The sequence below is a fragment of the Pseudochrobactrum sp. sp1633 genome (assembly GCF_030376605.1).
GTDB lineage: Bacteria > Pseudomonadota > Alphaproteobacteria > Rhizobiales > Rhizobiaceae > Pseudochrobactrum.
Map to the genome: position 1 here is coordinate 1 of NZ_JARRAE010000006.1, position 115343 is coordinate 115343.

Consider the following 115343-nt stretch of genomic DNA (forward strand, 5'->3'; position numbering starts at 1 on the left):
TTTTTTTATTTTTATTGGCTTTTGTGAATTATCCCAATCCGTATAATCCATAATTAGTGTTTCAAATTCACTATTATCTTCATTTAATATTCTACTTTGGATGCATATCGCGGGAGCCATTTGGTAAATGTTTTTTTCTTTTTTTGCCATATAGGCCCTACCAAATAAAAATTCATCAGTAATACAAGGAATAGGCATAGACTTATTTATGAGCTCTTTGGCATATTCCTTAGAAATAATATAACCTGCAGAACCATAATGCACAGATACTAGCTGATGAAGAGTATAGCCCTTTTGCAGCTGATGTTTTTTGCGGGACTGAACGACTGAATGATTCAAGGTCTCAATTTTTATGCATTTCGCCCCATGAATTATCCAATTTTCATCGTTTAAAAATACTTCAGCATTTTTTGATAAATAAACATCATCCTCAAATATCGCAGTGTATTCATCATCCGAATTAGCGGCAATTTCCCAGCATTTTCTATGGCTTAAAAAACATGCTATTTCACCAGCCGTCATATCCCTGTAGGAATTATCTTGGCATTTCAATGGAAACAAATCGGCTTCATCAACGGCTTTAGCATCACAGCCTACAACTCTTTTAAACTTTCTGTCCAATCCCGCGAACTGATCATTCATGTGTCTCATTCTGTCTAAAGAACGATCAAGATTAATTACTAAGCACTGCATATTTGCATAACCTTTTACATTACCGAATTTTGCTGGCGGACACTCTCCACATTTTATCTATTCGATACGGAGTAAAATCAAACCTATCTTTAAGTTGATCAATTAACAGATCGGTACGTGTGACTTAAACAAGATATTTCCAAGAATTCAGTGTTTTGTCTCTCTGTTGCCATCAAAAAATTTAACCGATCGCTACGGGTCCTGATCCGGTATGATAATGAAAACACAAATAGGGCCAGAGATCCAAGCCAGCCATACGCGCATCTTAACGCAGGAATGTGGGTCGTGAGGAATGATGTTACTTCATTTCCTGAATAAGCTTTGGGGTGAGATTAATAACGACTGAAATCAAATATTTTAATATAGTTGGTACTTGTGTTGACCTTGGCGATTATTGTCGTCACAAACTATGAGGTCGGCTTGTAATTTACTCGGACTTAATTGTTTTGCCCCCACAATGATGAGATGTGAAACAACGTCCAAAAGTTCAGAAGTGTAAAGCATGCGGATTTTGTGAAGAAACTACCAATGTTTCCGAAATCACGCAAAACCCAACTAGGAACTTCAGCCTTTTCCGCTATCATAATTGTTGTCTTTACACTCACGTTCTTGGTGATTGTCTTAATGTTTCAATAAAATCGCATTTGGTGGGATTAACATCAGCACATATATGCCAACAATTGAGGGGGCGAAACGTTGGATCAAACGACTGAGACTGTACGCAGCAGAAGCTCATTTTTCCGCACTCTCACCCTTACGCTCCCGCTTGTCGGATTGACCGGCTGCATACCGCAGCATGTAAGGGATCTTGAATGGTGCCGAAACCTCGAAACTGCCAAGCCCCTCATTGATGAGCGCGGGCAAGCTAATCTTAATATAGCAATGACTAAAAACAAATGCGCCGACAAGCTTCTGGAAGCGAAAAAAGCTGCTGAAGAAGCAGCAAAAAAAGCCGAAGAATTAAAAGCCGCAAAGTCCAAGCCTTCTGCATCGAAACAGACAATAAAAAAGCCCGACAGAGGGTAACTGTCGTGGCCAATCAATACGAACGCAGTTCAATTTTCCGGGGCAAATAATGTATGAGACTGGGTTTATCGCTTTATTGTTTATGAGTTTAATCGCCATAGTTGCAAATTATAAACTCCGTCATCTGCATAGGCTTCCTATGCAATGGAGCCTGTCAGGCAAAGTTAACTGGACAGCTCCCAGAGTTATTGCCCTTGCTTCCTTTCCCGCCATTTTCGCTGTCATAGGCTCTGCGCTTATCCTTAGCAGTGCTCCTGAGCAGGAACAGTCAACAACCCGATCCCTTATCTTTCTCGGCATCGCAATGATTGGGTTGCAAATATTGCATCTGAAGCTCGTCAATAAAAAAGGCAACATTTAAGCTGCCTCTCAAATCATCAAAATATACAAAACACTATATAATCTGCTTATTCGGCAAACCGGTTAGTGCGCCCTCGCACATGTTTTATTGCTTCAAATTGGTGCCCGCTCAAAACGGAAAATTGCACGACCAATGAAATTATACTTTTCCTTGGTTATTTTACCCGTTTCCATTGATGCGCGCATATGTGATATTTCAGTTTCAATGTTTGCAGACAGGAAATAAATATGAAAACGATTACATATGCCCTGAGCATGATCTTGATTGCAGCCGTTGTAACCGGTTGCGCTAATCGCTCCTGTAGCGACTGGCCAGGCACATGCATTATTCAGTGATTTAAAGCTTAACTGACCTGCTCGGCCTCTTACACTGTATCAGTATATACCGCCCTCAGACGGGCATGGTGAATATCACATCATATACAGGTCAAAAAATAGCCGCCCATAAGGGCGGCTATCAAATCCAGTACAAGCATTCAGCTTTTAGAACTTGTAGTTCACACCAACACGAACAGTGTGGAACTGAGATTTAGCTTCGCCGATACGAATGCTGCGACCATCGAAATCAGCATCGAGCTTCAACTTACCAAGGTCAGTGTACAGATATTCTGTTTTAAGCGTCACGTTGTTTGTGATTGCATATTCTGCACCGGCACCAACAGTGTAACCAACTTTAGTGTCCGACTGTGAAGAGTAGCCACCAAAAACATCGGCATAGGTTTTCACCTTACCATAGGCCACACCACCGGTTGCATAAACCATGAAGCGATCAACTGGTGTATAACCAAGGCGCAAACGGGTTGTACCGAACCAGCTCACCTTCGTTCCCAGACTAATACCGGTCATGGAATCGCTTACCGAGAAATCCGACTTCAAGCTTGAACCCTGAAAATCAGTTTCGATACCAACGATTGCCTGATCAAACTGCCAGTTATAACCAGCCTGAACACCGCCAATAAAACCGCTGGCATTGCCGCGAAGCGACAGATCGGTGAACACATCTTCATAAAAATCAGTTTTAAATTTACCACCGGCATAACCGGCATTCAGACCGATATAACCACCGGTCCAGGAGAAGGTGTCGACGACTGCCGGAGCAGGCTCGTTATACACAACAGCGTCTGCAGCAAATGCAGTGCCGGCGGTCATAACCAATGCTGTAGCTAAAAGAATGCTTTTCATGATATTCCCCACCTATAAAATAATAATTTTTTATACAATTAAAATACCTTTTTAGAATATAACAAAAAAGCAACACGGAAAACTAATCGTACTTTAACAGTATCCGCACAATCCGGGCACTGTGCGCACTTATCCACCTCCAGCGCATCCTGCTGACGGAAAGTTGCTCACCGCACTCTGAATGGGACTCCTAAAATAAAAACCCGCGATCATGCTCTGGCACAAGCGCGGGTTTTATTGATTTGGGTCGCGGCTTTGAGATTTTAGCCTTTGGACATATTCAACGGCGGTTCCACACCTTCGCTCAACGGACTGATATAAGGTGTGCGGGCTGTCTGCGCCGCCAGTGCTGCCTTGGCATCTGCCATCAGCACCGGATCACTCAGCACAGCAAGACCGGTTGCGGCCATTGCTTTTGCCACATGCACCATAGCTTTATGTGCCGCTGGTGATTTACCCTGCGCCACCACCTGCCATGTGTGGAAAGGTGTACCGATTGCCACTGTCGGCCCATGAACCTGTACTGTCGGCACCACCCAGCTGACATCACCTATATCCGTCGAGCCGATCTGCGTTTTATGTGGCTGATCAAGCGGCACCAGAAACTCTGCCAGCGGTGCATCTGTCTCCGGCATACCAATCACATTATAAACGGACGAAATTTCTTCCGGCGAAAGCGTTGCGCGGATTTTGCGGGCATAGTCACGATCCTGATCGTCAAACTTCGGTGCGCCCAGCTCCTGCATGGTGCGATACAGCGTCTGTTCAAGCGGCTTATTGCCCAGCGTATTAGAAACCGCACTGACGATCTTCATCTCCATGCGGGTTTCGGTCATCATCGCCGCGCCCTGCGCAATCTTATTCACGCGGTTCACCAGCGACAACATGGTCTGCAAATCCATCGCACGGATGGAGTAACGCACCCGCGCATGAGCCTGCACCACATTCGGTGCAATACCACCGGCATCCAGCAAGGCATAATGAATACGCGCGTCAGACGGCATATGTTCACGCATGTAATTGACGCCGACATTCATCAGTTCAACCGCATCAAGCGCACTGCGTCCGAGATGCGGCGCAGCAGCTGCATGAGAAGCACGTCCGGTAAAGATAAAGTCTGCACGGGTATTGGCCAGCGACAAAGCCGGAGCCACTTCCCAGAAACTGTAAGGATGCCAGGAGATTGCAACATCTGCATCGTCAAAAGCACCGGCACGCACCATGAAAGCCTTGGCCGCACCGCCTTCTTCCGCAGGACAACCGTAATAGCGCGCACGTCCCGGAATTTTATTCTCAGCGAGATAGTTTTTGAGGGCAACGGCCGCAAGCAATGCACCCGCACCCAACAGATTATGGCCGCAACCATGACCATGCCCCCCCGCTTCGATCGGTTTATGCTCAGAAGCACCGGCTTCCTGACTGAGACCCGGAAGGGCATCATATTCGCCCATAAAAGCGATAACCGGCCCGCCTTCACCGGCTTCACCAATCACAGAAGTCGGAATACCGGCAATGCCTTCGGTCACGCGGAAACCATGATGCAGCAACTCGGCTTTATGTTCAGCCATCGAACGCTCTTCGGTATAGCAAACCTCAGGCATTCCCCAAACGCGGTCGCTCATTTCGATGAGGCGCTGCTTTTCGTCCTCAACCTTCTGCCACAAGTCCTGACGGTCATTCATGCTCATTGGATCATTCCTGCATATTGCAAATTTTAGAGATTGGTTGCTTCTTCAAAGACCAGTTCGGATGCCGGCGGGATACGCCCCTCAAACCAGTAAGCCGCAGCGGCACGCGACATAGCCGCACCGTCATGACCAACTCCGGCTACATCAATCAGCTTCCAGTTGAACGGCATGCCTAAGCGCTGCGCCTGTTTCTGCGCAAAATCATGAACAAAATATGCCCGTTTATAGCGGGAAGGTCCCTGCGCAAATGCTTCCGGCTGATCCGGCAAATTCGGGTCAGCTTCATCAATATCCTGATCACCGGCAAAAATATGCATCGGATAGGCAAACCAGCGGGCAAGCTGCGCCTCATCCAGACCGATGCCACCCATACCTTCCGGAAATTTGCGGGTCAGATCAGGTAATGTGTACCAGCCCGGATTGGCCGCAACAACATCAGAGAAAATACCGTGATCCTGCGTGGCAAGCAGACGATGCGAGAACTGACCGCCAGCCGAATGGCCGTATAAACGCGCCTGTTTCTGCGTGGTCACACCACCGGCCTGAAGGGCTGCAAGAACACGCGCAGGCACACCATAGAGCCAATCCTGCTTTTCACGCACAAGCCCCGCACTTTCATCAAGGATCAGCCCGTTATTATAGCTTTCCGCCATCGGGAACTGAGCATCAGGGAATGTCGGCGCAACAATCAGCAAGTGGTGTTTTTCAGCCGCCGGAATCCAGAAATCACGATATTCATCGCCATTACGCAGCATACCATGCTGCACGATGATTATCGGATCTTCAGGACGGTAGTTTTCAGGGCGATAGAAATTTACTTCCAGCGGTCTGTCCGGATGATACTGATCAACAAACGGCAGCGTACTGCGTCCGATTTCTGGACGAAGAATGGTGGTAGTCATTATGTCTCCGGATTATGCAAATGACAGGCAGCGCTTTGGTCTGCAGTCACACTTTCAAGTTCGGGGCGGCGCTCGCGGCATACCGGCATGGCATGAGCGCAGCGCGGATGAAACGGGCAGCCGGAAGGCGGATTAAGCGGTGACGGCAGATCACCTGTCAGCGGCTGAAAATCGCGTTTGCGACGGCTGATCGACGGGCTGGCATTAATCAATGCCGCGCTATAGGGATGCGCAGGCTTATTGAAAATTGCAGATGCGGAACCAATCTCAACAATGCGCCCGAGATACATGATCGCAATCCGGTCACTGATATGGCGGACAACGCCAAGATCATGGCTGACAAACAGATAGGTCAGCCCGTAGCGGGCACGCAAATCCATAAACAGATTGATCACCTGCGCCTGAATAGACACATCAAGCGCTGACACCGGCTCATCACAAACCAGAAAATCAGGTTTTACCGACAAAGCACGAGCAATGCCGATACGCTGACGCTGACCACCGGAAAACTGGTGCGGATAGCGGTCACGATAGGCGAGATCAAGCCCGACCTCTTCCAGCGCCTGATTTACCGCACCGGCAATCTCAGCTTTCGGCATCAGGCGATGCACTTTCAGAGCCTCGCCAACAATCTGGTTCACCTTCATGCGCGGATCGAGTGAGGCATAAGGGTCTTGAAAAATCATCTGCACTTTCAGAAGAAAGTCGAGTTTTTCACGGCCTTTAAGCTTCTCAACGGCCTGCCCGTCATAAAGTACATTGCCTTCTGTCGGCTGATAAATCCCCGTTGCCATACGGGACAAAGTGGATTTACCGCAGCCGGATTCTCCCACCAGCCCCAGCACTTCACCCCGTTTGATGCTCAGGTCAACACCATCAACCGCCCTCAAGACGCGCGCCGGTGCAGCCTGTCCTGTCAGGCGCAGAATGCGATCAGCCATTGTGGATTTGGAGTGAAAATGCTTCTTCACTCCGCGCATTTCAAAAAATGCATCACTCATGGTCTTGCCTCCTGAGCAAATGCCTCACGGACAGGCAACGATACCGGATTGTGACAACGGAAAACGCGCCCATCGATCAACTGTGGCTCGGGATAAATGTCAGCACAAACCGATTTGACGCGCTCACAGCGGGTGCGGAACGGACAGCCGCTTGGCCGGTCATCAATGCGCGGTGCGTTACCGTCGATCTGGTGCAGCCGTTCGCCCGGTTTCACCATGCCGGAAGACGAGTTCAGCAGACCTTGCGTATAAGGATGCAGCGGCCTGTCCAGCACATCATCAACCGCACCGGTTTCAACAATCTGGCCTGCATACATCACCGCCACACGGTCAGCGAGTTCGGCCACAACGGCAAGATCATGGGTGATCCACAGCACGGCCGTACCGGTGTCCCGTGCCAGTTGCTGCACTTCATAGAGGATCTGGCTTTGAATAGTCACATCCAGAGCCGTAGTCGGCTCATCAGCGATAATCAGGTCGGGATTGTTGAGCAATGCGGTGGCAATCGCCACGCGCTGGCGCATACCGCCGGAGAACTCATGCGGATATTGCTTTAGCCGCACTTCCGGCGAGGAAATGCCAACACGCCCCAGCGCATCCGCCGCCTCTTTTATCGCCTGCGCTTTACCACAGGAACGATGCTCCAGAATGGCCTCACACATTTGCTCACCAATGGTCAGCACCGAATTGAGCGTGGAAAGCGGATCCTGAAAAATCATCGCAATGCGGTCGCCGCGTAAATTACGCAGACGTTCATCGGATGCTTCACGCAGATTTTCGCCATTGAACAGGATTTCGCCTTCAACAATTTCCCCCGGCGGATCAATCAGTTGCACCAGTGAGAAACCGGTGACAGATTTGCCGGAGCCAGACTCCCCGACAAGGCACAGCACTTCACCGCGGGCAATGCTCAGATCAATTCCGTCCACCGCAGACCATGCGCCGCCCAGCAGATGAAAAACAGTTCTCAGTCCTTTGACTTCAAGCAAAGCTGTCATCACGCGCCCCTCACGTTAAAGCTGCGACGCAGGCGGTCACCGACAAAATTGAGCGAGATAATCAGCAGAACCAGTGCAATCCCCGGAAAAACGGCAATCCAGTATTCGCCCGACAACAGATAATCAAATCCATTGGCAATCAGCAGACCGAGCGACGGCTGCGTAACCGGCACACCAACACCAAGAAACGACAATGTGGCTTCCAGCGTGATAGCACTGGCAATGCTGATGGTGGAAATCACCAGTACCGAGCCGATGGAGTTCGGCAGCAAATGCCGGAGCATAATATAATGGGTCGGCAAACCGAAATTGACAGCCGCTTCGATATATTCCTTACGGCGTTCAACCAGCGCGGAGGCACGCATCAAACGGGCATATTGCGCCCATTGCACCAGAATAATCGCGAGGATCACTTTATCGACGCCGCGTCCGACAGAGGCCAGCAGCACCAGCGCCACCAGCATCGACGGAAAGCCGAGCATAAAATCCACCACGCGCATGATGATTGCATCGGCAACACCACCGAGCTGTGCGGCCAGCAATCCGGCACTCACACCGATGGTCATGGCACCAAGTGTCGACAGCAGACCGACCAGCAGACTGGTACGCAAACCATAGAGGATGGCGCTGACCATATCGCGGCCTTGAGCATCTGTGCCCAACCAATAGACGGAACCCATCATACTTGTTGAGCCCGGTGCAAGGCGGTTATCCATCACACTCAAAGAGGCCAGATCATAAGGGTCTTGCGGGGCAATAAAAGGCGCCAGCACCGCCAGCAGAACCAGCAGCCCGAGCAGGATACCCGCACCGCGTGTTGTCGGTTTGTTGCGGATGCTGCGCAATATTTTCTGGCGCAGCGGCGTATTGGCATAATCCGGAATAATCGGCTTATTCATACCATATCTCCGGACAGTTTGACCCGCGGATCGAGAACCGCATAGAGCACGTCGACCATGAAATTCACGGCGACAAACAGCAGTGTCGCCAGCAGCACATAGGCAACCACCACAGGGCGGTCGAGCTGGTAGATACTGTCGATCAGCAGCTTACCCATACCGGGCCACGAGAACACAGTTTCGGTAATGGTAGAGAAGGCAACAAGACTGCCGAACTCTATGCCGACAACAGTCACAACCGGTATCAGAATATTGCGCAGCACATGGCGGTTGACGATGCGCGTGCGGCGCACGCCTTTGGCGCGGGCGAATTTCACATAATCCTGTGTCATCGCTTCCGTGGTGCCCGCGGCCACAAGACGGATCATCAGCGCCATATTCGGAATAGCCAGATTAAGCGCAGGCAGGATCAGATGGCGCAGACCATTAGTCGTAAACAGGCTGGTCTGAATACCCAGCACTGAGACCGTTTCGCCCCGCCCTGCTGTTGGCAGCCAGCCAAGTGCCACGCTGAACAGCAGCACCAGCATCATGCCCTTCCAGAAACTCGGCAGTGAAAAGCCGATGACTGTTCCCGCCATAATGAAACGTGACGGACGGCTGTCCGGATTGAGCCCAGCCAGAAGCCCCAGCGGAATACCGACAACGGCTGCCACTGTCATCGACAGCAAAACCAGTTCAAATGTTGCAGGCAGACGGGCAAGAATAAGCGAAACCACCGGCACACCGTGAACGAAAGATGTGCCGAGGTCGCCTTTCAGGGCATTGCCCAGAAATGTGAAATATTGCTGCCATACCGGCAGATCGAGCCCCAGCCGTTTGATCAATGCCAGCCGCTCGGCAGCGCTGACCTGCGGGGGAACAAGAAGTTCAATCGGATCACCAATGCCATATACGGCAAAGAAAACAGCGACCGACACGGCAAGCAGCACCAAGGCGCTCTGGATAAGTCGCTGCAAAATATAAGCTGTCATGACATGCTTCTCAGATTATCTGGGGCTGAAATATTTCACAGTCAGGCAAGAGCAAGTCTGACTGTGATGATGCGCCCACGAAAGACTCCAGAGCGGGTGACGGTGAGATAAACCACGCCACACGCTCCGGTCTTAACCCTCAGTTACTTGACCGGCTTGGCAGACATAGCCATCGTGAACTGATCTGAGCGGCCGGTATAAGTGACATTGGCCTTATAAGCCCAGACACCCGCTTCAAAATGGAGCGGGATGAAAGCATAATCTTTCATCACTTCAGTCTGCGCCTGCTGCAGCAATTCAGAGCGCTTATTGTCGTCCATAGTTGCCACTGCTTCATAAATCAGCTTGTCATAAGCAGGGTTGGAATAGCCGCCATAATTGGAGCCGCCCAATGTACCTTCTTCATTTGGCTTTGCCGGCCACTGACGCAGGAAGGATGAAGCCTCGCCGCTGGTGGAACCCCAGCCGCCGATTGCCACACTCAGCTCTTTCTTGGAGCGCCGCGGGAAATAGATGGCGCGGGTCATCGCATCCACATCCGATTTAATACCGACCTGTGTCAGATATTGCGCCACGGCCTGCGTGATCTGGCTGTCATTGATATAGCGGTCATTGGTCGTGGAAAGGGTCAGCTGGAAACCATCCGGATAACCGGCCTCAGCCAGAAGCTTCTTGGCAGCAGCCGGATCATAGCGCAGCTCAGGCGGATTAGGCAGTGTGCCGAACATGCCGGTTGGCAGGAACTGATAGGCAGGCTGTGCTGCGCCGTCCATCAGACGGGCAACAATCGCATTACGGTCAATCGCCAGCGACATGGCTTCACGCACACGCACATCTTTCAGCGGATTTTTGCCGTCAGCAGCCTTCACATAAGGGCTTTCATCACGGGCAACGTCGAGCTGATAATAGATCACACGCGTTGAAGGAGTAATAACATAACCGAAACGCTTATCATCCTTGATGCGGGACAGATCGCGCGCAGCCGGATTTTCAATCACATCATAATCACCGGCGAGAAGACCGGCGAGACGCGGGCCAGCATTCGGAACCGGCAGAAAGCGCACGCTTTCCCAAGGCTCAGCATCGCCCCAATATTTGTCATTACGGTCGAGATCAATGGCTGAACCACGCACATAGCTTTTCAGCTTGTAAGGGCCTGTACCGATTGCCAGCTTGCCATCATTGAAATCACCAACCACAGGCCATGCACCGGTCACGCCGCAATTCTGTTCAGGTGCAAAGCTGATCTTGTCATGTTTGATGATGGATGAACTCAGAATGCCCACGGTTCCGATAAATGTCGGCAGCAGTGGTTCCGGCGCTTTAGTTTTGATCACAAGTGTCTGGGCATCCGGTGCTTCAACGCTTTCAAAATTCGCGGTGATATCGGCAAAAGAACCGGCAATTGCTGTTTCATTTTTCAATGTGCGGCAGAATGTGAAAACCACATCATCCGCAGAAAAAGGCGAACCATCGGAGAAAGTCACGCCTTCACGCAGTTTGAAAGTCCAGGTATTCTTGCCGTCATTTTCCCATGAGGTTGCCAGCGCCGGATGCAGCTTCTGCTGTTCATCCTGACGGGTCAAACCTTCAAAAATATGTGCAGCTAATGCATTATTCGGTGTAAGGTCGTGATAATGCGGGTCGATTGCAGTCGGCTCTGAACCAAGAGCAATACGCAGCGTATCCGCAGATGCTGCACTGCTCAAAAGAGCAGAACTCAGCAGAGTTGTTCCCAGCAGACTCGCCACGAGCATTTTCTTATACATAAAAGTCTCCGTTCCCCAACGAATGTCGTTTTTGACAAGATTGTTTTTATTTTGACGTAGTTATTTTCAAAATAAGAGTATATGAAAATTTTATGCCGTCAACACCGGAAACTTACATGTCGCAAACTTTGAATCCCAAATCCGATTTTGCCAACCGCATGTCTGCGGCATATCCTTCATTCAGCAAATCCTATCGCCGGATTGCCGATTTCGTATTGGCAAGACCGCTGGATGTTGTTGCAATGTCGATTGAAGGACTGGCGCAATCCAGCGGCAGTTCAACTGCCACGATCACCCGTTTTGTACGCGCAGCAGGCTATAGCGGCTACGGGGAATTCCGTGAGAAAATCGTCACGGACTTTCAGTTTGAAACCTCTGAAAACAGCAAAACTGGCACGGAAAATGCCGATAACGGTCAGCAGAAACCGTTTTTACACACGGCTCTCGCAGACAGTTCTGACAATATCCGCGATACGATTGCCAACATTGACGCAGCCGCATCGGAAGCCTTTATTGAAGCGCTGATCAATGCCAGACGCATCATCATTCTCGGCACCGGTGCCAGCCATTATGCGGCAACTCTGCTGGAAGAAGGACTGGCACTTTACACAGAGAAAAACGTTACCAATGTTCTCTCCAGAGGTGCGTCTCAATACGCGAATAATTTTATACGCTCTGTTGATGAAGGCGATGTGGTGATTGCTATTTCCATGCCGCGCTACTCTAACAACACTGTGCAGCTGTCCAAAGCGGCTAAGCAAAAAGGCGCCGTGATTCTCGCAATTACCGACAGCCCTGTATCACCGCTCGTTCCTGTTGCAGATGTCATTTTCTTCGCACCGGCACGCAACCGCCTGCTGCCGAATTCTCCGGCAGCAATCTTTGCACTGGCCGATGCCATTGTGACAGCCGTCGCTGCACGCCGTCCGGATATTGTGGCATCCACAATCGGCAGTCCGCCGGAAGATCTGTTTTTATAAATAAAACAATATCATCCGGCAGTTTACTGAATCAAAATCAGATCTTTACCCGTTCAGACTTCGGATCATAAGGGCTGCGCAAATGCATATGCGCCCGATAGCGCTGACCGGCAACGTCAACCTCGAAATCCCCCTGCTCCAGCCAGTCCTTGGTGATGCCACCCGCATCGCTGACCAGACCAAGAGCAACCGCACAGCCCAGTGTATGACCATGCGCAGCAGAGCGGACTTCACCAGCAGGCACGCCATTGCGCAGGATCAGTTCGCCACCCCACAAAACGGCGTCCCCATCCTCAAGCGTTAATTGTACAATACGGCGTGTGGCAGACTTCGCCTTCGCCTTGACCAAGGCATCGCGTCCGATAAAGCCGCCTGTCTTATCCATTGCCACGGTAAAACCAAGACCGGCCTCATAAGGTGTAATATCCGGCGTCAGTTCGCGGCTCCATGCACGGTAGCCTTTTTCAAGACGCAGGGCTTCAAGTGCATAATATCCTGCATCTCGCAGGCCGAACTCCTGCCCCGCTTGATGCAGAGCCTCATAAACGCCGACTGCAAATTCAACAGGGACAATCAGCTCCCAGCCAAGCTCGCCCACATAGGTCATACGGTTGGCAAAAGCGGTTGCATAGCCCACACCGATTTCACGCACCTGACCAAAAGGAAATGCTGCATTGCTGAAATCCGCATCGCTCAGCTTTTGCAATACGTTGCGAGATTGCGGCCCCATCAGTGCCAGCACCGCATAGGCAGAGGAAACATCCGTAACAGTTACATGATCGCCAGCAGCAATATGCCGGTTGATCCAGTCTGCATCATGCACCGCCTGCGCTGATCCGGTAATGATCAGAAACTTATCCTGTCCAAGACGCAGCACTGTCAGATCAGTCTCGTAACCGCCTCGCTCATTGAGCATACCGGTATAAACTGATGTACCAACGGCCACATCAATCTCCGCCACACAAAGATGGTTCAAAACCCGACAGGCATCACGCCCCTGCACAAGCAGCTTGGCGAAAGAACTCTGGTCAAAAAGAGCCACCCGTTCACGCACGGCCTGTATTTCGCGCCCGACATTATCATGCCAGTTTTGCCGCCCGAAACTATAGATCGTCTCTGGTTTCTGCCCCTTATCCGCGAACCAGTTTGCACGCTCCCAGCCCATTTTAGAGCCAAAGCAAGCCCCTTTTGCCTCCAGCAAATGATAAAGCGGCGAACGGCGGAACGGCCGTGCCGTATCAAGCTCTCTGTTCGGCCAGGGCATGGCATAATGCAGACCCAGCGTTTCTTTAACGCGGTCATGTAACCAGCGCTGATTATTATTAAAACCGGCAAAGCGGCGGATATCCACCGGCCATAAATCCATTGTCGGTGCACCGTTGATAATCCACTCAGCCAGCGCGCGTCCTGCACCGCCCGCACTGGCGATGCCCATAGAGTTAAAGCCCGCACCGACAAAGAAATTCTTCAGTTCAGGTGCTTCACCGAGTATAAAATTATTATCAGGAGTGAAGCTCTCCGGCCCGTTATAAAACTTCTTTACCTCGGCTTCTGCCAGTTGCGGCACGCGGATCAGAGCATTTTCCATCAATGGCTCAAACTGATCCCAGTCATCTTCGAGCAAAGCAAATTCAAACTTGTCGGGAATGCCCTGCATACCCCACGGCTTGGCCTGCGGTTCAAAACCGCCCATTACCAGACCGCCAACCTCTTCTTTGAAATAAATATAACCGTCCGGATCACGCATCACCGGCAAATCCGGATGCACGCCCTCAATTTTTCCTGTCACGATATACATATGCTCGGCAGAATGCAGCGGCACCGTTACGCCGCACATCTGCCCGACCTTGCGCGCCCACTGCCCCGCGCAATTGACCACGATTTCCGCAGCAATATTGCCATGGTCAGTTTCAACACCACATGCCTCACCATTTTTCACGGTAATACCGGTCACCTGAACACGTTCCAGTATTTTTGCGCCCCGCATCCGCGCACCGCGCGCCAGAGATTGCGTCAGATCACTGGGGTTTGCTTTGCCATCGTCCGGCAACCAAACGGCACCTTGCAGATCATCAATTGCCATAACCGGCCAGAGATCACCGGCCTCGTATGCTGAGATTACCTCAACATTCACACCCTGCGCGCGGGCGGAAGCGGCAGTGCGTTGCAGAACAGTCATACGGTCTTTCGTACGGGCAACGGAAAGAGAGCCGCATCTCTTCCATCCGGTCGCCAGACCGGTCTCCGCTTCAAGTTCACTGTAAAGCTGTGTGGAATAGCGGATAAGGCCGGTCATATTGGCATGACTGCGCAATTGCCCGACCAGCCCTGCCGCATGCCAAGTGGTGCCGCAGCTCAGACTGCCCTGCTCCAGTAACACAACATCCGTCCAGCCTGCCTTGGTCAGGTGATAAGCCACAGAACAGCCGATAATCCCCCCGCCAATAATCACCACCCGCGCCTGAGTTGGAAAGCTGTCTGCTTTTTCTTTGTTGTCTGCCTGTGACTGCACCATGATCTCACTCCCTCCGGTTGAGATCACTATAAAAACAAAACCATAAAAAACAACATTAAATGCAACAAAATATCACATTTTAAATAATATGAAGCCGCAAGCCCTTTTCGAGCAGTGTCTGGCTAAGCAGCGCATCAGGTTTGAAATCAGTGACAATGCCGGTAGCCTGCTCAAAATGCGCAACACGTAAAGGTGTCATGCGGCCAAATTTTTCGGCACTGGCAAGAAACCATGCTTCATCAGCACTTTCAGCCATGCGCGAGCGCAATTCAGCACCATTACGCGTGAAATCAGTAATCTCGCCTTGAGGGGAAATGCCACCGGTACCGAGAAACGCCATATCAAAGCGAAAACGCTCAAGAGCCTGCAATACATCAATACCGCTGCATGCCTCTTCAACGGGATCAATCTCACCGCCTAGCATATGTACCTTAATACCCGGCACATGACACAAATGAAGCGCAATCATCAGGCTTGCAGTACAAATCGTCAGGTTTTCCGGTACTTTATTCTGCTTTGCCAATGCCTGCGCCAAAGCCAGCATCGTGGTGCCTGTATCCAGAAACACCACCATGTCCGGCCGGATCAGCTCAGCCGCAGCCTTACCGATCGCAGCTTTTCCCGTGGTGTTTTCCTGACTGCGCAAGCCAAAGGCCGGTTCATGAAGCTGTAGTTTCGTTGCTCCGCCATGCACAAGTGCAAGCTGCCCGCGTTGCGCCAGCAGCTTGAGATCACGGCGGATTGTCTCTCTCGACACATCAAAAAACGCAGCAATCTCGCTGATGCCTGCAACGCCGTCTTCCGTCAGCCTGCGCAAAATTTCATCATGCCGTTGTGATGCCAGAATACGCTGGGCAGATTGCGAAGCATTATCCGTCACAGATCAACTCCTGACCATCTCAAATGTTGCATTTTGTGAGATTTAGCAGGAAAGCATCACATAGCGCAACATATTCTAAATCCGCAGATAGCCTTCAGCAACTTTAACAGCACTTCCGCCGATACGCGCACCAGTGAGTTTTTTACCGGCCACATCCAGCTCCAGCCGGATACGTGACGGCCTGCCCATCTGTATACCCTGCTCAATCCACAATTGAGTCAGGCCATCTACAGGCTGGTCAAACTCGTGAATTGCACCGGCAAAAGCGGCAACCGCAGAGCCCGTGGCCGGATCTTCATAAACATGCTTGCCGGATGTGAACATACGCGCATGATAATTACTCTCATAGAGCCGTGTTTCACGGGTATAGATATAAAACGGCACGGCACGACCATCGACCGCCAGCATATGATCTTCAACAAAAACCGGATCGACCACAACCTTAGCCGCCGCAATCATATTTTTCACCGGCACGAGAACATAGGGCTTACCGCCACTCCACACGGAGGGCACATGGTTTTCAAACCCGATTTCATGCGTATTCAACCGCAGAGCTGCAGCCGCCTGTTCCTTCTCAACGGTGATATTCACCCGTTCCGGCAAGCGTGGCAGATCGAATTCAGCAAAGGCAACAGGTTGCTGCCCGCCGGCATCTGCCGAGCCGTTACAATGCACGGCAATGCGCACCGGTCCGACCTTTTCTTCCAGCGTCATGATGAGGTCGGTTTGCGGTTTTTCGCCGTTGCAATTTTTATAGGCCAGCGCAATGGCAGTGCCCACTGTCGGATGACCGGCAAAATTCAGCTCATAATCTGGCGTAAAAATCCGGATTGATGCCGTATGCAAAGGGTTTACCGGTGGCTCAACAAACACTGTCTCCGAGAGGTTAAACTCCCGTGCAATGGCCAGCATGGTGGCATCATCAAGCCCCTCGGAATCATGAACAACTGCAAGCGGATTACCGGCTAGCGGTTTCTCAGTGAAAACATCGTAGATTTCGTAGAAACGCCCCTGCATAGTCTTGCCGTTCATAATCCCTGCCCTTCAAGATAATCCATGATTGCCCCCTGCCGCGCTTTTACTATCACGACTTTTGATTCAACACATTTGCATTGACCGCTAAAACATTCAAATGATTCATCAAGTGAATTTTATGTTTAACAATTTACAACTGCCCTCAATCAGCTGCAGGTACTATTGCGCAAAATACCAGTCAGTGAAAGCGTGGATATAAGCAGGGCTGCGCTCATCAAGCTCCCCACCCTGCACCACCATCAATATCCGCGACAATTCCGGTTGTATCTGGCTTGCAATATAATTTTCTGCCTGTGCCTGTAATTCATCCCCTGTCCGGTCAAAATGATAGCAGCGAAACAGTGCCAGACTACGCGCACTCATCACCACCACATAACCACCGGTATGGACAGCATCGTTCAGATCAATGCCGGTCTCTTCCAACACCTCTCGTCTGGCATTACCGGCAAAATCCACCTGCCCGCTGACAATATCCTGATCATCATTGGAACCGGCAGGAAAGTAAATCCTGCCGCCCACGGCATTATGAGCAGCCATCTGCCCCAGTAACAGCCGATTATCAGAAGACACGATCACGCCGCTGCCAAATATATGAAACGGCTTGTCTGCTCTTTCATCTTTTCGCCAGTAAAGAAGGCTGCGAAAGCTCGTGCGCTGGTAAGATGCACTCAGTACGCCATCCTGCAATCTGGCCTGCGGCGCCAGATAGATTTCACCATCATAGAGATTAGGGTTGGCTGCCACTTCCTGCTGCCAGTTTTCATCAATAGCCAACCTGTTGCGCTCAACATAATCAGGCACACCTTCGCAGACGCTGACATGCACCTCGCTGACAGGATAAATCTTATTCTGATCTCTGGTTTGCATTTCACACGGCTCCGCTGAGTTCGCCTGCCTTACAGCTCAAGTGTGACAGCAACAGGACAATGATCGCTCGCCTTTGGCCGGTCCCAGCCGATGCGCGGAAAACGCGGCACGTCCTGCCCTTCCGGAAACAATGTGCGGTAAGGCTGACCATTGCGGATAATTTGCGGTACAGCCTGCGGATTGCGCTTAGCCAGCGCAGGTGATGCCCAGATATAATCCAGCTGACACAGATGGCGCTCCTGCGGGCCGCGTGTGTGATACAATGTCCAGCGATCAAGCACCGGACGCCGCTCCACAAGATTGACCGCAAACCCGTCTTCCAAAAACACATTCAGGCAGTTTTCCGGTTCTTCCACCGGTGTAAAATTATGACCGTCCCACTGGTCACCGGTAATCGCAATTTTTTCATAATAATCATTGAGATCACCGCAGATCACCCATGAGGCATCAGCCGCATTTTCACGGCCGAACCTTTCTTCAATAATCATGCGAACGGCTTTTGCCTCGGCAACGCGCACCGGCAGCGTTGTCAGTTTCGGATCCTGCCCGTAACGCACACCGCCCATAGATTTGAAATGCGTTACAAACACCGTGAGCGGACGCCCGCCGATCCGCAGGTCAAGCATCAAGCAATCACGCTTGAAAACCCGCTCATGCGCTTCAATCCCCACGGATGCCAGAACCGGATCATAAATCCCTAAATCCTGATAAGTCAGATGGGCATTGCTCTCCAGCTTCACCAGTTCAATCGCATGGCCACTTTGCGTGGTATCACGCATCATCACACTGACATCAATGCCGCGACTGTCATTGCCGTCAATCAGGTATTTATGTTTGTAACCCTGCCCCACCATTTTGAATAAATAGCCATACTCGAAGGCATTCAGCGCAGTGAGATCATCAACCTCCTGCAAACAGAGAATATCCGCCCGCGTCTGCGCAATCGACAATGCGGAAAGCTGACGGGTATCATCCGTATGCGCGACCATACGCGCCTGCTCAAGCTGCCGGTACTGTGCTTCAGTATCAATCGCAAAGAGTTGCAGTGAGCGATCCTGTCGCAACTCGTTGCGGTAGCCGGTGAAATCAAACCGGCGCATCAGATTTTCAATATTAAATGTCGCCAGTGTAAATGAAACCGAACCTTCTGCCGGAGCACTGTTATTGACCGGTTCATGCTGCACGGAAATTGTTTCAGACATCACTTTACTCATTATGGTTTCATCCGCAGGCTGGCGTGTTTCAATGCAAGATCTTGCAGTAACCGGCAGAAATCAAAGGCAGAATTAGAGTGCTTCGTCGTTATTGGCTTCAGCCGGCACACCCGACAAGACAGAAACAGGAGAATCCGGAGCAGGCATTGCCGGTGCAGTTGAATGCTGCACGCTCCAACCTAACCACCGCATAGTGAATTGCAATCACTCATCGGGGTTGAAGCAAAATTACTGCAAAATATCATGCCCCCTTAAAATAGCGGCATTTCAGGATTATATTAACAAACAATTATATATATTCACGAACGGATATCGATATGTTCAGATCCATTCTGACAACCACAATGGCATTGCTGAGTGTCACGTTAGTTTCAGTAACAGCGGCCAGCGCAGGCGGCAATCAGATCAGCGGCGGCATTCCTTCGCTCCGCGGCGATGGCATACTGATCATTGGCGGCATTACCGGCGGCAGCCGCACAGATCCCGCCACCCGTAATTGCTACGGCTCAACGCGCTGCAAAGAAAGCGGCTCGTATTATACCGAAGAAGGCATTCTCAATTATAAGAACCGCGATCCGCTGGTTCAGCGCGGTGCATCAAAACGCATAGGCTCGGCAAAATCGGTCAATGCAGGCGATAATATTAATCACAGCCAATGGTGCAGCAACCAATATCAGTCCTATCGTGCTTCCGATAATACTTACCAGCCTTATGCCGGTGTACGGAAAGCCTGTAACTCACCGTTTTAATAAAAAATTCTCCCCTCAGAAAAACATCCGAGGGGAGAACCAATGTTTCAGCTAAAAAACGCAGCGCTTTTTAGTCCTTGCTTACTTCAATAATATAGTTGGCATCAGCCACCATATTGAAGTTTTTCACATTCTTTGCGGCAACGACTGTTTCAATCTGCTGATACAGCATTACAAACGGGCTGGTATCCTGAAAATCCTTCTGGATTTTGTGATACATCTGTTCACGCTTTGCTGTGTCTGTTTCTTTGGCAGCAGCCATTGTTTCTTTGGACATTTCAGGAATGTCCCAAGTGCTGCGCCATGCAGTCGTTTTCATTTCAACATCATCGCCATTGTTCGGATTATAGGCAAAGGTCGATGCATTGGTATGCGGATCCCAGTAGTCAGGCCCCCAGATGCCGAGTGAAAGCTCATGCTTACGCGCGCGCACTTTCGTGGTTGTCAGCTTGCCATCACCCTGCAACAGCTCAACTTTAATACCGGCTTTAGCAAAAGTCTGCTGAATGCTTTCGGCAATACCAACACCCGGCTGCGTATTACGCACATCGAGCGTGATGCTGAAACCATCTTTCAGACCGGCATCAGCCAGCAGCTGCTTGGCCTTTTCAACATCCAGTTTAAACGGCTTATCATCAACCGCGCCGAACATGCCCATCGGCAGGAAAGACTGGTGGATACGGCCAATGCCTTTGATCAGCGTGTTTTCAATCGCATCATAATCCACGAGATATTTCATTGCCTGACGCACTTCAGGTTTGGCAAGATTTGCCACGTTCTGATTGGCTGTCAGATAATAGGTGCGTCCCTTCGGGGCGCTCAAAACATTGAAATCGCTGTTTTTGGCGAATTCAGCAATATCACCCGGCTCAAGATTACGTGCGACGTCAATATCACCGGCCTGCAACAGCAGACGCTGAGACATGCTTTCTTTCACATGGCGATAAATAGCGCGCTCTACAGCCGGTTTTGTACCACTGTAATTTTCATTGCGATCCAGAAGAATAACTTCATTCGGACGCCATTCGCGCAAGGAATAAACGCCGGAGCCTGCATAGTTACGCTTCAGCCAGTCATAGCCGAAATCCGTGTCAAAAGGCTTGGCTTCAGTTTTTTCAACTTTAACCGCATGTTCTTCAACCAACTTGCTGTCAACGATGGAAGCCACACTGGAAGACAGTCCGTTGAGAACAAAGCTCGGCGCAAATGTTTCTTCCGTGGAGAACACGACCGTATAATCATCCGGTGCCGTGATCAGTTTTTCCACATTGTCTTTGTTCAGGCCAAACTGGCTGATAATGAATGCAGGGCTGAGATCAAGCTTGATAGCGCGATGCAGAGAATAAACCACATCCTTCGCGGTCAGCGGATTGCCGGAAGCAAATTTAAGCCCCTGCTTGACCTTAAAGGTAATGGTCTTGCCGTCTTCTGAAATTGTCCAGCTTTCCGCAACTTGCGGAATGATCTTGCCCGGATCTTTAGGATCTGTTGTCACCAGACGTTCATAGGTATTGGTCAGAATTTCAGACGTGGTGATCTCAAAAATTTCTGCCGGATCGAGAGAAATCACATCATCAATGGCCATAGCCATAATCAGCGTATTTGCCGGTGTTGCCGCCTGAGCATTCGCTGCCAGACCAAGCACAGATGCACAGGCCAGAGCCAGCGTGTATTTTTTAATTATAGTCATGAGTTTCCCCTCACTCTCCGCCTGAATCCTGTCGCTGTATAAGGACTCAGATTTATTAAGTTATAACAAGGTCAGGCTACAGGATCGCCGGATAAAGCCAAGCATCTTTTTATAAAGAAAGTCGTAAATTCAGCAGGTTAAGCACCAAAGCATATCGCAATTAAATACATCCATTTAACTGCGATATACTTCAGCTGAGACTCTGCCCGCTTAAGATATAAAAAAGCCGGAGCAATGCTCCGGCTTTGATATTTCAATGAGGACGATTACTTCTGATGGGCGCGGATCAGATTGCCCAACCGCTTAATACCTTCGTCAATCATCTCATCATTGGCGCAGGAATATGCCAGTCGCAGTGTATTGGCACCGGTGCCATCCGCATGGAAAGCCTTACCCGGCACAAAGGCCACTTTTTCCGTTGCAATCGCAGCGGCGAGCAGATCAGCACCATTCATATAGTCCGGCAGCGTCACCCAGATGAACATACCGCCCTCAGGCTTTGTCCATGTAGCCGACTTCGGCATATATTTATCCAGCGCTTCCAGCATCTTATTACGACGATGCGAGTAAACAGCCCGGATTTTGGCAATCTGCGGATCAAAACCGTTGGCAGCAACATAATGCACAGCCAGCTGGTTGATGGTTGAAGAATGCAGATCAGCAGCCTGCTTCATCAGCACCAGCTTGCGGATAACCGTGGCATTAGCAACCACATAACCAACACGCAGACCAGGTGCCAGAGTTTTGGAGAAGCTGCCGCAATAGATAGTGCGGGTGTTTTCAATCGAACCTTTACGCTCAATTTCCAGCGCGAGAACGGGCGGAACCGGTGTACCGTCGAAACGCAGATACTGATAGGCAGCATCTTCAATCAGCGCGATATCCATTTCATCGCCCAGATCAAGCAGCTTTTCACGGCCTTCACGATCAATCGTCTCACCGGTCGGATTGCTGAAATCAGCAGAGAAATAAGCGAATTTCACCTTACCGCCGGCATTTGCAGCAGCTTCTTCATAGGAAGCAGGCGTGCGATTGCCGTTTGGCTGCAAAGTATCATAGGTCGGCTCATAGGCATTGAAAGCCTGCAACGCACCGAGATAAGTCGGACGAACAACCAGCGCCGTATCATTTGGCGACAGGAACAGCTTGCCGATATAATCCAGCGCCTGCTGCGAACCGGAAGTAATGAAAATATTCTCCGCCGAGCAAGGCACGCCGATCTTTGCCATCTCTCCCTGCAACCATTCGCGCAGAGGCTTATAGCCTTCACTCACAGAATATTGCAGCGCCGCATCGGACTTGCCCGAGGCAAAAATATCGGCATAGGCTGCTTTAAACTCTTCCGCCGGAAACAATTTCGGATCAGGAATACCGCCCGCGAAAGAAATAATATCCGGACGCTCAAGCAGTTTCAACAATTCACGAATTTCAGACGCCTTCATACGCGATGAGCGTGTGGCGAATATTTTTTCCCAATCCAGCATGGGGGTTCCTCATAAAGTCAAAAACATGGCGTGCAATAAAACATAAAACTTAACTAAAAGCTGTGTGCCTTTGGTGATTACCTTATGCGTATTTCACAACAAAACAAGCAAAATATGTCAGCATTACTGACCTTTATTCACTTTATTGCGATCACGCCAGATAATTTGTCAGATTCAATCAAAAACAGACCTGAAAAGCTAACAATCATACGTTCACAGCGATTGGACGGAACATCATCACCTCATCAAACTTTTCTCCGTTGAGAGAAATCCAATTCGGCCGGCGTCCGAATTCTGTATAGCCTTCACGCTTATAAAGCCGCCATGCAGTTTCATTATCGGCGAGAACGCTCAGCTCAAGCTGGCTGATGTTATTTTCACGCGCATAGAGCTCAACAGCCTGCATCAGTTTCTGGGCAATGCCGTTACCGCGCATCTCACTTTTCACATAAACCATCACAACAATCGCGCGATGTGCTGTTCTTATACCTGCCTGCGGCCACAGGCCGATAAGTCCGACGGTCTTGTCACCATGAAAAGCAGCAAAAACCGGTGCGCTTAATTTTGCACGCCAATCATCATCGGAAAATTTAACCCAGTCTTCATAAGCAGAACTATAGGCCTCCGGATGCAGTTTCAGTGCCTCCAGCCGTATTTCCCGCAAGATTGCAAAGTCTTCAGGCATCAACTGCCGGACTGTAATTCCTGTCATTATCACATCCTCCCGTCAGCAGTACTGCCATAAATAATCAGGCCCGCACAAACAAATCTTTGTGCGGGCCTGATAATCAGTAAAATATTACCGAATGTATTGCGGGCTTTATCAGCCAGCTTGTTTTTGCTGATTAGTTGCGGGCTTTATCAACCAGCTTGTTCTTGCCAATCCAAGGCATCATGCCGCGCAGTTTGGCACCAACTTCTTCGATCTGGTGATTGTCGTTCATGCGACGGATACCCTTGAAGCGGGCAGCACCGGCACGATATTCCTGCATCCAGTCGGAAGTGAACTTACCGGTCTGAATGTCGTGCAGAACGCGCTTCATTTCAGCTTTGGTTTCTGCAGTGATGATGCGCGGACCAGTCACATACTCGCCCCACTCAGCAGTGTTGGAGATCGAGTAGTTCATGTTGGCGATGCCGCCTTCGTAGATCAGATCAACGATCAGCTTCACTTCGTGCAAGCATTCGAAATAGGCCATTTCAGGGGCATAGCCGCCTTCAACCAGCGTTTCGAAACCAGCGCGGATCAACTCAACCAGACCGCCGCAGAGAACTGCCTGCTCACCGAACAGATCGGTTTCACATTCTTCTTTGAACGTGGTTTCGATAACGCCCGAACGACCGCCGCCAACGCCTGAAGCGTAAGACAGAGCCAGATCATGGGCATTGCCGGAAGCATCCTGATGAATAGCGATCAGGCAAGGCACGCCGCCGCCCTTCTGGTATTCGCCGCGCACAGTGTGGCCTGGGCCCTTTGGCGCAATCATAACAACGTCAACGGACTTTTTGGTTTCGATCAGGCCGAAATGTACGTTCAGACCATGAGCAAACGCAATTGCCGCACCGTCGCGCAGATTGTCGTGGATGTGCTCTTTATAGATGTCAGCCTGAAGTTCATCAGGGGTTGCCATCATCATCAGATCAGCCCATTTGGCAGCATCTGCAACGCTAACAACTTCAAAACCATCAGCTTCAGCTTTTTTAACAGTGGCTGAGTCCAGACGCAGTGCAATGCGAACATTCTTGGCACCAGAGTCTTTCAGGTTCAGCGCATGGGCGCGACCCTGGCTACCGTAACCAACGATAACAACATTCTTGGTTTTGATCAGGTTTACGTCTGCATCACTGTCATAATAAACGCGCATAGGATATTCCCTTCCTTCTATGCTTTATGCTGTAACGGGTTTGTCTTGCAAAACCGGCACTGTCTCCTCCGGCTTTTTTAAGCGCCGGTTTTATTCCCGTAGAGTGCGAAGAACTGACGCGTTGCCGTTCTGGCATCGCGGATAATCTCCGCATCACTGACTTCATGGCGGTCGCCGAGCAGCAGACGGATCTGCATATCGCGCACCACAAGTCCGAAAAACGAGGCAAAGGCCTCATCAATATCGTTAAAATCCAGCAAACCGGCATCCCGACCGGTTTCAAGAACCGGTTTGAGGCGGCGTGCCATAGCAATTGGTCCGTTGTTCAGCACAATCTCGCCAAGCGCCGATTTACCTGAACCTGCATGGCTCACAGCCAGACGGTTCAATGCAATCGACGTGCTGCCGGAAAGCACCAGCAGCCAGTCGCGGGCAAAATGCTCAAAGCTGGTAAAGAGTGACTCTTCGTCCAGCCCTTCCCGTGCCACCGGCACAACACGAACTTTAGAGGCCTGCCACTGCACAGTTGCTGTCAGCAGTCCGTCACGGTCGTTAAACCATTTATAGAGCGTTTCCTTGGAACAGCTTGCGCGTCTTGCAACGCCAGCCATCGTCAGACTGTCACCGCCCTCAACAAGCAGTTCAAGCGCAGCATTCAGCACATCCTTTTGACGATCTGTCAGCTCTGTGCCAATCACGACATTGCTTTCGATACCCTCAGGCTGCTGCAGCTGCACGCTCTTACGCTCCTTGAATTCTGTGTTTGAACGGCCACCTGACAGATTCTCATCATGCGTACCGTACGTTACGGTTCGGACTATGCCGTCACATTAAAAACAATGCAAGAGGGATTTTTTGAGTAGCAGCAACTTTATGCAGCAAATGCCGCTAAAGATTAACCTGCGTCCCGATTTCAACTACACGCCCTGTCGGAATTTGGAAATATTCCGTGGCATCCGAGGCACTGCGGGCAAGCGTAATAAACAATTTGGCCTGCCAATGCGGCATCGGAGAGCGTGGTGAAATACGCAAGACACGCCGCGACAAGAAGAATGACGTTGTCATAATATCATATTTCCAGCCGAGCTTCCGGCAGATCCCCAGCGCGCGCGGAATATTAGGCGACTGCATGTAGCCGAAAGTCAGCGTCACCTGCATAAACCGGTCGCTATATTGCGATACACGCGCACGGTCATCCTCAGCCACCCAAGGGCGCGGTGCCGTCACGACAGTCAGGATCACATTATTCTCGTGCAAAACTTTGTAATGCTTAAGGCTATGCATCAATGCTGTCGGCACACTGGACGGATCACCGGTCAGGAACACCGCGGTACCCGCCACAATCACCGGCTCTTTGCGCGCCATCTGGCTCACAATAATATCAAGCGGTACTTCTGTTTTGCGGGATTTCTGAAACAGGTGACGACTACCGCGCACCCATGTCCACATCACCAGCAGCACCAGTGCGGCCACCACGATCGACGCCCAACCACCCTGATGTACTTTAACCAGATTGGCACTGAAGAACATCAGATCCACAATAATAAAGCCAACGATCGGCACCAGCACAACCGGCAGACTCCATTTCCACAATCTGCGCATGACAAAGAACAGCAGGATAGTCGTGACCAGCATATTACCGGTTACGGCAATACCATAGGCCGCCGCCAGATTACTGGATTTTTGAAAGGTAACGACAAGCAGAACAACAGCAATGCCCAGCAGCATATTAATGCGTGGCATATAAATTTGTCCGTGCAGCGTTTCAGATGTATGCAGCACTTCCAGTCGCGGCAGAATATTCAGCTGTACGGCCTGACGTGCCAGTGAATAGGTACCGGTCAAAACCGCTTGACTGGCGATAACAGTGGCAGCTGTTGCCAGCACAACCATCGGCAGCAATGCCCATTGCGGCATCATCTGGAAAAACGGGTTACGTACTTCTTCGCCGCCTGCAGCACTATGCGACAGGATAAATGCGCCCTGCCCGAAATAGTTCAGGATCAGACTCGGAAACACAATCCACAGCCAGGCACGCACAATCGGCTTACGCCCGAAATGGCCGAGATCGGCATAAAGCGCCTCGGCACCGGTAACTGCCAGAAAAATCGCGCCGATTGTTGCAAAAGACGTGGCCGGATTGCCGCCCAGAAAAGCGAAGGCATAATAAGGATTAAGCCCTGAAAGAATGCCCGGATCATCGAAAATATGAATAAAACCGGTGAGCCCCAGCGCCAAAAACCACAGCAGCATAATCGGCCCGAAAATACTGGCCATACGCCCTGTGCCATGCCGCTGCACAAAGAAAAGCACCAGCAGAATAGTGATCGTGATCGGCACCACATAATGCGTCATCTGCGGCGCTACAATTTCAAGCCCCTCAACGGCTGACAGCACCGAGATTGCCGGTGTGATCACCGCATCGCCAAAAAACAAAGACGCGCCGATAATACCGATACCAAGAATAATATCCGGACGGCTGGCAAAGCTGGAGCGCACCAGCGCCATCAGCGAGAGAATACCGCCCTCGCCGTTATTATCGGCGCGCAGCACAAACAAGACGTATTTCACAGTCACGATTAGCGCGAGCGACCAGACGATAAGAGATATCACGCCGAGAATTTCTCCGCGCAACAGGTTACCGTCCGTAATTGAGGCATGCAGCGCTTCACGAAACGCATAAATCGGGCTGGTGCCAATATCGCCATAAACGACACCAAGCGCACCCATCATCAAAAGCTTCAGACTTCCCGCATGGCTATGCGGATCATTATGGCCATCGTCTGCGCTGGCCGGCGCTTCCTGAATTGCAATATCTTCACGTTGCGCCTGATTCATAAAATACCTTTAATGCAGGGTGAGCAAAGATAACCGGATAGATGTGAGAAAACGGATTTATCTTACTCTCAATATAAACACTTTCCGACAACAAATAAAACAGCCGGAAAGGCCGTATATAAATGCTCAAATTCAGATAAAAACAATAGTGCAACAATGCATATCTGCCCCGATGAGGCATAACAAAATCGGATAGCTCATCAGGTCATTAATTAAATGAAATCAATTCATTAAGCGCAAAAATTGAATCAAAACAAAAAATGCATTTTAGCCGAGCGCTTTGATAAAACGTAGCACGGACTGACGCATACCATATTCCAGCGCATCTGCTGTCAGACCGTGGCCGATTGAAACCTCACTCAAAGTCGGCATAATTTTCACGAGCGCAGGCAGATTGGCAACGGTCAGATCATGACCGGCATTAATACCAAGACCAAGTTCTGCGGCTTTAGCGGCAGCCTTTTCCAACAATGCCAGTTCACGCGCCTGCGCTTTAGGATCAGCATAAGCGCCGCCATAAGGCCCAGTGAAAAACTCCACGCGGTCAGCACCGGTCTCTTTGGCAATATCCAGCCCTTCCGGTGTCGGATCTGCAAACAGGGAAACACGCATCCCCCGTCCTTTAAGACGCTTGATGACTTCACTCAAAATCGTTTTATTCCGCGCAAAATCCCAGCCGTGATCCGAGGTATTCTGTGCTGGATCATCTGGCACCAGTGTCACCTGTTCAGGCTCGTGCTTTTCCACCAGAGCCAGAAAATCCTCTGACGGATAGCCTTCAATATTAAACTCGGCTTGCGGAAATTCATCGTCGATCAGAGCACGAATGTCTCCAAGATCAGAGAAGCGGATATGCCGCTGATCAGGGCGCGGATGCACGGTCAGACCGGTAGCACCGGCATCAAGCGCAATACGCCCCAACCCTGTCACACTCGGCCACGGCAGATCACGGCGGTTACGCAGCATTGCCACCGCATTGAGATTAACCGACAGAGTTGCAACCATGATCCGAGCTCCCTGATCAATTTCATTGCCGCATTCAGCGGACGATTGTTAGTTTTTCCGCTGCGCGGGTAATTGCCGTATAGAGCCAGCGCTCGCGCGTATCGCGGAAGGCATAGCTTTCATCAAACAATACCACATTGTTCCACTGCGAGCCCTGCGCTTTATGGGTGGTCAGCGCATAGCCATAGTCAAAATCGTCAAAACGCTTCTTAGTTTGCCAAGGAATTTCCGCATCCGGATCTTCAAACTGCGCTTTCAGAAGCTTGATCTTGGCAACGCCACGACCCGGCTCTTCATCTTCCGGCGCAATCAGCAGATTAATGCCCGGTTTCACAGTCTCTTTTGAAGATGTCATCACCTTCCAGAGCGAGCCGTTGAGCAGACCTTTGGCCGGATCATTGCGCAGGCAAACCAGCTTGTCACCGGATTGCGGATAGTCAGCTGTAAAGCCTTTTAGCTCGCGCAGACGTTGATTATAGCGCTTGCGGGTACGATTGGTGCCGACAAGCACCTGATCGGCATCCAGCACCAGATCCTGATTGACTTCCGATTTATTAATCACGCGGGCAGCGCCAAAATCACCATACGGGATTTCACGTCCTTCACGCACATCCAGCGCCAGCCGGATAATCGGATTATCCTGCGCCTGACGGTGAATTTCTGTCAGCAGATAATCCGGCTCGTGTTCGGTAAAGAAGCCGCCACCGCTGATCGGCGGTAACTGCCCCGGATCACCCAGCACCAGAATAGGCGTACCGAAAGTCATCAAATCGCGGCCGAGCTGCTCATCAACCATCGAGCACTCATCGACAACGATCAATGCGGCCTTGGCAACAGGACTCTGGCGGTTGAGCGTAAAGGTCGGAGAGATCGACGTTTTACCGGTTGTCTCATCCTCAATCGCTTCTTCGCCTTTAGGACGGTAAATCAGCGAATGCAGTGTGCGGGCATTGCTTGCACCTTTAGAGCGCAGCACCTGCGCAGCCTTGCCCGTAAATGCGGCAAACTGCACCTCACCATCCACATGCTCGGCAAAATAGCGCGCAAGCGTCGTCTTACCCGTTCCCGCATAGCCAAAAAGGCGGAAAATCGGGGAGCCGCCTTTTGCCAACCATTGCGCCACAGCTTGGAGCGCGTTGTCCTGTTCCGGTGAAAATTCCATTATGCTTCTGCCATCATGCCTTTCAATGACCGGATTCGCGCCTAAAGAGCAAGGTTTATCACTTCAACATCGGCCACAGGCTGACTACCAGCAACAAAGCCATCGTCAGATTGAACCATTTGAGCCGCACCGGATCTTCCAGCCATTGGCGCAACAAGCTGCCGAATGCTGCCCATGATGATACGCTTGGCACATTGATGACCGCAAAAACCACACCGATCAGCAGCACAGAAAGCGCATAGGCATCGTGCACCGTATAGCTGGCCATCGCGGTTACCGCCATCACCCATGCTTTAGGGTTCACCCATTGAAAAAGCACGGCCTGCATAAAACTCATCGGCTGAGCAGCGGGATCATCGACCTTGCCGACTGATGTGGAGGTGGCAATTTTATAGGCCAGATAGAGCATATAAGCACCACCGGCGAATTTCAGTCCCACATATAAGACAGGTGCGGTTTCCAGCACAGCACCAAGACCATAGCCCACACCCAACAATAGCAGCAAAAAGCCCATGCCGATGCCCAGCATATGCGGGATTGTACGACGAAAACCGAAATTCACACCGGAGGCCAGCAACATCAGATTATTCGGGCCCGGTGTGATGGAGGTTACAAAGGCAAAAACCACCAACGCCATGAAAATATCGTAAGAAAGCAACATGTTAAAACGCTCAATCATGTTCTGAAAAAACAACACCGCTGCCCTGACAAAAGAACAGCGGTGCTACAAACGATCAGCAATTTAAGTGTCTGAATCAAAAAGCGTTAGACGAGAGCGAAAATGGTGATTTTTGAGCACCGGAACGGAGCGTACTGATAGTACGTGAGTACCGTAGCGCAGAAAATTGCCATTTGCAGCCAAGTCGGGCGACTTTTAGATCAGGCACTTTACATCCCTTCAGCACCACGGATCATGGCCGCCACACCTGTACGGCACACTTCGATCAAACCGAGCGGCTTCATAATCGAAATGAACTGATCAATCTTGGCGCCTTTGCCGGTGATTTCAAAAATGAAATGCTCCACCGTGGCATCCACAACCTTGGCTTTGAAAGCATCGGCAAGACGCAGCATTTCTGCCCGTGTCTCACCTTGGCCAACAACCTTAATTAGAGCCAGCTCACGCTCAACCGGACGGTCGTGTCCAAGTTGCTGGGCATGATAGGTCAGATCAACCACGCGGTGCACCGGCACAATACGCTCAAGCGAATGGCGGATCTGATCCAGAACATTGGCCGTACCGCGTGTCACAATGGTAATGCGGGACAGATGTTTTTCATGCTCGGTTTCAGAAACTGTGAGGCTTTCAATATTGTAGCCCCGCCCTGAAAACAGACCGATAACACGGGCAAGAACACCCGGCTCATTATCAACCAGAATAGAGAGCGTATGGGTTTCAACTAGCTGGGTTTCTTCGGTCAGGAAATAGGCTGAACCGGAAGCTGCATTTTGTGCGTTCATAATGAATATCCTTGTTCCGGTATTAGACTAGGTGACGGTCTTTGGCATCAATAGCATTGGCAACAGCTTCGTCCGTCGCCTCATCCGGCAACAGCATCTCATTATGCGCCTTGCCTGAAGGGATCATCGGGAAGCAGTTGGCCAGATTGGCCACATGACAGTCAAAGATCACCGGACCGTCTGTTTCAATCATCTTCATGATTGCATCATCCAGATCAGCCGGTTTGGAGCAACGGATGCCCGTGCCGCCATAAGCTTCAGCCAGTTTCACAAAATCAGGCATAGCTTCGGTATAGGAGTGTGACAAGCGGTTGCCATGCAGCAATTGCTGCCACTGGCGCACCATGCCCATATATTGGTTATTCATGATGAAAATCTTGATCGGCGCATTGTGCTGAATAGCCGCCGACATTTCCTGAATACACATCTGGACTGAGGCATCACCGGCAATATCAATAACTAGCGCACCCGGATGAGCAATCTGCACACCCAGCGCCGCAGGCAGACCATAGCCCATCGTACCCAGACCACCGGAGGTCATCCAATGGTGCGGTTCTTCAAAATGCATAAACTGCGCTGCCCACATCTGATGCTGGCCAACTTCGGTCGTGATGTAAGTTTCACGATCCTTGGTCAGTGCCTGCAAACGCTCCAGCGCATATTGCGGCATGATAACATCGCGGCTGTGCTTATAAGCCAGTGAATTACGGGCACGCCATTTGTTAACCTGGCTCCACCATGCGGCCATATCCACCTTTTCAGGACGCTTGGAAGACGCGCGATACTGGCGCACCAGATCTTCCAGAACATGCGCAACATCACCGATGATCGGCACATCAACGCGAACAGTCTTGTTGATTGAAGACGGATCAATATCAATGTGGATTTTCTTGGAGTTCGGTGAGAACGCATCAAGACGACCGGTGATGCGGTCATCAAAGCGCGCGCCGATGCACAGCATAACATCGCATTCATGCATGGTCATATTGGCTTCGAATGTGCCGTGCATGCCGAGCATACCGAGCCAGTTCTTACCCGATGCCGGATAAGCGCCCAATCCCATCAATGTCGAGGTGATCGGGAAATCGGTGATCTCAACCAGTTCGCGCAGCAGTTTCGAAGCTTCAACACCGGAATTGATAACACCGCCGCCGGAATAGATAACCGGTTTTTTGGCAGTGGCCAGCAATTCAACAGCCGCACGGATAGCATTCTGATCGCCGTTCAAAACAGGATTATAGCTGGTGCGCGGAGCAGTCTGCGGTGGCGTATACATACCGGTCGCAAACTGAATATTTTTCGGAATATCAACAACAACAGGGCCAGGACGGCCGGTGCGCGCTACATGAAATGCCTCATGCAGAACACGCGCCAGATCATTCACATCTTTAACAAGCCAGTTATGCTTGGTGCAAGGACGGGTAATGCCAACGGTGTCCGCTTCCTGAAATGCATCTGTTCCAATGAGGCTGGTCGGAACCTGACCGGTAATGCAAACCAGCGGGATCGAGTCCATCAGCGCATCCTGCAACGGTGTAACCGCATTGGTTGCACCGGGGCCTGATGTTACCAGCATAACGCCAACCTTACCGGTTGAGCGGGCATAGCCTTCAGCCGCATGGCCTGCACCCTGCTCGTGACGCACCAGAATATGCTCAACTTTGTCCTGCTGAAACAACTCGTCATAGATAGGAAGCACTGCACCGCCCGGATAGCCGAAAATATGTGCCACGCCCTGATCGATCAGCGCCTGCACTACCATTTCCGCGCCGGTCATTTCCCGTTTGCCGGTCTCATTTTGTGCTGTGGCGCTCTTGCCGCTTGTATCTGTACTCATTGTTTCCCGATGTCCCGTCTGCTGTGTCGGTGGGTGCCTCTCATTCTCTGGGCTGACCTCACCGAAACTCCCGTATTGTTTAGCTATATTCGCTGTGTGAAGATAATAAAAAAGGCCCCCTGAGGGAGCCTGTGTTTCGCGCATGGGAGCTTTCGCCGGATGGTTACACCATCCTGCCCATACGCTTACCCACCACGAGAATAATTTTCTTAGCCATAAGGGGAGATTAAACAGCAGTTTTTTTCACGTCAATGGCAAAAAACGTAATCTTGTTATTTTCTTTGCCGATCTGTGCAGGAAAACATCAATCTGCCGCGCAATGCAGCTTCATGAATCTATTCGGCAACCGCTCCGATCAAGACATTGAAAACAAAGAGAAGTACCAACCTATACTGACTGCTTTTTCAGCAAGGCAGCACGCGCTCTTTTATAAAGCGCCGGTGCTTTTTCCTTGGCATTCCATTCAGCAACGGTGGATGCAGCGCTGATAAGGTAGCTTTCATGCCCCATGCGCATTTCATTTTGCTCCAGCGCCTTGCAGATTCTGGCAGCCATTTTATCGGCGTCTGCCATTTCCAGATCAGGCACGATCAGCGCAAACTCTCCGTCACCCATATGGGCCAACACATCATGATAGCGGGTACAATTGCGGATACACAGCGCCGCTTCTATCAGCAGACGATCCGTGACGTCACGCCCGCGTTGTTCACATAATAGCTGTAATCTTTCAATGCCGATCAGCAGCACTGTCACAGGGCGATTAATTTTACCGAATTGCAGCAAATATTCATGCAGAGCGGCATCAAAATAGTGGCGGCTCTGCAAACCCGTCAGCGGATCTATAAAACCAATCTGCTCAAGGTCCTGACTATTACGGGTGATCATCCATGTGATGATTTTGAGCTGTCCCTTGTTCTTCACTTGCATGCGGACATGCGGCAGCAGCATCAGACTGCCCGCCACACCGGCAGCAATAAGAAAAAGCATTGCCGCACCCAGCGGGCCGTCCGGCAAAGAAACAGAAGCATCCTGTAATTTAATGTCGTTCAGCAGCTGGTGCTGCATAACCAGCATCAGGCCTGCACCGCAAAGCAGTACAACCATGATGATGAAAAACAGCTCAGCCCTCAGATAACGCATAGTCCCCCCGCCTTGATCCATTGTAAAAGGACAACAGATTAGTGACGGAGATTAAATCTTAAGTGTTTCGCGGTCGTTAACAACGCGCTCACAATATCGTGCGTATTTTAAGAGAAATAATCCTCGGCTCGTTCCAGATGCCGCCACTCATTACCAAACTGATTGCGGAACCATGTCATCTGCCGCTTGGCATATTGGCGTGTGGCAATCACAGCCAGCTCAACAGCCTGTTCGCGCGATATCTCACCTTTGAGCCAGCTTTCAATCTCGCGCACACCGATAGCCTTCATCACCGGCAATGCTGCATCCGGCTGCAAAGCCAGTAGAGCCTCTACTTCTGCAACCGCATTGCCCTGCATCATCAGATCAAAGCGCTGCGCAATGCGTTGGCGCAGCCATGCCCTGTCCGGCATCAGCACCAGCTTTTCGGCAAGTTGCGGCTCAATCAGCGCTCTGCCAGTACTGTTCTGCCATTCAATCAGCGAACGCCCCGTGCTGTCGACAACCTCCAGTGCACGAACAATCCGTTGACTGTCTCCCGCTTTCAGACGCTCTGCCATTGCGGGATCAAGCTTTTGCAACTCTTCATACAAACGTGGCGCACCGAGCTCAGCCATACGATTGCGCCAATAATCGCGCACTTCGTCTTTGACCTGCGGCATATCCGAGAGGCCACCGAGCAGCGCTTTGAAGTATAGCCCTGTTCCACCGGTAAAAACCGGCACCCTGCCCTGCAGCTCAGGTTTTGCCAGCAACGCTTCCACTTCCTGAAGCCAGCGGCCGGTGGAGTAAAGGTGCAAAGGCGAAACATGGCCGTAGAGATAGTGCGGCGCAGTTTCGAGATCATCGGCTTGAGGACGTGCCGTCAGTTGATCCAGCACATCATAAACCTGCATGGAATCACTATTTATGATATAGCCGCCACAATCCCGCGCGAGCCGCAATGCCAATGCTGATTTACCGCTGGCAGTCGGCCCCGCGATCAGAATTGCCTTTTGCTTGTCTCTCTGCTCTATCACTCACGACTCTCCAAACGCACAAAGCGGAACCAGTTTTCATGTCCCAGCCTGTCTCACACGTTGCCACACTGATCTGCAATCCTGCCAATCCGGTTCTGACACCTGAATTAGGGCATAAAGCCTGCGAGGCAGCTGATACGCAAGCCCTTTACTGGCTGGCAGATGGTATTGCCTGTGATCTGCCGCTGAAAACCGGCACAGATATCGCAGAAACAACGGCAAAGATCAGAGCAGCTCTGGGCGACGCTCCTGTGGATATTGTTATTCAGGAGCAGGATACCCGTCGCAAGAAGCTGCTGATCGCAGACATGGATTCCACCATGATCCAGCAGGAGTGCATTGACGAACTGGCAGAAGAGGTTGGCCTGCGCGAACATATTGCCGGTATCACCGCCCGCGCTATGAATGGCGAAATTGCTTTTGAACCGGCATTGCGTGAGCGCGTTGCCCTGCTCAAAGGTCTTCCGGTCAGCATTATCGATCAGGTTATCGCCAACCGTATCACCCTGACACCGGGTGGTATGGAGCTGATCGCCACCATGAAAAAACACGGTGCCTATACGGCTCTTGTTTCCGGCGGCTTTACCAGCTTCACTTCCAAAATTGCTACCCAGCTCGGCTTTGATGAAAACCGTGCCAATATTCTGCTGGATGATGGCGCACATCTTACCGGTCTGGTTGAAGAACCGATCCTTGGCGCTGATGCCAAGAAAGTCAGCCTTGATGATATCTGCTCTAAACTTGGCATAACCGCTCAGGACGCTATGGCAGTGGGTGACGGTGCCAATGATCTGCCGATGATCAAACATGCAGGCAGCGGTGTGGCATTGCATGCCAAGCCAGCTGTTGCAGCGCAGGCACGTATCCGCATTGATCATGGCGATCTCACAGCGCTGCTCTATATTCAGGGTTACAGAAAAACGGATTTTGTAACATGACCGGTATCATCGAAACTCCCCGCCTGATCCTGCGCAACTGGCAGGAAGATGATCGCGCATTTTTCCATGAGATCAATTCCGATCCGGTCGTGATGGAATTCTTCCCTGCACTGCGCAGTCGTGAAGAATCCGACGCACTGATGGATCGCGTAGTGGCGATGATCAATGATGACAGTTTCGGCTTTTATGCGGTGCAGGATAAAGAGAGCGGCGATGTTGTCGGCTTCACCGGATTGATGAAAACCGATCTCGAACCTTTCATGCCAAAAGGTGTACTGGAAATCGGCTGGCGCTTAGCGCAGCGTTATTGGGGCAAAGGCTATGTGACCGAGGCAGCGCTTGCCTCATTGGCTTATGCTTTTGAGAAACGCGGACAAGATCAGGTTGTCTCTTTCGCTGTGCACAACAATCACCGCTCAACAGCTGTGATGCAGCGCATTGGCATGGTCAACAATCCGGAACGGGATTTTGGTCACCCAAAAGTGCCGGATACACATCCGCAATTGAAGCGCCATGTGCTTTATACCATCAACAAACAGCAGTGGTTGAATCAACATGATAAGTCCGGCGTCTAATCCGTTCATCTGATTCAAGTTTTTACAAATAAAAAGGCCGGAGGATGTACACATCCTCCGGCCTTTTCTGCATTCTTGTTGATGTCAGATCAGTCAATACGCAAGGTTACAAAGCGCAGCTCACCACTTGGCGCGGCCAGCATCAGCAATGCATTTTTACGTCCCTGCTGGCGCAGCTTCTCAATCTTCTTCTGAATATCCGCCGGTGCTTTCACTGTCTCCTGCGCAAACTCGACAATCACTTCACCAGCCTTGATGCGCTTTTCTTCAGCAGCAGATTTTGCTTCCACTGCGCTGATCACAACACCTTCCACATCAGCAGAAATTTCATATTGCTTGCGCTGTGCTTCATCAAGCTTGGTCATGGTCATACCAAGAACCGTCAGAGTATCCGCAGCTTTTGCCTTGTCTTTTGCTTGCTCACCGGCCTTAGCCGCAGCCTTGTCTTTGTTTTCATAATCCTCAAGGCGGCCGAGCTTGATTTTAACATCCTGCTCCTTGCCCTTACGCAGAACCCGTACTTCGACTTCTTTACCAACAGGACTTTCAGCAACCACACGCGGCAGGTCGCGGGCACTTTCAACATCCTTACCGTCAAATTTCAGGATGATGTCACCGGCCATCAGTTCGTTATTCTCAACACCGCTATTGGCAATCAGTCCGGCAACCAGCGCACCTTTAGGCTCGCTCATACCAAAGCTTTCAGCCACATCATCTGTCACCGGCTGAATGCGCACACCAAGCCAGCCGCGGCGTGTTTCACCAAACTCTTCCAGCTGCTTGATAACCGATACAGCAAGCTCTGAAGGGATAGCAAAACCAATACCGATAGAACCGCCGGTTGGTGAAATAATCGCCGTATTGATACCGATAACTTTGCCGTTCATATCGAACAACGGACCACCGGAGTTACCGCGGTTAATCGCGGCATCCGTCTGAATGAAGTTATCATATGGCCCTGCCTGAATATCACGGTTGCGGGCAGAGATAATACCCAGCGTTACCGTACCGCCGAGGCCAAACGGATTACCGATTGCCATCACCCAGTCACCGATCCGCGATTTTTCTGAATCGCCGAAGCCAACCGCTGTGAGTTTATGCTTCGTCGGATCAACCTTCAGCAGCGCAATGTCGGTTTTGGTATCAGTGCCGAGCAGCTCTGCTTTCAGCTTTTTACCATCAGTGAAATTCACCTCGATTTCATCAGCATCGGCGATGACATGGTTGTTGGTCACAACCAGCCCCTTCTCCGCATCAATCACGAAGCCGGAACCGAGCGACTGCATTTTACGGGCAGCACTGCCGCCGTCTTTTTGATTTTCTTCAGAGAAGAAATCATCAAAGAATTCCTGAAACGGCGATCCTTCCGGCAGCTGTGGTGCAGGCTCGGCCTTTTCCTCTCCGTTTTCATCTTTCACGGTCTGGGATGTCGAAATATTCACCACGGAATCCAGCAGTCCCTGCGCCAGATCGGCAATCGAAGCCGGCCCTGCAACAGTCTGCCCTAAAGGCGCAAGCTTGCCTGTAATCACCGCCGGTGCCTGCGGGGCTGTAACAGCGGCCTGCTCCTGCGCCACCACCGACGTGCCGTATAGCACCGTGCTCAGAGACAAAGCGGCAAGACCGGTACGCAGGGAAAAAGAAACCATGCTTTTATTCTGAGTGCGAACCATCTGAAACTCCGCCTGTTTTTGTTATTTAGATCGCCGTGCGCCCGATCGGCGCAAAAAGGTCGTTCTAACCCTGATACTTACAACGGATTGCAAGCAAAATACGGCCAGAGCATGTCGCAGTTAAATGTCATCATTTAATATCCGCAACATACACTCACCTGTAATTCCGAACGCCTGCTATGAGCCGCCTGAATGCAATGCGCTCTGCTTTAAACCAATTATGCTCTACTTTTAAAGTGTTCGAGCGACCTTTGTACGCCCAATGGGGCGCACGGCGCTCTAAAGCACATTATCAGAAGTTTGAAGCCCAGGCAGTCGCTATGATTTAATGCTGCAAATTCTGAAAAAAAGAGGCGTATGAAATATCATACGCCTCTTTGTAATTTTATCCGGCAGATCAGCCCCGAACCAGCCAGACCACACCGACACCAAGCACCAGCGCAACCATACCTGCGGTTCGCAAATAGCTCTCCGGTGCTTCCGACACATCTTTTGCCATACGTCTGGCGAAGGTCGGAAAGCCGCCATAGAGCAGTCCCTCTAAAACGAGAAGCAAACCTATGGCTGTTATCAGATCACTCACAATAACATCCGGTCTTTACTGGGCAGGCTGAGACGGCAACTTGCCGGCTGCATCCTTAAAGAAGCGGAAGAATTGTGAATCCGGTGACAGAACCATTGTTGTACCTTCAGCCTGCAAAGACTGACGATAGGCGTTCATTGACCGGTAGAATGCGAAGAAATCAGGATCCTGTTTAGCGGCATCCGCAAAAATACGGCCCCGCTCACCTTCACCCTCACCGCGCAGAACTTCCGAATCACGGTTCGCTTCAGAGACGATTTCCACAACCTGACGGTCAGCCACAGCCTTGATACGCTGTGCAGCTTCACGGCCACGGGCACGCAGACGTTCAGCTTCGGCAAGACGTTCGGCCTTCATGCGGTCGAATGTCTGCTGAGAAACCTCAGCGGTCAGATCAGTACGGCGGATACGCACATCCTCAATGGTCAGACCAAGGGATTCCGCATCCGGACGCAGCTGGTCGCGCACTTCACGCATCATGCTGCCACGTTCTTCCGACAAGGCTGATTCAAAGCCACGCAGACCATAGACCTGACGCAGAGCCGCATCGAGACGGGTACGCAGACGCTGTTCTGCAAGCATTGTATTCGCCGAAACAGTCTCACGGAATTTACGGGCATCCGTAATGCGGTAAACGAGGAACGCATCCACATCATAGAATTTACCGCCGGAAACCTGAACGCGGATATCGTCCAGATCAAAGCGCATCATACGATCATCAATGATCTGCACATTATCTGCTTCAGCAAAAGCAAATGGCAGCTTGAAGTAAATGCCAGGCTCAGTTTTTACATCAACGATCTGACCAAAACGCGAGACAATTGCCTGCTGGCGTTCGTTGACGACGAAAAGCGATGAATAAACCAGAAATGCGACAACAGCGATCGCACCAACGATAAAAGGCAAACGATTCTGATTCATTATTGTGCGCCTCCAGCAGTTCCGGCCGGCTTACCTTGCTGGCGCATCAGTTCCGTCAGCGGCAGGTAAGGCATAACATTGTTACCGCCTTCGATAATCACCTTGTTGCTGTCTTTCAGCACCTGCTCCATCGTTTCAATGAAGAGACGATCGCGGGTAACATCAGGCGACTGCTTGTAAATATTCAGGACAGAGTTAAAGCGCTGGGTTTCACCTTCTGCTTCCTGAACCATACGGGTTTTGTAACCGGCAGCATCTTCACGAACCTGCGCAGCCTCACCGCGTGCCTGACCAAGCTTCTGGTTAGAATACTGGTTGGCTTCTTCTACAAAGCGGTCTTCATCCTGTTCAGCACGCTGCACTTCATCAAAAGCATCAGCCACTTCGCGCGGTGGTGCAGCATCTTCAATGGAAAGAGCCGTAACCTGAATACCGGCGCCATAGCCGTTCAGCGTATCCTGCACAATATCACGCACCGATTCAGCAATCGCTGCACGATTGTCACGGAACACATCCTGAGCCGGACGACGGCCAACGATTTCACGGATCGCGCTTTCAGAAACCTGACGAACCATATTGTCAGGATCCTGTACCTTGAACAGGTACGAACGCGGATCGGAAACACGGTAAAGGACAGAGAACTGAACATTAACAATGTTCTGGTCACCGGTCAGCATCAGACCCTGTGTGGCACCGCGTGTGCCCTGACCGCCAATATTGATCTGGCGTTCACCGGTCGAGACCTTTTCATAGGTTTCAATCGGCCAGAAATGGAAATGCAGACCTGGTTCGGAAATGGTTTCTTTCGGCACACCGAAGCGCATTTCAACCGCAAGCTCATCCGGCTGCACGGTATACATAGACTGGAACAGCCAGAAACCGGCAAGTGCAAGCGCACCAACGATATACAAAGCCGGGCCGCCACCGCCGCCACCGCCGCCCGGGATCACTTTTTTGAGGCGATCCTGGCCTTTGCGCAAAATATCTTCCAGATCAGGAGGAGTTCCGCCAGGCCCGCCGCGCGGTCCTTTAGGGCCTTGTCCCCACGGTCCGCCCTGATTAGAGCCGCCATTATTGGAACCGCCGTTACCGGACCCGCCATTCTTATCGCCGCTACCCCACGGGCCGCCGCCATTTTGATTACTCCAGGGCATCCTCACCTCTCGTGCCAGATGTCAGAGGCGGAACACCTCTATTCATCAATCAGTCTGTTCCGTTTATAGGTACGCAAAAGCAGTCTTTCAACGCAAGACACGAAGATTCATCACGCTTTTGCAATTTTCTGACAAATTAGTTGATCGACATGGTAAAAATAGCTGTCTTTTGAGACTGCCCTACCTGTTAGCGTCGTTCGTAAACCACATAGCGGGTCGGATAATTATCCTTCTCGCCCGCAGGCACATGCTCTTCACTGACAACCTGCCAGACCTGGGGATCGACAGGACCGAAAAACGCATCGCCGTCGATTGAAGCTTCAATATGCGTCACATGCAGGTGCGTAGCCTTATCCATAGCCTGAGCATAAATCTGCGCCCCGCCGATAATACAAATTTCATCAACACCGGCTTCGCGTGCTGCCTGTTCACCAGAAATCAGCGCTTCATCAATGGTCTGCACAACCAGCGCACCTTCCGCTTTGTAACCACCATCACGGGTGATCACAATATTGGCGCGGTTCGGCAGCGGACGGCCCAGCGATTCCCATGTTTTGCGCCCCATCACCACAGGCTTGCCGAGTGTAAGTTTTTTGAAACGCTGCAAATCCGTGGAAAGACGCCACGGCATGCCGTTATCGCGCCCGATCACACCATTTTCTGACACAGCAACAACAAAAGAAATAATCATGGTCATCACACCGCAATCGGCGCTTTGATGGATGGCTCGGCCTCATAGCCAACCAGTTTGAAATCCTCAAAGCGGAAGGCGAAGAGATCTTTTACTTCCGTGTTGATTTCCATCACCGGCAGCGCTTTCGGCTCGCGGGTGAGCTGCAATTTCGCCTGATCGAAATGATTGTGATAGAGATGCGCATCGCCGAGCGTATGCACAAAATCACCAAGTTTCAGACCGGCAACCTGCGCAATCATCATAGTCAGCAGCGCATAGGATGCGATGTTAAATGGCACGCCGAGGAAAATATCGGCTGAACGCTGATAGAGCTGGCACGATAATTTGCCGTCCGCCACATAGAACTGGAACAGGCAATGGCATGGCGGCAGCGCCATTTCATCAACCAGCGCCGGATTCCATGCAGACACAATCAAACGTCTTGAATTAGGATTCTTCTGCAAATCTCTCATAAGATTCGCAATTTGGTCGATATGCGTACCATCAGGTTTCGGCCATGAACGCCATTGCGCACCATAGACAGGGCCGAGATCACCATTCTCGTCCGCCCATTCATCCCAGATACTCACGCCATTCTCTTTAAGGTAAGAAATATTGGTGTCGCCGCGCAAAAACCACAGCAATTCATGGATGATAGAACGCAGATGCAGCTTTTTGGTCGTCAGCACAGGAAAGCCCTGCGCGAGATCAAAACGCATCTGATAGCCAAAAACCGAACGTGTTCCCGTACCGGTACGATCGCCACGATCAGTGCCGTTGTCGAGAACGTGCTGAAGAAGATCAAGATATGTACGCATAGGCGCTATTTAGCCCTTTTGAGAATTCACAGCAATGACGCACACACAGTTTTGATCAGTAAGAGCACATAAAAAAGCCCCGCTGAATGCGGGGCTTTTAAAACTTATCAGAGGCTTTCCAGCTTACCGAGCGCTTTTGCGGTCAGGTAATAGAAGGTCACACGCTGCTTGTTGTGGTCGCCCTTCATGGTTTCAGCCACGCTGGCGATAACAGCATCTGCCTTTTCAGCATCTTCAATGCCAAGCTTTTTGCCAATCCAGCTGGTGCGTACACGCGCCAGTTCTTCAGCATCGGAAGCAGCAACCAGCGACGCATCGCGGCTGCGTAGAGCAATACCGAGATGCTTCACGATTTTAGCAACAACAGCCTCATCGGCAGCAGCATCGTAACGGCGTACGTCGGCTAGATAATCAGTCATGAAACCAGTCTCCTTCAATCTGACCGTGGTCACGGCCGTTAAACCCGAAGTAGCAAATAAGACAATGACGCAGCAATCTGCTGATGAATCATCGTTTAACTCTGTATGCCACTATATTATGGAAAGATTGACCAGCAGACAAAGGCTGTCAATGCTGTAATGCCTCTATTCTATCAGAAAACACACCAAACTGTTATTTCAATCTTTTTTGATAAATGACGGGCGTTCATAAATCCGGCCGGATCAATATTTTCAACGCCCGAAGACACAGGAAAATTCCTGCGCCCTCTTTTCAAGCCCGTGGAAGCCGCCTATATAAGGTGTGTCGGCTTGACCGACTATGGTGATAAATGGACTGCGTAATAAACCCATTGGACCCGGGGGCGGTACCCGGCGCCTCCACCAGAATACAGCTTAAAATATCAGGCTGTATTGTGGCGGGGGCGAAACAGGATCGACAAGGGCGTAAAGGCTGATCTTTTGCTCGGCATTGTACCACCGTTATCGGGCTATTGAGTAGTTGCAAATGACAACAAAGCTCAGGGTTACGCTCTCGCTGCCTAATGGCGGTGCGGGAAACCCAACCTAAGTCCTTAGGGTTAGCCCCTTAAGGCGGGGTTCGGAGGCACCTGGCAACAGAAGCCTCCACTTCTTTCCCTTTATGTATACGTATGAAAAAGGCACCGGATTTTCCGATGCCTTATTTTATTATGTCAAACACTCATCGAATGATCGTCTCATACGAGGCTGGCTTTTTCAGCCCGTGCCGCATGATGGTTATATAAGTCAGCACCCAACCGCAGAAGCCGCACAGCGCAATGGCAACCAGCATTGGCAAAACATTGCCGTTCATGATGAATGAACTAAGCCCCATTGCTGCGGCTGCGACCAGCAGTTGCAAAGTTCCGAGCAATGCGGCTGCCGTTCCGGCAATCTCGCCATGATCATCCAGTGCCAGAACACTGGTTCCGGGCAGAACAAGCCCGAGAAAACCATTGCCGATAAACAGAAATGCCATAATCATCCACAGGCTCTGAGTGAGGAATATGGCTGCAAGAACCATGACAACCATCGTCACCAGATAGCCGGTTACCGCATAGGAAACGACTTTTCCCAGGCCGTAACGGCTCGCCAACATGCCATTCAACTGAGACACGCCGAAAAACGAGATCGCATTGAGCGAGAACACCAGCGAATATTCACGTGGGGTCAATCCGTATTTTTCGATAAAGATAAACGATGAATTGGCGATATAGACAAAGAATGCTGCCATGCAGCAACCGCCGATACAGGTAAGCCCGATAAATTTGCCGTCGCGGATCAAAAGCGCATAGCCGCGCAATGCACGTCCGACCCCACCAGAGATCCGCTTTTCAACCGGCCGCGTTTCTTCCTGCGCGAAAGTCACCAAAGCCAGCCCGAGAATAGCCGCCAGCAACACCGCCCAGAACACGCCGCGCCAGCCAAAATCATCGATAATAAAACTGCCTGTCAGCGGCGCCAGAATTGGCGAAATCGAAAACACCAGCATCAGCATCGACATCAGCCGCGCCGCATCAACACCGGTATAGAGGTCACGCACAATCGCACGGGGCACAACCATGCCCGCACTCGCCCCTACACCCTGAATGAAGCGGAAAAAGATCAGCATTTCGATATTTGTGGCCATAGCCGAGCCAACACTACCGATACCGAAGAGTACAAGCCCCAGATAAAGCGGCAGTTTACGGCCATAAATATCGGAGAATGGTCCGCAGAACATCTGCATCAGCGCCGTCGCCAGAAAAAACACCATCAGGCTCATCTGCACAGCCGCTTCATTGGCATGCAGATCTCTGGCAATTGCAGGCAGCGCCGGCAGATACATATCAATGGCAAACGGCCCGATTGCCGAAATAAAACCAAGCACAAGCGCGGTGCGCATCAAACGAGCGGACATTCTAACATCTTTCAGAATACGGAGGATTGCTCATCCGCCTCTGTGCAGAAAACCACAATCCGTCAAATAATTCAGCCGCTTGTCATCGCACTCAGATTTTTCACATAATCCGGACTGAAGGGAGTGGGAAAATAAAAGCGAAGCTACCAATGGTCAACCGTCAATTTAATCCGGATTGGCTTCTGAGGTACCCATGCTAACTTAAAGCAGCCGGAAACACGCATAATGCGTACGAAACATGCCGGAAAAGCAGATTATTTCAGAAAGCCCTTTCACCTTTCATTACAGGGGTATATTGATAAATGAGGTAAATTTTCTGCGCTTTTTTCACACAAATGACAAAAGCTGTTGTACCACTTAACCAGAACATGCTGCCTCTTTCAGAATGCCGGCTCCTGATTAATCAATTGATCATACGGCAATGCTGATTTAGACAACATATATGACATCACTCCTCGAATCCGCGGGATAAGGATTTTATGGTTCAGGATCTTATCCGTTACGATATTCTTGCTCAGGATGCGCTTCGCGGCGTTATCCGCAAAGTACTTATGGAAGTGAACAAGGCTGGCTTGCCCGGCAATCATCACTTCTTCATCACCTTTCTGACCGAAGCCCCGGGCGTTCGCATTTCATCCCGTCTGAAGGAAAAATATCCTGAACAGATGACAATTGTTATGCAGCACCAATATTGGGATCTGGTGGTCACTGAGCAGCTTTTTGAAGTCGGCCTTTCCTTTGGTGAAATCGCTGAAAAGCTGGTGATCCCGTTCTCCGCTATTCGCGGCTTCTACGACCCGTCAGTCAATTTCGAGTTGGAATTTGATGTGTCTATTGCCCTGCCAACCGGCGATAACGACACGGAAACACTGGAAATTGTTTCTGAGCTGAGACCACAGGACGATGCTTCAGAAGATCAGGAAGACGCATCTGCCAAGCCTGCGAAGAAACCGGCGAAGAAAGCCGACCGCAGCAAAACGACAGCAAAAGACGACGGTGCTGAAAAGCCAGCGACTGAAGAAGCTCCGAAACCATCGGCTGATGTTGTATCGCTTGATGCTTTCCGCAAAAAATAAATGACATGATCGCATTCCGGCTCCGGCCGGAATGCGCACCTATATTAAAAAACGATATTTGTCTTTGAGAGGCTTGGTCATGAGTGACATTATCAATCTCAGACAGTTTAAAAAACGCAAAGCTCAGGCAACAAAAGAACTTGAAGCCAACGCCAATCGCATCCTCTTCGGGCGTACCAAAGCGGAAAAGGCTTTTGCAAAAAACCAATCTGAAAAAGACACGCGGTTTCTTGAGCTGAATAAGCTTGAGCCTGAAACATCGGCTTTGAGCAGCACTTCATCAGATGATGAGCCTGCATGAGTGAGAAAACGCGGTCCCGCCCTGCAAGCACAGTAGCGCGCAGCAAAGCGCAATTGCGCAAACACTCCATAACCTTGCACGGCCACGCTACAAGCTTCTCGCTGGAAGATGCCTTCTACGAAATCATCACGCAAATCGCTGCACATAACGGCCAGTCACTGGCATCGCTCATTGCTATGATTGACGATGAGCGCGATCGCAGCAGCAACCTTTCCTCCAGCCTGCGGCTCTATGTACTGGATTGGGTTTTAAGCAGCAAAAGTCCGTAATTTATTGCAACTGTGTTTCCGGCAGAGTTTGCAGAAATTCATCCAGACTTGGCTTAAAATCCGGTGCAGGGTTTTCATGTCTTTGCTGCAACTCCTGCGGCAAGGAATTTGCTGCGCCTGCCGCCTCTTCAGCACGTTTGCGTAATGCTTCTTCAGCCTCTATGCGCTGGCGTTTTCGTGTTTCCGCCCTTGCCGTATAATAATCAGCCTCACGCTTCAGCCGCTGCTTTTCAATAATCAGCGCTTGTGCAGCCTCAACACGCTGCTGCTCGCGCAGCAAGCCACGCTGCGTCAGAAACTGCACCATAGGCTGATAATCAAAACGCAACTGCGGCTGTTGCCATGATCCGGAAACAGTGAACTGCACTTGCGGCGCCACATCATTGCGCTCATTTTGCGGCAATACCATTTCCAGAGCACCCGTGCCGCCAAAGGCAAAGCGGTTTAGATCAAGCTGGAGATCGGCCTGCAAAATTGCTTTGTCATTTTGTAATTTAACAGACGGTGCACGGATAATACCCCCGGCTAGCGAAAGGGTAGTTTGCATCTGAGCAGCGCTCATATAGCCGTTTTCCGTAAGAGTTTTCGACAATTTGCTGCGCTCGGTCTCTGCCTGTTTCGGCTCGACCTGTGCAACAGCGCTATCTGAAAGCGCATCCGAACGGCGCAATATTTCTGCCATTGCAGGGACATTCAAACCCGCAATACCGGCCTTGTCGATGCTCACGGCACCTTCACCCGCCAGAGAATGCACTAGATCCGCCATAGATTTTCCGCTTCCTGTGAAACCGAGTTTGATATCGCTTTCACCGGTAACGGGTGGTGTGTAGCCTTCGGGCTGATAGATAACAGCCATATCGCCGCCGGAAAGACGCAGATCACCGCTGGTCAGCAATGAACCATTGGCATTGTTCAGCTCCAGCTTGCCGGACAATTTTCCGCTTGCCCAGTTGCCGCCAATTTCACTGATTTGCAATTGCTGGTCAGCTTTAATCAAACGAGCTGAGAAATCACTGATCGAGACGGCATCCGTCATTACAGCCTGTGCTGCGCTCACCTTCACATCCAGCCCCAGCGGCAGATTGGTTTTGTTGCCAAAAGCCGTTTCAGACCAGCCTGTACCGTCTGCAATTGTAATATCCGGCTGCGACAAGCCTGCCATTGCAGCAAACAATGCCGACAAATCAAAGCGCTCCAGTTTTATCTCGCCGCGCAACTGCGCAACGGATTGGTCACTGAGCGAGCCATCCAGCCTTGCACTCACTGTCTCATCATCCAGCTTACCCTGCAAATTCGGCAGGCGGACAATGTTTTTTCCGAACTGGAAATCACTGGCAATATTGACCAGCAAGCCACTGCCGAAACCACGCCCGAAAGGCAGTGCATATCCTGTGGTCGCGAGAAACGGCTCCAGATCATCGCTTTTCAATACGGCTTTGCCGCTGGCTGCCAGTTCTTCTCCGGTCAGCGTAATCACACCGTCGAGACGCGCACGACCATCATCACCGCTGATTTCAAGGCTCGTTTTCATGCCAGCTACGGGCGCGCCCTGCGCCTGCAAATTAACTTCTGCCTCGCCCATCAACCCCAATGGCACAACCGGTAAGCCAAGCAGTACCAGCGCAGCCTCACCAGACGCTGCTTTTGCATTGGCGGTTAAAGACAGTTGCATTGGCTCCGAACCGGACAGAGTTCCCTTGGATGAGCCTGCCACGGACAGGATCATTGCCCCTGTCTGGCCATTGAGACTGAAGGATAATTCAGCAATATCGCTTTTGTCAGCCTGCTTTGCAGCATTACCATTTTTAACACGGTTGCCGCGTGTTTTGTCAGTACCGGCTTCAGCTTGCTTGTCATTTGCCTCATCTGGCTTTGCAACAGTCTCACCATTTGCAAACAGGTTTTCCGCATTAATCAGCAAGTCGAGTTTTGTACCGGCAAATAATTCAGGATAAGCGCCTGCTCTGACCGACAAGGCAGAGATTAACGGTTCGCGTGGAAAAACAGTATTTAACCTATGCAGCAAGGGTTCCAGATCATCCGCCAGAACCGTTGCATCCAGCGTTGCATTGACCGAATGATCGAACGGCCGCAGCGCGCCGGTAGCAGAAATAGTTGCACCTTCCAGCCCGCTGATCAGCAGCCGGTCGAAGTCCAGCTTGCCGCCACTGAGACGAAAAGCAGTATCAAGTTGATCCGCTTCCAGACCGGAAAACTTAACCGGCCCTGCCTTCAGATTAACGGTCAGATTTTCACCCGCAAGCGCAGACAAGTCACCTTCGCGCAAGAATATGCTGCTTAGGAGCTGCATTGTACCGGCATCGAGCGCCTTGCCTTCAATATTCAGCGCAGAGGATGCAGCGCTTTTTACGCCGCCGCTCCGTTCAAAACTCCCCTGAAGAACCGTGTCCCCCAGTACAATTTCGAGATCATCAACACGCTGCAAATCATTGCTCAGATTGATTTTCCCTGAGAAACCGGCGGCGGGCACCTGCCCCAATACCGGCATACCTGCATCACCAGACAGCCATGAGGCGAAACCGGCTGGCTGGCGCGATGCGAGCAGAAAACTGCCCTGAAAGCCGAAGTCTGAGCCAAGCAGTAACTTGCCTTTGGCCTCAATCTGCGTGCGTCCCGGAAGATCAGCCTGCAACTGGCTGATATTCCACGCACCATCATTGGGCTCGGCACGGATAATGATAGAGCGGATCGTTGTGCCGCTGGCCACAATGGCTGGAAGACGCAGATCAATATTGCCCGGAATATCCGGTACAGGGATACGCTCAAGCAGCGTTTGCAGAAAAGCGATTTTCTCACGGAATGACAAAACCGGCAGCTCATCAGCAGGCTTATTATCCTGCATGCTGATATCCGGCTTCATACCATCAAGATAAACCTGCTGACCGTCCGCACTGATCATGAAATGCGGATTTTCAGCCAGATCGAGCTGCGCCTTGCCGTTGATAACATAGGGCGCATCCGCTTCCCCCTGTTCCATACGGAATTCTTCAATATCAAAGCCGCTGCTCTGCGCCGCGAACTTTCCTGTCAGCCGCAGCTTGTCGAGAGTAACTGCGGGCTTTTTCGCGTCCGCTTTTTTGCGCTCTTCATCGCTCAGCGTCAGAAACGAGAACTGCCCTTTATAGAAAGGCTTGCCGTCCTGCACGGTCACATCGCCGTCTGTCTCAATCGAAAGCGCAAGATCGTCAGGCAGCAGGCGCACACGCAGCCGCAACGGTGTGTCCCGCTTTTTCTCAGCGGTGCTGATTTCAACACCAAACGGCTCACCGTCTGCCTGCATATGTCCGTTGACACGCCACGGGCCCGCCAGACTACCGGCTGACAAAGTTGCGTTAATTTGGGCAAACTGCTGCTCACGACCGCGCATCTCATCGCGCAGGGTAATCTGCCCGTTACGCAAGGTCAGTTTTTCCAACCGTACTTTTGAACCGGCAAAATCGCTTTTCTCCGGCAAATCCCAGTCCAGTTGCCCCTGAGCATCCAGTCCGGCAAAGAGATGCGGCTTTTCCATCCGCATATCAAAAATCAGGATTTGGCCGCGTAAAAAAGGCATCAGCTCCGCATCCATGGAAAATTCATCCATAGTTAAGGCGCTGCGGCCATTCTTACCCTCAACAGTCACATCAGAAAAAGTAACAGACGGAAACGGCAGCAAACGCGCTTTGGCAGTTCCGTTCACATGAACAGGGCGGCCTAAAATCCGGCTTGCCTCTTGTTCAAAACTGTTGCGATAGCCTGTCCAGTCGACAAACGGCGGCACAACCAGCGCCAAAGTCAGCACCAGTACCAGCACCCCGCCGATAGCAACGAACAATCGCCCCAAAGTCTCACTCCGCCCGCATAGCGGCCATCAATACATCAATATATGAATCACGATTCTGTGCTACACCATAATGGTATGCAGCCTGCGACAACAAGGTAATTTCATCGGCGCAAAGCCTTTACGTACCTGTCCACAGGCTTGAAACAAATCACCAAAGACCATCACATGGCTTGATCCGCTGCCAGCTAATCATTACAGGTATCATATAACGGCCAATATCATTTTGTTCTCATGTCGTCCGGGCAGTTTTGCCTCAACACTGAATTGACTTTATATCTGTGACATTATCATGAATTATTCAACGTCCGAGACATCATCCCAACTCATGGAAACCATTCCGGATTTTTATGAGACAGCAGTTTTCAAGCGGGATATTTTCTCGGAAACCCGCGCAGGCTATTTTGTAGGCGAGCCGGAAACCCGCATCATCCGCCGCGTTGTCAGTGCTGCGCCGTGGTGGTCGAGCCCCCTGGCATGGTGGCTGGCACGTCGTGAAATCCGCGGCCTGAAAAAAGTGCGCGGTATCAAAGGTACGCCCCAGCTTCTGGCGACAGACAAACACGGGTTGTTCCGCACATGGACAGACGGCACACCGCTGCATCTCGCACGTCCGTCCCATCGCGAATGGTATTTGTCTGCACATCGAATTCTGCGCGATATGCGCCGCATGGGCGTTACCCATAATGATCTGCAAAAACCACAAAACTGGCTGATGACGCCGGAAGGTGAAGCCGCTGTAATCGACTTCCAGCTGGCTTCCGTTCATCGCCGCCGTGGTGCCTATTACCGTCTGATGGCCTATGAAGACTTTCGCCATCTCATCAAACAGAAGCGTAATTTTGCGCCTGATCTGATGACGCCGACCGAAAAACGCATTCTGGCACGCCGCTCGCTGCCATCACGCATCTGGCTGGCGACAGGCAAGAGGGTTTATAATTTCGTGACCCGCGGTATTTTCAACTGGTCGGATGGTGAAGGCACCGGCGACCGGATTGATAATGAAGGTCCAGCCATTGTATCGGCCCTGAAATCCGACCCGCGTGTGAAAGATGTGTCTCTGAGCCTCTATTCCCTGCCTGCCAAAGGTGTGGGGATCTATGCGTTTGTTGAAACACTCAATGCTGACGAAAAGTCACTGCGTGCACGTCTCAAAGGCTACAAAGTTGAACTGATCCAGCCGGTCGCGCATTTGCCGCGCCGGGCAGATGGTTCTGTTCGTGAAGATATCCTGCGCCTCGTGGCCATGAACCAGATGACAGAGCTGGACGATCTCCTGCTGCGTGAGCCGGAAATGCGCCCGCTGGTAGAAGCATTGGCAGCGCATCGCCTCAACTTCACAGACCGCCGCATCACGCAGATGGAATAGCGCCAGCTTTCCCCTGCAATTTCCATGAAAATGACCTGAATAAAGTACCTGCGTAAAATACAGGTACTTTATTTGTTCTGGTCTATGGCGTTTCGCTTAAGAATCATTACATTCGGAACTATGTCAGACTTTCCAGACGATATTCCCTTCTTCGGGGAGCCGGATGTACCGGCCACACCTAAACCGCAATCAGGTTCAAAGGCCAATTCGCAAGGCGGAATCGCCGCGCGGGCTATGCAGGCGCGCAACCAGCAGCGCCCAGAGCCTGACTATCTGCAGGGGCTTAATCCGGAGCAGCGGCAGGCGGTTGAAGCGACTGAAGGGCCGGTTCTTGTTCTGGCCGGTGCCGGCACCGGAAAAACCCGCGTTCTGACCACGCGTATTGCCCATATTATTCAGCAGGGCTTGGCGTTCCCGAGCCAGATTCTCGCAGTGACCTTTACCAATAAAGCGGCGCGCGAGATGAAAGAGCGTATCGGCCATCTGGTTGGCGGTGCGGTTGAAGGCATGCCGTGGCTCGGTACATTCCACTCCATCGGGGTGAAGCTGCTGCGCCGCCATGCGGAGCTGGCAGGATTACGCTCTGACTTTACTATTCTTGATACGGATGATGTGATCCGCCTGCTCAAACAGCTTATTCAGGCTGAAGGGCTGGATGACAAACGCTGGACGCCGCGCTCTTTCTCAATGATGATTGATGGCTGGAAGAATAAAGGCTACGGCCCTTCCGATATTTCCGAGGGTGACGCACGCTCATTTGCCAATGGCAAAGGACGCGAACTTTATCAGGCATATCAGGAACGGTTGAAAACGCTGAATGCCTGCGATTTCGGTGATCTGCTGCTGCATCCGATCCGGATTTTCCGTAAACATCCGGATATCCTGCGCGAGTATCACGCGAAATTCCGTTATATTCTGGTGGATGAGTATCAGGATACCAACACCGCGCAATATATGTGGCTGAGATTGCTTGCGCAAAGATCAAGTAGCAACGCCTCCTCTTCTAATCTATCAAATAGCACTTCCAACGCGACCGACTGGTCGTCGGCTGACTTTTCAGCCGCCCCTGCGGAGCGCAGCCGCGATAGCGGCGACAGCGTGAGCAAAAAAAACTCAACACAGCAGATTAACATCTGCTGTGTTGGCGATGATGATCAGTCGATCTATGGCTGGCGCGGGGCGGAAGTTGATAATATTTTGCGCTTTGACAAGGATTTTCCGGGTGCGACCATCATTCGACTTGAGCGCAATTACCGCTCCACACCGCATATTCTGGGCGCGGCATCACACCTGATTGCCCATAATGAAGGGCGCTTTGGTAAAACACTGCTGGCACAGGCAGCGGCTGATGATGACCAAAAAGTGCATGTTCATGCCTCGTGGGATTCTGAAGAAGAAGCGCGCGCCGTCGGTGAAGAGATTGAACAGGCGCAGCGTCAGGGGCATTTGCTCAATAATATCGCCATTCTGGTGCGAGCTTCGTTCCAGATGCGTGAGTTTGAAGACCGCTTTGTTACACTTGGCCTGAACTATCGTGTTATCGGCGGCCCCCGTTTCTATGAACGGCAGGAAATCCGTGATGCGATGGCCTATTTCCGCGTTGTCGCGCAGCCTGCCGATGATCTGGCGTTTGAACGTATCGTCAATACACCGAAACGCGGCCTCGGCGAAGCCAGCCTGCGTCTGGTGCATGATTATGCGCGTGCAAAAAATATGCCTATGCTGCTCGCGGCAGAAGACCTGATTGCAACGGAAGAGCTGAAACCCAAGGCCCGTTCTGCACTGCGCGAAGTGATCGAAAATTTCCGGCGCTGGCAAGGATTACTCGACAATAAATCCCACACGGAACTGGCCGAAATGATTCTTGATGAATCCGGTTATACAGCGATGTGGCAGAATGACCGCTCGGCTGAAGCGCCGGGACGTCTGGAAAACCTGAAAGAGCTCATCCGGTCTATGGAAGATTATGAAAGCCTTCGCGGCTTTCTGGAGCATGTCGCTCTGGTCATGGATACGGAAAAGAATGAAGGCATGGATGCCGTCAATATTATGACGCTGCATTCCGCCAAAGGTCTTGAATTTCAAACAGTCTTCTTACCCGGTTGGGAAGAAGGCCTGTTTCCGCATCAGCGGGCGCTGGATGAAGGCGGCCGCTCAGGTCTGGAAGAAGAACGCCGCCTTGCTTATGTCGGCGTGACGCGTGCCAAGAAAAACCTGCATATCTGGTTTGTGTCCAACCGCCGTATTCACGGCATGTGGCAAACCACTATTCCGTCACGTTTTCTGGAAGAACTGCCGGAAGAGCATGTGGATATTGCAGAATCCGACAGCTCCTATGGCGGCGGTTACGGCCAGTCACGCTTTGATAATGTTGGGCGCGGCGATCCGTTTGCCAATTCCTATGCCACACCGGGCTGGCAGCGCGCGCAACAGAACCGCTCTGATGCCACGCGTAACAATTGGGGCTCACGCTCCGGTGCCAATGTCGAGCGTATCGGTTATGGCGAAACAGATTCCGGCTTCGGTGCCGGTCGCGGTTCAGTCAAAGGCAAAGTGATTGACGGCGAGTTGGTGGCAAAATCCGTTTCCTCAACACCGTCAGACTTTAAGGTCGGCGACCGCGTTTTCCATATGAAATTCGGCAACGGCAATGTCGCCTCAATTGACGGCAATAAGCTGACGATTGATTTTGACCATGCCGGACAAAAGCGTGTCATCGACAGCTTCGTAAAACGGGTATAAAAATCTGCAAGCAATTGAGTTTAGAAATAATATTCTAATATTGATCTGTATGAGAGCATAGCATCATAAAACAGCTTTTCATTGCAGCATCACATTGCTTAACCCCACCATGAATTTTCGTTAAATTTCGAACCAACGAGCGAAGGAGCAAATTTGCCCCTTCGCTTCACTTGTTTTGAAAGAATAATTCATGTCCGTCGCTCATGTGAAAAAATCTTCTACGCAGGCCAAACCGCTCTATCTGAATTTCGGTTTTCAGGTATTGACGGCGATGGTTATCGGCCTGCTTCTCGGTCTCATTGCCCGCAATATGGGGCCTGATATCAATGGCAATGCCAACTGGCTTTCTGTCACACTGCAAACCATCGGCTCGATCTTCGTGCAGATGCTGCGCGCGCTTGTGCCGCCGCTGGTATTCACCGCGATTGTGGCTTCTATCGCCAATCTGGCTGCGCTTAACAATGCTGCCAAGCTGGTCTGGCAGACCTTGCTGTGGTTCGCCATTACATCCTTTATTGCTGTGCTGATTGGTATTGCACTGGGTCTGATCATTCAGCCTGGTATCGGTTCTGGCGTATTGGCTGAAGCGGCTAAGGCTCCGGCCTCTTCCGGATCATGGCTCGACTTTCTCAAAGGTCTGGTACCTGCCAATATGCTCGGCCTTGAAGCCAGCACCAAACTGACCAAAGATGCAGCCTCCACCTCGCTCAACTTCAACGTGCTGCAAATTCTCGTTGTTGCTATTGCCTTCGGTGTGGCAGCGCTGAAAGCCGGTGAAGCCGCGAAGCCGTTCCTCGCTTTCAACCAGTCTTTGCTTGTTGTCGTGCGTAAAATTCTGTGGTGGGTTATCCGCCTCACCCCACTCGGTACTATCGGCCTGCTTGGCCGTGCTGTTGCACAATATGGCTGGGAAACACTGGTTCAGCTCAGCTGGTATGCCGCAGCCGTCTATATCGGTCTGGCAATCGTGCTGTTCGTGGTCTATCCGGCAATCCTGATCTTCCACGGCCTGAAACCATCGCGCTTTTTTGCCGGCGCATGGCCTGCAATCCAGCTGGCTTTCGTGTCCCGCTCATCCGTCGGCACATTGCCGGTGACAGAAGCTGTAACCGAGCGCAATCTGGGTGTGCCGCGTGAATATGCAGCTTTTGCTGTGCCACTCGGAGCCACCACCAAAATGGATGGCTGTGCTGCAATCTATCCGGCCATCTCGGCCATCTTCATCGCTCAGTATTTCGGCCTGCCGCTTGGTATGCAGGAATATGTGCTGATCGCTTTTGTATCAGTGCTGGGTTCGGCAGCAACCGCTGGTCTCACCGGGGCGGTGGTGATGCTCACCCTCACGCTCTCCACCCTCGGCCTGCCGCTTGAAGGTGTCGGCCTGTTACTGGCAATCGACCCGATCCTTGATATGGGACGTACCGCTGTTAACGTCGCCGGTCAGGCACTGGTGCCGGCCGTTGTTGCCAAGCGCGAAGGTATTCTTGATGAAGCTGTCTATAACAGCGAAAAGAATATCGACGATATCGACCCGTCACGCCTGACACTTCAAGGCGCTGCGGCCTAAATCACAAAACAAAAAAGCCGGAGGAAACTCCGGCTTTTTTTATGATCAGGCTGCGCCCGTTGCCACATCATAGATCAGCTTCAGATTAAGCACGATCACAATCAGCGCCACCAGCCATGCCATGAGAGTCAGCCAGCGCGGTGCGCGCAAAGCCCCCATCTTTTTGGTATCCGATGTGAACAAAATCAGCGGCACAATGGCAAAAGGCAGTTGCAGGCTCAGCACCACCTGACTGAGGATCAGCAGATTGGCAGTTCCCTTATTGCCATAAATGAGCGTGACAATAATCGTCGGCACAATAGCAATGCCGCGGGTAATCAACCGGCGCAACCAAGGTTGGATGCGGAAATTGATAAAACCCTCCATCACGATCTGACCGGCCATTGTCGCCGTCACTGTTGAGTTCAGCCCAGAACAGAGCAGTGCAATACCAAACAGGATTGGTGCCATCGCATTGCCAAGCAGTGGTGCCAGCAGCGCTTCCGCCTGTTCAATTTCCACCACATCGGTGCGACCAACTTTATGAAAGGTCGCTGCGGCCAGAATAAGGATTGAGGCATTGATCGCCAGCGCCAGCATCAAGGCAATGGTGGAATCCCAAGTGGAATAAGTGATTGCCTCACGTTTTTCTTCAATATTTTGACCGTAATTGCGTGTCTGAACGATGCCCGAATGCAAATACAGATTATGCGGCATCACCGTCGCACCGATAATCCCGAGCGACAGATACAGCATTTCCGGATTGGTCACGATCTCAGTTGTCGGCGCAAAGCCGCGCACCACGGCACCCCAGTCCGGATTGGCCAGCACAATCTGCATGAAAAAGCACACGGCGATAACACCGAGCAGCACAATCACATAGGCCTCAACCCAGCGGAAACCCTTGCTCTGCATATACAGCACAACAAAAACATCGAGCGCGGTCAGCAGTACACCAAGCTCAAGCGGCATGCCAAACAGCAGATTCAGTGCAATCGCCGTCCCGATCACCTCGGCAAGATCGGTGGCACAAATCGCAATCTCCGCACCAATCCATAAAAACCACGCCACTGCCGGTGAATAAGCATCGCGGCAGGCCTGTGCCAGATCACGCCCTGTTGCCACAGCCAAACGTGCGCAAAGTGACTGGAGCAGAATAGCCATGATATTGGAAACCAGCGCCACAACCAGCAGCGTATAGCCAAAGCGCGACCCGCCAGCGATGGATGTCGCCCAGTTTCCGGGATCCATATAGCCAACGGCCACCAGATAGCCCGGTCCTGCAAAGGCGGCAAATTTTCGCCAGCGCGCCCCCTGCTGCGGAACCGCGATTGAACCATTGACCTCTGCAAGCGATTTAATGCCCTGCTCAAGACGCCAGCCAGCAGAAACATTGACACCTTCAGCTAAGGGGAATTCATTTTTCTTCATAAAAATAATCTTCGCTACAAACCGTAATGAAACTCATTTGCAACTAGACGCTTGATTTTAATTTCCGTCAAGAAAAATACTGAAGTAGAAAAGCAAGCATAAAAAATGCCGGTTTTAACCGGCATTTTAAAAAGCGCTTATTGCGGTTTGCCTTTTTCCCACATCACATCCCCGCGATAAAGCGGCACAGTTGAGAGCGATGTTTTGGCAGAACCATCCTGCACCTGTGAAGCATGCGCGAGATAAATCAGCGTATTATTGGTCTGGTCATAAATGCGGGTAATCACCAGTTTCTTCCAGATCAGGCTTGTGCGTTCGGAAAATACCCGCTCACCGCCTTTGCCCAGCTTGATATCGCCAATGGTAATCGGCCCTGTCTGCTCGCAGGAAATCGACGCATTGGACGGGTCTTCAAACCAGTTCCCCTTCTGCAGCCGGTCAATCATACCACGCGAGAAGGATGCCAGATGGCAGGTCACACCCTGCACTTTCGGATCGCTGACCGCATCAATCACAATATCATTGCCGAGCCAGTCCACACCAACTTTGCCGATTTCTTCCGCCTGCGCCATGCTCAAGCTTGTCAAAGGAGACAAGGCCAGCATTGCGCCCAGAGCTGTAACGGTCAGAAATTGCTTCATAAACATCTCCTGCATTCAGGTTTGAATCATCCGTGGCAAATATGGAATGGCTTACGCATCCTCCGCCAAAGGCAGCCACTTATCGAGAAAGGCATTAATCTCCATCGTCTGAATATCCGGCAGCGCTTTATAGATCAGATCCACCGGCCAGTCCCACCATGCACTCTGCAACAGGCGCTCAATCGTCTTTTCATCAAAACGCGGACGCAGAATTTTTGCAGGCACACCGGCAACAATCATATAGGGTGGCACATCTTTAGAAACCACCGCGTTAGCGCCGATTACAGCACCAGTGCCGATGCTCACACCGGGCAATATCACCGCGCCATGACCGATCCAGACATCATTGCCGATCGTCACACGCTTTGATGAACGGTGCGCACGATAGTCCATATCCACACCGATATTTCGGAAATATTCATTCGGCCGGTAGGTCATCTTATGCATGGTCAGGCGCTGCATCGGATGTTCCAGCGCATTGATGCGTACATTTGAGGCAATAGAGCAGAAATGCCCGATCTCGGCATAAATCCCCTCTCCGTTGCGCTCCATATAAGTGAAATTACCGATCTGCACATCGCGCAGGATCACCCGCTCACCGATTTCGGTATATTGTCCGAGTTTAACCGATTTCAGCTGTGAACTCGGATGAATTTTCGGCTGCACATCGCGCGAAAACTGCAAAACATCCTCACTCATAGCCACTTATTCCTGCACATACTTAATTTCAAAATTTTCTGAAACTTCATTAAAGATGAGAAAATCACTCAGACAACCTTTGCCAAACAGATCAGTCCGCGTTATAACATGAATATGACCACTGCTGACAGACAAGCCGACAGGCAAGACACCAAAAAATTGCTTTGGATTACCAGCGCGGTATTGATCTCCGCACTGGTCGCAGGCGCTTTGTTTGCCGGCTGGATGAATTACAGCGACACCATATTCATGACTATGCTCATGGATGGGATTTCATGGTGCTTCTGAGGATCTGATTTATGCGTAAATATCTTCCCGTTCTGGTGCTGTTTGTTGCCGCTTTCACAATCGGCATTGTCGGCTTTCAGGCCTATCGTGACAAACAAATGGCCTCCGGTGAAGAAAGCCCCTATGGCGGCTCGTTCAAACTTGTTTCTATGAACGGCACTGAGATTACCGATCAGTCCCTGCGCGGCAATCCTTCGGTCGTCTTTTTCGGCTATACGCATTGTCCGGTTGTTTGCCCGACCACCCTCTTCGACCTCGACAGCTGGCTGAAAGAGCTCGGCCCTGAAGGAGCGGCTATTCGCGGCTATATGGTCACCGTTGACCCTGAGCGCGACACACCTGACTATATTCAGAAATACATCACCAATGTATCCGACCGCATCACCGGCATTACCGGCGATCCGAAAGACATTGCTGCAATGCTGAAATCCTACAACATCTATTCCAAAAAAGTTGATGAAGACGGCGAAAACTACACGATGGATCACACAGCTTCCATCCTCCTTCTCGATAAGAATGGCCGCCTGCGCTCGACCATCGCCTATGGTGAACCGTCTGAAACCGCAATTTCCAAGCTGAAACGCTTGGCTGCAGGCTGATTACAATCACTAAGTACTCCCAATCAAACCCGCTTCATGGTAAGCGGGTTTTTTTATAACTCCAATTCAGAGAACCCACATGGCACAGTACCGCTTATATCTCACACGGGACAAAGATCAGGCTGAGCAGATTTTCGATCTGCTGGAACCGGTATTTGAAGAAGACGGTCTGCCGCTGGCCAATACTGAAATTGATGAAGACAAGCAGATTTATGAAATCTCGCTTTATACAGAAGATAAAGCCGGCGCTGATGAAGCCCTGCCGCGCATGGCCGCATGTCTGGGTCTGAAACCGGACGAGATCGGCATGGAAGAATTGCCGGATATTGACTGGGTTCTGCATTCGCTCGAAGGCCTGAAGCCTGTTCGCGCCGGTCGCTTCTTTGTTCATGGCTCCCATGACCGCGACAAGCTGCAGGATGGCGATATCGGCATTGAAATTGATGCAGGCCTTGCTTTCGGCACAGGTCACCACGGTACCACTGCCAGCTGCCTTGAAATGATCGAAGAAATTGTTGCGCTTGAAGAGCCGAAAAATGTGCTGGATCTCGGCACCGGCAGCGCGGTTCTGGCCATTGCGGTTGCCAAATTGCGCGACATTCCGGTACTTGCCACTGATATTGATCCTGTTGCCGTTGATGTGGCGCAGGAAAATGTGGTGAAGAACGGTGCAGATAAATGGGTTTCAACACTCACCGCCACCGGCTTTGACAATCCTGACATGCAGGCTCGCGCGCCGTTCGATCTGATCGTTGCCAATATTCTCGCCAACCCGCTGATTGAACTGGCAAGCGAGATGCGCGCTTATGTGAAAGATAATGGCTCGCTTATCCTTTCCGGCATTCTGGAAACCCAACGCGACAGCGTGATTGCGGCCTATGAAGCAGCTGGCATTGAGCATCACAAAACTATTTACAAAGAAAGCTGGGTTGCTCTTCACCTGAAGCCAAAGCTCTGATTATAATGATGGTCTAACCTTTTTCAGGATCAGAATCTTATGTTTCAGAACTTTGAAGTCAGCAGCAATCCGGCAACCGGTGCGCCGCGCGTCGCTAAATTGCGCGAGGAACTGAACCGTCTTCAGTTGGACGGTTTTCTTGTACCCCGTGCCGATGAGCATCAGGGCGAATATGTGCCGCTGCGTGCACAGCGCCTTGGCTGGCTGACTGGCTTCACCGGCACTGCCGGTGCAGCGCTGATCCTGAAAACCAAAGCCTATGTTTTTGTCGACGGTCGCTACACATTGCAGGTGCGTGTGCAAACCGATCCGGCCGTGTTTGACATTGAAAGCCTTGTCGATAATCCGCCAGCCACATGGCTGGAGAAAAACGGTAAGCGTCTGGTTATCGGCTTCGATCCGTGGCTGCACACAATTGCAGAAACCCGTGCGCTAAAAGCCGCTCTGGAAGCACAGGGAGGCAAGCTCGTACCGGTGCAGGACAATCTAGTTGATCTGATCTGGACAGACCAGCCCGCCGCCCCATTAGAGCCGGTGACTATTCAGCCGCTGCAATATGCCGGTCAGGAACCACGCGCCAAACTCAACACGTTGAGCGTAGCTGTTGAAAACAGCGGTGCCACGGCAACCATTCTGACTGACCCCGCCTCCATTGCATGGGCGTTTAATATTCGCGGTCGCGATGTCAGCAACACACCGCTGCCACTGAGCTTCGCGCTGATTGCAGCCGATGGTCAGCACATTCTCTTCATCGACAAGCGCAAGCTACCGATTGAAACAGAGGCTTATCTCACGCAACTGACCAAGATTGTTGCCCCAAATCTGATGGAAAGCACGCTGGCACAACTCGCAGGCAAAGGTGCAAGCTTTATGCTTGATCCGGCGCTGGCTGCGGAAAAGCTGCGTATGATCATCGCTGACGCAAACGGCACAGTGATTGAAGGTACCGACCCTGCCCGCCTGCCCCGCGCCATGAAAAACAAGGCCGAGCTTGACGGCTCCCGTGCTGCGCATGAGCGTGACGGTGTGGCGATGGTCAAGTTCTTCTCATGGCTGGACAATCAGCCTGCCGGTAGCGTGGATGAAATCAGCGCCGCACAGCAGCTTGAGACAAGCCGCCGCACAGTCGGCGAAATGTTCCAGAAGCCGCTGGAAGACCTGTCTTTTGACAGTATCTCCGGTGCAGGTCCCGACGGGGCTATCATCCATTACCGTGTGAATACCGATACCAATCGCATGCTCAAAGACGGTGAGCTTTATCTGATCGATTCCGGCGCGCAATATCGTGACGGCACCACCGATATTACCCGTACCGTGGCGATTGGCGAAGTCTCAGCTTTCGAGAAGAAAACTTTCACGCTAGTGTTGAAAGGCGTTATCGCGCTGTCGCGTCTTCGCTTCCCTGTCGGCACACGCGGTCAGGATATTGATGCCTTTGCCCGCGCCGCACTCTGGCAGCATGGTTTTGACTATGCGCATGGCACCGGTCATGGTGTCGGCTCCTATCTCGCTGTGCATGAAGGCCCGCAGAGCATTTCCAAACGCGGTGCGCAGGAACTCAAATCAGGCATGATCCTGTCCAACGAGCCAGGCTATTACCGTCCGGGCGAATTCGGCATCCGCTTAGAAAACCTGATTATCGTGAAAGAGCCGGAAGTAATTAATGGCGGCGACATCGCCATGCATAGCTTTGAAACACTGACCTTCTGCCCGATTGATCGTCGTCTCATTGATGTTTCATTGCTCAATGCGGATGAACTGTCATGGCTCAACGACTACCATGCGCAGACCCGTGACAAGCTGCTGCCGCATTGCTCGAAAGACGAGAAAAGCTGGCTAATTGCCGCGACTGAAGCACTATAAACACCTTGATATAAGCATAAAAAAAACCGACGAATTCGCCGGTTTTTTTTGCATTTTAATAAGGCATATATTGGCGCAGCAGCACAATCAGTACACCGCCGAAAATACAGAGCGGAATAATGCCAATACGGAAAGCTGCAAAGGTGCATAGCACCATAGTCAGAAACTCTTTCCAGCCCGCATTGAAGGCAGCCGGAGCCACCAGCGTGGTCAACACTGCGGCAGGCACAGCATTGAGACCGGCCTCAACACGGTAATGCACGCGCGCAAATTGCGAGAGAATGAGATGGCCGCCGATACGGGTGATATAGGTCAATACCGCCGCGCCGAAAATGATCCAGATCGTTGAACTCATTGCGCCAGCTCCTTCTCAGTCTTTGCAGGCTCATCATCCAGCGTGATTACAGTTTCACGGCCAGACAGCGGCTTGGCAATCACGACAGCGATAACAATACCACCGATTGCACCGATGGTGACGTGCCACGGCGAACCAATCCAGAAATATGCGGCAACAGAAGTCACAGAACTCGCGGCAACAATCGGGAACCAGTTGGTGCGGGAGCGAAAGCCCATCACCAATCCGAGGAAGTAAATCGGCAACAGCATATCAAGACCGATTGCTTTCGGATCGCCGATCATGCCACCGAAAGTCGCGCCAATATAGGCTTCGACCACCCATGACAGATAAAGCGGAATGGCCAGCCCCATATACCAGACAAAGGTAATCGGCTTTTTCTGCTCCGCCTGTTTTTCGCTTTCCGCATATTGCACATCGGTCAGGAAAAAGAACGCAACAATCTGCTGCAAAGGTGTGAAATGCTTAATCAGCCGTCCGGTGCCTGCGGAATAAAGTACGTGGCGGAAATTCACCGCAAAAATCGACAGCAGGATCATCCACGGCGCAACATGCTTGCCAAACAGCTCCATGCCCACGAGCTGACTGGCACCGGCAAACAGCGCCGCGCTCATCAGCACCGATTCCCCGACATTCAGGCCGTTATCAACGGCAACAACACCAAACAATATGCCAAAAGGAGCGACCGCCGCCATAACCGGCAGGCCACGTTTTGCGCCATCTATGAATTGCTCAAGCTTACCTGACTGCACAGCAGACAGGCTTTTCGGATTACATCCATCCATCATCATTACCAGTATTTTTTAAAACGCGCTTAGGAGACCGCATTTATAATCAGGGAACAGACTAAAGCAGAAAATCTCTCCCCATTCCTCATCTGGTTAGGAATAGGCTGATGCAGAAAACCAATCAAGTGCAGGGCGGACACACCTGCACTGTCATTAAAACAGAACTTTAATCCGCACCAACGAGCGTGAACCACGCATCTTCGTCAATGACCTCAATGCCCAGCTCCGCCGCTTTGGCGAGTTTTGAGCCTGCACCGGGGCCTGCAACAACCAAATCCGTCTTTTTTGAAACGGATCCTGCTGCTTTTGCGCCATAGCGCTCCGCCATAGTCTTGGCCTCATCACGCGACATGCGCACCAGCGATCCGGTGAAAACGATGGTCTTACCGGCAACCGGCGATCCGCTCACGATTTCGTGAACTTCATCCAGCGGTGTTACTTCTGCCAGCAAAGCGCTCAGCACTTCTGTGTTATGCGGCTCCTGATAGAAGTCGACAATCGCCTCAGCAACAATCGTGCCGATGCCTTCCACATCTATCAGTTCGCGCCACGCATTATTGCCTTTGTCGCTCTTTTCCTGCGGTACAAGTGCGGCTTGAGCCACCTCTGCCAGTTTTTGATAAGAGCCAAAGGCACGTGCCAGTTTCTTGGCATTGACCTCACCGACATGACGGATACCAAGCCCGAACAGAAATCGGCTCAGCGCAATTTCCCGCCGCTCATTAATCGCCGCATAGAGTTTACGCACAGAAGTCGCGCCGAAACCTTCAATATTTTCCAGCTTTTTGAGCGGTGATGCAGCTTGGCGTTTTTCCAGCGTGAAAATATCTGCCGGAGTGCGGATTTTTAAACTTTCATCTTCAGCATTGAAGAAGAATTCGACCTGCTTTTCGCCCAAACCTTCAATGTCAAAAGCATTGCGTGAAACGAAATGGCGAATGCGTTCAACTGCCTGCGCCTCACAGATCAGACCGCCGGTACAACGGCGCACCGCCTCACCTTCTTCACGCACTGTATGGCTGCCACAAACAGGGCACAGACGCGGGAATTCATAGGCAACGCTATCCGCAGGGCGTTTATCGGCAACGATATCCACGATCTGCGGGATCACATCACCGGCACGCTGAATTATGACGGTATCGCCGACGCGGATATCACGCCCTTCACGTAAGAGATTGCCCTTCTGGTCAAATCCGCGAATATAATCTTCATTATGCAGTGTAGCATTGGTCACCACCACACCGCCGACCGTAATCGGCTCCAGACGCGCCACCGGTGTTAAAGCGCCGGTACGTCCGACCTGAATATCAATGCCTTTGAGAATGGTGAAAGCGCGTTCTGCCGGAAATTTATGCGCAATCGCCCAGCGTGGGCTGCGTGAAATAAAGCCAAGGCGCTGCTGCAAAGCCAGATCGTCAATTTTATAGACCACACCATCAATGTCATAACCGAGGGTGGCACGCTGTTCTTCAATCGCATGATAATGGGCAACCAGTTCCGGCACACTCTCAAACCGGCGCATCAGCGGATTAATCGTGAAACCATAGGATTTGAATTTTTCAACCATACCCATTTGTGTGGTGGCAGGCATTTCACTCACCTCACCCCACGCATAGGCGAAAAAGCGCAACACACGGCTGGCGGTGATTTTGCTATCCAGCTGGCGCAGTGATCCTGCCGCTGCATTGCGCGGATTGGCAAAGACCGGCTTGCCGTCTTTTTCTTGTTTTTCATTGAGCGCAGCAAAGTCCGCATGGCTCATATAGACTTCGCCGCGTACTTCTAAAACATCCGGCACGTTGCCATTCAGAACCTGCGGAATATCAGCAATCGTGCGGGCATTATTGGTAACATTCTCGCCTACCGAGCCATCGCCACGCGTGGCAGCACTCACCAATCGCCCCTGCTCATAACGCAGTGAGAGCGACAAGCCATCAATCTTTGGCTCCGCGGTAATACCAAGCGGGCTGCCCGGAAAAAGCTTGAGAAAACGATAAACCCGCCCGACAAACTCGCCCACATCCTCATCGCTGAACGCATTATCCAGCGACAGCATCGGCACATTATGGGTGATTTTTGAGAATTTCTCTGAGACCGTTGCGCCGACTTTAAACGACGGTGAATCTTCACGGATCAAATGCGGGAAGCGTTGCTCAATCGCCTGATTGCGGCGGCGAAGCGCATCATATTCCGCATCGGAGATGGATGGTGCATCCTGTGTATTATAGCGGAAATCATGATCGTCGATGGATTTAGCCAGAACTGCAAGCTCAGTTGCGGCCTGTTCTTCGCTCAAATTTTCAACGCTGATTTCGCTCATCTTCAACCCGTCTCCGTTTACGGATTGAATATAGAGCATTTCCAGCAAAAGTGGAAACCGGTTTTGCGTCAGGACAATGCGTAAAAACAAATAGATAGAGCATTTCCACCCATTTAATTTAAGCTGGAAATGCTCTGATACCGATAGTTAAAATCAAATATTCACGGATGCTTTTTATGCAGTCAAAGCGCCATTTTCCCGCAGCAGTCGTTCTGCGGCAGCGCGGGCTTCATCGGTCACACTGGCACCGGCCAGCATACGCGCAATTTCTTCCTGACGCTCGGCCACTTCCATCGTGCGGATAGAAGTGCGCATCTGTTCGCTCTCCCCTTGCGCCTTGGCGATCAGGAAATGCGTTGTCGCACGGGCAGCCACCTGCGGCGCATGGGTGACAGAAAGCACCTGCACATTGGAAGAAAGACGTGCGAGACGCTGACCAATAGCATCGGCAACAGCCCCGCCCACACCGGTATCAATTTCATCGAACACAAGGGTCGGTGCCGAACCGCGATCAGCAAGGGCAACCTTCAGCGCCAGCAGGAAGCGGGACAACTCGCCGCCCGAAGCCACTTTCATCATCGGACCTGCGCGCGTTCCCGGATTGGTGCGCACCCAATATTCAACAACATCAATACCTTCAGCGCTGCGGTTTTCCGCATTGGTTTCAATATTGACGATAAATTCCGCACGCTCCAGCTTCAGAGCCGGCAGTTCCTGCATCACAGCCTGCGTCAAAGACTGGGCAATTTTCAAACGCTCGGATGAGAGAGAAATTGTCGCTGCATCATAAATTGCGCGGTTTTCCTGTGCCTGCCTCTCCAGCTGCTCCAGCTTTTCCGCACCCGCATCAAGCTCCTGCAAATCCGCATCCATCTTGTCGCGCAATGCAGCCAGATTGGCCACCGGCACAGAGAATTTGCGTGAAGCTGCACGCAGCGCAAAAAGACGCTCTTCCACTGTCTCCAGCACACGCGGGTCAAAATCAATCTCGCGCATTGCAAAGTCGATACCACTCTGCGCATCGCCAAGGCGATCCAGCGCTTCATCAATCGCTTTTATCACCGGCTCCAGCAGATGCGGCGCTTCCGGCATTTTGCGTTCAAGACGGCGTACCAATGCGGCTAGACTTGGCACCGGCGATTCATGACCGGAGAGAAGATCATTGGCTTCGCTGACATCAGTCGCAATTTTCTCGGACTTCATCATGATGGAGCGCTTTTCAGCAAGCTCATCTTCTTCGTCTTCTTGCGGATTAAGCTTGTCGAGTTCCTCAGCCGAGGCGCGCAGATAATCGGCCTCACGCGCAGCAGCTTCCACCTTGGCGCGGTGTTTGACCAAAGCACTCTCACTGTCGCGCCATTGCTTATACAAACGACGCAGCTGCAAAGTCTGCCCGTCCAGCCCACCGAACGCATCCAGCAAAGTGCGGTGCAGATCAGTATCAATCAGCGCACGATCATCATGCTGGCCGTGGATTTCCACCAAATGACGGCCAAGTTCCCGCAGCAAACCTACGCTTGCCGCCTGATCGTTGATGAAAACCCGCGAACGACCATCACTATTCTGCACGCGGCGCAGAATAATATCACCGTCATCATTGATTTCATTGTCTTTAAGGAAATTACGCGCCGGATGATTGATGCCGACATCAAAAACCGCTGTCACTTGCCCCTGATCAGCACCGTGACGCACGAGCGAGGCATCGCCTCTGGCGCCAAGCGCCAGAGACAAACTGTCGAGCAGAATAGATTTACCTGCACCGGTTTCACCAGTGAGCACAGATAGTCCTTCATGAAACTCGATATCGAGTTTCTCAATCAGGACAATATCGCGTATCGACAGTTGCGCTAGCATGGCTGCCTTTATTTACAAGTTATGCGCCGCCCGTGATGAGCGAAGATGCTTTGGAAAGCCATGAGCCTGTGTTTTCACGCGGTTCAAGACCACCGCCCTGCAAGAGCTTGTAGGAGTCTTTATACCACTGGCTATCCGGGAAGTTCTTACCCAGAACCGCTGCAGCAGTCTGCGCCTCAGAGGTCAGACCCAGAGCATAATAAGCTTCTGTGAGACGAGCGAGGGCTTCTTCCACCTGACGGGTGTTGGAATATTCCTCAACCACATTACGGAAACGCTTGATCGCGCCCAGATATTCCTTGCGTTCAAGGTAATAACGACCGACCTGCATATCCTTACCGGCAAGCTGATCGCGGGCAAAACGGATCTTGGTCTTGGCATCTTCAACATATTCGGATTTAGGGAAGCGATCGACAACTTCCTGCATCGCAGCAATCGCACGGCGGCTGGCCGCCTGATCGCGCGTAACATCCGGAATCTGACGGAAATAGCTCAGACCAATGATATAGTAAGCATATGCGGATTCATCCGAAGTCGGATACAGCGTGTTATAACGCTTCGCCATCGAAACTGCTTCTTCATAATTACCTTTACGGTAATTGGTGAAGGCTGCCATCACCAGCGATTTACGCGCATATTCTGTGTAAGGATGCTGACGGTCAACCGCAGCGAATTTTTTCGATGCCTCATCCAGACGTCCGGCATCAAGATTGGCAAGACCCTCATTGTAAAGCTTGTCAGCCGGATCGATGCTTTCGACATATTTGGACAGGTCAACATCTTTGTCACCTGATGCACAACCTGCAAGCGCCATTGTCAGCACGACAGCACTGGTGGTCATTGCCAGCTTTGTCAATTTACGAATTTGAGAACCCTCCGCACCAGTAACATTGGCTGCAGTATCTGGGAATTTAGAAATCGTCATGCTGTCTCCGGTGTTTCGGCAACACAAATCATGGGCAAATCATTCCTGTGTCAGAGGGTTCATAAACCATAGCTGAGAACAATCGGCAATGTTAATACAAGTTTATTCGCACTGCATCGAGACTGCAATGCCCGACGGACACGACTTTTTCAACCTGAACGGCCTTAAAAAAGCAAAATCTCTTACAAACTGTCACTACCCTACACGGGTTCGCGGCTCAATTATGGCTGACAGAACAGAGTTTACAAGAATCATTCCGCAATCTGTCCGGTTTATACTTTATAATTCCGAACTGTGTTTTTCAGGCTCAAATACGGTCAGTTTTCAAGACGATAATGACCCGGTTTTTCTAACAATGCTTTCACCAGAGCAGCATTCAGCTTGTGACCGCCGCGATAGGAACGGAACAACCCGCGGAACGGATGCCCCGCCAGCGCCAGATCACCGACTGAGTCCAGCAATTTATGGCGCACAAATTCATCCGGATAATACAGTCCGTCAGGATTAAGCACCTCACCGTCATCACCGATTGCAATAGAGTTTTCCAGCGATGAGCCAAGTGCCAGCCCCATCGAGCGCAGCTTCTCTACATCGCGCATAAAGCCGAAAGTGCGCGCTTTGGCAATTTCGCGCTCGAAGACATTGGCATCAAGATCAAAGCCGAAAGACTGCCGACCGATAGAGGCGACAGGAAAATCAATTTCCACCTCATAGCGGGTGCCATCATGCGGTACAAATTCCGCCCAGTTCTGCCCGTCTTCCACACGCACCGGCTGTAAAATTGTCAGATACTGCCGCGGGGCACCCTGCTCGCTCAATCCGGCACTGCGGAATGCGTTGATAAATTCAGCCGAACCGCCGCCAAGGATCGGCACTTCCGGGCCGTCAATTTCAATAGTCAGGTTATCAATGCTGAGTGCTACAATCGCCGCCATCACATGTTCAATCGTGCTGACACCAAAATCCGCAGAGCCGATGGAGGTATTCAGTGTCGTAGAACCAAGGGAGGAAGACAGCGCCGGAATGCTCTCGCGCCGTCCTTCAGCATCATGCCGGATAAAAACAATACCGGTATCCACCGGCGCAGCATTGATTTGCAGCGTAACAGGCTTACCGCCATGCACACCGAACCCTGAAAGCGACAATGGTCCGGCTACTGTTTGCTGCATAGTTTTCATAACAATCCTGCTTCTCTGTCTTTTCTGCCAGTTTTATATAAGACGCTCAGCCTCAAGGCTCAATCTTGTTCCCCGATAAAACACCAACCTTAAAATAAAAAAACACCGCGTTCATTTTCAGAACGCGGTGAAATTTAAGCAAAAGGTATTTTATCAGATCAGTTGGCCTGACGACGCAGGAACGCCGGAATTTCAAGCTGATCGTCTTCAGAAGCCATGCGCGGCTGTGCACGACCCTGATTGTCAAGCTGGCCGTTACGCGGAGCATAGATCGATGCATCCTGCGACAGCGGACGGCGCTGTTCAGGCGCACGAGCCTGCATTGGCGCGGCTGGCATTTCACGCTTCTGCGCTGGTTCCAGACGAGCTGTTGGCTGCTCTTCATCACGACGTGACAGGCTGGCAGTCAGACGACGCAGCAGACCAAGCGGGCCGCGTTCTTCATGCGCAGGCGCTGCCTGCTGTGGTGCCGGTGCGCGGCGGGCATTCATCTCAGCCTGAACAGACGGAGGAAAGTCCGAAACGCTAGGCATACGCGGAGCTTGACGCTGCTGCGGAGCCAGTGCAGGATCCATATGCTGCTGTGGCTGGAACTGCGGCTGCGGTGCCAGATTATGAGCAGCTTGCTGCATCTGCGGCTGAACCGGTGCCTGCATCTGCGGGCGTGGTGCAACTGGCTGCTGGCGCATTTCCATCATTTCCGGTGCAGGAGCCTGAAAAATACGGCTCTGCGGCTGGAAATTAGCATCATTCGTCGCGGCTGGCGGCGCATAAGAGCGCTGCTCGCCTTCACCCAGATGCAAAGACTGCTGAGCCTGTGCAGGCATCTGCTCAACCGGCTTGGTCTGAGCAGCTACAGGCTGCTGAACCGGAGCCTGAGCGGCTGGCTGCTGAACTGGTTTGGCTACAGGCTTCGCTGGCTGGCGAAATTCCAGCGGCGCAGGCGCCGCGTCTCCGATCTGCTTATCGATTCCGGTCGCGACGACAGAAACGCGGATCACACCTTCGAGACCTTCATCGAAGGTCGCGCCGAGAATGATCATAGCATCCTGATCGACTTCTTCACGGATACGGGTAGCAGCTTCGTCAACTTCAAACAGGGTCATATCACGGCCACCAGTGATCGAGATCAGCAGGCCGCGCGCACCGCGCATGGAGGTTTCGTCCAGCAGCGGGTTAGCAATTGCAGCTTCAGCAGCGGCGATCGCACGGCCATCGCCGGAAGCTTCGCCGGTGCCCATCATGGCTTTGCCCATTTCGCGCATTACAGAGCGAACGTCAGCAAAGTCGAGGTTGATGAGACCTTCTTTAACCATCAGATCGGTGATGCAGGCAACACCGGAATACAGAACCTGATCAGCCATCGCAAAAGCGTCAGCGAAAGTGGTTTTGTCATTGGCAATACGGAACAGGTTCTGGTTCGGAATGACGATCAGAGTGTCGACATTCTTCTGCAGATCTTCGATGCCCATATCAGCCGTTTTCATACGGCGCTGGCCTTCGAAGTGGAAAGGTTTGGTGACAACACCAACGGTCAGAATACCTTTTTCGCGCGCAGCGCGGGCAACCACCGGTGCGGCACCGGTTCCTGTGCCACCGCCCATACCGGCGGTTACAAAGCACATATGGGTGCCGTTCAGGTGATCGTTGATTTCATCAATGCATTCTTCTGCAGCAGCGCGACCAACTTCCGGCTGGGAACCTGCACCCAGACCTTCAGTAACAGCTGCGCCCAGCTGAATGATGCGTTCAGACTTGGACATGGTCAGAGCCTGAGCGTCAGTATTGGCCACAACAAAGTTCACGCCGCGCAAACCGGCATTGATCATGTTGTTGACGGCGTTACCGCCGCCGCCGCCGACACCGAAAACGGTGATGCGCGGCTTCAGCTCGGTGATATCCGGCTTTTGCAGATTGATTGTCATCAGTTTCGTTCCTTTTGCCTTTCACCGCTTCGCCGCCGCGGTGCCGTATTCTGATTTATTTTTTTGTACGCATTTACTCTGAAAGGAGCCGCGTTTCATTCTGAAATTATCCGGTCATTTACCATGATTTGGCAAAAAGCCCAGAGTGTAATCGGGTCAGAAATAAAAAATCTCAAACCCTTGTTTCAAAACTGCTTTCCTTCAATTTTACTCCTCAGGAAAGCTGCAGCATCTTCCTTAAAAGCACATCCCGAAAAGTGTTAACGGTTTTCGGACAAGATGTGCGCATTTACAGAAGATCAGAGCAGTATGCTCTGATCAGAAACTTGTTTTCAGCCATTGGCCGACCCGTGATATACGCCCGCCGGTTCCGATAAGACGACCGCCTGAAGCAGCCCGGACAGAGCGTTCCTCGATGCCTGCAACCTGCGGATAAATCAGCAGGCCTACTGTTGCCGAGAATGCCGAACCTTTTGCAGCTTCCGGCAATCCCGCAATTCCTAACGGCCGCCCGATGCGGACATTGCGCGCCAGAATACGACGGGCAACTTCCGGCATACCGGTCAGCTGGCTTGCGCCACCTGTCAGCACCACGCGCTTACCAACAATATGTCCGAGCCCCGAAGCATTGAGCCGGTCACGAACCAGCTCCAGTGTTTCTTCAACACGGGCACGAATGATGCGGGTGAGCACTGAACGCGGATATTGATTTGGCACATCACGGTCGTCGTCGCCGATTGGCGGCACGCTGATCAGATCGCGGTCATCGGCAGCGCTTGGCAGCGCCGAGCCATACATAACCTTAAGACGTTCAGCATCTTCCATGCGGGTAGAGAACCCGCGTGCCACATCCATTGTTACATGCATGCCGCCAATGGCAATGGCGTCAGCATGGATAAACTTGCCTTCTGAGAATACGGAAATCGTTGTGGTTCCGCCGCCCATATCAATACAGGCCGCGCCCATTTCCGCTTCATCATCCACCAGAGCCGCCAGACCGCTCGCATAAGGCGTGGCCACAATAGCTTCAACGGAGAGATGGCAGCGATTGATGCACAGTTCGAGATTGCGCAAAGGCGCACTGTCTGCGGTCAGCACATGCATATCAACGCCCAGACTATCGCCCAGCATGCCCATCGGGTCACGAATACCGCGTTCGCTGTCCAGCGTGTAGCCAATCGGCAGCGAATGCACCAGATGGCGCTCAGCCTGCAAAGCCTGCTTGGCACCGGCAGCAAGCACACGGCGGATATCTGTTTTTTCTACTTCATGGCCGCCAAGATCGATGCTGGCATTGAAGGTTTCACTCTTGAGGCGACCGGAAGAAATATTCACGATCAGCGATTCAACAGTCAGACCAGCCATGCGCTCAGCCGCATCAACAGCCAGACGGATCGACTGCTCGGCAGCATCCAGATCAATCACCACTCCAGATTTAACGCCGCGTGATTTCTGATAGCCGATGCCCAGCACATCCATACGATGGGTGCGACCCGGCAAAAATGCACTTTCATCGCGTGGACGCAAACGTGCGATCACACAGGAGACTTTAGAAGAACCGACATCAAGCACAGTCAGAAGCCGCGTGCGGCGACCTGAAGTTGCGGAACCGGAGGTGTTTTTTGCAGACCAGATACTCATACGCGCCTACCCGCTGCCTTGGCAGCCTTCTCACGGTCTTTCAGCATTTTCTCGCGGCTTTCCATACCGGTCGGTGTGAGCTGTACAGTCACACGGTCGTCCAGACGCATGTCGAGGCTGAGAATATCCCGACCCAGAATATTTTTAGTCCGTTGCAGCGTTTCAACTTCTGCCAAGGCGCGCTTAACGCCCTGTTCAGGCAACAGAACCCGCACACCATTATCAAAAAGCAGATCCCAGCGGCGGTCAGAAACCCGCGCATAGGCGCGTACTTTCGCCGCCAGATCAGGATATGCAGAAACGATATCAATAAAGGCCTTACCGCGACTTGAAGCACCCTCACCCACCACCAGCGGCAGAGAAGCGTAACGGGAACCATTCAGCGGCACGATAGGCTTGCCTTCTTCATCAACCAGCAGCAGATCACGACCGGACTGCCACACAGCAAATGCCTTGCGCTCCTGAAGGGAGACAACAACCGAGCCCGGATAAACCTTACGGATTTCAACACCGGCAACCCAAGGCAGCGTTTCAATCGCCTGCCGCGCCTCATCCGCATTAAAGCCGATCAGTGAGGTTTCCCCGTCAAGGCCGAGCTTCTCCAGAATATCAATTTCAGATGTTTCATTGTTACCGGCAACGGTAACTTTCTCGATTGCAAAGCCAAAAGTTGAGGCTGTTGCTTTAATCACTTCATTCGTGTGGTTGCCGACAGCCATACCATAAAGGCCTGTTGCGCCGAGGAAACCAATCAAACCAAAAGTACCCGCATAGCGCGGCACTTTAATCCCGCCGCCAAACAGGCGCGAGGCAATACGAAACGGCTTACGTAAAAAACGCGGAAGAACAAAAGCACTATGCGAAGCTGATGTACGGGACATCATCACATCACGGTCACTTCTGTCAGATCTCGCCTTTATCGCATGCACGAGGCATCCTCCACCATCCAGCTCAACAACTCACCGAATGAATACCCTTCAGCCTTGGCAATATCCGGCACCAGAGAGGTCGGTGTCATGCCCGGCTGCGTATTCACTTCAAGCCAGATAAGCTCACCGTCGCCGGAGCCATTCTCATCAAAACGGAAATCGGAACGACTCACGCCGCGACACCCGATTGCCTGATGTGCCTGAAGTGCCATTATTTGTATTTTTTGGTAAATATTTGGTGAAATTTTCGCAGGACATTCATGTCGCGAGCCACCATCTGCATATTTTGAGTCATAATCGTAGAAAGAATGTGCCAGCGGAATGATTTCACACACGCCAAGAGCACGATCACCCATCACTGCGCAGGTTAATTCACGTCCGGCGACATAATGTTCAACCATGACCTCATCGCCGTACTTCCATTCGTCAGAGCCGAGAATCTGCGGAGGAGCACTCTGGCCTTCACGCACAATCACCACACCGAAGCTGGAACCTTCGCGAACCGGCTTCACCACATAAGGCGGCTGCATCGGATGTCCATTGCCGATATCAAAACGGTTCATCACGCGGGAAGACGCAATTGCCACACCGGCAGCACCGGCAACCAGCTTGGCGCGGCCTTTATCCATTGCCAGAGCCGAGGCCAGCACACCGGAATGTGTGTAAGGAATTTGCAGATATTCAAGAATACCCTGAATGGCACCATCCTCACCAAAGGGACCATGCAATGCGTTAAACGCAACATCAGGCTTCAAATCAGCCAGCACCGCAGCAACATCGCGGCCAACATCAACACGTGTAACGCGGTAACCCTGATCTTCAAGTGCCTTGGCACAGGCCGCACCTGAGGAAAGACTGACCGGACGCTCCGATGAAAATCCGCCCATCAAGACAGCAACATGTTTACCTGTCATTTTAACCATGTCCCCTCTGTCAGCACCGCTGATACGCATAAAACAAAACTCTGAGCCCGCCGGAGCTGAGCCGCATGTCAAACAGACATGCTAAACACATTAAAAATATTCCCTGGCGCACCGTACAATCAAAAATCCGAACCAAAATTCAGACAATTATACAGCGATCCGGCGGAAGACTTCCGCAGACACCAAAGGCAAAATTTACTTGCCGACCCAAATCACTAACGCTTGTTCACTATAAGAATCAGAGAGTTGATTCTATGGCAAGCCCTTACAAAAAATTACGGGTCTTGCATCCGAATCAGATTAGCGTGAAGCCACTGATTTCTTACAGTTTTTCATTAAACTCTTATTCCGGAAATTTATTTTAGCAAAATACAAAGACAGGACTCTTGACAGGGGCAAATCACCTTAAAATCCTGATTTTGGACACCTCAAAAGCAAATCGCCGCTACCCTCCCCGACAAGAGAAAACAACGGCGACAATCATAAATTCTGACAAGTTTCGTAGTCACGGAACAACTGTCAGAATGATCGGGTAACTCAATCCAGAAACGGGCTGACTTCACGTCCTTCAAGAAACTGGCCAAGGCGGCGAATTTCCCAATGCAGGTTAATACCGGAATTTGCCCGCACTTTATTGCGCACAGTCTCACCCAGCAGCTCCAGATCATAACCACTGGCATTATTGCCATTGATCATGAAATTGCAGTGCATGGTCGACATATGCGCACCGCCGACGGTAAAACCACGGCAACCGGCATTGTCAATTTCTTTCCATGAAGATGTACCTTCAGGGTTTTTGAAAGTGGAACCGCCGGTCTTCTCACGGATCGGCTGCACAGTCTCGCGATGGTTCTGCACTTCATCCATCGCAGCACGGATAGCGGTAGCCTCACCGCGCGGACCTTCGAACAGCGCAGACGTAAAAATAAAATCTTTCGGCGCAGAGCAATGACGATAGGCATAGCCCATATCGGCGTTGCTCAACACATGCAGATTACCCTTGCGGTCAAGTGCACGCACTTCCAGAACCCGCTCGCAGGTCTCAACACCATTGGCACCGGCATTCATGCGCAATGCACCACCAATACCGCCCGGAATACCGTGGTAGAAATGGAAACCGGCAATGCCAGCCTCAAGGGCAGCCGCAGCTACGCGCTTGTCAGGCGTTGCCGTGCCGGCACGCAAACGCGTATCCGACACCTGCTCGACCTCACCAAAGCCTTTGGCGGACAAACGCACTACAAAGCCCGGAATACCGCCTTCACGCACCAGAAGATTGGAGCCGATACCGACAGTCATCACCGGAATTTCTTCCGGCACATTTTTCAGGAATTCCGCCAGATCGTCTTCATCCGCGGGCTGAAACAGAACTTCCGCAGGACCACCGGCGCGAAACCATGTAATTTTATCCATGCCGGAATTTGGTGTCAGACGTCCGCGAACACCGGACAAAGGTTTTTCAAGCTGTTTTAACAGCGCTTCACCATCAAGCTTTACAGCCATTTTCAACCATCTCTCTTAAATCGATCCGGACTTCAAATTTTCCGGATTATAAGCATCGCACAATTCGGATAAGGTCAGGAGAAAGGCGGCAGGATCAAGGCATTATCCCCGATCCGTACCGGTATTTTTTTAAAGTCCGCTACATTTCAGTGTCTGAATCAAAAAGCGACAGACGCAAGCGAAAATGGTGATTTTTGAGCATCCGAACGGAGCGTACATATTGTACGTGTGTACGGAAGCGGAGAAAATTGCCATTTGCAGCCAAGTCGGGCGACTTTTGGATCAGACACTCAGGCAGTAACGGTACCACCAAGCTGCTTAGGCAATGCATAAGCCCATTGCGTGATGTTGCCGGCGCCGAGGAACACGACAAAATCGCCTTCCTGCGCCAATCCTTTGATGATTTCAGGCAAGTGTGCAGGGTCTTCCAGATAGCGTGCATCACGATGACCGGCGGTCTTGATCTTGCTGACCAGCGTTTCCGAAGTCACGCCTTCAATCGGATCTTCACCGGCAGTATAAACCGGCGCAATCAGCACAGTATCCGCATCGTTGAAGCAGGTGGAGAAATCATCAAACAGGCTCGCCAGACGCGTAAAGCGGTGCGGCTGGGCAATAGCAATAACGCGCTTTGATGCGGCTTCACGGGCAGCTTTCAGCACAGCCTTAATTTCAACCGGATGGTGACCGTAATCGTCGAAAATTTCAACGCCGTTCCACGAGCCGGTATGGGTAAAGCGACGCTTCACACCACCAAAGCCGGACAGACCTTTACGGATATCATCAGCAGTCAGGCCAAGCTCATGGGCAACAGCAATAGCAGCCGTGGCATTGGACACGTTGTGACGACCTGGCATCGGCAGACGCAGATCATTGATCTCAACAGTCTCGCCCTTACGATCACGGATGACCACGTCAAAAATGGAAACAGCACCATCCATACGATGATTGGAAAAACGCACATCGGCCTGCGGATTTTCACCATAGGTAATCACGCGGCGGTCTTCGATACGGCTTACCAGTGCCTGCACTTCAGGATGGTCAAGACACATTACGCCGAAGCCATAGAATGGTACATTTTCGACAAACTGACGGAAGGCCGCCCGCACATTATCGAACGAGCCGTAATGGTCGAGATGTTCCGGATCAATATTGGTGATAACCGCAATATCCGCAGGTAATTTGAGGAAAGTACCGTCGCTCTCGTCGGCCTCAACCACCATCCACTCACCCTCACCCATACGGGCATTGGTGCCATAGGCATTGATGATGCCGCCATTGATAACAGTCGGATCAAGGCGACCAGCTTCCAGAAGCGTCGCAACCATCGAGGTCGTGGTGGTCTTGCCATGCGTTCCGCCAATGGCAATCGCCTGACGGAAGCGCATCAGCTCGGCCAGCATTTCCGCACGACGCACGATCGGCAGCAGGTTTTCCCGCGCCTCAACCAGTTCCGGATTATTCTGGCGGATAGCCGTGGAAACCACCACAACATCAGCCTTGCCGATATTCTCAGCTTTGTGACCGACAAAAACTTCAATGCCTTTATCGCGCAAACGCTGCACATTGGCACCATCAGCCTGATCCGAACCCTGAACCTTATAACCCAGATTATGCAGCACTTCCGCAATGCCGCTCATGCCAATGCCGCCGATTCCGATAAAATGAACCAGACCAATATTCAGAGGCATTTTCATGCGCGTTTTCCTTCTTTGTATTCAGAAACAGACAATCCCGCTGCAATAGCCTCGGACAGATCAGCAAGCAACCGTGTTGCGTCAGGTCGGCCGGAACTTTTTGCCCGTTCTGCCATATCTGCCAGCCGCTGCGGCTCATTCAGCGCAGCAATCAGAATTCTCGCCAGTGTTTCCGGCTTCAGTTCAGATTGGCGGATCACCTCACCGCCCCCTGCCTTTGCCAGCGCTTCCGCATTCGCCGCCTGATCATGATCAAGCGCAAACGGAAACGGCACCAGCAAGCTCGGACGGCCAATGGCTGCAATTTCAGAAACAGTGGAAGCACCGGAGCGGGACAACACAAAATGCGCTTGCGCCATCATCTCCGGCAAATTGCCAAAGAATGGCGCAACCTGCGCTTTAACGCCAAGCTTCTCATAGGCTTTGCGGCAGATCACTTCATCTTCAGGCCGTGCCTGCTGGGTAACAAACAGTCTTTCGCGCTCATCCATCTCGAGAAGAGCAACGGCAGCAGGAACCACAGTTGAAAAATATTGCGCACCCTGACTGCCGCCAAATACCAGCAGACGGAAGACATCAGGCTCAATGGAAGGCTTGTAGGCAACATTGGTCTGCGCCAGAACGCTCGGGCGCACAGGATTACCTGTCTGCACGGTTTTAGCAGCATGAGTGCCGCCTTCAGCAGAGAGAAAACCACCGGCAATGGCAGTCACACGGGCAGACAGGCCTTTATTGGCACGCCCCATCACCGCATTCTGCTCATGGATAAGCGTTGGTATGCCCATGCGGGAGGCCGCATAGAGCGGCGGTAAAGTCGGATAACCGCCAAAGCCAACAACCAGTTTCGGTTTCAGACGACGAAACAACCGACGACAATCAAGATTACCCTGCCACAGACTGTAAAATGTTTTAGCCAGAGCAATCGGATTTTTACCGGCGATGGTTGCGGAGCGCACCACATGCACATGGTTCTTGTCAAAACCGGATACAAAACGCTGCGCCCTATCATCTGTTACCAGATGCACATCATAACCGTCATTGGTCAGTTCATGCGCAAGCGCTTCAGCCGGAAACAAATGTCCGCCGGTACCGCCTGCTGCCAAAACGATAACACCCTTTGTCATCATCATCCGATCTGTATTTTTTAAACAAACAGCTCCGAACAATCATCCTTCGGAACTGCGCAATTCGTCTTATAATTTAAAGCGCAGGAATACGCTCGCCTGCGCCTTTCAGCGTGGCAGACATCCGGCGTTCAGGATTATGCCGTGTCAGCGCCAGCAAAATGCCCATCGTAATTGCAATCGCCACCAGCGATGAACCACCATAGGAAATAAACGGCAGGGTCATCCCCTTGGCAGGCATCAGATGCAAATTCACAGCCATATTAATAATGGACTGGAAACCGAACAGAATAACAATACCGGAAATTGCCAGCCGCGTGAAAGCATCACGCTCTTTCATTGCCACAACGAGACCGCGGATCACAATAAAAGCAAACAGCAGCATAATCAGAATACAAAGAATAATGCCGTATTCCTCCGCCGCAACGGAGAAAATAAAGTCCGTATGGCTATCAGGAATAATGCGCTTGATCGTGCCTTCACCCGGCCCCTGACCAAACCAGCCACCGCTGATAATCGCCTCACGTCCGCTATCAACCTGGAACGTATCGCCCTCGCCGGTCATGAACCGGTCAATACGGCCCGCCACATGCGGGAAGAATGTATAGGCGCTAAGTCCCCCGACGACAGCCAGACCGCCGAGCACAATAATCCATATCCACGGCATACCGGCGAGAAAGAACATTGCGCCCCAGCTCACTGCCGTCAGCGTGGTTTGTCCGAAATCCGGCTGCGCCATCAACAGCGCTGCCACCAAACCAAACAGCAGCATCGCCAGCAGATTGCCCGGCATATCGCCGCTGCGTTCCTGCTCAGAGAACAGCCATGCGCAAATCACGACAAAAGCGGGTTTCATAAATTCTGACGGCTGAATGGAAATACCGGCAAGCGATACCCAGCGCCGCGCACCCTTGACTTCAATCCCGAAAAACAGTGCCGCAACCATCAGCAACAGCGCAACACAGAGCAGGATCAGCGCAAAACGGCGCACCAGACGCGGGCTTAGGAATGATGTGCCGATCATTGCAATCAGCGCAGGGATCATGAAGAAAATCTGACGCTCAACAAAATGGAAACTATCAAGACCGATACGCTCCGCCACTGCAGGGCTTGCCGCATAGGACAGCAAAATGCCGAGCCCCATCAGCGCCAGACAGGCAGCCAGAAAATAACGGTCAATTGTCCACCACCAATTGGCGACCGGCCCGCGGTCTACGCGACTAACCATCAGTCTGTTCTCCCTATTGGTGCAAATCCCTGAAGCGTCATGACCTTATCGCGGAACGCGTTCCCGCGTTTTTCAAAATTTGCGAATTGGTCAAAACTGGCACAGGCTGGCGACAAGAGCACCACAGGCTCATTAGCCGCGTCATTCGCTGCATCATGTGCCGCATGCTCTATCGCTGCATCCAGCGTGTGGCTAATCTCAAACGGCACATCACTGCCAAGCGTTGCCGCAAATTGCGCAGCCGCCTCGCCAATCAGATAGGCTTTGGTAATCCGCGGAAAGAAGGTGTGCAGGCTTTCAATACCACCGCTTTTCGGCAGACCGCCCGCAATCCAGTAAAGCTTAGGAAATGACGAAAGTGCCGGTGCTGTTGCTTCGGCATTCGTTGCTTTGGAATCGTTGATGAACAGGGTTTTACCCTGATGACCGACCTGCTCCATACGATGGGCAAGACCGGGAAAACTGCGTAAGCCCCCAAGGATTTGCTCCAAAGAAAGACCGACAGTAAAACAGGCAACAATCGCTGCCAGTGCGTTCTGCGCATTATGCGCACCGCGCAGAGAGCCGATACCCTCCAGCGACAGCAGCCACTCAGCCTGACCATTTTCTGAACGATAGATATCAGCGCCTTGGGCATAAAAACCGTTTTGCAGCACCTGATCCTTAGAGAAACGGATCAGTCTTTTGCCCGACTTTTCCAACCGCTCAGCAATGGCAGCGCAATAAGCATCATCAACAGCTACGATTGCCGTATCACTGCCTGCAACCAGACGTTCTTTGATCGCGGCATAATTCTCCATCGTGCCGTGCCGGTCGAGATGATCCGGTGTCAGGTTGAGCAAGATACCGGCTGTGGGATTGAGCGAAGGTGCCAGATCAATCTGGTAGGACGAACATTCAACCACATAATTGCGGCCATCCGCCGGCGCCTCAAGCGACATCACGGCAGTACCAATATTACCGCCAAGCTGCATATCGCGACCGGAGGCTTTGATAATATGCGCAATCAGTGCCGTTGTGGTCGATTTGCCATTGGTGCCGGTAATAGCGACAAACGGGCAATCAGCACCCGCTGCAAGTGCAGCACTGCGCTCACGGCAAAACAGCTCCACATCCCCAATCACCGGAACCTGTGACTGATGCGCCAGTTCCACGCTCCAATGCGGCTGCGGATGGGTCAATGGTACACCCGGTGAGAGCACAAAAGCACTGAAAGCCGACCAATCTGCTTCGCGCAAATCCTGCGTGGCGATCCCCTCGCTCATTGCGCGGGTAACACTGTCCGGATTATCATCCCACGCCACAACCTTCACACCACCGGCGATCATAGCTTTGGCTGTTGCAATACCAGACCCGCCAAGGCCAAACAGCGCAACAGTTTTATCTTTCAGGGTCAGGGTTGGGATCATGGTCAGGCCGCCAGTCGACAATGCGTTCAGTCAATAATGTAAAAACATATTCGCCGGATTATCACTCCGGCATCTTTATAAACAATGAAGCTGCCCGCATAACGGGCAGCCTGATTAGAGCTGTCTTAACGCAGTTTCAGCGTTGAAAGACCGATCATCGCCAGAATAATCGCAATGATCCAGAAGCGGATAACGACCTGACTTTCCGTCCAGCCTTTTTTCTCAAAATGGTGATGGATCGGCGCCATCAGGAACACACGCTTGCCGGTCAATTTAAACCAGCCCACCTGAATGATAACGGACAGCGCTTCCATAACGAACAGACCACCGATAATCGCCAGCACGATTTCATGCTTGGTCGCAACCGCAACCGCACCCAGCATACCGCCCAGTGCGAGCGATCCGGTATCGCCCATAAAGATCGCAGCAGGCGGAGCATTGAACCAGAGGAAGCCCAGACCGGCACCAATCACCGCACCAAGAATAACGGCCAGTTCACCGGTGCCCGGTACGAAGTGAATTTGCAAGTAATCAGCAAAAATCGCGTTACCGGAAAGATAGGCAATAAAGCCAAAAGAAGCCGCAGCAACCATCACCGGCACAATCGCAAGACCATCCAGACCATCGGTAAAGTTCACGGCATTACCGGAACCAACCATAACAAAGGCCGCGAAAGGAATAAAAAACCAGCTGAGATCAATCAGCATGCCTTTGACAAACGGGAAAGTCAGCGACGATGAGAATGGTTCCTGCCCAGTGCGCATAATGACATAGGCAGCAATCGCAGCAATGATGAACTCAAGTCCGAGACGCGCCTTGCCGGAAAAGCCTTTATCCGACTGTTTGGTAACTTTGAGATAATCGTCATAAAAACCGATGGCACCAAAGCTGATTGTTACCAGCAGCACCACCCAGACATAAACGCTTTTGAGATTGCCCCAGAGCATGACCGAAGCCAATGTTCCGAAAAGGATCATCAACCCGCCCATTGTCGGCGTACCGGCTTTTTTAAAGTGAGTCTGAGGGCCATCCGCACGGATTGGCTGGCCGCGTCCCTGACGAACACGCAAACTGTTGATAATGCGTGGCCCAAGCAAAAAGACCAGCAAAGCTGATGTGATCAGCGCACCGCCGGTGCGGAAAGTAATATAGCGGAACACATTGAAAAATGACAAGTGATCCGCAGCATTGGCTAATAACATCAGCATCGGGTGAATGCCCTTCAGGTCAGTATCGGTACTTTAATACACAGCATTACTCACAAACGCAGTGCTTAGTTCCTGTTATTCTTGAGCAGCCATATTGGCTGTATATGGAAAATCCGATCTCATACTTTGAGTATGAAACCGGTATAATTACTCTGCTGCCTCTGAGATCGCATATTTTTTCAGCAATGCATTGACGATTTTTACAAAGCCTATCGATTTTGACGACTTAATCATCACCACATCTCCGGGACGCACTGCTTTGACTACAAGTGGAAGCAGTTCGTCAACGCTTTCCCGATACTCAACCTGAATTTCTGCGGGCATTGCGGATTTCAGGGCACTCATATGTGCGCCGCCGATGAAGAGCATATTCACATGCGCATCAACAATCGGACGCGCCAGATCGCCGTGCAGCTTGGAGGATTGCTTGCCAAGTTCCAGCATATCGCCGAGTACAGCAATGCGCCGTCCCTTCTCAGCTCCCTCACCTTGCGGCTCAGTAGCTTCCAGCAGCGAAAGCGCTGCACGCATAGAAGCCGGATTGGCATTATAGCTTTCATCAATCAGCGTGAAAGTGCCTTCGCCATGACGCAGGTGATATTGCGCGCCCCGTCCGGCCTCAGCCTGTAAACTGGCAAGCGCCAGCACAACTTTGGTCATATCCGCGCCGACAAGATGCGCAGCGCCCATGACCGCCAGCATATTTTGCACCATATGGCGTCCGGGAGCGCTGATCTTAACCGCGGCTTCCTGTCCGGCAAGAGAAACAGTGATGCAGGAGCAATCGGATTTCATCACCAGATCGCGCAGTTTATAGGTCGAGCGCGCATTTTCACCGAATGTCGCAATATGTTCGATACCGGCTGCAACGGCCAGTGTTTCCAGCTGTTTGAAACGCTTATCGTCACGGTTCAAAAGCGCATAACCACCGGGCAATACGCCTTCGAAAATCTCGGCCTTGGCAACAGCAATTTCTTCCAGATTAGCGAAATGTCCAAGATGAGCCGGTGCAATCAGCGTAATGGCTGCGACATGCGGTTGAACCATTTTCACCAACGGGCGAATTTCGTCATGATGGTTCATGCCAATTTCAAAAACGCCGTAATCAGCATCTTCAGGCATGCGCGCCAAAGTCAGCGGCACACCCCAGTGATTATTGAAGGAGGCTGCTGATGCATGCACTTTTCCGCAAGCGGACAGAACGTGACGCAGCGCTTCCTTGGTCGTGGTTTTGCCAACAGAACCAGTAACAGCAATGATCTGCGCTTTCGAGCGAGCACGCGAGGCAAGCCCGAGGCGGGTCAATGCCGCGAGCACATCATCAACCACAATCATCGGCACTTGTAATTTGCCCAGCGCAGGCAAACGCGCTTCAGTCACAACCAGCAGGCCTGCGCCCGCTGCCATAGCAGAGGTTGCAAAATCATGCCCGTCAAAGACATCGCCTTTAATGGCGAAAAAAGCTTCACCCTTACGCAGGGTTCGGGAATCGATTGAAATACCGGTAATGCCCACAGGAAGATGGCCGACAGGCCGCCCCTCCATTGCTTTTACCATATCAGCCGATTTCCATAGAATATCATTCATTTAAAACGCGCCTCAAGCGAGCGGACAACTTCAGCATGGTCAGAAAACGGCAGCGTCACATCCTGAATAGTCTGCCCCTCTTCATGCCCCTTGCCCGCAATAATAACTGTATCTCCCGCATCCGCGAGCAGCACTGCATGGCGGATCGCCTCATGACGGTCGCCGATCTCCAGCGCATCAGGCGCAGCGGCCAGAATTTCTGAGCGGATCACTGCCGGTACTTCCGAGCGTGGATTGTCGTCCGTCACAATAACAATATCCGCCAGACGGGTCGCAATTTCTCCCATGATCGGGCGTTTGCCCTTATCACGGTCGCCGCCGCAACCAAATACCACGATGACACGACCGGTGGTGAATGGACGAACCGAAGTCAGCACATTTTCCAGCGCATCCGGCTTATGGGCATAATCCACATAGACCGGCACGCCGTTTTCCGTAGAACCGACCAGATCAAGACGACCCGGCGCACCTTTCAGGCGCTCCAAAGCGCGGAAAGCCGCATCGGCAGGCACGCCTGACACGATTGCCAGACCTGCCGCCACAAGCGCATTGGCCACCTGAAAATCACCGGCCAGCGGCAGCGTGAATTCATAAATTTTACCGCCATGACTCAGTTCGATATGCTGACGGTGACGCTCATGCTCCACACGTTTCAGCGTAATGAAATCGCCTTTCCGGCCAACAGTTTTAATGTCACAACCGGCATTTTTAGCAGCCTCAATAGCTTGCGGTGAATACACATCATCGGCGAACATGATCGCCGGAGCGCCTTTTGGCAGCAGCGTATCAAACAGGCGCATTTTAGCGCCGAGATAATCCTCAACCGTCGGGTGATAATCCATATGATCGCGGCCAAGATTGGTGAAGGCACCCGCTGTCAGCTTCACGCCATCAAGACGGCGCTGATCCAGCCCGTGGGATGAGGCTTCCATACAGGCATGGGTTACGCCCTCATCGCTGAGTTCTGCGAGAACTTTTTGCAGTTCCACCGGATCCGGCGTGGTCAGCGAGCCATATTCATTGCGTGTCGGAGAAAAAATACCGGTTGTGCCAATGCTCGCGGCTGCGAAACCGGCATAAGCCCAGATCTGCTGTGTGAAAGATGCGACTGAAGTCTTGCCACTGGTACCGGTCACAGCTGTCATGATCTGCGGCTGCTTGCCGTAGAATGTAGCAGCTGCCATAGCCAGCGCATGGCGAGGATCATGGCTGCGCAGTACCGGCACGCCAATATCGCTGGCATCCATATGTTCATCAGCCAGAACAGCGACCGCACCGCGTTTGACTGCATCCGCCGCATAGGCTGAGCCGTCATTTTTCACGCCTTTGAGCGCAGCAAATAAAGTGCCTTTCTGCACGGCACGGGAATCGGAACTCAGTCCGGAAATCTCAATCTCCGCTACGGAGCTTGTCATATCATTCACGAATGCGGCGATATCTTTAAGTTTCATTCCGTCTCAGATCCCGATTTTTGAACGCGTTCTGCGCCGTGTTCGCCATATACAGGCAATATGTATCACAGCAAATTATGTCTCAGATCAGTCATTTTCATAAGCCGCTAAGATTGGCGGCACATCTTTTGCAAAGTCAGGCGAAACACCTAAGAATGATGCTGACCTGCGAATGATATTTGCAACCATTGGGGCAGCATTGAGTCCGGCAGTGGCAGAAAGCTTACCTTCTTCCGGTTTTGGCTCATCAATAATCGTCAAAACCACATAAGTCGGGTCATCCATCGGAAAAGCAGCCAGAAATGCGTTAAAGCGCACATCTTTGGAGTAGCGGCCGTTGATTACTTTTTCCGCTGTACCGGTTTTACCGCCAACGCGATAGCCCTTCACCTCAGCACGGCGGCCGGAGCCGATCTCCGAATTGAGACGATAGAGGTAACGCATATCATCGCTGGTCTTAGGTTTAAGAACCTGCTTTGCAACAACATTCGCCTCGTCCTGAGTGCGCGGTACAAAAGTCGGCGGAATAAGTTTGCCGCCATTGACCAGCGCCGCAGCCGCAACAGCTGTCTGCAAAGGTGTTGTCATCATACCATGTCCGTAAGAAATGGTAATGGAGTGTACTTTCTTCCACACGCGCGGCTCAACCGGACGTGCCACTTCCGGCAATTCCGTCTGCATACGATCCAGCAGACCAACGCGCTTCAGGAATTCACGATGGCCTTCAATACCAATCGCATCCACTTCTTTACCCGAGCCGATATTGGATGAGTAAATGAACACTTCTGCCAATGTCAGCCAGCGGCCTTTGCCGTGGAAGTCGCGAATTGTCTGACGGCCGATGGTGATCGGACGGGTCGCGTCAAACTTGCTTTCCAGATTGAACTTGCCTGAATCCAGCGCCATAGCAGTGGTAAAACTTTTGATCGTCGAGCCCATTTCATAGGTACCCGCAGACATACGGTTCAGACGATCTTTTTCCAGCGCATTAACCGGATTATTCGGATCAAAATCCGGCACGGATGCCATTGCAACCACTTCACCGGTCTTGGCATTCAGCACCACGGCTCCGGCAGCAATCGCACGGTATTTCTCAACAGCACGCACCAGCTCGTCGCGCATGATATGCTGCACACGCAGATCAATCGACAGGCGAAACGGTTCCAGATTATCCGGCTGGGCAAGACCTGCCATCCGCAGATCGCTCAGGCCCTGACTGTCGATATATTTCTCCATACCGGCAATCCCCTGATTGTCGATATTGACCAGACCGACAATGTGAGACGCAGTCGGGCCGCCCGGATAGAAACGTGATTTTTCTGTACGGAAACCAATGCCCGGTACGCCCAAAGCCATAATCTGGCTTTGCTGGCGCGGAGTTAGTCCGCGCTGGATCCACACGAAACCCGCACCGCTCTTCAAACGGCGATATGTGGCTTCCCAATCCAGAATTGGCAAAACAGTTGCCAGCAGTTCCAGCGTTTCATCCGGATCTGCAATCTTTTTCGGCTCGGCATAAAGGGACGCTGTTTTAATATCTGTCGCCAGCACTTCACCGTTGCGGTCAAGAATATCAGGGCGCGAGGCGAGCGTACTGGCAGCACCGGCACGGTAACCTTCATTCTCGCCACCTTGCATACCGTAATAAACAAGACGACCACCGATAACAGCATAAATACCGACAAAACAGCTAATAGCCATCAGCAAACGGTTGCGCGCACGGTTACCGTGTTTTTTACGGTTACCGGCAAAAGCAACATTATTATTCAGCGGGGAAGTGGCAATGCCGCCCTCATCACTGAGCGCGGCGCTGTCAAATTCAGGTGCCTGCCCTAAAGCAAGAGCGCCATCTGATGAAGATTTCTTACGACGGAACCAGCCGTTCTTTCCGCTCATGGCCGCACTCCCGGAACAACAACGCGCATGGGCGCCGAAGCTGCTGGCGTGTTTTGCACAATGCTGCCAGTGCTCAAGCTGTCTACCGATGCCACCAGATCAGCGCTGCCGCCAATCAGTTTTTCAATATCATCAGCCTGCTTCATCGGAATATCGTCGAACAGGCCGATCTGTGTCACGTCAACCGGCTGCAACTTCAACTGTGTCTGATAAATATCTGTCAGGCGCTGCAAACGGTTTGGCTGGGTCATCAGACTCCAGTCAGCCTTCAGCAGATTGATTGTATCTTTTTCAAACGCGATCTGACGTTGGATTTTCTTAATCTCAACGACCTGCTTTTCAGCATCATGCTTGATTTTATAGGTCACGGTTGCCGCCACCAGCATCACTGCGATCAGGATAATATCTATGGTTCGCATCATGATGATTTCCTCTTCGCAGTGTCAATTTCAGGCAGAACAGGCAAGGTCGGCAAACCAAAAATACTGTAATCGGCTTTGAGCGGCGGGTGCTCTGTGCGGATACCGGCACGCAGCTTAGCCGAACGGGCACGCGGATTACGCATGGATTCTTCTTCACTGGCGCCTACAGCACCTTTGACCGCAGGTGTGAAGCTGCCGTGGCGCATATGCGCTTCCGGCAAATGGCGCGAACCGCCGCCACCACCGGCACGATCCGCAAAAAAGCGTTTCACGATGCGGTCTTCCAGAGAGTGGAATGTCACCACAACCAGACGTCCGCCCGGTTTCAGCGAACGTTCTGCGGCAATCAATGCACGCGCCAGTTCACCCAATTCGTCATTCACATAGATGCGCAGCGCCTGAAAAACGCGCGTAGCCGGATGAATCCGGTCTTTCGGATGGCGTCCGACCAGCATTTCAATCGCATTGGCAAGATCACGCGTCCGGCTGAAAGGCTCGCCTTCGCGGCGCTTTTCAATCATGCGGGCAATACGACCTGCATGGCGCTCTTCACCAAGGAAATTAAAAATTCGCGCCAGATCGCCCATTTTATACTGATTAACGACATCGGCAGCACTTAAGCCCTGCGATGACATGCGCATATCCAGCGGGCCGTCTTTCTGGAAGGAAAAACCGCGATCAGCTTCGTCAATCTGCATGGAAGAAACGCCGATATCCAGCACAACACCATTAGGCTGCACATCGCTCAGCACATCTTCCATCTGGGAAAAACGCGCCTGCACCAGACGCAAACGCCCCTGAAACTCTTCAACCATCGCCTGTCCGGCCGCAATAGCATTCGGATCACGGTCAATGGCAAGCACGTCAGCACCGGATTTGAGAATGCGGCGCGTATAGCCGCCTGCACCGAATGTGCCATCCACATAGAGTTTACCGGCCTCAGGCTGCAAAGCACTGACAACCTCTTCAAGCATCACCGGAATATGGCGTGAATAATCCTCGCCACCGGCAGATGTCATTCCGGCAGCCTCATTTTGCGCCATGATTTCATTCGGCCCTGTCATTATTGTGCTTTCCTCATCGGACCATGCATGAGACCGGCAGACCTATGCGTATCAGCATTCCGCAAACCGGCGGATGCCGGATGCAGCATAAAAAATCTGGAAACGAAACAAAGTCTGGACGCAACAAGCTGCATTAAGAAATACCACCGGGGCAAGGCAGGCGTCAACGGAAGCCCGAAAACTGCGCCAATCATTGCCGTATTATACTTTTTTGTGTTTGCGCCACCCGCCGGTTTCGCATTACACCGTCCATAAATTTATCCAATATTAATATTAAGGAAGGGTTATTATACCGGTAATGATATCATTTATATCCGGTTAAAACGGCATTTCGCCCGCTTTATAATCCTGCATCGCTTTTCAGACAGACCCGCATTGCTTTTCAAACAGAATTGTCAGCCGGTCTGTAAGCCGGGTTCTGTATGGCCGGACTGTTTCCAGCCCGACGCGGCAGCCATTCATCTGGGACGGATGTCGCCACCCGCCTCTTGCAACCCACCCGGACGGCTATCCGGAAACTGATTATCAGGCCGAAACCTGATGCGCCGTCCCTATTCGGTCTTGCTCCCGATGGGGTTTACCGTGCCACTCCCGTTGCCGGCAGCGCGGTGGGCTCTTACCCCACCCTTTCACCCTTACCTGTTCAAGATCCCGAAGGATAAAGACAGGCGGTCTGCTCTCTGTTGCACTTTCCCTGAGGTCGCCCTCGCCGGGCGTTACCCGGCATCGTGTTTCCCTGGAGCCCGGACTTTCCTCACTTGCCACCTTTCGGTATTGAACAAGCGCGGCTGCCCGACCGGCTGACACGCGTCTATAGGCTGCATCTGCATTAAAACGCAATAAAAAAGCTGGCTTTCAGAACCTGAAAGCCAGCTTTTGCTTAAAATCCCAGCCCTGCTACTCAAGGGCTGTTTAGATTTAGGTTATGGCGTAACGCAAATGCCGCCAGAGCCTGAATATAAACAGGCTTAAAATGAACGCATCAAGTTTTTAACATTGCTGCAATATTTTGCCGAAATCGGGTTCATGCGCTTGGCACCATGACCGGCATTATATTTCAGAATTGTACCGCAAGTAGTACCGCCGCCCAGCTGCTGTGCTTTTGCCAGATATTTCATTCCGAACTGCACATTGGTTGCCGGATCATACAAGCCTTTGGCCGATCCTGTGTAGCCCATATCACGGGCTGTACCGAGCTTGATCTGCATCAGACCAATTTCACCTGCACTGCCGCGAACATGTGCCTGATAATTGCTTTCAGTACGCACAACCGCATGAGCCAGTGCCAGCGGCACGCCGTAGCTGGAAGCATAGCGGGCAATAATTGTGGAATATGGCTTGCCCGATTTATCGACCTGCGCCTGCTTTGTTTCAGCCTTGCCGCTGATCTGATTGTTCAGGTCAATGCGGGTACGTGCTGAGCGACGCTCAATAACAGGCATTTTGGCGGAAGCGCCGGTGGCCTTTTTCTGATAAGCTGTGCGGCTGGTATCAGCCTTGTTTTTAGCGGTATCACTTTTACCGGCTTTATTTTCTGAAGCTTCATTTTTAGCTTTCAGAATAGCCATAAGATTTGTTTTTTCGACGACTGGTGCACTAATAGCTGATGTCAAACCGAACGAAACCATCGCTCCGCTCAGAGCGCATAAAAATCCAAATTTTTTAATCATAAACCTAACCGTTGGAACTGTTGTATAATTCCGCTGAAGCGATTTCGCATCTGTGCAAAACCAACTTTCAACGCCCTTCCTTCTGGGAAACAGTCCGCCCCATAACCAGATCTGCTCAAGGAAATTGAGGTTGTATCTGACGTCTGAATGCAGCCGAAGATTGTCCGACCAAATCACAGTTTACTAAAACCTGTAACAATAGCGGGATAATTTCGGGAGGCAGCAATAAGGTTTTTATAAAAATCAGCTAGTTACGGTTTCACGCAAATTCGTTGAAATCAGCTTGTGCAAAGTCTCAATTGTCGAGATATCAGCCACACCATCAATCTGAATTGGGCGAAAATGGCGCTGAAATGCGCTCAGCACGATCTTGGTCTGCTCATTAAACTCGCCGTTGATCATGATATCATAGCCATACATAGCCAGCATGGACTGCAAAGCCTCGACCGGTTGCCCGCGATCACCCATCGCAAAAAACCGTCCGCCGCGGATCGGCGCAGGCTCGACCCAATGGCCGACACCAGCTTCAAACAATTTTGCCCAAGGAAAATTCTCACCCGGATCAATCTTGCGTTCCGGTGAAATATCCGAATGCGCCAGCACATGCTCCGGCACAATATTATAGCGCTCGCAGATGGAGCGGCATAAAGCAATCACCGCGTCTGTCTGCACATCGGGAAAAGGTGGAAAATTATCCAGATCACCGGCATTGACGATTTCAATACCGATAGATGCCGAGTTGATATCCCGCTCGCCCTTCCAGCAGCTTTTGCCTGCATGCCATGCACGCTCACTTTCAGCCACCATCTGCACAATCTCACCGTTTTCATGAACGAGATAATGCGCAGACACCTCACGCTCAGGGCACTTCAGAATATCCAGCGCTTCTTGCGCAGTCGCCAGTCCTGTATAATGCAGGATCAGGAATTGCGGTTTCTTACCGTCTTTGCGCGGGCCGAAATTGGCCGAGGCATCAACAACGGCACCGCTGTAATCAGGAGTGCTCAGCAAAGCACGGGTTGCAGACGGGTTATTCTGCATCAATGCGCCTTCCGGCAAATGACTATTCTGCGAGCTCATGCTGACCTGACTGTTTTTCGCCTAACTGCTTTTCGATTGTTGCCCATGCCGCATTAATCGCAGCCAGACGATGATTGGCTATTTTTTGAAACTCATAAGGCATACCACGCGCGATAACCAGATCCGGATGGTTCTGGCGCACAAGATTGCGATAATGCTGCTTCGCCGCTTTATAGCTCACACCGCGGTTTAAACCTAACACAGCGTAAGGGTCGGAAGGACCGAGATTAACATGCCTGCCCGCAATCACCAGAAACTCATCACCTTCAATGCTGAAAATTTCGCCCACACGGCGCAGGAACTGCATTTCTTTGTCATGCACATAACCGTCGGCCTTGGCGATATAAAACAAACCATCAAGAACATCGGCCAAAGCACCGCAAGGGGCATCTGCGCCATCCTGCTGCGATGAACGGCACAGCGATGCTATCTGACGGGCATAGCTTTCAAAGCCGGCAACGTCTTGCTTTGCAAGATTATAAAGGCGGGAAACATGATCTGCTTCTTTTTCAGGAACTTCAAAAATATCCTGAAAAGCGCGGACTTCATGCTGGGAGACAATGCCGTCTGCCTTAGCCATTTTGGCTGAAAGAGCAATCATAGCAATAGAAAAGGTAACGCGGCGGCGTGTTTCGGCGTCGCCTTCAAAATAAGTGCGGACGGCTTCAATCACACCGGAAAATGCGCTGTAAGCCGTCTGCGTAAGAAAATCAGCGATACTGGACCAAATCGACATAAGCTTTTGTAATTCAAAACAACTCTGATGGAAACCATCAAGCATACAGAGCTGTGTGAATTTCAGATCACACTATCGTATTTTGCCAGTATCGGGCATTTATGCGTAGAAACCGGAGCCAGTTTACATCGACTTCGTGCCGGATTGCTCTTCATGCAACTGGCGCTCCATGCGCACACGCACAAAATCTTCTGCTGCCTTTTTGGCGATTGCGGCCTGTTCAGCACTCTGCCCCACACTCATTGCGGTCTTCTCGGCATCAGTTCCGGCCTTTTGCACCGCAACTGCTACATCCTGTGCTGTCAAAGGCTGTTTAAGTTCCGGCAAAAGCACGGCTGGTCCTGAAACAGCGTCACCCGCAGCTTTTGCATCAATATCAGCCAGTTCCTGATCTGCCTTTGACTGAAGTTCCTTCTCAGAATGAGCGATAACAGCCGCAACACTATCCGGATGTTTTTGCACAGCCTTTTCTGTCGTCAGGAACCCGCCGGAAAACACCAGACCGATCAAAACAGCAACCGCGATAATAAAAGCAAACAGACGGTACATTGAACCTCCTCCGGTCTGACGAACCGTTCCTCATCGGGCAGTACCGGATATGCATATGCGCTCCGGTTTGCCACGGTAAAAAATGACAGTATTGCTGAGAACGCTGTGCAAGTTATGACCCCTACAATCAAAAAATATTTTGGCAACAAATATTCAGGGATAGATGCCGCTTCGGGTCATTACACCGCAGCCGATCCAAATCATGGATCAGAAGAATAATCAGGGCGTTCTAAAGAAAAAATTTAACCTTTTACGGTAATAAAACATTCATGAATTTCCTGCGATTTTTGTGAGATAGTAACTGATGAAGCCAGCAGCAATTGCCCTTCTCAGCCTCGTGCTGAGTGCATGCACATCTGTGGATTATGATTTTTCGGATGTGAAGCCTGCAGCAGGCACCGGGATCTCCCTTCCTTCCGCCAGCACCAAAGCGCCACGGTTTTACGACCGCAAGCCGCATGATTACACCGGAAAAACGCCCTGGCATTATCCGGTACACGGCACAGATGTGTCCAAATATCAGGAAAAAGTTGACTGGCAGCAGGTGCGCAACGGCGGCATTTCTTTTGTTTTCATTAAAGCAACAGAAGGCGGCGATCGCGTTGATGACCGCTTTAACGAGCATTGGGCAGGCTCACGCGCAGCCGGTATTCCGCGCAGTGCCTATCATTTCTATTATTTCTGCCGCAGTGCAGCTGAGCAGGCACGCTGGTATATCCGCAATGTACCGAAAGACCCGAGTGCTCTGCCGCCGGTGCTGGATATGGAATGGAATCCGCTCTCACCATCCTGCAAATTACGGCCTGATCCGGCCGTTGTGCGCAAGGAAATGCGTACATTCCTGACGATGGTCGAGCGCCACTACGGTAAGAAGCCGGTCATTTATACAACCGTAGACTTTTTCGATGACAATGATCTGCGCAGTTTCAGTGATTATCCGTTCTGGTTACGGTCAACTGCCGGTCATCCTGATGAGAAATACGGCCCGCATCCTTGGGTATTCTGGCAATATACCGGCACCGGTACTATTCCGGGCATTAAAGGTGACGCAGATATCAATGTCTTTGCGGGCAATCACGGCCAATGGAGAAAGTGGCTCGAAAGCAACAAAGTCAGATAAAAGCACCTCCGGCGTCTGAATCTGGCTTTAGCGTCTTCTTTTTCACAAAATATTTCTGCAGGACACTGGCAGGCACAAACTGAAACAATTCCGGATGCGATGCACCGGAGTTGTCCGGTCAAGGAATCTGTTGCCTTACTGTTTAAACGGAACCATCAGCTTCAGTCAGACCTCTGCGGGGTCTGCTTAAGAAAGAACTGAGTTATGTCACGTCCTGCTTTTTTGCCAGCCTTCAGATCAGTGTTCAATCCGCTTCTGACTGCTGCTGCCCTGCTTTCAACCGCCAGCTTCGCTTTTGCCACGCAAACTCAGCCGCAAACGCCTTCTCAGACACACCCCCAGAGCACGGCACCTGCGCAGACAGTGGCGGCACAAGTTGAAAAGCCTGCCTGTGCAGGCGATCTCAACATCTGGCTTGAAGGCGTGATAACAGAAGCCAAGGCTGCCGGCGTGTCGGACAAGACGATTGCAGAGCTGCACAAGGCCAGCATTGATGAGCGCACATTATCGCGCGACCGTACCCAGACGGTTTTCAACCTGACCTTCGCTGAGTTTTCCAAGCGTCTGATTTCAGAACAGCGCCTGAAAAAAGGCCGTGAAAACCTCGTCAAATATGCAGACATCTTCAAGAAGGCTGAGGACACATATGGTGTTCCGGGGCCGGTCATTGCCGCATTCTGGGGTTTGGAAACCGACTTTGGTGCCATTCAGGGTGATTTTGATACGCTGAACTCACTGGTTACGCTTGCGCATGATTGCCGCCGTCCGGAGTTGTTCCGTCCGCAATTGCTGGCATTGTTACAGCTTATGGACAAAGGCGTCGTTGACGCGGGCACGATGGGCGCATGGGCCGGTGAAATCGGCCAGATGCAATTGCTGCCGAAAGACTATCTAGAGCGCGGCGTAGACGGCGATAATGACGGCAAGGTGGATTTGCGCAACAGCGTAGCCGATGCCGTGATGACTGCCGCCCGTATGTTGTCTGAGCTGGGCTGGCAGCGTGGCGAGCCTTGGCTGGAAGTTGTGCAGCTGACGCAGGACCTGCCTTGGGAAAACTCAATCCGCACCTATCGCCTGCCTCATTCCAAGTGGAACAGCTGGGGCGTAAAATCCGTCAATGGCAGCCCGCTGGGCGCGGATGACGGCGATGCATCCTCCTCATTCCGATGGGACGCAAAGGCCCCTCCTTCCTGTCCTACCGGAATTTCGATATTTTCGTCGAGTGGAACAAGTCCATCGTTTACGCCACGACTGCGGCCTATTTCGCCACACGACTGGCTGGCGGCGAACCATTCCTCATTGGCACACCTGAAGCTGGCCTCTCCACAGACGAGCTGAAAGAGCTGCAAAACAAGCTCGTCGTCCGCGGCTATGACATGGGTCGAATCGATGGTGTGTTTGGCACCATGACCAGAGACGCTGTACGTACAGAACAGCTGCGTTTAGGCATGCCTGCAGATTCATGGCCAACGCGTGAATTGCTCGAAAAGCTATAATTTTAGTGGGATTTTGATGCCGCCTGTAAAAAATTTTACGGCGGCATCAAAACTTATCGGCAACATTCAATCTATTGTAATTATTGCATTTTTAAAATTTACACCTGAGTGCGTACCCGCTCATTATTGCCCGCACCAACTACCCTCCATGAATTTTGACTTTTCTTTGGCCGTTTATGTCGATAAAATGACACAAACGGGAAATGTGCTGACACAGTTAAAAAACAGTCAATTTGATCGTTAGAACCATGCAGCTTGCATGACTGATTGAAGAGACTGGATGTTGCATTTCCGGTTTAGAGTTAAGAGAAACGGCTCTGTATTGCCATTCTGTGTGATGGCATTAAGGGCATATTTCCAGACTTTATCTGTCGCATCCGCGGCACATAAAACTAACTTAGAACCTGCTCAGGAGGCATCCATATGGGTTTAACGCGTTCAATCAATGCCTTGGTATTTTGCGCAGCTTTTGTTTTCGTCGCAGCAATGATTGTCGGTGTATTTCCCTGACCTCGCATCTATAAAATCCGGATCTCAGTTTCCGTTTTTATAAGCAATATTTTCACAGGCATCACTTTTACAGATACCACCGGCATCTCTCGGCATTCCGCAAAAGCGTATAATTAAGTCCTGTCTCATTTGAACATGAAAAAGCCCTGCGGAAACATTTCCGCAGGGCTTTTTGCTATCAGGATTGCGGTCTGGTTTATGCAGCGACCGGCGCTCTCACACCCAGCAAATGACAGATCGCAAAAGCCAGATCAGAACGGTTCATCGTGTAGAAATGAAAATCGTTCACACCGCGCTCGATAAGGTCATTCACCTGCTCGGCAGCAAGCGCTGCTGACACCAGCATATGTGTCTGAGGGTCATTATCCAGCCCGTCAAAACGATCTGCCAGCCAGGCCGGTATACGTGTGCCTGCACGCTTCGAGAAGTTTGCCACCTGTTTGAAATTATGGATCGGCAGCACACCCGGAATAATCGGAATATAAATGCCCGCACGGCGCACACGCTCCACATAGCGTTCATACAGATCATTATCAAAAAAGAACTGTGTGATGGCGCGGGTGGCTCCGTTATCGACCTTGCGTCGGAGCATCTCAATATCTGTGGCAAAGTCCGGGCTTTCCGGGTGCTTTTCCGGATAGGCAGATACGCTGATATCAAAATTAGCAATTGATTTAAGACCTGCCACCAAATCGGCACCGTTCTGGTAACCATCCGGTGTCGGCTGATAAACCTCACCTGTGCCATTTGCCGGATCACCACGCAGCGCCACAAAGCGTGTCACGCCCAGAGATGCAAAGGAGCGGACAATGGAATTGACCTCTTCTTTGGTGGCATCCACGCAGGTCAGATGCGCGGCAGGCGTGATTGAGGTTTCCTTGATGATACGGGCAATGGTTTTATTGGTACGTTCGCGGGTAGAACCACCAGCACCATAGGTAACAGAAACAAAAGCCGGATTAAGCGGCGCCAGACGGGTTACTGTTTCCCACAGGCGTGCTTCCATTTCTTCTGTCTTCGGCGGGAAGAATTCAAAAGATACGCGAATTGGATGCGCGCTTTCGGAGCGGCGCTGCTGGCCAAAATAAGACATCGGAAATCTCCGTCATGCAATCAAATAGGTGCTGCGCCCATGCAGCCATGAAAACTTAAATCTGCTTTATGGCTGATGCCGCAATCATGCAGCATCAGCGATGATCATTCGCGGATCACGCGCCAGCCACAACTTAATCACAAGACCGGAAGCCTGCCCGCCCTGCGGCTCAAGCGCTACAGATTTTTCCGGCTCAAGACCTGCGGCTTGCATCCAGCCGGTCATTTGCTCATCGCTGAAACCAAGCCGTAAATGGGCATGTTCATCGCGCAGGAATTCAAGATTATGCGGTGCAAAATCCACCACCAGCAAACGACCCTGCGGGCGCAGTGCCCGCGCAGCCTCACGAATGGCCGACTGCGGCTCATCAAGGAAGTGCAAAACCTGATGAATTGTCACCAGATCATAGCCGTCGCGGTCGACCGGCAGCGCATAAATATCGCCTTGGCGAACCTGCGCATGCGCAACCCCTGCCTGATCCAGATTAGTGCGTGCAACGGTAAGCATATCGCGATTGATATCAATGCCGACACCGCGCACATAAAGCGGGCTGAACATTTCCAGCAGGCGGCCGGTGCCGGTGCCTATATCCAGCATAGACTGGAAACTCTGCTCACCGATAACACCGCGCAGCGCATCCTCAACCATCGCCTCGTCAATATGCAATGAGCGGATCTGATCCCAGCTTTCGGCATTGGCACTGAAATAGGCGGTTGCGCGCTCATGACGCTCGGCTTTCACCTGCGCCAGACGCTCCTGATCACGGATAAAGAGCGGGTCCTGATTATCCTGCCAGCCAATCAGCGCACGGGAAAGCCCCTGATGGATCGGCGCTTCTGACAGACGAAAATATGCCCATGAGCCTTCCTGATAGCGGCTGATCAGTCCGGCCTCACTCAAAAGCTTGAGATGACGCGATACACGCGGCTGCGACTGATTGAGAATGGATGTGAGGTCCGATACGGTGAGATCGCCACCTGCAAGCAGCGAGAGTATGCGCAAGCGGCTTGGCTCAGCCGCCGCTTTCAGCACTTCCACCATTTCGTCCAGAGCCAGAGGCTTACCAGTCATACCACACCACACATTTCAAAACACATAAAGATATGTTTATGTGATGTGCGATGTTAATGCAACTAAAATCGACACAGAACAGCTTTAAACTCCGCATCAACCAACCCAATCACCGCATCCATAATAAAAGGTTCGCCATGCCTCCAACTGCACGACGCCGCGATGAGATTGCACAGGCACTCACCCTGCTGGCACCACGCACACCCTATTATGATGCGGAACAAATCCGTGAGGCCGCCGCCGCATCGCATCTGCGCGCCCTCACCGCACAGAATGCCGTGCGCCTGACACTGCTCGCCTATATCCGCCACACCTACACAGACTACGACAAACTGCGCGACGAAGGGCTGGATAAAGACAGCGCGCTTTATTGGATTCAAGATCAGACTTCAGAAAAACTAAAGCAATGGCAGGCATTAAACTTATTGCCTGACAGTAATTACAGTGACCAATAAAATGAATATGTGGGAGATTAAAAATGTAATTTAATTTATTAAAAGGGTTTTTAAATGCCATATACATTTCAAATACAGTCATCCTTAAATCAAAATTATATTATTCCCAACACAAGCACTTTAAAAAATAGCTTTATTAATTATACAATACAGGGAATAGATAAAGCTGGAAACAATAAAAAATCAGAAACATACTGGATTTCCAAAACAAATCCAAAACTTTTAACTGGAAATTTTAGTCAGCCAGTACTCATGTACAATCCAAACAAGAACCTCTTTTTTGGTGATAGCGAACAAATCATTCCGATGAAATCCCCTAATCAAGGAAAAACTGGATCGGTTGCCGGCGCCTTTAATTTTGCAACCTCGGATATATCGCCAAGGTTTATTTTCAAATATGTGAGCTCACAATACGAAATTTATCTCGATGACGACCGTGAAGCGGATAAAACAAAGCTTACAAAAAAGCTTGTTATGGATAAAACCAATTCAAATCGAGTATTAATTACAGATGCAGAAATAATTCGTGACGGGCTTAATGTAGACGACAAATGGATAGTCACGATTAATTCTTAATTCTTATGTTTTCAAAATAAAAGGCTTTTTAAAATGTCACAATACTTAAATATATATCTGTACGACAATAAAGCAATCAGCCAATTCCAGCTTGCTATCGATTATATTGGCGACGGCAACAATCTGCTTTTAATGGAATATCAAGCTGAAGCAGTATCCCCGTTTTATCCTGACGCCACAGACAAGGGGCAGTATTTTGTGGTTGACAGTTTCCCGGATTGGACCGCTGTCACCAATGGGCAAAGAGTCAATATCCCTGAATTCCCAATTTATAATCCCTGGTCTGGCGGCTTCTTAAACACAACAGGCCAGCAGACAGATGATGTAACAAATGCTAACGGAACCATTGTAGGGAGCTCGACTTTCTTATCCCCGAACAGTGTTGATAAATTCAACGTTTTTGCTGTGAACTCTTTTGGGACTTGCTATATTTATAAAATTATAAAAAGCCCAAATGCAACAGGTACCGGAACGACTGATACCAAATATTACCTTGCATATGATGCGGTAAACCACACAATTTGTTATTATCCAACAACTACCCCTGATAACACAGGGGATCAGTACTTTGTGGAATGGAGAATTGAAAAAATAGATACTACTGATATCCCTTCTGCTTGAAATAATATCTCTAAAAAATAAATTTATAAGCTACGCGCTCCAATCCGGCGCGTAGCAGATTTGTTCCGGCATCCTTACAGCGATCTTATCAAAAGCTGTAACATCCCCCGCTCGCTCTACCCAGCCGGTCTGACCTCGCAGATATTTCGCTGCTTTTACAAATGACAGCGCTACCACGGCCTCGTTCTGTACGCCAATATGCTGCGCGATTGATGTTCCGACGATTTTGCACGGTGCATTCAGCCCGTTCAGTTTCAGGGTCAGACCACCATCAAAAAACAGCACCGTACCGGCAGGCAGCAATGTGAAATCTGCAATGCCCTCCACCACAATATTGGCACCAATCCATTCCGGCCTGATCGCATCCAGCCCCATTGTCGCAGCAATCTTTTCCAGTTCTTCCACCGAGATCAAAGAGAGTTGCCGGTCATTACGGATCGGCGTGCCCCGCTCATACCACGGCTCGCGACCTCCGGCTTTACGCGTCATTCCGTAATGATAGTCACCAATAATCCCGCCATGATCACATTGCAGATGATCCACTTGCTGCGTTACAAAATCCTGCCCTGAAGCAATATAAAGACCACGGACACGACCTGTAATTTTGCGTGCCGCTATGCGCTTGCCATGAACACTTTCAAATAAATCCGTCATAGCAGTCTCAATCTTCACCGCGCATAACAACTATAAATACACGCGGGAAGTGCAGCAGCACTTTGCCATCCACTGTCAGCGGATAATTCTCAGCCAGCCGCTCGGTATATTCCTCCAGATAATCCCGCTGCTCTTCTTCATTCAGCGGATTTAAAAACGGACGCAGGCCGGTGCTTTTCACCCATTCTGTGATCGCAGCATGGCCCTCAAGCGGGTGATTATAAATCGTGTGCCAGATATCAATATGGGATGCGAGCGGTATCAGAGCATCATAATAAGCATTCACACTCGGCATTGGCGGACGTGAAGCCTTATTGAGCCGTTCAATCCAGCGACTGTCTTTTGCCACTTGCCGCATCATACGGTGCGATGGTTCATTCCAGTTATCCGGCATTTGCACGGCCAGCACGGCACCGGGTTTCAGGCTTTTCAACAGACGCTGTAGCTGAACAGTATGATCCGGCACCCACTGAAACACCGCATTGGAGAACAGCAGATCAACATCTGCATCCGGCTGCCATTGCGTTGCATCGCTTAAATAAAACGACACATCAGGCAAACGCACCTGCGCCTTCTCAATCATATCCGGTGATGTATCAAACCCTGACAGCTTCGCCTGCGGCCAGCGTCTTTTCAACGCTTCCGTTGAGTTGCCGGGGCCACAACCAATATCAACAATGCTCTGAGGGTTTTCGAGCGGAATACGGGCGATGAGATCATTAACCGGTCTTGTGCGCTCATCCTCAAATTTCAGATATTGCTGTGCTGACCAGTCTTTCATCACCATTCTCCTCTGCATTGCCTGCAGAGCAATCTATAGAAGTGATGCGTTTTGCCAAGCACTTTACAAACAAAAACGCTCCCCTTTCGGAGAGCGTTTTGATTACTTCAACTCGCAGGCAATTTCTGTAGGCAAAACTTGCAGGCAGTGGCGAAAATGGTGATTTCCGAGAACCGGAGCGCAACGTACTGTTCGTACGTGAGCACCGGAAGTCGAGAAAAGTGCCATTTGCAGCCCTGCAGGCGACTTTTGAACCAGAAATTTTAGCGTGTGAGCGGCTTGTAGGTCACCCGTTTTGGATTGACGCTTTCAGGCCCCAGACGACGAACCTTGTCTGCTTCGTAATCCTCGAAGTTACCTTCGAACCACTCAACATGGCTGTCGCCTTCAAAAGCCAGAATATGCGTGGCCAGACGATCGAGGAACATACGATCATGCGAGATGATAACAGCGCAACCGGCGTATTTTTCCAGCGCATCTTCAAGCGCCGCCAGTGTTTCCGTATCCAGATCGTTGGTCGGTTCATCGAGCAGCAGCACGTTTCCGCCTGCCTGCAACATCTTGGCAAGATGCACGCGGTTGCGCTGACCGCCGGATAGATTGCCGACTTTAGCCTGCTGATCGCCGCCCTTGAAGTTGAACGCACCGCAATAAGCGCGGGAGTTCATTTCAAATTTGCCGAGCTTGATAATGTCGTTACCACCGGAAATTTCTTCCCAAACATTCTTGTTCGGGTCGAGATGATCACGGCTCTGGTCAACATAACCGAGCTTCACGGTTTCACCGACTCGCACGCTACCGGAATCCGGCTGTTCCTGACCGGTGATCATCTTAAACAGTGTCGATTTACCGGCGCCGTTCGGACCAATAACACCAACGATACCGCCCGGAGGCAATTTGAATGTCAGGTCATCGATCAGCAAACGATCGCCAAAGGATTTGGACAGGCCTTCAACTTCGATAACCACCTGACCAAGACGCTCACCCGCAGGAATGAGAATCTGCGCATCGCCCGGACGCTGATTTTCAGCCGCTTCAACAAGCTTGTCATAGGCTTTAATACGGGCTTTCGACTTGGACTGACGTGCCTTAGGGCTTGCTGCAATCCACTGGCGTTCACGCTCAAGCGCCTTCTGACGGGAATCGTCTTCACGGCCTTCCTGAATCATGCGCTTAGCTTTGGCTTCCAGATAGGCAGAATAGTTGCCTTCATAAGGAATACCACGACCGCGGTCGAGTTCGAGAATCCAGCCGGTCACATTGTCGAGGAAGTAGCGATCATGCGTGATGAGCAGCACAGCGCCCTTATATTCACGCAGGTGCTTTTCCAGCCATGCAGTGGTTTCAGCATCCAAATGGTTGGTCGGTTCGTCGAGCAGCAGCAGATCTGGCTTGGAGAGCAGCAGTTTGCAAAGTGCAACGCGGCGGCGCTCACCACCGGAAAGCGTGGTTACATCAGCATCGGCAGGCGGGCAGCGCAGAGCTTCCATCGCCATTTCAACCTGGCTTTCCAGATCCCACAGATTCTGGCTGTCGATAACATCCTGAAGTGCCGCACCTTCGTCAGCAGTTTCATCAGAATAGTTCATCATCAGCTCATTATAACGGTCAAGAATGGCCTGTTTGTCAGCCACACCTTCCATCACATTGCCGAAAACAGTCTTTTCAGGATCAAGATGCGGTTCCTGAGCCAGATAGCCACAGGTCGCACCATCGGCGAGCCATGCTTCACCGGTAAACTCTTTATCGAGACCAGCCATAATCTTGAGGATTGTCGATTTACCGGCGCCGTTAGGGCCGAGAATACCGATTTTCGCATCAGGATAAAATGACAGGTGCAGATTTTCGAGAATCTTCTTTGTGCCGTAGTTTTTATTCAAACCGGCCATATGATAAATAAATTGACGTGCCATTGGGTGGCTGTTCTCCGAGAATTTGAGCCCGTAATGTGTGGGAATTCGCTTTGATGCGCTATTTAGGCTAAATATTGCGCAGGGGCAATGCCAGAACAGAGGCGAAGCAGGCGCGATACGCATCTTCCCCCTGTTTAACCTCTGAGGGTCTGAATAAAAAAGCGGCAGACGCAAGCGAAAATGACGATTTTTGAGCATCCGAACGGAGCGTACATATTGTACGTGAGTACGGAAGCGGAAAAAATTGCCATTTGCAGCCAAGTCGGGCGACTTTTGGATCAGACTCTGAATAGCTGATTATTATTACAAGTAGAGTTTCCGCACTCCCGAAACAAGGTTTCACAATGCCGTTTGATAATCCTGAAATCCTGTTAAGCCCGAGCGGTGCCAAACTGGCATTGCGCTTTCAACCTGCCAGCAAACCCGCGACAGGTATTGTTCAAATCAGCCACGGCTTGGCGGAACATGCTGCCCGTTATCAGGAATTTGCGCATCATCTGGCAGAGCACGGATTTCACGTTTATGCCCATGATCATCGCGGCCACGGGTTGACCCAAGCACCCGATGCTCCGATCGGTCAATTTGCAGTAAAAGACGGTGATGAGAAAGTTCTTCAGGATTTAGGTTTTGTTGAAAAGACAATCCGTGAAAGACACGGCCAACTGCCGCTCATTCTTTTCGGTCATTCTATGGGCGGTCTGGTAACTCTTGCTGCTTTGTGCGGAAGGTTTTGCAAGCCGGATGCCGCTGCCATATGCAACTCCAACTTTGCAGGCGCACTGAACCAGACACTGGCCTTCACATTACTCAAAGCCGAGCGTATGTTTCTCGGCTCCGATGTGCCCAGCAATTTTCTGCCAAGCATGACCTTCCGCACATGGGCGAAGCAGGTGGAGAATTACCAGACGCAATTTGACTGGCTGTCCCATGATGCAGCAGAAGTTGCGCTTTATAATAATGACCCGCTTTGTGGCTTTGCCCCGTCAGTCAGTATGTGGATCGACGTTTTCCGCTTCATGCGTCGCTGCAACAATCCGGCACCACAACAAGCGATCCCGTTGCATTTACCGCTTTATCTACAGGGCGGCGGGCAAGATCCTTCAACCGAAGGTGGTAAATCCCTGCTTGCACTGGAGAAAAGACTGACGGCTTCCGGCTTCAGCAATATCACCACCCAGATTTATCCTGAGATGCGCCATGAAAGTCTGCATGAAACGGATCGTGCGCGTTTCATGCAGGACTTTACGTCATGGGCTTTAAAGGTAATTACCTGACAGGTTTTAGGCTAACCACTTGTCATAATCAGACACCAACAAATGCAGCGGTGGCACGTCATCTTCCACATCGGAGAAGCGACCGATCGGCTCGCGGAAAATATTATCCGTCAAATCGTCATTGACTGTTGAAACCTCACCAATCAGCACGTCTCCGCCCTCACCCCAGAAAGCATGCCAGTTGCCGGGCATTAGAGTCACGCTCTCACCCGGATCAAGCTTCAGCAACCCGCCGGCGGAAAATCGCTTGATGCGCCCGTCACAGGCAACAACCACGTCGCTTTTATCGTCAATCGAGCCATCCGGATTGGAGTTGAACATTTCCAGTACCAGTTTGGCGCCGCCGCGATTGATAATATCCTCCGCTTTCACCACATGGCGATGCATCGGCGACAGCTGGTTTTCACGCGAGATCATGATTTTTTCTGCATAGAGCATGCCGGTGCCTTTTTGCAGGTCCTCGGCCTGTCCGTTGCGCACGGTAAACAGAAACAGCCCCATCTCGTCAAAACGACCCTGCCCGTAATCGGTAATATCCCAGCCGAGACGCGCATTGCGGATTGCTGCACTGTCATCTTTCACGCGGGTACGCATGTCTTCCGGCGCCCAATAGGCAAAAGGCGGCATAACAAAACCAAAAGACCGGATGAAGCGGTCGCTTTCACGGATAATTTCATTAATTTCCGAGCGTTTCATGAATGTTTTCCTCCACCGGTCATCCGTTTGATATGGGTCTTATTTGCGCAACAGAAAAGCACGGCGCACTTTGCCTGACCAGCCCCCTTCGGTCATAAAATATTGCCACCTGTCAATTTCCCGTTGCGGCGCTTTGGCGTGTCGTCTTTACGCGAAGCACATGTCGTTTTCGTATGCGCGTCCGCCATTTTTCAGTGCTTGAATACGGGTAATCAGAGCAAGTTTTTAGAGAGTTATTCTGAGACTTAACGCCTGTTGTCAAACTTAATACCCATACGGGATCAGACCTCCGCATGTCGCACATGAGCTACGCTCCGCTGGCGCTGCAGGATAAGTCAGGCACCCCCGATGAACAACGCTATGCGAGGCATATCATGGACGTCCGCAATCAGATGCTGAGTGACTTGTTGGGGCGCGACCCGAATTTCAGTCTCGGACAGAAATTCTACACGGATCCTGACTATTACAAACTGGATCTTGAACATATCTGGTATCGTGAGTGGGTGTTTGTCGGTCATGATTGTGAACTGCCGAAAGCCGGCAGCTACATCACAGTACAGATCGGCGACTATCCGGTGATTGTCGTGCGCGACAGTCAGGGCGGCATCCGCGCTTTTCACAATACTTGTCGCCATCGCGGCTCACGTATTTGCACCGCTGAAAAGGGCACAACCGCGCGCCTTGTTTGCCCGTATCATCAGTGGACTTATGATCTGGACGGTAAATTACTGTTTGCCCGTCAGGTCGGGCCGGATTTCAAACCGGCGGATTTCGGCCTGAAAACCGTGCATTGCGAAACTGTCGCCGGTTACATTTATATATGTGTCGCGGATGAAGCACCGGATTTCAATGCCTTCCGCGCTACAGTTGAGCCATATCTGGCACCACATCAGATCAAAGACGCGAAAGTCGCCTTTGAAAGCACGATCATTGAAAAAGGCAACTGGAAGCTCGTCTGGGAAAACAATCGCGAGTGCTATCACTGCGCAGCAAACCATCCGGAACTCTGCCGCACTTATCCTGAAGCGCCGAGCGCCACTGGTGTGCAGGGCATGATGGAAGATGAGGAAACCAACCAGCTATGGAAACGTTGCGAAGACACCGGTCTGCCTGCAAAATTCAACATGTCGGAAAACGGCCAGTATCGTATTGCCCGTATCCCGCTGCTGCGTGATGCCGAGAGCTATACAATGTCGGGTAAACCGGCCGTAGCAAAAGGCCTGAGTGCCGAGGTAACAGCCTCAAAGATCGGCGCCATGTTGCTGTTCAACTATCCGTCCACATGGAACCATGTGATGATCGACCATGCGATTTCCTTCCGCGTGCTGCCGATCAGCGCTGAGGAAACGATGGTCACCACCAAATGGATGGTCAACAAAGATGCAGTTGAAGGCGTTGATTACAACCTCGAAGAACTGACGCATGTCTGGATCGAGACCAATGATCAGGATCGCCGGATTGTGGAGGAAAATGCCCGCGGCATCCGCTCACCAGCCTACCAGCCTGGGCCTTATTCCGTGGAACATGAAGGCGGCGTCATGCAGTTCATTGAATGGTACGGCAATTTCATCACACCGCGCCTGCAAGGTGAAGTTGCAAAACTGAGCCGTGTCGCCTGACAACAGATCACAATAACTCAGAGCACAGCGAAAACTGTGTTGTGCTCTGAGAAGCAGCAATGACAAGGCAGGTTCAGCATGAATGCTTCCTCAAATAAAGAGCAGCAATAATGAAATATCTTGATGAAATGCTGCCGTGGAATGACAGGCTTCAGGTTCTTGAATGCGATGCGGCGATTGAGGAAGCGCCGGATGTCATGACCTTTTCGTTCCGCACGCCGGAAAATAATCACTGGTTCCGCTATATGCCGGGTCAGTTCATCACCATTGAAATTCCGGTCGGCGCAGAAAGTGGTGCCGATCCGGTGATGCGCACCTACACACTATCCTCCACTCCGTCACGCCCCTATTCCGTGTCTATCACGATCAAAGCACAGGCAGGCAGTATCGGCACCCGCTGGATGCTGGATAATATGCGTCCGGGCATGCAGCTCAAAGCCTTCGGCCCTGCGGGTGATTTTTCGCTCGTTTCGCATCCGGGCAAGAAATACCTCTTCATCTCGGCAGGCTCCGGCATCACACCGATGATGTCGATGACGCGCTTTCTTTATGATACGCAACCGGCAAGCGATGTGGTTTTTCTCAATTGCGCACGCTCACCGGACGAAATCATTTTCCGCAAAGAGCTGGAAATGCTGGCCAGCCGCATGGATAACCTGCGCCTGCAGCTCGTGGTGGAGCGCTCCATTGCCCGCAATGTCTGGAGCGGTGTGCACGGACGCATCAGCCACAGTATTATTGATATTTCCGCACCTGATTTCAAAGACCGCATGGTCTTTTGCTGCGGGCCCGAACCATTTATGCGTGCCGTGCGTGACATGCTTGAAGCAAATGGCTTCAACATGGAGCATTATCATCAGGAAAGCTTTCAGCCTGCCTCGGAAGCACCGGCCATACCGGTGCCTGCCGCACTTAAAGCTGCAGATGGTGAAGCCGGTACTGAAGCGCCAAGCGTCATCTTCACGCTTTCCGGCATGGAAGTTCAATGCAGCCCCACAGATACCGTTCTTCTTGCGGCACGTAACGGTGGGTTGAAAATACCGAGCGCCTGTGAATTTGGTGTTTGCGGTACTTGCAAAGTCAAATGTCTCAGCGGTGAAACCATTATGAACCATAATGGCGGCATCCGCGATGATGAGATTGAAGAAGGCTATATTCTCGCCTGCTGCTCCCATCCTGTTGGTCGCGTGGAAATTGAGATCTGATCGCAAAGTCCTTGACCTTACCTTTGCTTTTCGGCACTGATCTGAGCCAGATGCGAGAGCTACGGGAGGGCAGCGTGCCAAAACAGAACCAAAACAACAGCGCCTTAATCGTTATCGATATCCAGAATGATTTTTGTCCGGGCGGCGCTTTGGCTGTTGCAGATGGTGACAGTATCGTTGCCGGTGTTAATCAGGAAATTGAGCGCTTTGACCATGTTATCCTGACACAGGACTGGCACCCTGCAGGTCATTCCAGCTTTGCATCATCCCATGCTGATCGCATGCCTTATGAAATGATTACAATGCCTTATGGCAAGCAAACCCTGTGGCCGGATCACTGTATACAAGGCAGCCACGGCGCAGAGTTTCATGAGCAGCTTCAATGGACAAAAGCCGAGCTGATAATCCGCAAGGGCTATCGCACAGCCATCGACAGTTATTCCGCTTTCTTTGAAAATGACCATATGACCCCGACAGGCCTCGGCGGTTATTTGCGGGAACGCGGAATAAAAGACATAACGCTGGCTGGTCTTGCCACCGATTTTTGTGTCGCCTATTCGGCGCTGGATGCCATAGCTCAGGGGTTCAAGGTTACTGTGCTACCTGATCTCAGTCGTGCGATTGATATGGGCGGCTCCTTACAAACAATGATGAGCCAGATGCGCAATGCAGGCGTGAGTTTCCGCTGAAACAGCACTGAACTTTAAAACACGAGGAAAGGCAGCGCTCGACGGCTGCCTTTTTTGCTTTATATAAGCGCACTAATCCCCCGCCTCATTATGCAGAACAGAAAGCCACACCGTGATTGAGAAAAAAGACGTTGTAATTATCGGTGCAGGTGCTGCCGGAATGATGTGCGCTATTCGGGCGGGCGAACGGGGTCGCTCGGTCGTATTGATCGATCATGCGAAAACGCCTGGCGATAAAATTCGTATTTCCGGCGGCGGACGGTGCAACTTCACCAATATTCACGCGACTGCCAAAAACTATCTTTCAGCCAATCCGCATTTTTGCAAATCCGCGCTGGCACGCTACACGCCGCAGGATTTCATAAACATGGTCGACCGCTACGGCATCAGCTGGCATGAAAAGACATTGGGGCAGCTCTTCTGCGACAACAGCGCCAAAGACATTATCAATATGCTGCGCACAGAAATGCAGCAAGCCAATGTGCGGCTGGATCTTGGCACCACAATTTCAGATATCAGCAAGACAACGGATGGCTTTGTCATCTCAACCAGCAATGGTAAGATCGAGGCGAAGTCGCTGGTAATCGCCACAGGCGGCAAATCAATTCCAAAAATGGGCGCTACAGGCTTTGCCTATCAGGTAGCCAATCAATTCGGGCACAGCCTGATTGAAACCCGCCCCGGCCTTGTACCGCTTACGCTTGAGCCAAATCTTTTAGAGCAAATCAGCCCGTTGTCGGGAATCGCAGTCGATGCAGAGCTCAAACATGGCAAAACGCGGTTCCGCGAAGCGCTGCTTTTTACCCATCGCGGTATGAGCGGACCTGCGATTCTGCAGATTTCATCCTACTGGCGTGAGGGCGATGAGGTCGTTTTGACCATTGAACCGGACTTTGACTTCCTTGAATTGTTAAAAAATGCACGAAAAACGAATGGCAAACAGTCTGTCCAGACTGCCCTTGCAGAAAAGCTTCCCCGTCGTTTGGCACAGTTTTTCACGGAAAAGACACAATTGAACAGGCCTCTGGCTGATTTGTCTGACAAGGTTTTGACAAGTTTCGTTGCCTCATTTCAGGATTGGCACATCAAACCGGCAGGTTCGGAAGGGTATCGCACAGCGGAAGTAACCCTCGGCGGCATCAACACGAATGAACTCGACTCAAAGACAATGGAGTCGAAGAATATGCAAGGCCTTTATTTCATTGGAGAATGTGTTGACGTAACCGGCTGGCTGGGCGGATTTAACTTCCAATGGGCATGGGCATCAGGCCACAGCGCGGGTCTGGCTGCATGATATTATTGTGAAGAAATACACAATATCGTGAGCGGCGCGCATAATACAATGTGGCCGAAAGGTGTCAAGACGATCACATTTACTTTAAGTCGATAGAAGCTTGCTGTTGTATTTTTGTGACAGACATTTTGATGGGCATATTTTATGTTCCTAATGAAACCTAAAAGGAGTTCATCAAATGAAATATACTACTCTGGCAGCTGCTCTGCTCCTCTCCTCCACGAGCGCTTTCGCAGCCGATGCTATCGTTTACAACGAACCAGCTCCTGTTGTTGTAGCTGACACTTTCTCATGGACAGGCGGCTATATCGGTCTTAACGCCGGTTATGCAGGCGGCAAGTTCAAATACAACGATTACGCTGGCAACTCCGCTAAAGACAATGCAAGCGGTTTCCTCGGTGGTGTTCAGGCCGGTTACAACTGGCAGTTTGATCAGGCCATCGTTGGTATCGAAACCGACTTCCAGGGCGGCAATCTGAAATCCGATGCAGAAGTGTCCTTCAATGGCCAGACTGCCGGTGCAGAAGCTAAAGTTAACTGGTTTGGTACAACCCGCGTTCGTCTTGGTTACACACCAGTTGACCGCTTCATGGTTTATGCAACCGGTGGTGTGGCTTACGGTAAAGTTAAAGCCTCTGCCTTTGATGGCGTGAACAGCTACTCCCAGTCCGACACTAAAGTTGGCTACACTGTAGGTGCCGGTGCAGAATACGCTGTGACAAACAACGTAACTCTGAAGACCGAATACCTCTACACCGACCTCGGCAAGCTGAAGCTGGATGATGCAGCTGGCGTTCGTTTCGGCGAAGTTAAGACTCCATTCCACACAGTACGCGTTGGTGTGAACTACAAGTTCTAATCCATCACTACGGACGAAAAGAAAGCCCCGGATTTCCGGGGCTTTTTTTGTTTATTCAAATACATATATAAAAACAAAGAGGCCCGTTTGCCGCATACGCTTCAGGCAGCTTACAATTGACTACCCCTGCGCACGTTTTATGTCTATTTATCATGCGGCGTGATCAGATATCCTGCCCTGCTTTGGTCACATCACTTAGACGAACATAGCGAGCAGAAACATTCTGACACGACTATCGGGAGAGACATGATCAAAACCTGCTTAGCCCTCATTCTGGCGTTCAGCCTGTTTCCGTCTTCGCTGCATGCCGCGCCTGTTGCAGAAGTCATCGCCGAAATGGCAGGAAAATGCTGGAAGCTGCCGGAAAAGACAGACTATCAGAAAGCTCGCGCTGTTTTTGAGGTGACGTATGATGCCAATGGTGAATTGACCGAGATCATCACGGTTGAATATCAGCCGGTGCGTGAGGCAGGAAAAATCTTTGCACTCAGCGCCCAGCAGGCTCTGTTTGATTGCGCCAATAAAACAGAAATAAAATCCAGAACCATACGCGTTGTTATGAATTACACCGCCCCCAGATCAGGCGGCGATCTGAATATGAAAAAGCGCTGAAATTACATTGCAAGTCCGCTCAAGCAGACAATCACACCAACAAGCCAAGTTCTTTCTGACGTTTTTTGGATAGCCCCTGCGCAACCAGATGATGAGATTCCCTGATATAATCCTTCAGCTCATTATCACTTAAACCAGGCGCAGCATAATGCTGTATCCACTTCATACCGCGCGAGGCAAGATAAGGCGCCGGACGCAACCCCGCCTGCTCCTGAAGCATTTCAAAAGCAATATGGCTGACTTTAAAACTGAAACTCGGTTCGTCCTTATGCCAGCCACCAATGACAAACACCTTACCGCCGACCTTCCAGACATGCGACCCGCCCCACTGCACAACATGTGTGGTAGCAGGCAATGAAGCGCAAAATGCATTGTATTCTTCATAAATCATAGCTACTCACCATATCAAAAAACATCTGCACAGATCAGAGATAATATCTTACTGTTTTTAAACACCAAGATGTTAAACTACGCACTCCCGTCCTTTTCACCATTTAAGAAGCATCCGACATTTATGGCTAGTGAATTATCAAACCTAGAATCCGCAACAAAATATCTTTCACCCACCGACAAAGACCGTTTCTTCAAAATTAAGCGCGACATGGAAGCATCCGGCGCTTCAAGAAAAAGCATTGAGGAGCGCTTACGCGCCTTTCTATGGGACGTCGTTGAATCCGATGATGATGAAGATGAGGAAGACGTTCTTTAACCAAGAGCCGTCTCCGTGAAACCAGCCATGAGCTCGGCTGTAACTCTTATAATATTAGCTTTGCTTCACGGCAGCAGCAAAGCTCTGGGGAAAGTTGTTTCGGGAGCAGATGTCTCTGAAATACTAATCAGCTTCACCGGAACCATACTTATCGGCACTGCAGCAACATGGACTGTGGTCTGGATTATTTTAAGATTGCTCCAGAAGCAGGAACTCACAATCACAGTGACCAACTGGATTTTAGCAGCAGCAACAATCACCAGCTTTGCGCTGGCAATAATGCACATATACTAACGCTAACAAATACAAGTGAGGATGGTGGGCCCGGAGGGACTCGAACCCCCAACCAAGCGGTTATGAGCCGCCGGCTCTGACCAATTGAGCTACAGGCCCACACAACTCCGATCTACCTGAATCGAAACATGATCGCAAGACTATCTCGCTTATGAGCTAAAACATTATCAATCAGTGTTTAATCACATGACGGATATTCGCCGCGATGCAGCACATCCTTATGTAAAACAACATGTTTTTACAATTCAACCGCTGACAGCGTATTCCTCAGCCCTGCAAAAACTTCAGGCTGCGAATCTGTTTGATTCACAGCCTGACATGAAATCAGTTCAACCGGATCAATACCGATTAACGCAAGATCGGGCAACCACGGGCTTTTCCAAAAAGCACACTCACCGGACGGCCGTGGCGATAACCCGAAACGCGGATTGTCGAACGGTTGCTATGCACGCGTGCGCCACGGATACCCATGCGCGATGCTTTGGAAACTGCATTACGTGGTGTGCAGGCATAACGGTTCGGGCGGTAATGCGGGCGGTTATAATGACCATGACGATGGTTCACCTGCACCACAGGCGCACCTGTTGTCGCCACTCCGCTGACTGCGAGTGACACCACAGGCGATGCGGCCTGTGCCGATGCACCGGCCGAGAAAACACCCGCGAGACCAATCAGGCCGGAAACAATTGCTGCTTTCATTGAGAAACCCGACATAGCATCCTCCTTGGATAATTCTTTTGCTTATTGCGATATCCAATAATTAGCAGGCTATTTCTGAATGCAGCAGCAATCAATCATTCATTTGCAGTTCATAAAACCGTTTCTTGTTGATGCAGCAGCTTATTAATCAATGAAACTGGTCATATGCTTTAAATATGCTTCCTCGTCAGGCAGTTCATGGTCATAGACTGTGATTTTGCCGCGTACAGAAATACCTGCTTCATGCACCGTTTCTTTTGAACCGGAAACAAGCGGATGCCACCAATCCAGATCCCTGCCCTCAGACACACGGCGATAGCCGCAAGTCTCAGGCAACCAGCGCACGGTCTCAATGATTTCCGGTGTCAGGAACACACAATCCGGCACGGTTTTTCTGCGGTTCGGATAGTCCGAGCACTGGCAGCTTGTGCCATCAAGCAGCGTACAGGCAACGCTGGTGCCGTAAATTTCATCGGTATCATCATCCTGCAATTTATGCAGACAGCACTGGCCGCAGCCATCGCACAGACTTTCCCATTCCTGCTTGTTCAGTTCACGCAGCGTTTTGGTCTGCCAGAATGGTTTCTTCATAACGTCCTCACCTTCCAGCAGCATTTTAGCAAATTTACAGCGGCCGGATAAATCAATTTCAAAATAAAAGGCCCGGTAAACCGGGCCTTTGTATGTGACGATATCTGAATATAAAAACGTCAGGCCTCGACGAAAATGATGATTTTTGAGTAACGGAGCGGAGCGTACATAAAGTACGTGAGCACCGGATACGGAGAAAATCGCCATTTGCAGGCAGGACTGGCGCTTTTAGATCAGATATTCAGCGGAACAAGCCTTCGCCCTGTTCATCAATAATCTGGCGGGCTTTGATGAGGGTAATATTCACCGCGTCATCCATCGTAGCAAAACGATCTGCGCGGATGAATTTATGTTCTTTCATCTCGCCGTCAATTTCCTTGCGGATCAGGCCACAGGTCTGAAACTGTCCGGCTTCAGGAAACGGTGTTGCCAGAATGACAAAACCTTTATGCTCACTGCTGACCGGCTCGGCCTGAGCCTTACTGCCTGCTGCGTCCGAAG

The 115343-nt window shown here is 51.3% G+C and carries 102 protein-coding genes, 1 tRNA gene, 2 other RNA genes and 3 pseudogenes (1 of these 108 running past the window's edge); 32 read left to right on the top strand and 76 right to left on the bottom strand.

Annotated features, from left to right (window positions below):
• Positions 1–693: glycosyltransferase family 25 protein (locus tag P8H26_RS08260; protein WP_289632474.1), on the bottom strand; the 693-nt coding region annotated here is incomplete at its 3' end.
• Between the two features lie 696 nt (positions 694–1389).
• On the opposite strand from P8H26_RS08260, the gene P8H26_RS08265 reads away from it, so the two are divergent.
• Complete coding sequence (locus P8H26_RS08265; protein ID WP_289632475.1) at positions 1390–1719, top strand: hypothetical protein; 330 nt, start codon at positions 1390–1392, stop codon at positions 1717–1719.
• 49 nt (positions 1720–1768) lie between these two features.
• On the top strand, positions 1769–2080 hold the full coding sequence (locus tag P8H26_RS08270; protein WP_289632476.1) for a hypothetical protein: 312 nt from the start codon (positions 1769–1771) through the stop codon (positions 2078–2080).
• Between the two features lie 482 nt (positions 2081–2562).
• On the opposite strand, the gene P8H26_RS08275 is transcribed toward P8H26_RS08270, so the two are convergent.
• The 8 genes from P8H26_RS08275 to P8H26_RS08310 form a co-directional block, all read right to left on the bottom strand.
• The gene (locus tag P8H26_RS08275) at positions 2563–3261 is read right to left on the bottom strand and encodes an outer membrane protein (protein WP_289632477.1); all 699 of its coding nucleotides are present in this window, start codon (positions 3259–3261) and stop codon (positions 2563–2565) included.
• 263 nt (positions 3262–3524) lie between these two features.
• Positions 3525–4943 (bottom strand): M20 family metallopeptidase, encoded by a 1419-nt coding sequence (locus tag P8H26_RS08280; RefSeq protein ID WP_289632674.1) that lies wholly within the window; start codon positions 4941–4943, stop codon positions 3525–3527.
• Positions 4944–4975: 32 nt separating this feature from the next.
• Positions 4976–5851 carry an alpha/beta hydrolase gene (locus P8H26_RS08285; protein WP_289632478.1) on the bottom strand — a complete coding sequence of 292 codons (876 nt, stop codon included), beginning with the start codon at positions 5849–5851 and terminating at the stop codon, positions 4976–4978.
• On the bottom strand, positions 5851–6852 hold the full coding sequence (locus P8H26_RS08290; RefSeq protein WP_289632479.1) for an ABC transporter ATP-binding protein: 1002 nt from the start codon (positions 6850–6852) through the stop codon (positions 5851–5853). Before P8H26_RS08290 ends, P8H26_RS08285 begins: the two co-directional genes overlap by 1 nt.
• Positions 6849–7850: an ABC transporter ATP-binding protein gene (locus P8H26_RS08295; RefSeq protein WP_289632480.1), complete on the bottom strand. Its 1002-nt coding sequence runs from the start codon at positions 7848–7850 to the stop codon at positions 6849–6851. The genes P8H26_RS08290 and P8H26_RS08295 overlap by 4 nt, the downstream gene beginning before the upstream one ends.
• The gene (locus P8H26_RS08300; protein WP_289632481.1) at positions 7850–8749 is read right to left on the bottom strand and encodes an ABC transporter permease; all 900 of its coding nucleotides are present in this window, start codon (positions 8747–8749) and stop codon (positions 7850–7852) included. The genes P8H26_RS08295 and P8H26_RS08300 overlap by 1 nt, the downstream gene beginning before the upstream one ends.
• Positions 8746–9723, bottom strand: a complete 978-nt coding sequence (locus P8H26_RS08305; protein ID WP_289632482.1) for an ABC transporter permease — start codon at positions 9721–9723, stop codon at positions 8746–8748. Before P8H26_RS08305 ends, P8H26_RS08300 begins: the two co-directional genes overlap by 4 nt.
• Positions 9724–9866: 143 nt before the next feature.
• Positions 9867–11492, bottom strand: a complete 1626-nt coding sequence (locus tag P8H26_RS08310) for an ABC transporter substrate-binding protein (RefSeq protein WP_289632483.1) — start codon at positions 11490–11492, stop codon at positions 9867–9869.
• A gap of 116 nt (positions 11493–11608) precedes the next feature.
• Here P8H26_RS08310 and P8H26_RS08315 point away from each other — a divergent pair, with 116 nt between their 5' ends.
• Positions 11609–12472, top strand: coding sequence for a MurR/RpiR family transcriptional regulator (locus tag P8H26_RS08315; protein WP_289632484.1), 864 nt, complete (start codon positions 11609–11611; stop codon positions 12470–12472).
• 37 nt (positions 12473–12509) lie between these two features.
• Here the strand turns inward: P8H26_RS08315 and P8H26_RS08320 are convergent, their stop codons facing one another.
• From P8H26_RS08320 to P8H26_RS08340, 5 genes are all read right to left on the bottom strand, one after another.
• Positions 12510–14987, bottom strand: a complete 2478-nt coding sequence (locus tag P8H26_RS08320; RefSeq protein WP_289632485.1) for an FAD-dependent oxidoreductase — start codon at positions 14985–14987, stop codon at positions 12510–12512.
• A gap of 79 nt (positions 14988–15066) precedes the next feature.
• Positions 15067–15867: a DeoR/GlpR family DNA-binding transcription regulator gene (locus P8H26_RS08325; RefSeq protein WP_289632486.1), complete on the bottom strand. Its 801-nt coding sequence runs from the start codon at positions 15865–15867 to the stop codon at positions 15067–15069.
• A 75-nt stretch (positions 15868–15942) separates the two neighbouring features.
• On the bottom strand, positions 15943–16899 hold the full coding sequence (locus P8H26_RS08330) for a PhzF family phenazine biosynthesis protein (protein ID WP_289632487.1): 957 nt from the start codon (positions 16897–16899) through the stop codon (positions 15943–15945).
• A 162-nt stretch (positions 16900–17061) separates the two neighbouring features.
• Entirely contained in the window at positions 17062–17769 is a 708-nt protein-coding gene (locus P8H26_RS08335; protein ID WP_289632488.1) for an NUDIX hydrolase, read from the bottom strand.
• Between the two features lie 29 nt (positions 17770–17798).
• Entirely contained in the window at positions 17799–18869 is a 1071-nt protein-coding gene (locus tag P8H26_RS08340; RefSeq protein WP_289632675.1) for an endonuclease/exonuclease/phosphatase family protein, read from the bottom strand.
• 431 nt (positions 18870–19300) lie between these two features.
• Between P8H26_RS08340 and P8H26_RS08345 the strand changes: the two genes are divergently transcribed.
• A complete protein-coding gene (locus P8H26_RS08345) occupies positions 19301–19732 on the top strand; it encodes a BA14K family protein (protein WP_289632489.1) in 432 nt (143 codons plus the stop codon).
• A gap of 70 nt (positions 19733–19802) precedes the next feature.
• Here P8H26_RS08345 and P8H26_RS08350 read toward each other — a convergent pair whose 3' ends face one another.
• The 13 genes from P8H26_RS08350 to miaA form a co-directional block, all read right to left on the bottom strand.
• A complete protein-coding gene (locus P8H26_RS08350) occupies positions 19803–21422 on the bottom strand; it encodes an ABC transporter substrate-binding protein (protein WP_289632490.1) in 1620 nt (539 codons plus the stop codon).
• 266 nt (positions 21423–21688) lie between these two features.
• Positions 21689–22906, bottom strand: coding sequence for a PLP-dependent aminotransferase family protein (locus P8H26_RS08355; protein ID WP_289632491.1), 1218 nt, complete (start codon positions 22904–22906; stop codon positions 21689–21691).
• Between the two features lie 205 nt (positions 22907–23111).
• A complete protein-coding gene (locus tag P8H26_RS08360) occupies positions 23112–23618 on the bottom strand; it encodes a GNAT family N-acetyltransferase (RefSeq protein ID WP_289632492.1) in 507 nt (168 codons plus the stop codon).
• 133 nt (positions 23619–23751) lie between these two features.
• Entirely contained in the window at positions 23752–24771 is a 1020-nt protein-coding gene (gene ilvC, locus P8H26_RS08365) for a ketol-acid reductoisomerase (protein ID WP_289632493.1), read from the bottom strand.
• Between the two features lie 77 nt (positions 24772–24848).
• Complete coding sequence (locus P8H26_RS08370; protein ID WP_289632676.1) at positions 24849–25484, bottom strand: TetR/AcrR family transcriptional regulator; 636 nt, start codon at positions 25482–25484, stop codon at positions 24849–24851.
• A 175-nt stretch (positions 25485–25659) separates the two neighbouring features.
• Positions 25660–27609 carry a potassium transporter Kup gene (locus P8H26_RS08375; RefSeq protein WP_374708260.1) on the bottom strand — a complete coding sequence of 650 codons (1950 nt, stop codon included), beginning with the start codon at positions 27607–27609 and terminating at the stop codon, positions 25660–25662.
• Between the two features lie 267 nt (positions 27610–27876).
• Positions 27877–28614 carry a pyridoxine 5'-phosphate synthase gene (locus tag P8H26_RS08380; protein WP_289632494.1) on the bottom strand — a complete coding sequence of 246 codons (738 nt, stop codon included), beginning with the start codon at positions 28612–28614 and terminating at the stop codon, positions 27877–27879.
• A gap of 34 nt (positions 28615–28648) precedes the next feature.
• Entirely contained in the window at positions 28649–29776 is a 1128-nt protein-coding gene (locus P8H26_RS08385; RefSeq protein WP_289632495.1) for an ATP-dependent RecD-like DNA helicase, read from the bottom strand.
• A gap of 58 nt (positions 29777–29834) precedes the next feature.
• Entirely contained in the window at positions 29835–30437 is a 603-nt protein-coding gene (locus tag P8H26_RS08390; protein ID WP_289632678.1) for a LysE family translocator, read from the bottom strand.
• Positions 30438–30664: 227 nt separating this feature from the next.
• Entirely contained in the window at positions 30665–31237 is a 573-nt protein-coding gene (ilvN, locus tag P8H26_RS08395) for an acetolactate synthase small subunit (RefSeq protein ID WP_289632496.1), read from the bottom strand.
• Between the two features lie 22 nt (positions 31238–31259).
• On the bottom strand, positions 31260–33014 hold the full coding sequence (locus P8H26_RS08400) for an acetolactate synthase 3 large subunit (protein ID WP_374708266.1): 1755 nt from the start codon (positions 33012–33014) through the stop codon (positions 31260–31262).
• Between the two features lie 447 nt (positions 33015–33461).
• Positions 33462–34214: a GGDEF domain-containing protein gene (locus tag P8H26_RS08405; RefSeq protein WP_289632498.1), complete on the bottom strand. Its 753-nt coding sequence runs from the start codon at positions 34212–34214 to the stop codon at positions 33462–33464.
• A gap of 107 nt (positions 34215–34321) precedes the next feature.
• The gene (miaA, locus tag P8H26_RS08410) at positions 34322–35230 is read right to left on the bottom strand and encodes a tRNA (adenosine(37)-N6)-dimethylallyltransferase MiaA (protein WP_289632679.1); all 909 of its coding nucleotides are present in this window, start codon (positions 35228–35230) and stop codon (positions 34322–34324) included.
• 41 nt (positions 35231–35271) lie between these two features.
• On the opposite strand from miaA, the gene serB reads away from it, so the two are divergent.
• Complete coding sequence (gene serB, locus P8H26_RS08415) at positions 35272–36171, top strand: phosphoserine phosphatase SerB (RefSeq protein ID WP_289632499.1); 900 nt, start codon at positions 35272–35274, stop codon at positions 36169–36171.
• Entirely contained in the window at positions 36168–36746 is a 579-nt protein-coding gene (locus tag P8H26_RS08420; protein WP_289632500.1) for a GNAT family N-acetyltransferase, read from the top strand. The genes serB and P8H26_RS08420 overlap by 4 nt, the downstream gene beginning before the upstream one ends.
• Positions 36747–36835: 89 nt before the next feature.
• Here P8H26_RS08420 and P8H26_RS08425 read toward each other — a convergent pair whose 3' ends face one another.
• The 7 genes from P8H26_RS08425 to P8H26_RS08455 form a co-directional block, all read right to left on the bottom strand.
• The gene (locus P8H26_RS08425; RefSeq protein ID WP_308446660.1) at positions 36836–38419 is read right to left on the bottom strand and encodes a Do family serine endopeptidase; all 1584 of its coding nucleotides are present in this window, start codon (positions 38417–38419) and stop codon (positions 36836–36838) included.
• A 397-nt stretch (positions 38420–38816) separates the two neighbouring features.
• On the bottom strand, positions 38817–39002 hold the full coding sequence (locus P8H26_RS08430) for a DUF2065 family protein (protein ID WP_289632501.1): 186 nt from the start codon (positions 39000–39002) through the stop codon (positions 38817–38819).
• A gap of 15 nt (positions 39003–39017) precedes the next feature.
• A complete protein-coding gene (gene hflC, locus P8H26_RS08435; protein WP_289632502.1) occupies positions 39018–39923 on the bottom strand; it encodes a protease modulator HflC in 906 nt (301 codons plus the stop codon).
• A complete protein-coding gene (hflK, locus tag P8H26_RS08440; protein WP_289632503.1) occupies positions 39923–41077 on the bottom strand; it encodes an FtsH protease activity modulator HflK in 1155 nt (384 codons plus the stop codon). The genes hflC and hflK overlap by 1 nt, the downstream gene beginning before the upstream one ends.
• Positions 41078–41264: 187 nt before the next feature.
• Complete coding sequence (locus tag P8H26_RS08445) at positions 41265–41777, bottom strand: dihydrofolate reductase (protein WP_289632504.1); 513 nt, start codon at positions 41775–41777, stop codon at positions 41265–41267.
• Positions 41774–42568, bottom strand: coding sequence for a thymidylate synthase (locus tag P8H26_RS08450; RefSeq protein ID WP_289632505.1), 795 nt, complete (start codon positions 42566–42568; stop codon positions 41774–41776). The genes P8H26_RS08445 and P8H26_RS08450 overlap by 4 nt, the downstream gene beginning before the upstream one ends.
• A gap of 107 nt (positions 42569–42675) precedes the next feature.
• Entirely contained in the window at positions 42676–42987 is a 312-nt protein-coding gene (locus tag P8H26_RS08455; protein ID WP_289632506.1) for a DUF2853 family protein, read from the bottom strand.
• 285 nt (positions 42988–43272) lie between these two features.
• Here P8H26_RS08455 and ssrA point away from each other — a divergent pair.
• Positions 43273–43637: a transfer-messenger RNA gene (ssrA, locus tag P8H26_RS08460) on the top strand.
• 71 nt (positions 43638–43708) lie between these two features.
• Here ssrA and P8H26_RS08465 read toward each other — a convergent pair.
• Positions 43709–44926, bottom strand: a complete 1218-nt coding sequence (locus tag P8H26_RS08465; protein WP_289632507.1) for a multidrug effflux MFS transporter — start codon at positions 44924–44926, stop codon at positions 43709–43711.
• A 479-nt stretch (positions 44927–45405) separates the two neighbouring features.
• Here P8H26_RS08465 and P8H26_RS08470 point away from each other — a divergent pair, with 479 nt between their 5' ends.
• From P8H26_RS08470 to P8H26_RS08480, 3 genes are all read left to right on the top strand, one after another.
• Positions 45406–46002: an SspB family protein gene (locus tag P8H26_RS08470; protein WP_289632508.1), complete on the top strand. Its 597-nt coding sequence runs from the start codon at positions 45406–45408 to the stop codon at positions 46000–46002.
• Positions 46003–46081: 79 nt separating this feature from the next.
• On the top strand, positions 46082–46303 hold the full coding sequence (locus P8H26_RS08475; protein WP_289632509.1) for a DUF4169 family protein: 222 nt from the start codon (positions 46082–46084) through the stop codon (positions 46301–46303).
• Positions 46300–46572, top strand: coding sequence for a ribbon-helix-helix domain-containing protein (locus tag P8H26_RS08480; RefSeq protein ID WP_289632510.1), 273 nt, complete (start codon positions 46300–46302; stop codon positions 46570–46572). Before P8H26_RS08475 ends, P8H26_RS08480 begins: the two co-directional genes overlap by 4 nt.
• A gap of 1 nt (position 46573) precedes the next feature.
• Here P8H26_RS08480 and P8H26_RS08485 read toward each other — a convergent pair whose 3' ends face one another.
• A complete protein-coding gene (locus P8H26_RS08485; protein ID WP_289632511.1) occupies positions 46574–50416 on the bottom strand; it encodes an AsmA family protein in 3843 nt (1280 codons plus the stop codon).
• Positions 50417–50705: 289 nt separating this feature from the next.
• On the opposite strand from P8H26_RS08485, the gene P8H26_RS08490 reads away from it, so the two are divergent.
• The 4 genes and pseudogenes from P8H26_RS08490 (at position 50706) to P8H26_RS08500 (ending at position 56091) form a co-directional block, all read left to right on the top strand.
• Positions 50706–51782 (top strand): serine/threonine protein kinase, encoded by a 1077-nt coding sequence (locus P8H26_RS08490; protein ID WP_289632512.1) that lies wholly within the window; start codon positions 50706–50708, stop codon positions 51780–51782.
• Between the two features lie 120 nt (positions 51783–51902).
• A pseudogene (locus P8H26_RS18145) lies at positions 51903–52767 on the top strand (ATP-dependent helicase); the annotation flags it as partial.
• A 143-nt stretch (positions 52768–52910) separates the two neighbouring features.
• Positions 52911–54524, top strand: a pseudogene (locus tag P8H26_RS18150) (3'-5' exonuclease); the annotation flags it as partial.
• A 190-nt stretch (positions 54525–54714) separates the two neighbouring features.
• Positions 54715–56091: a dicarboxylate/amino acid:cation symporter gene (locus P8H26_RS08500; RefSeq protein ID WP_289632514.1), complete on the top strand. Its 1377-nt coding sequence runs from the start codon at positions 54715–54717 to the stop codon at positions 56089–56091.
• Positions 56092–56136: 45 nt separating this feature from the next.
• On the opposite strand, the gene P8H26_RS08505 is transcribed toward P8H26_RS08500, so the two are convergent.
• The 3 genes from P8H26_RS08505 to P8H26_RS08515 all read right to left on the bottom strand — a co-directional run bounded on the left by P8H26_RS08505 (position 56137) and on the right by P8H26_RS08515 (position 58841).
• Positions 56137–57501 (bottom strand): Nramp family divalent metal transporter, encoded by a 1365-nt coding sequence (locus tag P8H26_RS08505; RefSeq protein WP_289632515.1) that lies wholly within the window; start codon positions 57499–57501, stop codon positions 56137–56139.
• Positions 57502–57638: 137 nt separating this feature from the next.
• The gene (locus P8H26_RS08510; RefSeq protein ID WP_289632681.1) at positions 57639–58106 is read right to left on the bottom strand and encodes a CreA family protein; all 468 of its coding nucleotides are present in this window, start codon (positions 58104–58106) and stop codon (positions 57639–57641) included.
• A gap of 87 nt (positions 58107–58193) precedes the next feature.
• Entirely contained in the window at positions 58194–58841 is a 648-nt protein-coding gene (locus P8H26_RS08515; protein ID WP_289632516.1) for a DapH/DapD/GlmU-related protein, read from the bottom strand.
• A gap of 108 nt (positions 58842–58949) precedes the next feature.
• Between P8H26_RS08515 and P8H26_RS08520 the strand changes: the two genes are divergently transcribed.
• From P8H26_RS08520 to P8H26_RS08535, 4 genes are all read left to right on the top strand, one after another.
• Entirely contained in the window at positions 58950–59129 is a 180-nt protein-coding gene (locus P8H26_RS08520; protein ID WP_289632517.1) for a hypothetical protein, read from the top strand.
• An 11-nt stretch (positions 59130–59140) separates the two neighbouring features.
• Entirely contained in the window at positions 59141–59728 is a 588-nt protein-coding gene (locus P8H26_RS08525; protein ID WP_289632518.1) for an SCO family protein, read from the top strand.
• A gap of 79 nt (positions 59729–59807) precedes the next feature.
• On the top strand, positions 59808–60686 hold the full coding sequence (locus P8H26_RS08530) for a 50S ribosomal protein L11 methyltransferase (protein WP_289632519.1): 879 nt from the start codon (positions 59808–59810) through the stop codon (positions 60684–60686).
• Between the two features lie 39 nt (positions 60687–60725).
• Complete coding sequence (locus P8H26_RS08535) at positions 60726–62549, top strand: aminopeptidase P family protein (RefSeq protein WP_289632520.1); 1824 nt, start codon at positions 60726–60728, stop codon at positions 62547–62549.
• Positions 62550–62604: 55 nt separating this feature from the next.
• Here the strand turns inward: P8H26_RS08535 and P8H26_RS08540 are convergent, their stop codons facing one another.
• The 26 genes from P8H26_RS08540 to P8H26_RS08665 form a co-directional block, all read right to left on the bottom strand.
• Positions 62605–62904: an AzlD family protein gene (locus tag P8H26_RS08540; protein ID WP_289632521.1), complete on the bottom strand. Its 300-nt coding sequence runs from the start codon at positions 62902–62904 to the stop codon at positions 62605–62607.
• Entirely contained in the window at positions 62901–63689 is a 789-nt protein-coding gene (locus P8H26_RS08545; RefSeq protein ID WP_289632682.1) for an AzlC family ABC transporter permease, read from the bottom strand. Before P8H26_RS08545 ends, P8H26_RS08540 begins: the two co-directional genes overlap by 4 nt.
• A 169-nt stretch (positions 63690–63858) precedes the next feature.
• Complete coding sequence (gene ligA, locus P8H26_RS08550; RefSeq protein ID WP_289632522.1) at positions 63859–66012, bottom strand: NAD-dependent DNA ligase LigA; 2154 nt, start codon at positions 66010–66012, stop codon at positions 63859–63861.
• Positions 66013–66186: 174 nt separating this feature from the next.
• Positions 66187–67866, bottom strand: a complete 1680-nt coding sequence (gene recN / locus P8H26_RS08555) for a DNA repair protein RecN (RefSeq protein ID WP_289632523.1) — start codon at positions 67864–67866, stop codon at positions 66187–66189.
• A 19-nt stretch (positions 67867–67885) separates the two neighbouring features.
• Complete coding sequence (locus P8H26_RS08560; RefSeq protein ID WP_289632683.1) at positions 67886–68707, bottom strand: outer membrane protein assembly factor BamD; 822 nt, start codon at positions 68705–68707, stop codon at positions 67886–67888.
• Between the two features lie 401 nt (positions 68708–69108).
• The gene (gene lpxC, locus P8H26_RS08565) at positions 69109–69969 is read right to left on the bottom strand and encodes a UDP-3-O-acyl-N-acetylglucosamine deacetylase (RefSeq protein WP_308446661.1); all 861 of its coding nucleotides are present in this window, start codon (positions 69967–69969) and stop codon (positions 69109–69111) included.
• Positions 69970–70127: 158 nt separating this feature from the next.
• On the bottom strand, positions 70128–71894 hold the full coding sequence (gene ftsZ / locus P8H26_RS08570; protein WP_289632525.1) for a cell division protein FtsZ: 1767 nt from the start codon (positions 71892–71894) through the stop codon (positions 70128–70130).
• 318 nt (positions 71895–72212) lie between these two features.
• Positions 72213–73535, bottom strand: coding sequence for a cell division protein FtsA (gene ftsA / locus P8H26_RS08575; RefSeq protein ID WP_289632526.1), 1323 nt, complete (start codon positions 73533–73535; stop codon positions 72213–72215).
• Positions 73532–74464 (bottom strand): cell division protein FtsQ/DivIB, encoded by a 933-nt coding sequence (locus P8H26_RS08580; RefSeq protein ID WP_374708261.1) that lies wholly within the window; start codon positions 74462–74464, stop codon positions 73532–73534. The genes ftsA and P8H26_RS08580 overlap by 4 nt, the downstream gene beginning before the upstream one ends.
• Positions 74452–75378 (bottom strand): D-alanine--D-alanine ligase, encoded by a 927-nt coding sequence (locus P8H26_RS08585; RefSeq protein WP_289632685.1) that lies wholly within the window; start codon positions 75376–75378, stop codon positions 74452–74454. The genes P8H26_RS08580 and P8H26_RS08585 overlap by 13 nt, the downstream gene beginning before the upstream one ends.
• A gap of 546 nt (positions 75379–75924) precedes the next feature.
• Complete coding sequence (gene murB, locus P8H26_RS08590) at positions 75925–76890, bottom strand: UDP-N-acetylmuramate dehydrogenase (protein ID WP_289632527.1); 966 nt, start codon at positions 76888–76890, stop codon at positions 75925–75927.
• Between the two features lie 290 nt (positions 76891–77180).
• Entirely contained in the window at positions 77181–78587 is a 1407-nt protein-coding gene (gene murC / locus P8H26_RS08595) for a UDP-N-acetylmuramate--L-alanine ligase (RefSeq protein WP_289632528.1), read from the bottom strand.
• Positions 78584–79717 carry an undecaprenyldiphospho-muramoylpentapeptide beta-N-acetylglucosaminyltransferase gene (gene murG, locus P8H26_RS08600; protein WP_374708262.1) on the bottom strand — a complete coding sequence of 378 codons (1134 nt, stop codon included), beginning with the start codon at positions 79715–79717 and terminating at the stop codon, positions 78584–78586. Before murG ends, murC begins: the two co-directional genes overlap by 4 nt.
• A gap of 70 nt (positions 79718–79787) precedes the next feature.
• Positions 79788–80939 (bottom strand): putative lipid II flippase FtsW, encoded by a 1152-nt coding sequence (gene ftsW, locus P8H26_RS08605; protein ID WP_289632529.1) that lies wholly within the window; start codon positions 80937–80939, stop codon positions 79788–79790.
• Positions 80939–82348 (bottom strand): UDP-N-acetylmuramoyl-L-alanine--D-glutamate ligase, encoded by a 1410-nt coding sequence (gene murD / locus P8H26_RS08610; protein ID WP_289632530.1) that lies wholly within the window; start codon positions 82346–82348, stop codon positions 80939–80941. The genes ftsW and murD overlap by 1 nt, the downstream gene beginning before the upstream one ends.
• A gap of 125 nt (positions 82349–82473) precedes the next feature.
• A complete protein-coding gene (gene mraY / locus P8H26_RS08615; protein WP_289632531.1) occupies positions 82474–83556 on the bottom strand; it encodes a phospho-N-acetylmuramoyl-pentapeptide-transferase in 1083 nt (360 codons plus the stop codon).
• Positions 83557–83703: 147 nt separating this feature from the next.
• Entirely contained in the window at positions 83704–85143 is a 1440-nt protein-coding gene (locus P8H26_RS08620) for a UDP-N-acetylmuramoylalanyl-D-glutamyl-2,6-diaminopimelate--D-alanyl-D-alanine ligase (protein WP_289632532.1), read from the bottom strand.
• Complete coding sequence (locus tag P8H26_RS08625) at positions 85140–86594, bottom strand: UDP-N-acetylmuramoyl-L-alanyl-D-glutamate--2,6-diaminopimelate ligase (RefSeq protein ID WP_289632533.1); 1455 nt, start codon at positions 86592–86594, stop codon at positions 85140–85142. Before P8H26_RS08625 ends, P8H26_RS08620 begins: the two co-directional genes overlap by 4 nt.
• An 87-nt stretch (positions 86595–86681) precedes the next feature.
• On the bottom strand, positions 86682–88490 hold the full coding sequence (locus tag P8H26_RS08630) for a penicillin-binding protein 2 (protein ID WP_289632534.1): 1809 nt from the start codon (positions 88488–88490) through the stop codon (positions 86682–86684).
• Complete coding sequence (locus tag P8H26_RS08635) at positions 88487–88912, bottom strand: hypothetical protein (RefSeq protein WP_289632535.1); 426 nt, start codon at positions 88910–88912, stop codon at positions 88487–88489. Before P8H26_RS08635 ends, P8H26_RS08630 begins: the two co-directional genes overlap by 4 nt.
• Positions 88909–89931, bottom strand: coding sequence for a 16S rRNA (cytosine(1402)-N(4))-methyltransferase RsmH (rsmH, locus tag P8H26_RS08640; protein WP_289632687.1), 1023 nt, complete (start codon positions 89929–89931; stop codon positions 88909–88911). Before rsmH ends, P8H26_RS08635 begins: the two co-directional genes overlap by 4 nt.
• A gap of 436 nt (positions 89932–90367) precedes the next feature.
• Positions 90368–90780: RNase P RNA component class A (rnpB, locus tag P8H26_RS08645), an RNA gene on the bottom strand.
• 164 nt (positions 90781–90944) lie between these two features.
• The gene (locus tag P8H26_RS08650; protein WP_289632537.1) at positions 90945–91646 is read right to left on the bottom strand and encodes a lytic transglycosylase domain-containing protein; all 702 of its coding nucleotides are present in this window, start codon (positions 91644–91646) and stop codon (positions 90945–90947) included.
• A gap of 243 nt (positions 91647–91889) precedes the next feature.
• Positions 91890–92687, bottom strand: a complete 798-nt coding sequence (locus tag P8H26_RS08655) for an N-acetylmuramoyl-L-alanine amidase (protein ID WP_289632688.1) — start codon at positions 92685–92687, stop codon at positions 91890–91892.
• Positions 92688–92709: 22 nt separating this feature from the next.
• The gene (locus P8H26_RS08660) at positions 92710–93462 is read right to left on the bottom strand and encodes a DnaJ family molecular chaperone (protein WP_289632538.1); all 753 of its coding nucleotides are present in this window, start codon (positions 93460–93462) and stop codon (positions 92710–92712) included.
• Between the two features lie 123 nt (positions 93463–93585).
• Positions 93586–94011, bottom strand: coding sequence for a hypothetical protein (locus P8H26_RS08665; RefSeq protein WP_289632539.1), 426 nt, complete (start codon positions 94009–94011; stop codon positions 93586–93588).
• A gap of 304 nt (positions 94012–94315) precedes the next feature.
• Here P8H26_RS08665 and P8H26_RS08670 point away from each other — a divergent pair, with 304 nt between their 5' ends.
• The gene (locus tag P8H26_RS08670; RefSeq protein ID WP_374708263.1) at positions 94316–95131 is read left to right on the top strand and encodes a GH25 family lysozyme; all 816 of its coding nucleotides are present in this window, start codon (positions 94316–94318) and stop codon (positions 95129–95131) included.
• A 222-nt stretch (positions 95132–95353) separates the two neighbouring features.
• Positions 95354–96627: pseudogene (locus tag P8H26_RS08675) on the top strand (lytic murein transglycosylase).
• A gap of 706 nt (positions 96628–97333) precedes the next feature.
• Here the strand turns inward: P8H26_RS08675 and metF are convergent.
• A complete protein-coding gene (metF, locus tag P8H26_RS08680) occupies positions 97334–98230 on the bottom strand; it encodes a methylenetetrahydrofolate reductase [NAD(P)H] (protein WP_289632540.1) in 897 nt (298 codons plus the stop codon).
• Between the two features lie 84 nt (positions 98231–98314).
• Positions 98315–99301: a metalloregulator ArsR/SmtB family transcription factor gene (locus P8H26_RS08685; protein WP_289632541.1), complete on the bottom strand. Its 987-nt coding sequence runs from the start codon at positions 99299–99301 to the stop codon at positions 98315–98317.
• Positions 99302–99438: 137 nt separating this feature from the next.
• Here P8H26_RS08685 and P8H26_RS08690 point away from each other — a divergent pair, with 137 nt between their 5' ends.
• From P8H26_RS08690 to P8H26_RS08700, 3 genes are read left to right on the top strand one after another with little or no spacing between them, the layout of a single operon-like run.
• On the top strand, positions 99439–99756 hold the full coding sequence (locus P8H26_RS08690) for a DUF2293 domain-containing protein (RefSeq protein ID WP_289632543.1): 318 nt from the start codon (positions 99439–99441) through the stop codon (positions 99754–99756).
• 54 nt (positions 99757–99810) lie between these two features.
• A complete protein-coding gene (locus P8H26_RS08695; RefSeq protein ID WP_289632544.1) occupies positions 99811–100332 on the top strand; it encodes a hypothetical protein in 522 nt (173 codons plus the stop codon).
• A gap of 33 nt (positions 100333–100365) precedes the next feature.
• Positions 100366–100953: a hypothetical protein gene (locus tag P8H26_RS08700; RefSeq protein WP_289632545.1), complete on the top strand. Its 588-nt coding sequence runs from the start codon at positions 100366–100368 to the stop codon at positions 100951–100953.
• A 30-nt stretch (positions 100954–100983) separates the two neighbouring features.
• Here P8H26_RS08700 and P8H26_RS08705 read toward each other — a convergent pair whose 3' ends face one another.
• The 3 genes from P8H26_RS08705 to ettA form a co-directional block, all read right to left on the bottom strand.
• Positions 100984–101607 carry an MOSC domain-containing protein gene (locus P8H26_RS08705; protein WP_289632546.1) on the bottom strand — a complete coding sequence of 208 codons (624 nt, stop codon included), beginning with the start codon at positions 101605–101607 and terminating at the stop codon, positions 100984–100986.
• A 7-nt stretch (positions 101608–101614) separates the two neighbouring features.
• Positions 101615–102388 carry a trans-aconitate 2-methyltransferase gene (gene tam / locus P8H26_RS08710; protein WP_289632547.1) on the bottom strand — a complete coding sequence of 258 codons (774 nt, stop codon included), beginning with the start codon at positions 102386–102388 and terminating at the stop codon, positions 101615–101617.
• 263 nt (positions 102389–102651) lie between these two features.
• Positions 102652–104301, bottom strand: coding sequence for an energy-dependent translational throttle protein EttA (gene ettA, locus P8H26_RS08715; RefSeq protein WP_289632548.1), 1650 nt, complete (start codon positions 104299–104301; stop codon positions 102652–102654).
• A 344-nt stretch (positions 104302–104645) separates the two neighbouring features.
• Here ettA and P8H26_RS08720 point away from each other — a divergent pair, with 344 nt between their 5' ends.
• Entirely contained in the window at positions 104646–105575 is a 930-nt protein-coding gene (locus P8H26_RS08720) for an alpha/beta fold hydrolase (RefSeq protein ID WP_289632549.1), read from the top strand.
• Positions 105576–105581: 6 nt separating this feature from the next.
• Here P8H26_RS08720 and P8H26_RS08725 read toward each other — a convergent pair whose 3' ends face one another.
• Positions 105582–106271 (bottom strand): D-lyxose/D-mannose family sugar isomerase, encoded by a 690-nt coding sequence (locus P8H26_RS08725; RefSeq protein ID WP_289632550.1) that lies wholly within the window; start codon positions 106269–106271, stop codon positions 105582–105584.
• A 374-nt stretch (positions 106272–106645) separates the two neighbouring features.
• Between P8H26_RS08725 and P8H26_RS08730 the strand changes: the two genes are divergently transcribed.
• From P8H26_RS08730 to P8H26_RS08755, 6 genes are all read left to right on the top strand, one after another.
• Complete coding sequence (locus P8H26_RS08730) at positions 106646–107890, top strand: SRPBCC family protein (RefSeq protein WP_289632690.1); 1245 nt, start codon at positions 106646–106648, stop codon at positions 107888–107890.
• Between the two features lie 110 nt (positions 107891–108000).
• Positions 108001–109095 (top strand): hybrid-cluster NAD(P)-dependent oxidoreductase, encoded by a 1095-nt coding sequence (locus P8H26_RS08735; protein WP_289632551.1) that lies wholly within the window; start codon positions 108001–108003, stop codon positions 109093–109095.
• 74 nt (positions 109096–109169) lie between these two features.
• On the top strand, positions 109170–109784 hold the full coding sequence (gene pncA / locus P8H26_RS08740; protein WP_289632552.1) for a bifunctional nicotinamidase/pyrazinamidase: 615 nt from the start codon (positions 109170–109172) through the stop codon (positions 109782–109784).
• Between the two features lie 112 nt (positions 109785–109896).
• Positions 109897–111078 carry an NAD(P)/FAD-dependent oxidoreductase gene (locus P8H26_RS08745; protein WP_289632553.1) on the top strand — a complete coding sequence of 394 codons (1182 nt, stop codon included), beginning with the start codon at positions 109897–109899 and terminating at the stop codon, positions 111076–111078.
• 178 nt (positions 111079–111256) lie between these two features.
• Positions 111257–111937, top strand: a complete 681-nt coding sequence (locus tag P8H26_RS08750; RefSeq protein WP_289632554.1) for an outer membrane protein — start codon at positions 111257–111259, stop codon at positions 111935–111937.
• A gap of 246 nt (positions 111938–112183) precedes the next feature.
• Positions 112184–112549, top strand: coding sequence for a hypothetical protein (locus P8H26_RS08755; protein WP_289632555.1), 366 nt, complete (start codon positions 112184–112186; stop codon positions 112547–112549).
• A 31-nt stretch (positions 112550–112580) separates the two neighbouring features.
• On the opposite strand, the gene P8H26_RS08760 is transcribed toward P8H26_RS08755, so the two are convergent.
• On the bottom strand, positions 112581–112940 hold the full coding sequence (locus P8H26_RS08760; protein ID WP_289632556.1) for an MmcQ/YjbR family DNA-binding protein: 360 nt from the start codon (positions 112938–112940) through the stop codon (positions 112581–112583).
• Positions 112941–113063: 123 nt separating this feature from the next.
• Between P8H26_RS08760 and P8H26_RS08765 the strand changes: the two genes are divergently transcribed.
• Positions 113064–113258, top strand: a complete 195-nt coding sequence (locus tag P8H26_RS08765) for a hypothetical protein (protein ID WP_289632557.1) — start codon at positions 113064–113066, stop codon at positions 113256–113258.
• 27 nt (positions 113259–113285) lie between these two features.
• Positions 113286–113552, top strand: coding sequence for a hypothetical protein (locus tag P8H26_RS08770; RefSeq protein WP_289632558.1), 267 nt, complete (start codon positions 113286–113288; stop codon positions 113550–113552).
• 22 nt (positions 113553–113574) lie between these two features.
• Here P8H26_RS08770 and P8H26_RS08775 read toward each other — a convergent pair.
• From P8H26_RS08775 to P8H26_RS08790, 4 genes are all read right to left on the bottom strand, one after another.
• Positions 113575–113651: transfer RNA gene (locus tag P8H26_RS08775), tRNA-Ile, on the bottom strand.
• A gap of 249 nt (positions 113652–113900) precedes the next feature.
• Positions 113901–114266: an antifreeze protein gene (locus tag P8H26_RS08780; RefSeq protein WP_289632559.1), complete on the bottom strand. Its 366-nt coding sequence runs from the start codon at positions 114264–114266 to the stop codon at positions 113901–113903.
• 129 nt (positions 114267–114395) lie between these two features.
• Positions 114396–114842, bottom strand: a complete 447-nt coding sequence (locus tag P8H26_RS08785) for a YcgN family cysteine cluster protein (RefSeq protein ID WP_374708264.1) — start codon at positions 114840–114842, stop codon at positions 114396–114398.
• A 241-nt stretch (positions 114843–115083) separates the two neighbouring features.
• Positions 115084–115343: the 3' portion of an HlyU family transcriptional regulator gene (locus P8H26_RS08790; RefSeq protein ID WP_289632561.1), read on the bottom strand. It continues 34 nt past the right edge of the window; the window shows 260 of its 294 coding nt (coding positions 35–294); its start codon lies beyond the right edge, outside the window — the gene reads right to left on this strand; it ends in the stop codon at positions 115084–115086.

Excerpts from the sequence above, each read along its gene's own strand:
- ftsA (WP_289632526.1), bottom strand. The coding sequence starts at position 73,535 with ATGAGTATCTGGTCTGCAAAAAACACCTCCGGTTCCGCAACTTCAGGT.
- P8H26_RS08755 (WP_289632555.1), top strand. The coding sequence starts at position 112,184 with ATGATCAAAACCTGCTTAGCCCTCATTCTGGCGTTCAGCCTGTTTCCG.
- P8H26_RS08455 (WP_289632506.1), bottom strand. The coding sequence starts at position 42,987 with ATGACTGATTATCTAGCCGACGTACGCCGTTACGATGCTGCTGCCGAT.
- P8H26_RS08505 (WP_289632515.1), bottom strand. The coding sequence starts at position 57,501 with ATGAAGAAAAATGAATTCCCCTTAGCTGAAGGTGTCAATGTTTCTGCT.
- P8H26_RS08270 (WP_289632476.1), top strand. The coding sequence starts at position 1,769 with ATGTATGAGACTGGGTTTATCGCTTTATTGTTTATGAGTTTAATCGCC.
- P8H26_RS08340 (WP_289632675.1), bottom strand. The coding sequence starts at position 18,869 with ATGCGCCGGTTTGATTTCACCGGCTACCGCAACGAGTTGCGACAGGAT.
- P8H26_RS08535 (WP_289632520.1), top strand. The coding sequence starts at position 60,726 with ATGTTTCAGAACTTTGAAGTCAGCAGCAATCCGGCAACCGGTGCGCCG.
- P8H26_RS08360 (WP_289632492.1), bottom strand. The coding sequence starts at position 23,618 with ATGACAGGAATTACAGTCCGGCAGTTGATGCCTGAAGACTTTGCAATC.
- P8H26_RS08295 (WP_289632480.1), bottom strand. The coding sequence starts at position 7,850 with ATGACAGCTTTGCTTGAAGTCAAAGGACTGAGAACTGTTTTTCATCTG.
- P8H26_RS08690 (WP_289632543.1), top strand. The coding sequence starts at position 99,439 with ATGCCTCCAACTGCACGACGCCGCGATGAGATTGCACAGGCACTCACC.
- P8H26_RS08510 (WP_289632681.1), bottom strand. The coding sequence starts at position 58,106 with ATGCTGGCCTTGTCTCCTTTGACAAGCTTGAGCATGGCGCAGGCGGAA.
- P8H26_RS08560 (WP_289632683.1), bottom strand. The coding sequence starts at position 68,707 with ATGACCACCAGTGCTGTCGTGCTGACAATGGCGCTTGCAGGTTGTGCA.
- P8H26_RS08350 (WP_289632490.1), bottom strand. The coding sequence starts at position 21,422 with ATGACTATAATTAAAAAATACACGCTGGCTCTGGCCTGTGCATCTGTG.
- P8H26_RS08695 (WP_289632544.1), top strand. The coding sequence starts at position 99,811 with ATGCCATATACATTTCAAATACAGTCATCCTTAAATCAAAATTATATT.
- P8H26_RS08760 (WP_289632556.1), bottom strand. The coding sequence starts at position 112,940 with ATGATTTATGAAGAATACAATGCATTTTGCGCTTCATTGCCTGCTACC.
- murD (WP_289632530.1), bottom strand. The coding sequence starts at position 82,348 with ATGATCCCAACCCTGACCCTGAAAGATAAAACTGTTGCGCTGTTTGGC.
- P8H26_RS08585 (WP_289632685.1), bottom strand. The coding sequence starts at position 75,378 with ATGACAGGTAAACATGTTGCTGTCTTGATGGGCGGATTTTCATCGGAG.
- P8H26_RS08385 (WP_289632495.1), bottom strand. The coding sequence starts at position 29,776 with ATGGAATTTTCACCGGAACAGGACAACGCGCTCCAAGCTGTGGCGCAA.
- lpxC (WP_308446661.1), bottom strand. The coding sequence starts at position 69,969 with ATGAAAACTATGCAGCAAACAGTAGCCGGACCATTGTCGCTTTCAGGG.
- ettA (WP_289632548.1), bottom strand. The coding sequence starts at position 104,301 with ATGGCACGTCAATTTATTTATCATATGGCCGGTTTGAATAAAAACTAC.
- ligA (WP_289632522.1), bottom strand. The coding sequence starts at position 66,012 with ATGAGCGAAATCAGCGTTGAAAATTTGAGCGAAGAACAGGCCGCAACT.
- P8H26_RS08770 (WP_289632558.1), top strand. The coding sequence starts at position 113,286 with ATGAGCTCGGCTGTAACTCTTATAATATTAGCTTTGCTTCACGGCAGC.
- ilvN (WP_289632496.1), bottom strand. The coding sequence starts at position 31,237 with ATGAACGCACAAAATGCAGCTTCCGGTTCAGCCTATTTCCTGACCGAA.
- P8H26_RS08685 (WP_289632541.1), bottom strand. The coding sequence starts at position 99,301 with ATGACTGGTAAGCCTCTGGCTCTGGACGAAATGGTGGAAGTGCTGAAA.
- P8H26_RS08660 (WP_289632538.1), bottom strand. The coding sequence starts at position 93,462 with ATGTCGATTTGGTCCAGTATCGCTGATTTTCTTACGCAGACGGCTTAC.
- P8H26_RS08725 (WP_289632550.1), bottom strand. The coding sequence starts at position 106,271 with ATGAAACGCTCGGAAATTAATGAAATTATCCGTGAAAGCGACCGCTTC.
- P8H26_RS08425 (WP_308446660.1), bottom strand. The coding sequence starts at position 38,419 with ATGGTTCGCACTCAGAATAAAAGCATGGTTTCTTTTTCCCTGCGTACC.
- P8H26_RS08735 (WP_289632551.1), top strand. The coding sequence starts at position 108,001 with ATGAAATATCTTGATGAAATGCTGCCGTGGAATGACAGGCTTCAGGTT.
- P8H26_RS08670 (WP_374708263.1), top strand. The coding sequence starts at position 94,316 with ATGAAGCCAGCAGCAATTGCCCTTCTCAGCCTCGTGCTGAGTGCATGC.
- P8H26_RS08290 (WP_289632479.1), bottom strand. The coding sequence starts at position 6,852 with ATGAGTGATGCATTTTTTGAAATGCGCGGAGTGAAGAAGCATTTTCAC.
- P8H26_RS08515 (WP_289632516.1), bottom strand. The coding sequence starts at position 58,841 with ATGAGTGAGGATGTTTTGCAGTTTTCGCGCGATGTGCAGCCGAAAATT.
- P8H26_RS08545 (WP_289632682.1), bottom strand. The coding sequence starts at position 63,689 with ATGGATGGATGTAATCCGAAAAGCCTGTCTGCTGTGCAGTCAGGTAAG.
- ftsZ (WP_289632525.1), bottom strand. The coding sequence starts at position 71,894 with ATGACAATCAATCTGCAAAAGCCGGATATCACCGAGCTGAAGCCGCGC.
- P8H26_RS08315 (WP_289632484.1), top strand. The coding sequence starts at position 11,609 with ATGTCGCAAACTTTGAATCCCAAATCCGATTTTGCCAACCGCATGTCT.
- P8H26_RS08785 (WP_374708264.1), bottom strand. The coding sequence starts at position 114,842 with ATGAAGAAACCATTCTGGCAGACCAAAACGCTGCGTGAACTGAACAAG.
- P8H26_RS08380 (WP_289632494.1), bottom strand. The coding sequence starts at position 28,614 with ATGGTTGCAACTCTGTCGGTTAATCTCAATGCGGTGGCAATGCTGCGT.
- P8H26_RS08780 (WP_289632559.1), bottom strand. The coding sequence starts at position 114,266 with ATGTCGGGTTTCTCAATGAAAGCAGCAATTGTTTCCGGCCTGATTGGT.
- P8H26_RS08720 (WP_289632549.1), top strand. The coding sequence starts at position 104,646 with ATGCCGTTTGATAATCCTGAAATCCTGTTAAGCCCGAGCGGTGCCAAA.
- P8H26_RS08300 (WP_289632481.1), bottom strand. The coding sequence starts at position 8,749 with ATGAATAAGCCGATTATTCCGGATTATGCCAATACGCCGCTGCGCCAG.
- P8H26_RS08525 (WP_289632518.1), top strand. The coding sequence starts at position 59,141 with ATGCGTAAATATCTTCCCGTTCTGGTGCTGTTTGTTGCCGCTTTCACA.
- P8H26_RS08400 (WP_374708266.1), bottom strand. The coding sequence starts at position 33,014 with ATGACCGGCGCGGAAATGGTAGTGCAGGCGCTGATCGATCAGGGCGTG.
- serB (WP_289632499.1), top strand. The coding sequence starts at position 35,272 with ATGTCCCAGCCTGTCTCACACGTTGCCACACTGATCTGCAATCCTGCC.
- P8H26_RS08630 (WP_289632534.1), bottom strand. The coding sequence starts at position 88,490 with ATGAGCGGAAAGAACGGCTGGTTCCGTCGTAAGAAATCTTCATCAGAT.
- P8H26_RS08490 (WP_289632512.1), top strand. The coding sequence starts at position 50,706 with ATGAATTATTCAACGTCCGAGACATCATCCCAACTCATGGAAACCATT.
- P8H26_RS08480 (WP_289632510.1), top strand. The coding sequence starts at position 46,300 with ATGAGTGAGAAAACGCGGTCCCGCCCTGCAAGCACAGTAGCGCGCAGC.
- P8H26_RS08650 (WP_289632537.1), bottom strand. The coding sequence starts at position 91,646 with ATGATTAAAAAATTTGGATTTTTATGCGCTCTGAGCGGAGCGATGGTT.
- P8H26_RS08620 (WP_289632532.1), bottom strand. The coding sequence starts at position 85,143 with ATGAATGATATTCTATGGAAATCGGCTGATATGGTAAAAGCAATGGAG.
- P8H26_RS08405 (WP_289632498.1), bottom strand. The coding sequence starts at position 34,214 with ATGCGTTATCTGAGGGCTGAGCTGTTTTTCATCATCATGGTTGTACTG.
- P8H26_RS08655 (WP_289632688.1), bottom strand. The coding sequence starts at position 92,687 with ATGCAGAATAACCCGTCTGCAACCCGTGCTTTGCTGAGCACTCCTGAT.
- P8H26_RS08305 (WP_289632482.1), bottom strand. The coding sequence starts at position 9,723 with ATGACAGCTTATATTTTGCAGCGACTTATCCAGAGCGCCTTGGTGCTG.
- P8H26_RS08345 (WP_289632489.1), top strand. The coding sequence starts at position 19,301 with ATGTTCAGATCCATTCTGACAACCACAATGGCATTGCTGAGTGTCACG.
- P8H26_RS08705 (WP_289632546.1), bottom strand. The coding sequence starts at position 101,607 with ATGACGGATTTATTTGAAAGTGTTCATGGCAAGCGCATAGCGGCACGC.
- P8H26_RS08450 (WP_289632505.1), bottom strand. The coding sequence starts at position 42,568 with ATGCGTACATATCTTGATCTTCTTCAGCACGTTCTCGACAACGGCACT.
- P8H26_RS08275 (WP_289632477.1), bottom strand. The coding sequence starts at position 3,261 with ATGAAAAGCATTCTTTTAGCTACAGCATTGGTTATGACCGCCGGCACT.
- P8H26_RS08635 (WP_289632535.1), bottom strand. The coding sequence starts at position 88,912 with ATGATGCGAACCATAGATATTATCCTGATCGCAGTGATGCTGGTGGCG.
- P8H26_RS08540 (WP_289632521.1), bottom strand. The coding sequence starts at position 62,904 with ATGAGTTCAACGATCTGGATCATTTTCGGCGCGGCGGTATTGACCTAT.
- murB (WP_289632527.1), bottom strand. The coding sequence starts at position 76,890 with ATGGCTGTAAAGCTTGATGGTGAAGCGCTGTTAAAACAGCTTGAAAAA.
- P8H26_RS08375 (WP_374708260.1), bottom strand. The coding sequence starts at position 27,609 with ATGAATCAGGCGCAACGTGAAGATATTGCAATTCAGGAAGCGCCGGCC.
- P8H26_RS08330 (WP_289632487.1), bottom strand. The coding sequence starts at position 16,899 with ATGAACGGCAAGACTATGCAGGGGCGTTTCTACGAAATCTACGATGTT.
- tam (WP_289632547.1), bottom strand. The coding sequence starts at position 102,388 with ATGAAAGACTGGTCAGCACAGCAATATCTGAAATTTGAGGATGAGCGC.
- P8H26_RS08470 (WP_289632508.1), top strand. The coding sequence starts at position 45,406 with ATGGTTCAGGATCTTATCCGTTACGATATTCTTGCTCAGGATGCGCTT.
- ilvC (WP_289632493.1), bottom strand. The coding sequence starts at position 24,771 with ATGCGCGTTTATTATGACAGTGATGCAGACGTAAACCTGATCAAAACC.
- rsmH (WP_289632687.1), bottom strand. The coding sequence starts at position 89,931 with ATGACATCTGCCGGTGGCGAGGATTATTCACGCCATATTCCGGTGATG.
- P8H26_RS08285 (WP_289632478.1), bottom strand. The coding sequence starts at position 5,851 with ATGACTACCACCATTCTTCGTCCAGAAATCGGACGCAGTACGCTGCCG.
- P8H26_RS08390 (WP_289632678.1), bottom strand. The coding sequence starts at position 30,437 with ATGTTGCTTTCTTACGATATTTTCATGGCGTTGGTGGTTTTTGCCTTT.
- P8H26_RS08310 (WP_289632483.1), bottom strand. The coding sequence starts at position 11,492 with ATGTATAAGAAAATGCTCGTGGCGAGTCTGCTGGGAACAACTCTGCTG.
- P8H26_RS08625 (WP_289632533.1), bottom strand. The coding sequence starts at position 86,594 with ATGAAACTTAAAGATATCGCCGCATTCGTGAATGATATGACAAGCTCC.
- ftsW (WP_289632529.1), bottom strand. The coding sequence starts at position 80,939 with ATGGTTAGTCGCGTAGACCGCGGGCCGGTCGCCAATTGGTGGTGGACA.
- recN (WP_289632523.1), bottom strand. The coding sequence starts at position 67,866 with ATGCTAGCGCAACTGTCGATACGCGATATTGTCCTGATTGAGAAACTC.
- P8H26_RS08335 (WP_289632488.1), bottom strand. The coding sequence starts at position 17,769 with ATGCAAACCAGAGATCAGAATAAGATTTATCCTGTCAGCGAGGTGCAT.
- P8H26_RS08700 (WP_289632545.1), top strand. The coding sequence starts at position 100,366 with ATGTCACAATACTTAAATATATATCTGTACGACAATAAAGCAATCAGC.
- P8H26_RS08355 (WP_289632491.1), bottom strand. The coding sequence starts at position 22,906 with ATGCTGGATTGGGAAAAAATATTCGCCACACGCTCATCGCGTATGAAG.
- P8H26_RS08530 (WP_289632519.1), top strand. The coding sequence starts at position 59,808 with ATGGCACAGTACCGCTTATATCTCACACGGGACAAAGATCAGGCTGAG.
- P8H26_RS08475 (WP_289632509.1), top strand. The coding sequence starts at position 46,082 with ATGAGTGACATTATCAATCTCAGACAGTTTAAAAAACGCAAAGCTCAG.
- hflK (WP_289632503.1), bottom strand. The coding sequence starts at position 41,077 with ATGCCCTGGAGTAATCAAAATGGCGGCGGCCCGTGGGGTAGCGGCGAT.
- P8H26_RS08500 (WP_289632514.1), top strand. The coding sequence starts at position 54,715 with ATGTCCGTCGCTCATGTGAAAAAATCTTCTACGCAGGCCAAACCGCTC.
- P8H26_RS08750 (WP_289632554.1), top strand. The coding sequence starts at position 111,257 with ATGAAATATACTACTCTGGCAGCTGCTCTGCTCCTCTCCTCCACGAGC.
- mraY (WP_289632531.1), bottom strand. The coding sequence starts at position 83,556 with ATGCTGATGTTATTAGCCAATGCTGCGGATCACTTGTCATTTTTCAAT.
- P8H26_RS08280 (WP_289632674.1), bottom strand. The coding sequence starts at position 4,943 with ATGAATGACCGTCAGGACTTGTGGCAGAAGGTTGAGGACGAAAAGCAG.
- metF (WP_289632540.1), bottom strand. The coding sequence starts at position 98,230 with ATGTCTTATTTTGGCCAGCAGCGCCGCTCCGAAAGCGCGCATCCAATT.
- P8H26_RS08465 (WP_289632507.1), bottom strand. The coding sequence starts at position 44,926 with ATGTCCGCTCGTTTGATGCGCACCGCGCTTGTGCTTGGTTTTATTTCG.
- murC (WP_289632528.1), bottom strand. The coding sequence starts at position 78,587 with ATGAAAATGCCTCTGAATATTGGTCTGGTTCATTTTATCGGAATCGGC.
- P8H26_RS08730 (WP_289632690.1), top strand. The coding sequence starts at position 106,646 with ATGGACGTCCGCAATCAGATGCTGAGTGACTTGTTGGGGCGCGACCCG.
- murG (WP_374708262.1), bottom strand. The coding sequence starts at position 79,717 with ATGATGATGACAAAGGGTGTTATCGTTTTGGCAGCAGGCGGTACCGGC.
- hflC (WP_289632502.1), bottom strand. The coding sequence starts at position 39,923 with ATGAATCAGAATCGTTTGCCTTTTATCGTTGGTGCGATCGCTGTTGTC.
- P8H26_RS08520 (WP_289632517.1), top strand. The coding sequence starts at position 58,950 with ATGAATATGACCACTGCTGACAGACAAGCCGACAGGCAAGACACCAAA.
- P8H26_RS08665 (WP_289632539.1), bottom strand. The coding sequence starts at position 94,011 with ATGTACCGTCTGTTTGCTTTTATTATCGCGGTTGCTGTTTTGATCGGT.
- P8H26_RS08320 (WP_289632485.1), bottom strand. The coding sequence starts at position 14,987 with ATGGTGCAGTCACAGGCAGACAACAAAGAAAAAGCAGACAGCTTTCCA.
- P8H26_RS08765 (WP_289632557.1), top strand. The coding sequence starts at position 113,064 with ATGGCTAGTGAATTATCAAACCTAGAATCCGCAACAAAATATCTTTCA.
- P8H26_RS08420 (WP_289632500.1), top strand. The coding sequence starts at position 36,168 with ATGACCGGTATCATCGAAACTCCCCGCCTGATCCTGCGCAACTGGCAG.